This window comes from Flavobacterium rhamnosi, from assembly GCF_048286515.1.
GTDB lineage: Bacteria > Bacteroidota > Bacteroidia > Flavobacteriales > Flavobacteriaceae > Flavobacterium.
This window is the reverse complement of record NZ_JBLVPS010000013.1, coordinates 1-115343: the sequence shown is the minus strand read 5'-3', so window position 1 is coordinate 115343 and position 115343 is coordinate 1. Positions and strand designations below refer to the sequence as shown.

Annotated in this window: 103 protein-coding genes and 1 tRNA gene; 67 read left to right on the top strand and 37 right to left on the bottom strand. The window is 35.6% G+C overall.

Annotated elements, in window-relative coordinates; translation table 11 throughout:
- Nucleotides 1-141: 141 nt before the first annotated feature.
- The 3 genes from ACNQGN_RS12035 to ACNQGN_RS12025 all read right to left on the bottom strand — a co-directional run bounded on the left by ACNQGN_RS12035 (nucleotide 142) and on the right by ACNQGN_RS12025 (nucleotide 2923).
- A complete protein-coding gene (locus ACNQGN_RS12035) occupies nucleotides 142-1752 on the bottom strand; it encodes a class I SAM-dependent methyltransferase (protein WP_417988078.1) in 1611 nt (536 codons plus the stop codon).
- 108 nt (nucleotides 1753-1860) lie between these two features.
- The gene (locus ACNQGN_RS12030) at nucleotides 1861-2316 is read right to left on the bottom strand and encodes a tRNA (cytidine(34)-2'-O)-methyltransferase (RefSeq protein WP_417988077.1); all 456 of its coding nucleotides are present in this window, start codon (nucleotides 2314-2316) and stop codon (nucleotides 1861-1863) included.
- Between the two features lie 31 nt (nucleotides 2317-2347).
- Entirely contained in the window at nucleotides 2348-2923 is a 576-nt protein-coding gene (locus ACNQGN_RS12025; RefSeq protein WP_417988076.1) for a pseudouridine synthase, read from the bottom strand.
- Between the two features lie 170 nt (nucleotides 2924-3093).
- Between ACNQGN_RS12025 and ACNQGN_RS12020 the strand changes: the two genes are divergently transcribed.
- Nucleotides 3094-3459 carry a hypothetical protein gene (locus ACNQGN_RS12020; RefSeq protein ID WP_417988075.1) on the top strand — a complete coding sequence of 122 codons (366 nt, stop codon included), beginning with the start codon at nucleotides 3094-3096 and terminating at the stop codon, nucleotides 3457-3459.
- Between the two features lie 67 nt (nucleotides 3460-3526).
- Here the strand turns inward: ACNQGN_RS12020 and ACNQGN_RS12015 are convergent, their stop codons facing one another.
- Nucleotides 3527-4180 (bottom strand): Pr6Pr family membrane protein, encoded by a 654-nt coding sequence (locus tag ACNQGN_RS12015; protein WP_417988074.1) that lies wholly within the window; start codon nucleotides 4178-4180, stop codon nucleotides 3527-3529.
- 137 nt (nucleotides 4181-4317) lie between these two features.
- Here ACNQGN_RS12015 and ACNQGN_RS12010 point away from each other — a divergent pair, with 137 nt between their 5' ends.
- From ACNQGN_RS12010 to ACNQGN_RS11995, 4 genes are all read left to right on the top strand, one after another.
- Nucleotides 4318-5688, top strand: coding sequence for a DNA recombination protein RmuC (locus ACNQGN_RS12010; RefSeq protein ID WP_417988073.1), 1371 nt, complete (start codon nucleotides 4318-4320; stop codon nucleotides 5686-5688).
- Between the two features lie 5 nt (nucleotides 5689-5693).
- A complete protein-coding gene (locus tag ACNQGN_RS12005) occupies nucleotides 5694-6059 on the top strand; it encodes a 6-phosphogluconate dehydrogenase (RefSeq protein WP_417988072.1) in 366 nt (121 codons plus the stop codon).
- A 1-nt stretch (nucleotide 6060) separates the two neighbouring features.
- The gene (locus ACNQGN_RS12000; protein ID WP_417988071.1) at nucleotides 6061-6609 is read left to right on the top strand and encodes an acyl-CoA thioesterase; all 549 of its coding nucleotides are present in this window, start codon (nucleotides 6061-6063) and stop codon (nucleotides 6607-6609) included.
- 174 nt (nucleotides 6610-6783) lie between these two features.
- A complete protein-coding gene (locus ACNQGN_RS11995; protein WP_417988070.1) occupies nucleotides 6784-7323 on the top strand; it encodes a YceI family protein in 540 nt (179 codons plus the stop codon).
- A 2-nt stretch (nucleotides 7324-7325) separates the two neighbouring features.
- Here the strand turns inward: ACNQGN_RS11995 and ACNQGN_RS11990 are convergent, their stop codons facing one another.
- Nucleotides 7326-8240, bottom strand: a complete 915-nt coding sequence (locus ACNQGN_RS11990; protein WP_417988069.1) for a TIGR01777 family oxidoreductase — start codon at nucleotides 8238-8240, stop codon at nucleotides 7326-7328.
- Between the two features lie 119 nt (nucleotides 8241-8359).
- On the opposite strand from ACNQGN_RS11990, the gene ACNQGN_RS11985 reads away from it, so the two are divergent.
- From ACNQGN_RS11985 to ACNQGN_RS11965, 5 genes are all read left to right on the top strand, one after another.
- Nucleotides 8360-9019, top strand: coding sequence for a TetR family transcriptional regulator C-terminal domain-containing protein (locus ACNQGN_RS11985; protein WP_417988068.1), 660 nt, complete (start codon nucleotides 8360-8362; stop codon nucleotides 9017-9019).
- Nucleotides 9019-10326 carry an ABC1 kinase family protein gene (locus tag ACNQGN_RS11980; protein WP_417988067.1) on the top strand — a complete coding sequence of 436 codons (1308 nt, stop codon included), beginning with the start codon at nucleotides 9019-9021 and terminating at the stop codon, nucleotides 10324-10326. Before ACNQGN_RS11985 ends, ACNQGN_RS11980 begins: the two co-directional genes overlap by 1 nt.
- 150 nt (nucleotides 10327-10476) lie before the next feature.
- Nucleotides 10477-11160 (top strand): SDR family NAD(P)-dependent oxidoreductase, encoded by a 684-nt coding sequence (locus ACNQGN_RS11975; RefSeq protein ID WP_417988066.1) that lies wholly within the window; start codon nucleotides 10477-10479, stop codon nucleotides 11158-11160.
- Between the two features lie 38 nt (nucleotides 11161-11198).
- Nucleotides 11199-11810: a GTP cyclohydrolase I FolE gene (gene folE / locus ACNQGN_RS11970; protein ID WP_417988065.1), complete on the top strand. Its 612-nt coding sequence runs from the start codon at nucleotides 11199-11201 to the stop codon at nucleotides 11808-11810.
- 135 nt (nucleotides 11811-11945) lie between these two features.
- Entirely contained in the window at nucleotides 11946-13364 is a 1419-nt protein-coding gene (locus tag ACNQGN_RS11965) for an SDR family oxidoreductase (RefSeq protein ID WP_417988064.1), read from the top strand.
- A gap of 33 nt (nucleotides 13365-13397) precedes the next feature.
- Here the strand turns inward: ACNQGN_RS11965 and ACNQGN_RS11960 are convergent, their stop codons facing one another.
- The 7 genes from ACNQGN_RS11960 to ACNQGN_RS11930 form a co-directional block, all read right to left on the bottom strand.
- On the bottom strand, nucleotides 13398-14693 hold the full coding sequence (locus tag ACNQGN_RS11960; RefSeq protein WP_417988063.1) for a cryptochrome/photolyase family protein: 1296 nt from the start codon (nucleotides 14691-14693) through the stop codon (nucleotides 13398-13400).
- A complete protein-coding gene (locus ACNQGN_RS11955; protein ID WP_417988062.1) occupies nucleotides 14693-15154 on the bottom strand; it encodes an SRPBCC family protein in 462 nt (153 codons plus the stop codon). The genes ACNQGN_RS11960 and ACNQGN_RS11955 overlap by 1 nt, the downstream gene beginning before the upstream one ends.
- Nucleotides 15155-15197: 43 nt before the next feature.
- A complete protein-coding gene (locus tag ACNQGN_RS11950) occupies nucleotides 15198-15638 on the bottom strand; it encodes a sterol desaturase family protein (protein WP_417988061.1) in 441 nt (146 codons plus the stop codon).
- Nucleotides 15639-15683: 45 nt separating this feature from the next.
- Nucleotides 15684-16523, bottom strand: a complete 840-nt coding sequence (locus ACNQGN_RS11945) for a phytoene/squalene synthase family protein (protein WP_417988060.1) — start codon at nucleotides 16521-16523, stop codon at nucleotides 15684-15686.
- A gap of 2 nt (nucleotides 16524-16525) precedes the next feature.
- Nucleotides 16526-17995: a phytoene desaturase family protein gene (locus ACNQGN_RS11940; protein WP_417988059.1), complete on the bottom strand. Its 1470-nt coding sequence runs from the start codon at nucleotides 17993-17995 to the stop codon at nucleotides 16526-16528.
- Between the two features lie 36 nt (nucleotides 17996-18031).
- Nucleotides 18032-18931 carry a MerR family transcriptional regulator gene (locus ACNQGN_RS11935; protein WP_417988058.1) on the bottom strand — a complete coding sequence of 300 codons (900 nt, stop codon included), beginning with the start codon at nucleotides 18929-18931 and terminating at the stop codon, nucleotides 18032-18034.
- A 71-nt stretch (nucleotides 18932-19002) separates the two neighbouring features.
- Nucleotides 19003-19965 carry an ion channel gene (locus tag ACNQGN_RS11930; protein ID WP_417988057.1) on the bottom strand — a complete coding sequence of 321 codons (963 nt, stop codon included), beginning with the start codon at nucleotides 19963-19965 and terminating at the stop codon, nucleotides 19003-19005.
- A 286-nt stretch (nucleotides 19966-20251) separates the two neighbouring features.
- Between ACNQGN_RS11930 and ACNQGN_RS11925 the strand changes: the two genes are divergently transcribed.
- From ACNQGN_RS11925 to ACNQGN_RS11905, 5 genes are all read left to right on the top strand, one after another.
- A complete protein-coding gene (locus ACNQGN_RS11925; protein WP_417988056.1) occupies nucleotides 20252-20887 on the top strand; it encodes a phosphoribosyltransferase in 636 nt (211 codons plus the stop codon).
- 48 nt (nucleotides 20888-20935) lie between these two features.
- Nucleotides 20936-21580, top strand: a complete 645-nt coding sequence (locus ACNQGN_RS11920; RefSeq protein WP_417988055.1) for a dienelactone hydrolase family protein — start codon at nucleotides 20936-20938, stop codon at nucleotides 21578-21580.
- Between the two features lie 71 nt (nucleotides 21581-21651).
- Nucleotides 21652-22089: a VOC family protein gene (locus tag ACNQGN_RS11915; RefSeq protein WP_417988054.1), complete on the top strand. Its 438-nt coding sequence runs from the start codon at nucleotides 21652-21654 to the stop codon at nucleotides 22087-22089.
- A gap of 81 nt (nucleotides 22090-22170) precedes the next feature.
- On the top strand, nucleotides 22171-23130 hold the full coding sequence (locus tag ACNQGN_RS11910; protein ID WP_417988053.1) for a DUF6695 family protein: 960 nt from the start codon (nucleotides 22171-22173) through the stop codon (nucleotides 23128-23130).
- Between the two features lie 180 nt (nucleotides 23131-23310).
- Entirely contained in the window at nucleotides 23311-24204 is an 894-nt protein-coding gene (locus ACNQGN_RS11905) for a dienelactone hydrolase family protein (protein ID WP_417988052.1), read from the top strand.
- A 107-nt stretch (nucleotides 24205-24311) separates the two neighbouring features.
- On the opposite strand, the gene carB is transcribed toward ACNQGN_RS11905, so the two are convergent.
- Nucleotides 24312-27164 (bottom strand): carbamoyl-phosphate synthase large subunit, encoded by a 2853-nt coding sequence (carB, locus tag ACNQGN_RS11900; RefSeq protein ID WP_417988051.1) that lies wholly within the window; start codon nucleotides 27162-27164, stop codon nucleotides 24312-24314.
- Nucleotides 27165-27318: 154 nt separating this feature from the next.
- A complete protein-coding gene (gene rpmH, locus ACNQGN_RS11895; protein WP_008464848.1) occupies nucleotides 27319-27480 on the bottom strand; it encodes a 50S ribosomal protein L34 in 162 nt (53 codons plus the stop codon).
- A gap of 164 nt (nucleotides 27481-27644) precedes the next feature.
- Here rpmH and ACNQGN_RS11890 point away from each other — a divergent pair, with 164 nt between their 5' ends.
- On the top strand, nucleotides 27645-28160 hold the full coding sequence (locus tag ACNQGN_RS11890) for a DUF2892 domain-containing protein (RefSeq protein WP_417988050.1): 516 nt from the start codon (nucleotides 27645-27647) through the stop codon (nucleotides 28158-28160).
- Nucleotides 28161-28223: 63 nt separating this feature from the next.
- On the opposite strand, the gene ACNQGN_RS11885 is transcribed toward ACNQGN_RS11890, so the two are convergent.
- Nucleotides 28224-29117 carry a lytic transglycosylase domain-containing protein gene (locus ACNQGN_RS11885; RefSeq protein WP_417988049.1) on the bottom strand — a complete coding sequence of 298 codons (894 nt, stop codon included), beginning with the start codon at nucleotides 29115-29117 and terminating at the stop codon, nucleotides 28224-28226.
- A gap of 42 nt (nucleotides 29118-29159) precedes the next feature.
- Entirely contained in the window at nucleotides 29160-29828 is a 669-nt protein-coding gene (locus ACNQGN_RS11880) for an alpha/beta hydrolase family protein (RefSeq protein ID WP_417988048.1), read from the bottom strand.
- A 113-nt stretch (nucleotides 29829-29941) separates the two neighbouring features.
- Between ACNQGN_RS11880 and ACNQGN_RS11875 the strand changes: the two genes are divergently transcribed.
- Nucleotides 29942-30664 carry a pirin family protein gene (locus ACNQGN_RS11875; protein WP_417988047.1) on the top strand — a complete coding sequence of 241 codons (723 nt, stop codon included), beginning with the start codon at nucleotides 29942-29944 and terminating at the stop codon, nucleotides 30662-30664.
- Nucleotides 30665-30688: 24 nt separating this feature from the next.
- Nucleotides 30689-30973: a GNAT family N-acetyltransferase gene (locus ACNQGN_RS11870; protein ID WP_417988089.1), complete on the top strand. Its 285-nt coding sequence runs from the start codon at nucleotides 30689-30691 to the stop codon at nucleotides 30971-30973.
- Nucleotides 30974-31043: 70 nt separating this feature from the next.
- Here the strand turns inward: ACNQGN_RS11870 and ACNQGN_RS11865 are convergent, their stop codons facing one another.
- The 4 genes from ACNQGN_RS11865 to ACNQGN_RS11850 all read right to left on the bottom strand — a co-directional run bounded on the left by ACNQGN_RS11865 (nucleotide 31044) and on the right by ACNQGN_RS11850 (nucleotide 35891).
- Nucleotides 31044-32204, bottom strand: a complete 1161-nt coding sequence (locus ACNQGN_RS11865; protein WP_417988046.1) for a hypothetical protein — start codon at nucleotides 32202-32204, stop codon at nucleotides 31044-31046.
- A gap of 255 nt (nucleotides 32205-32459) precedes the next feature.
- A complete protein-coding gene (locus ACNQGN_RS11860; protein ID WP_417988045.1) occupies nucleotides 32460-34094 on the bottom strand; it encodes an ABC-F family ATP-binding cassette domain-containing protein in 1635 nt (544 codons plus the stop codon).
- Nucleotides 34095-34350: 256 nt separating this feature from the next.
- The gene (locus tag ACNQGN_RS11855) at nucleotides 34351-35526 is read right to left on the bottom strand and encodes a GlmU family protein (RefSeq protein WP_417988044.1); all 1176 of its coding nucleotides are present in this window, start codon (nucleotides 35524-35526) and stop codon (nucleotides 34351-34353) included.
- Nucleotides 35527-35639: 113 nt separating this feature from the next.
- Complete coding sequence (locus ACNQGN_RS11850) at nucleotides 35640-35891, bottom strand: type B 50S ribosomal protein L31 (RefSeq protein ID WP_039109118.1); 252 nt, start codon at nucleotides 35889-35891, stop codon at nucleotides 35640-35642.
- A gap of 241 nt (nucleotides 35892-36132) precedes the next feature.
- On the opposite strand from ACNQGN_RS11850, the gene ACNQGN_RS11845 reads away from it, so the two are divergent.
- The 5 genes from ACNQGN_RS11845 to ACNQGN_RS11825 all read left to right on the top strand — a co-directional run bounded on the left by ACNQGN_RS11845 (nucleotide 36133) and on the right by ACNQGN_RS11825 (nucleotide 42155).
- Nucleotides 36133-36666, top strand: a complete 534-nt coding sequence (locus tag ACNQGN_RS11845; protein WP_417988043.1) for a DUF4199 domain-containing protein — start codon at nucleotides 36133-36135, stop codon at nucleotides 36664-36666.
- A gap of 5 nt (nucleotides 36667-36671) precedes the next feature.
- The gene (locus ACNQGN_RS11840; protein ID WP_417988042.1) at nucleotides 36672-37631 is read left to right on the top strand and encodes a glycosyltransferase family 2 protein; all 960 of its coding nucleotides are present in this window, start codon (nucleotides 36672-36674) and stop codon (nucleotides 37629-37631) included.
- Nucleotides 37632-37819: 188 nt separating this feature from the next.
- Nucleotides 37820-39547: a phospho-sugar mutase gene (locus tag ACNQGN_RS11835; protein ID WP_417988041.1), complete on the top strand. Its 1728-nt coding sequence runs from the start codon at nucleotides 37820-37822 to the stop codon at nucleotides 39545-39547.
- Nucleotides 39547-41376, top strand: a complete 1830-nt coding sequence (locus tag ACNQGN_RS11830) for an ABC transporter ATP-binding protein (protein ID WP_417988040.1) — start codon at nucleotides 39547-39549, stop codon at nucleotides 41374-41376. The genes ACNQGN_RS11835 and ACNQGN_RS11830 overlap by 1 nt, the downstream gene beginning before the upstream one ends.
- A 77-nt stretch (nucleotides 41377-41453) precedes the next feature.
- Nucleotides 41454-42155, top strand: a complete 702-nt coding sequence (locus tag ACNQGN_RS11825; RefSeq protein WP_417988039.1) for a hypothetical protein — start codon at nucleotides 41454-41456, stop codon at nucleotides 42153-42155.
- A 72-nt stretch (nucleotides 42156-42227) separates the two neighbouring features.
- Here the strand turns inward: ACNQGN_RS11825 and ACNQGN_RS11820 are convergent, their stop codons facing one another.
- From ACNQGN_RS11820 to ACNQGN_RS11810, 3 genes are all read right to left on the bottom strand, one after another.
- Entirely contained in the window at nucleotides 42228-42950 is a 723-nt protein-coding gene (locus ACNQGN_RS11820; RefSeq protein WP_417988038.1) for a hypothetical protein, read from the bottom strand.
- A 128-nt stretch (nucleotides 42951-43078) separates the two neighbouring features.
- Nucleotides 43079-45547, bottom strand: coding sequence for a TonB-dependent receptor (locus ACNQGN_RS11815; RefSeq protein ID WP_417988037.1), 2469 nt, complete (start codon nucleotides 45545-45547; stop codon nucleotides 43079-43081).
- A gap of 12 nt (nucleotides 45548-45559) precedes the next feature.
- Entirely contained in the window at nucleotides 45560-47257 is a 1698-nt protein-coding gene (locus tag ACNQGN_RS11810; RefSeq protein WP_417988036.1) for a M23 family metallopeptidase, read from the bottom strand.
- 179 nt (nucleotides 47258-47436) lie between these two features.
- On the opposite strand from ACNQGN_RS11810, the gene ACNQGN_RS11805 reads away from it, so the two are divergent.
- From ACNQGN_RS11805 to rny, 3 genes are all read left to right on the top strand, one after another.
- Complete coding sequence (locus tag ACNQGN_RS11805) at nucleotides 47437-47727, top strand: hypothetical protein (RefSeq protein WP_417988035.1); 291 nt, start codon at nucleotides 47437-47439, stop codon at nucleotides 47725-47727.
- Nucleotides 47728-47735: 8 nt separating this feature from the next.
- A complete protein-coding gene (locus tag ACNQGN_RS11800; RefSeq protein ID WP_417988034.1) occupies nucleotides 47736-48029 on the top strand; it encodes a cell division protein ZapA in 294 nt (97 codons plus the stop codon).
- A gap of 209 nt (nucleotides 48030-48238) precedes the next feature.
- Nucleotides 48239-49804: a ribonuclease Y gene (rny, locus tag ACNQGN_RS11795; RefSeq protein WP_417988033.1), complete on the top strand. Its 1566-nt coding sequence runs from the start codon at nucleotides 48239-48241 to the stop codon at nucleotides 49802-49804.
- A gap of 147 nt (nucleotides 49805-49951) precedes the next feature.
- Here rny and ACNQGN_RS11790 read toward each other — a convergent pair whose 3' ends face one another.
- The 3 genes from ACNQGN_RS11790 to ACNQGN_RS11780 form a co-directional block, all read right to left on the bottom strand.
- Complete coding sequence (locus ACNQGN_RS11790) at nucleotides 49952-50860, bottom strand: site-specific tyrosine recombinase (RefSeq protein WP_417988032.1); 909 nt, start codon at nucleotides 50858-50860, stop codon at nucleotides 49952-49954.
- Nucleotides 50861-50941: 81 nt separating this feature from the next.
- Nucleotides 50942-51535: a hypothetical protein gene (locus ACNQGN_RS11785; RefSeq protein ID WP_417988031.1), complete on the bottom strand. Its 594-nt coding sequence runs from the start codon at nucleotides 51533-51535 to the stop codon at nucleotides 50942-50944.
- A gap of 182 nt (nucleotides 51536-51717) precedes the next feature.
- Entirely contained in the window at nucleotides 51718-52245 is a 528-nt protein-coding gene (locus ACNQGN_RS11780; protein ID WP_417988030.1) for a porin family protein, read from the bottom strand.
- Nucleotides 52246-52598: 353 nt separating this feature from the next.
- On the opposite strand from ACNQGN_RS11780, the gene ACNQGN_RS11775 reads away from it, so the two are divergent.
- Both ACNQGN_RS11775 and aroQ read left to right on the top strand, forming a co-directional pair.
- Complete coding sequence (locus ACNQGN_RS11775) at nucleotides 52599-53162, top strand: porin family protein (RefSeq protein ID WP_417988029.1); 564 nt, start codon at nucleotides 52599-52601, stop codon at nucleotides 53160-53162.
- A 78-nt stretch (nucleotides 53163-53240) separates the two neighbouring features.
- Nucleotides 53241-53657 carry a type II 3-dehydroquinate dehydratase gene (gene aroQ / locus ACNQGN_RS11770; RefSeq protein WP_417988028.1) on the top strand — a complete coding sequence of 139 codons (417 nt, stop codon included), beginning with the start codon at nucleotides 53241-53243 and terminating at the stop codon, nucleotides 53655-53657.
- Between the two features lie 111 nt (nucleotides 53658-53768).
- Here the strand turns inward: aroQ and ACNQGN_RS11765 are convergent, their stop codons facing one another.
- From ACNQGN_RS11765 to ACNQGN_RS11750, 4 genes are all read right to left on the bottom strand, one after another.
- Nucleotides 53769-54638, bottom strand: a complete 870-nt coding sequence (locus tag ACNQGN_RS11765; protein WP_417988027.1) for a cation diffusion facilitator family transporter — start codon at nucleotides 54636-54638, stop codon at nucleotides 53769-53771.
- Between the two features lie 114 nt (nucleotides 54639-54752).
- Complete coding sequence (gene murA / locus ACNQGN_RS11760) at nucleotides 54753-56063, bottom strand: UDP-N-acetylglucosamine 1-carboxyvinyltransferase (RefSeq protein ID WP_417988026.1); 1311 nt, start codon at nucleotides 56061-56063, stop codon at nucleotides 54753-54755.
- Nucleotides 56064-56165: 102 nt separating this feature from the next.
- On the bottom strand, nucleotides 56166-56885 hold the full coding sequence (locus tag ACNQGN_RS11755; protein ID WP_417988025.1) for a DUF4290 domain-containing protein: 720 nt from the start codon (nucleotides 56883-56885) through the stop codon (nucleotides 56166-56168).
- 88 nt (nucleotides 56886-56973) lie between these two features.
- Nucleotides 56974-57258, bottom strand: coding sequence for a DUF493 family protein (locus ACNQGN_RS11750; protein WP_417988024.1), 285 nt, complete (start codon nucleotides 57256-57258; stop codon nucleotides 56974-56976).
- A 148-nt stretch (nucleotides 57259-57406) separates the two neighbouring features.
- Between ACNQGN_RS11750 and ACNQGN_RS11745 the strand changes: the two genes are divergently transcribed.
- The 5 genes from ACNQGN_RS11745 (at nucleotide 57407) to ACNQGN_RS11725 (ending at nucleotide 62002) form a co-directional block, all read left to right on the top strand.
- Nucleotides 57407-57946 carry an AAA family ATPase gene (locus tag ACNQGN_RS11745; protein WP_417988023.1) on the top strand — a complete coding sequence of 180 codons (540 nt, stop codon included), beginning with the start codon at nucleotides 57407-57409 and terminating at the stop codon, nucleotides 57944-57946.
- A gap of 82 nt (nucleotides 57947-58028) precedes the next feature.
- Nucleotides 58029-59924: a RecQ family ATP-dependent DNA helicase gene (locus ACNQGN_RS11740; protein WP_417988022.1), complete on the top strand. Its 1896-nt coding sequence runs from the start codon at nucleotides 58029-58031 to the stop codon at nucleotides 59922-59924.
- Nucleotides 59924-60871 carry a methionyl-tRNA formyltransferase gene (gene fmt / locus ACNQGN_RS11735; RefSeq protein ID WP_417988021.1) on the top strand — a complete coding sequence of 316 codons (948 nt, stop codon included), beginning with the start codon at nucleotides 59924-59926 and terminating at the stop codon, nucleotides 60869-60871. Before ACNQGN_RS11740 ends, fmt begins: the two co-directional genes overlap by 1 nt.
- A 179-nt stretch (nucleotides 60872-61050) precedes the next feature.
- On the top strand, nucleotides 61051-61323 hold the full coding sequence (locus ACNQGN_RS11730) for an HU family DNA-binding protein (RefSeq protein WP_073017033.1): 273 nt from the start codon (nucleotides 61051-61053) through the stop codon (nucleotides 61321-61323).
- 118 nt (nucleotides 61324-61441) lie between these two features.
- On the top strand, nucleotides 61442-62002 hold the full coding sequence (locus ACNQGN_RS11725) for a YqgE/AlgH family protein (RefSeq protein WP_417988020.1): 561 nt from the start codon (nucleotides 61442-61444) through the stop codon (nucleotides 62000-62002).
- Here ACNQGN_RS11725 and ACNQGN_RS11720 read toward each other — a convergent pair.
- Both ACNQGN_RS11720 and ACNQGN_RS11715 read right to left on the bottom strand, forming a co-directional pair.
- Nucleotides 61994-62842 carry an aminotransferase class IV gene (locus ACNQGN_RS11720; protein WP_417988019.1) on the bottom strand — a complete coding sequence of 283 codons (849 nt, stop codon included), beginning with the start codon at nucleotides 62840-62842 and terminating at the stop codon, nucleotides 61994-61996. The two genes, ACNQGN_RS11725 and ACNQGN_RS11720, sit on opposite strands and share 9 nt — an antisense overlap.
- 55 nt (nucleotides 62843-62897) lie before the next feature.
- Nucleotides 62898-63290 (bottom strand): START-like domain-containing protein, encoded by a 393-nt coding sequence (locus tag ACNQGN_RS11715; protein WP_417988018.1) that lies wholly within the window; start codon nucleotides 63288-63290, stop codon nucleotides 62898-62900.
- A 153-nt stretch (nucleotides 63291-63443) separates the two neighbouring features.
- Here ACNQGN_RS11715 and ACNQGN_RS11710 point away from each other — a divergent pair.
- Nucleotides 63444-63520 (top strand) — tRNA-Met (locus tag ACNQGN_RS11710).
- 269 nt (nucleotides 63521-63789) lie between these two features.
- Here ACNQGN_RS11710 and ACNQGN_RS11705 read toward each other — a convergent pair.
- Nucleotides 63790-64230 carry a hypothetical protein gene (locus tag ACNQGN_RS11705; RefSeq protein WP_417988017.1) on the bottom strand — a complete coding sequence of 147 codons (441 nt, stop codon included), beginning with the start codon at nucleotides 64228-64230 and terminating at the stop codon, nucleotides 63790-63792.
- 420 nt (nucleotides 64231-64650) lie between these two features.
- On the opposite strand from ACNQGN_RS11705, the gene ACNQGN_RS11700 reads away from it, so the two are divergent.
- Both ACNQGN_RS11700 and ACNQGN_RS11695 read left to right on the top strand, forming a co-directional pair.
- Nucleotides 64651-64896: an AbrB/MazE/SpoVT family DNA-binding domain-containing protein gene (locus ACNQGN_RS11700; RefSeq protein WP_417988016.1), complete on the top strand. Its 246-nt coding sequence runs from the start codon at nucleotides 64651-64653 to the stop codon at nucleotides 64894-64896.
- A complete protein-coding gene (locus ACNQGN_RS11695) occupies nucleotides 64887-65210 on the top strand; it encodes a type II toxin-antitoxin system PemK/MazF family toxin (RefSeq protein ID WP_417988015.1) in 324 nt (107 codons plus the stop codon). Before ACNQGN_RS11700 ends, ACNQGN_RS11695 begins: the two co-directional genes overlap by 10 nt.
- Before the next feature lie 413 nt (nucleotides 65211-65623).
- On the opposite strand, the gene ACNQGN_RS11690 is transcribed toward ACNQGN_RS11695, so the two are convergent.
- Complete coding sequence (locus tag ACNQGN_RS11690; protein ID WP_417988014.1) at nucleotides 65624-66106, bottom strand: hypothetical protein; 483 nt, start codon at nucleotides 66104-66106, stop codon at nucleotides 65624-65626.
- 108 nt (nucleotides 66107-66214) lie between these two features.
- Between ACNQGN_RS11690 and ACNQGN_RS11685 the strand changes: the two genes are divergently transcribed.
- Nucleotides 66215-66352: a hypothetical protein gene (locus ACNQGN_RS11685; RefSeq protein WP_417988013.1), complete on the top strand. Its 138-nt coding sequence runs from the start codon at nucleotides 66215-66217 to the stop codon at nucleotides 66350-66352.
- An 8-nt stretch (nucleotides 66353-66360) separates the two neighbouring features.
- Nucleotides 66361-66846, top strand: a complete 486-nt coding sequence (locus ACNQGN_RS11680; protein WP_417988012.1) for a hypothetical protein — start codon at nucleotides 66361-66363, stop codon at nucleotides 66844-66846.
- 635 nt (nucleotides 66847-67481) lie between these two features.
- On the opposite strand, the gene ACNQGN_RS11675 is transcribed toward ACNQGN_RS11680, so the two are convergent.
- On the bottom strand, nucleotides 67482-69203 hold the full coding sequence (locus ACNQGN_RS11675; protein WP_417988011.1) for a tetratricopeptide repeat protein: 1722 nt from the start codon (nucleotides 69201-69203) through the stop codon (nucleotides 67482-67484).
- A 605-nt stretch (nucleotides 69204-69808) separates the two neighbouring features.
- Here ACNQGN_RS11675 and ACNQGN_RS11670 point away from each other — a divergent pair.
- From ACNQGN_RS11670 to ACNQGN_RS11640, 7 genes are all read left to right on the top strand, one after another.
- Nucleotides 69809-70588 (top strand): Type 1 glutamine amidotransferase-like domain-containing protein, encoded by a 780-nt coding sequence (locus ACNQGN_RS11670; protein WP_417988010.1) that lies wholly within the window; start codon nucleotides 69809-69811, stop codon nucleotides 70586-70588.
- Between the two features lie 155 nt (nucleotides 70589-70743).
- Nucleotides 70744-71202, top strand: a complete 459-nt coding sequence (locus tag ACNQGN_RS11665) for an SRPBCC domain-containing protein (RefSeq protein WP_417988009.1) — start codon at nucleotides 70744-70746, stop codon at nucleotides 71200-71202.
- A 270-nt stretch (nucleotides 71203-71472) separates the two neighbouring features.
- Nucleotides 71473-71820, top strand: a complete 348-nt coding sequence (locus tag ACNQGN_RS11660; RefSeq protein WP_417988008.1) for a transposase — start codon at nucleotides 71473-71475, stop codon at nucleotides 71818-71820.
- A 144-nt stretch (nucleotides 71821-71964) separates the two neighbouring features.
- Nucleotides 71965-74007 (top strand): amidohydrolase family protein, encoded by a 2043-nt coding sequence (locus ACNQGN_RS11655; protein ID WP_417988007.1) that lies wholly within the window; start codon nucleotides 71965-71967, stop codon nucleotides 74005-74007.
- A gap of 147 nt (nucleotides 74008-74154) precedes the next feature.
- On the top strand, nucleotides 74155-75837 hold the full coding sequence (locus ACNQGN_RS11650) for a serine hydrolase (RefSeq protein ID WP_417988006.1): 1683 nt from the start codon (nucleotides 74155-74157) through the stop codon (nucleotides 75835-75837).
- 462 nt (nucleotides 75838-76299) lie between these two features.
- Nucleotides 76300-76557, top strand: coding sequence for a hypothetical protein (locus ACNQGN_RS11645; RefSeq protein ID WP_417988005.1), 258 nt, complete (start codon nucleotides 76300-76302; stop codon nucleotides 76555-76557).
- A 232-nt stretch (nucleotides 76558-76789) separates the two neighbouring features.
- Nucleotides 76790-77656 carry a class I SAM-dependent methyltransferase gene (locus ACNQGN_RS11640; protein WP_417988004.1) on the top strand — a complete coding sequence of 289 codons (867 nt, stop codon included), beginning with the start codon at nucleotides 76790-76792 and terminating at the stop codon, nucleotides 77654-77656.
- A 529-nt stretch (nucleotides 77657-78185) separates the two neighbouring features.
- On the opposite strand, the gene ACNQGN_RS11635 is transcribed toward ACNQGN_RS11640, so the two are convergent.
- On the bottom strand, nucleotides 78186-78947 hold the full coding sequence (locus ACNQGN_RS11635; RefSeq protein ID WP_417988003.1) for a LuxR C-terminal-related transcriptional regulator: 762 nt from the start codon (nucleotides 78945-78947) through the stop codon (nucleotides 78186-78188).
- A 667-nt stretch (nucleotides 78948-79614) separates the two neighbouring features.
- Here ACNQGN_RS11635 and ACNQGN_RS11630 point away from each other — a divergent pair.
- From ACNQGN_RS11630 to ACNQGN_RS11540, 19 genes are all read left to right on the top strand, one after another.
- Nucleotides 79615-80073, top strand: a complete 459-nt coding sequence (locus ACNQGN_RS11630; RefSeq protein WP_417988002.1) for an SRPBCC family protein — start codon at nucleotides 79615-79617, stop codon at nucleotides 80071-80073.
- A gap of 305 nt (nucleotides 80074-80378) precedes the next feature.
- Complete coding sequence (locus ACNQGN_RS11625; RefSeq protein WP_417988001.1) at nucleotides 80379-81179, top strand: hypothetical protein; 801 nt, start codon at nucleotides 80379-80381, stop codon at nucleotides 81177-81179.
- A gap of 189 nt (nucleotides 81180-81368) precedes the next feature.
- Nucleotides 81369-81806, top strand: coding sequence for a GyrI-like domain-containing protein (locus ACNQGN_RS11620; protein WP_417988000.1), 438 nt, complete (start codon nucleotides 81369-81371; stop codon nucleotides 81804-81806).
- Nucleotides 81807-81811: 5 nt separating this feature from the next.
- Nucleotides 81812-83005, top strand: a complete 1194-nt coding sequence (locus ACNQGN_RS11615) for a winged helix-turn-helix domain-containing protein (RefSeq protein ID WP_417987999.1) — start codon at nucleotides 81812-81814, stop codon at nucleotides 83003-83005.
- A 180-nt stretch (nucleotides 83006-83185) separates the two neighbouring features.
- The gene (locus ACNQGN_RS11610) at nucleotides 83186-83833 is read left to right on the top strand and encodes a hypothetical protein (protein WP_417987998.1); all 648 of its coding nucleotides are present in this window, start codon (nucleotides 83186-83188) and stop codon (nucleotides 83831-83833) included.
- Nucleotides 83834-84261: 428 nt separating this feature from the next.
- On the top strand, nucleotides 84262-84843 hold the full coding sequence (locus ACNQGN_RS11605) for a DUF7010 family protein (RefSeq protein ID WP_417987997.1): 582 nt from the start codon (nucleotides 84262-84264) through the stop codon (nucleotides 84841-84843).
- Between the two features lie 107 nt (nucleotides 84844-84950).
- Nucleotides 84951-85343 (top strand): DUF1801 domain-containing protein, encoded by a 393-nt coding sequence (locus ACNQGN_RS11600; protein ID WP_417987996.1) that lies wholly within the window; start codon nucleotides 84951-84953, stop codon nucleotides 85341-85343.
- A gap of 29 nt (nucleotides 85344-85372) precedes the next feature.
- Entirely contained in the window at nucleotides 85373-85738 is a 366-nt protein-coding gene (locus ACNQGN_RS11595; protein WP_417987995.1) for a DUF2200 domain-containing protein, read from the top strand.
- Nucleotides 85739-86312: 574 nt separating this feature from the next.
- Nucleotides 86313-87062 carry a hypothetical protein gene (locus ACNQGN_RS11590; RefSeq protein ID WP_417987994.1) on the top strand — a complete coding sequence of 250 codons (750 nt, stop codon included), beginning with the start codon at nucleotides 86313-86315 and terminating at the stop codon, nucleotides 87060-87062.
- A gap of 169 nt (nucleotides 87063-87231) precedes the next feature.
- Nucleotides 87232-87387, top strand: a complete 156-nt coding sequence (locus ACNQGN_RS11585; protein WP_417987993.1) for a hypothetical protein — start codon at nucleotides 87232-87234, stop codon at nucleotides 87385-87387.
- Nucleotides 87388-87762: 375 nt separating this feature from the next.
- Nucleotides 87763-88734 (top strand): FecR family protein, encoded by a 972-nt coding sequence (locus tag ACNQGN_RS11580; protein WP_417987992.1) that lies wholly within the window; start codon nucleotides 87763-87765, stop codon nucleotides 88732-88734.
- The gene (locus ACNQGN_RS11575) at nucleotides 88724-89332 is read left to right on the top strand and encodes a sigma-70 family RNA polymerase sigma factor (RefSeq protein WP_417987991.1); all 609 of its coding nucleotides are present in this window, start codon (nucleotides 88724-88726) and stop codon (nucleotides 89330-89332) included. Before ACNQGN_RS11580 ends, ACNQGN_RS11575 begins: the two co-directional genes overlap by 11 nt.
- Before the next feature lie 72 nt (nucleotides 89333-89404).
- Nucleotides 89405-92797 carry a SusC/RagA family TonB-linked outer membrane protein gene (locus ACNQGN_RS11570; protein ID WP_417987990.1) on the top strand — a complete coding sequence of 1131 codons (3393 nt, stop codon included), beginning with the start codon at nucleotides 89405-89407 and terminating at the stop codon, nucleotides 92795-92797.
- A gap of 10 nt (nucleotides 92798-92807) precedes the next feature.
- The gene (locus ACNQGN_RS11565; protein WP_417987989.1) at nucleotides 92808-94472 is read left to right on the top strand and encodes a RagB/SusD family nutrient uptake outer membrane protein; all 1665 of its coding nucleotides are present in this window, start codon (nucleotides 92808-92810) and stop codon (nucleotides 94470-94472) included.
- Nucleotides 94473-94526: 54 nt separating this feature from the next.
- A complete protein-coding gene (locus ACNQGN_RS11560; protein ID WP_417987988.1) occupies nucleotides 94527-95789 on the top strand; it encodes a YdcF family protein in 1263 nt (420 codons plus the stop codon).
- Between the two features lie 9 nt (nucleotides 95790-95798).
- Nucleotides 95799-97877 (top strand): glycoside hydrolase domain-containing protein, encoded by a 2079-nt coding sequence (locus ACNQGN_RS11555; RefSeq protein ID WP_417987987.1) that lies wholly within the window; start codon nucleotides 95799-95801, stop codon nucleotides 97875-97877.
- A 186-nt stretch (nucleotides 97878-98063) separates the two neighbouring features.
- Entirely contained in the window at nucleotides 98064-100274 is a 2211-nt protein-coding gene (locus ACNQGN_RS11550) for a T9SS type A sorting domain-containing protein (protein ID WP_417987986.1), read from the top strand.
- A 244-nt stretch (nucleotides 100275-100518) separates the two neighbouring features.
- Entirely contained in the window at nucleotides 100519-100686 is a 168-nt protein-coding gene (locus ACNQGN_RS11545) for a hypothetical protein (RefSeq protein WP_417987985.1), read from the top strand.
- 52 nt (nucleotides 100687-100738) lie between these two features.
- Nucleotides 100739-101299: a DUF6642 family protein gene (locus ACNQGN_RS11540; protein ID WP_417987984.1), complete on the top strand. Its 561-nt coding sequence runs from the start codon at nucleotides 100739-100741 to the stop codon at nucleotides 101297-101299.
- 29 nt (nucleotides 101300-101328) lie between these two features.
- Here the strand turns inward: ACNQGN_RS11540 and ACNQGN_RS11535 are convergent, their stop codons facing one another.
- Nucleotides 101329-101991: a TonB-dependent receptor plug domain-containing protein gene (locus tag ACNQGN_RS11535; RefSeq protein ID WP_417987983.1), complete on the bottom strand. Its 663-nt coding sequence runs from the start codon at nucleotides 101989-101991 to the stop codon at nucleotides 101329-101331.
- A 493-nt stretch (nucleotides 101992-102484) separates the two neighbouring features.
- Between ACNQGN_RS11535 and ACNQGN_RS11530 the strand changes: the two genes are divergently transcribed.
- From ACNQGN_RS11530 to ACNQGN_RS11520, 3 genes are all read left to right on the top strand, one after another.
- Entirely contained in the window at nucleotides 102485-108103 is a 5619-nt protein-coding gene (locus ACNQGN_RS11530; protein WP_417987982.1) for a GEVED domain-containing protein, read from the top strand.
- A 552-nt stretch (nucleotides 108104-108655) separates the two neighbouring features.
- Entirely contained in the window at nucleotides 108656-114391 is a 5736-nt protein-coding gene (locus tag ACNQGN_RS11525) for a LamG-like jellyroll fold domain-containing protein (protein ID WP_417987981.1), read from the top strand.
- Nucleotides 114392-114820: 429 nt separating this feature from the next.
- The coding region (locus tag ACNQGN_RS11520) for an IPT/TIG domain-containing protein (protein WP_417987980.1) at nucleotides 114821-115343 on the top strand (523 nt) is incomplete at its 3' end.

Below are 115343 nucleotides of genomic sequence, written 5' to 3'. Positions count from 1 at the left end.
GTTTTCTTTACTGCAAAAAAAAAAAACGATTTCCCCATTCCGGGTAGTGTTTAAAAAGTATGCGGAATATTTTTTTATACCTTTATATCTAACCTGAATTCAATCTATAAATTATGGATTGAATTCAGGTTATTAATTTTGCTAACCATTCCCTTTTAATAAATTCACACTCACTGTTGCGCTATTAGAATCCGGAAATCTCCTGAAAAAATTAACATCAGGATACAACCCTGCCTCAGCAGCTATTTTATGCAAAACAGGAATTTCCACAATATATTGATCCGAAAAACCATGTGTGGCATCGTACGCCGTAGCAGCCGTTTTGCCTAAATTAGCAGCTGTCAAAGTTGGGGCAATAGTATGCAATTCAATCATTAGCAGCCCAAATTTCCGAACATAAGGCGACCATTTCTTCAAATGTTCCAATAGATTATCTTCGACTAAACCATTACTGAGCCGCTCTCCTCTGTGTGCAAATGCACCTGTTGAATGACTTACCCTATCTTTCGTTATTTCTTTTGGCATTTCCCAAATCCGATTATGATCCAAAAAGGTTCTTACATTCAGCAAATCTTTCAAATCAATAGTATAATTTTCCAACAAATCGCTGGCTAGCAAATCCGGTCTGCCTATGTCACCCCAAATCACTTTGGCCCAAATATCGGCTTTGATTAGATTGGCACGGGTTACTTTCAAAGCTGCCTGATTGTAATCGGCTCCCACAAGAAATAAAGGGTAATCATCCAGCATATTTCCACGCAGGGTCTGCCTTTCGATTACATTATAAATATGTTCTATGAATGCTCCATTGCCACAACCCATATCCAGAATTCCTTTGGGTTGGTCTTCTATTGGCAAATTAAATAATTTAATGATTATTTCATCTACGACTTTAAAATAAGTGTCGTGTGCCCCTCCGCTTCCCCATACATTCATTTCTCGATCTACATGAATCTCATCCTGTCCTTCGCCAACGGTTCGGAGTACATTTGGGTTACCAAAAACCAAATCCTCTATTTTACTGAAAGTAGGTAAATAAGAAACTGTTACCCCGTACGCTGTGGCTCTTTTGGCAAAAAACAATCCTTTTTCCGTAAACTGATAATTGCCTTTTTTTTGGGTAAACCAACCCAAATCCACAAAGAAATCCAGTATTATTTTGAAATTTTCGGGTGCTTTATGAAATTCTTCCGGGCGGAAGGAAATTTCCATAAAATACTTATGAAACATCCCGCTCATACCAAGTCGCACTAATATCGGGCCAACCAGACAACCTTCAATATGGGTTAAAATCTGATTCTGAATTTCATTAATTGCGGGATCATTGGAAAATGAAATTCCATAATTATTTTTATACAAATCGAAAATTAGGCCCAATCTGATAAAGGGGATGTCATCTAATAGCCGCGTTCGAAATTGCATTGTAAAATGCAGTAAATCAAGAACATCTTCATACAGATAGAACAACGAAAAAGCAATCTCGCTTTTATCGTTTATGCTAAATTTAATCTGATCGGTAGTCGTATTGATATGATAATTCAGGAAGCCTTGAGAGCATAAAACGCGCAAACCAACATTGAGATAACCTTCATTGGCTTTGAACTGCGAGCTCAGTTCCATCAGCGTCACTTCTTTTTTGTCAAGAATATAGGACAGCACTCCTTTTTCATCCAAAACATACGCTACGGGAGCGGTAACCAAACCATCCAAATGTCTGAAAATGGTACTTCTGAGGATAACTTTATCAATCATATAAAAGTAAGTTTTAAAGGAGAAAAAACACAATTAGAACCAGAATGACCTACTCAAATATATGAAATTTCAGCCATAATAATACCTTACTTTTTTACAATTTTCAACTTAGCGTTTAGTACTTATTTGCCGCTTTGCCTCGCCAATGACAAACGCCACAGAATTTGCAATATTAAAACTTCTGATTAGTGGTGACATCGGAATGGTCAAATGATTGGGAAACTCGCTTAAAACAGCTTCGTTTAAACCTTTGCTTTCTTTTCCAAAAACCAACCAATCTCCGTCCAGAAAATCATTTTCCAAATACGATTTTTCAGCATGGGAACTCATCAGAAAAACTCTGGATAAATCCGGAATCTGCGCTTTCCACTCGGCTACATTTTGATATTCAGTTACATCAAGATGCACCCAATAATCCAAACCGGAACGTTTTAGGTTTTTATCGTTGATAACAAACCCAAAAGGATGAATTAAGTGTAAACGGCTTTCGGTACCCACACACAAGCGGCCAATATTCCCAGTGTTATTTGGTATTTCAGGTTCTACTAAAACAATGTTTAACATACTTGCTTATTTGTTTATTAGGTAATTTTGTTTATTGCTGCATTTGGAAATCGGAAACCTCCAAGACTTCACCTGCCTGCAAATTATTGAGATATACATTTCCTATTCGAACGCGAACCAACCGTAAGGTTGGAAATCCAACAGCAGCGGTCATTTTACGAACTTGGCGAAACTTTCCTTCATTAACTGTAATAGAAGCCCAAGAAGTAGGGCCGTGACGTTCATCGCGAATTTTTTTTCCTCTTGCTCCAAAATCAGGAATTTCGTTTATCAGCAACGCTTTACATGGTTTAGTAGTATATTTAGTGCCATTGAAACCTATTTCGACACCTTTTTGCAATTGTTCAATGGCTTGCTGATCTATAATCCCATCGACTTGAACATAATATTCTTTGTCTACTTTTTTACTACGAATGATTTCGCTTGTCATGCCATCGGTAGTCAAAAATAATAATCCTTCGGAATCTTCGTCAAGACGACCAATTGCCATTGTGCCTTTGGGGAAATCGTACAATTCTCCCAGCAGTTTCTTTTTCCTTTTTAATTCGTAAATAAACTGACTCAGATACCCGTACGGTTTGTGAATGATGAAATGAGAATGAGTCATTTTGTTTTATTTTTTATGATTGCAAAGATAGTTTTGTTTTAGCAGGATTTAAAATAGCACACTGATACATTTACCTAAACAAACCAAAAGCTATGTTAAATGATTGAATTGCCTCAAATAAAAGACGTATCATTATATAAGTTAACAGTATTAACTTTAAATTAAAGAGCATGGAAAGCAACGATTTAGGATCAAAAAAGGCAAATAATAAGCAAAATATAAACGAAGGATTTAGCGGTCAGAACCTAGCCAAAAATGCGAATCCTGAAGTATCACATCTGAAATCAGAGGTAGAAACCGACAGTCATGGAAATCAAAAAATTGTTCAGAGAGCGCGCAATATTGACGGAACTCTAGAACAGAATGAGGATAGCACACCTAAAAACCTTAGTTCTGATACCGCAAATGTTTCTGAAGAACAAGCTAAAAAAATGGTAGAGAATAAAGATCATAATTCAGATATAATTCCAAATCGCTATCCGAATTCACATCCGGATAATCAGGAAGACAGAGGAAATATAAAACTGGACGAATAACTATTAATTTTGTTTCTAATACGCCAATAAGTGCATCGCTTCTTATTGGCTTTTTTATTTTAGAGAATTAGCGCAATTGATTATTAGATTTTCTGGTTCTGATGGTACCGCAACTTACCAACAGTACTCCAATAAAAAGAAAAGCCAACAACATATAAAAACTACTGAGCAACACCTGCTTGTATCCCAAAAGATTTACATCGATAAACGGATAAGGATAAGAACCAAAAAAGGCACCCCGAACTAACGTATAAACTAAATACACAAAAGGAAAAATTAACCACGCAACGATATTTCTGAATTCCAATTCTCTTTTAGGAACAAATGCGATCCAAAAAACCAAAACCAATATTGGAACAACCAAATGCAACAGCTCATCCGCCACTTTTTGCCCACCTGTTGGAGCCCATAAAAATCGTAGTATCCCATTATAAACAATTCCAACAATTACGATGTATAAAGTAATTGCAGTTGCATTTTTAGGTTTCGAAAAAAATAGTCCCCATTTGGATTTTGGCTTTAGCCAAAGAAAAGTAAAACAGAGTGCCACCAAAATATTCGACTGAATTGTAAAAAAACTAAAATACCGAACAATCGTTTCGTTAAGTGAAGTAACACGATTCAAAATTATAAGATACAATTGCAATACAACAGCAAACCAACTGACAATAGCTATAATTGCAAAAAAACGAGAATGTAATTTTAAAGATTGATGCCGCATAATTCTAAAAACATTAAAATTAAACGATAGTTAAATTTACAAATTCAGGAATGCTAAAACTTGAAATACTATTTTAATTTCCGAACGCAAACAAGGAAACTTTTGTTTATTTTTACAAACTTACAAAAAGAAATTCTATGTCAAATACGCTTCCGTTTTTATTGATTTTCATCGTTGCTCTCGCTATTGGTATTTATATTGGCAAACTTATTTTCGCTGCCCGATTTCAGTCGGAAAAAATTAGTTTAGAAGAAAAGCTGATTGCGTTGTCCTCTCAATTCAATCAACAAAAAGAACAGATCGCCATTGACAAAACGGCCTTCGAAAAGCAATTAGAAAACACCAGTTCTGAAAAAGAAAGTATTCGAAACGAAAAAGACAGCTTAGCGATCCAGCTTTCTAAAAAGGAAGTGGATTTTGAAAATCTTTGGGAACGCAACAAGGAACAAAAAGAAGAAGTAGAAAAACTTCAGGAAAAATTCACGAAGGAATTTGAAAATCTCGCCAACAAAATATTAGACGAAAAATCCAATAAATTTACGGAGCAGAATAAGGAAAATATGAAAAATATCCTATCGCCGTTGCAGGATAAAATTCAATTATTTGAAAAGAAAGTCGAGGATACACACAAAGAAAGCATTGACTATCATGCGGCTTTAAGACAACAAATTCTAGGGTTACAAGAAATGAATATCCAAATGAGTAAGGAAACCATCAACCTGACCAAGGCTTTGAAAGGGGATAGTAAAATGCAGGGGAATTGGGGTGAATTAGTTTTAGAACGGGTTCTGGAAAAATCAGGCTTAGAGAAAGGCCGTGAATATGAAGTGCAGCAAGCCTTCACAACCGAGGATGGAAATCGCGTTTTCCCGGACGTTGTCATTAATCTACCGGACGGTAAAAAGATGATTGTCGATTCCAAGGTTTCTTTAACTGCCTATGAAAAATACATTAACGAGGAAGATGACGTTATTAAAATTGGGTTTCTAAAAGAACATGTCAGTTCCATCAAACGTCATGTAGAACAATTAGGCAATAAAAACTACCAAGACTTATATCAAATTGAAAGTCCTGATTTTGTATTGCTATTTATCCCAATTGAACCCGCTTTTGCTATGGCGCTCAACGAGGATACCACTTTATACAACAAGGCCTTCGAGAAGAATATTGTCATCGTTACACCAGCTACACTTCTGGCTACTTTACGCACTATCGACAGCATGTGGACCAACCAAAAGCAACAGGAAAACGCTTTGGAAATTGCAAGACAAGCGGGCGCATTGTATGACAAATTTGAAGGCTTTGTCGGTGATTTGATCAAAATCGGAAAGAAAATAGACGAAAGTAAAATGGAATATAGTGGCGCCATGAACAAACTCGTAGAAGGAAAAGGAAACCTGATTGTGAGTGTGGAAAAACTGAAAAAAATGGGAGCGAAAGCAAAGAAAGCACTTCCGGAAAGCATATTAAACAGAGCTGAAAAAGACGAAAATCAACTTTTAAACTAAACAAAATGAGAAAATTTTTAATGATTTTTACCGCAATAATTCTGGTGTCCATAGTCGGTTACTTTACCTTTTTGTACAATGCAACTTATAGCGAAGGAGTGCGCTCCGGTGAATTGATAAAAGTGAGTCATAAAGGAGTTGCCTTCAAAACCTGGGAAGGAGAAATTAGCCAGGGAATTTCCGGAGCACAAATTTTTGCTTTCTCCATATTGGACAGTGAGGAAAAAGTAATTGCAGATTTGAAAGAAATGGAGGGAAAATATGTCCAGGTGAGCTACGTGGAACGGTACAGAACATTCCCTTGGTGGGGCGATACGCGATACTTCATAACAGACGTAAAAATGGTCAATTCCCCATTTAAAATAAAGTAATATGAATCGTACCTTTAAAACTGTCGCTTCCTCAAACATCAGTATTTCAGAATTGATGCTACCGTCACACACCAATTTTAGCGGAAAAATTCATGGTGGTTACATTTTGTCGCTATTGGATCAAATTGCGTTTGCCTGTGCCTCAAAATTTTCAGGGAATTATTGTGTGACCGCTTCAGTGGACACAGTAAATTTCCTTAAACCAATCGAAGTAGGCGAACTCGTTACGATGAAAGCCTGTGTCAATTATGTTGGCAATAGTTCTATGATTATAGGTATTCGGGTAGAAGCCGAGAATATTCAAACGGGAAAAATAAAACATTGCAATTCTTCCTATTTTACGATGGTTGCCAAAGACAAAGAAGGCAAAAGTATGCTTGTTCCCGGGCTCATTTTATCTACTATGAATGAGGTACGCCGTTTTTGCAATTGCATCAAACAAATTGCCTTAAAAAAGGAAAAAGACCTGCACGAAGAAGAGTTTGATTATAGTTCTGCTGAATCACTTGCCAGCCTGAAGAAATTCAATGTTCAGTTAAACTTAAAGTAATTTTTAAGTCTCCTTTTTTGCCTGGAATTAGCTGTATCGCATTTAAAAATCAGAAATAAAACAACAAACGCTCCTGTATAAAAATAGCAGTGCTAATCGGGTTATTTCTTCCATAATCGTAAGTTTATTTACTTGAAATTTTGTAACTTTAAGTAGTTTAATTCATAAACGATTATGAAAAAAATCATACTCTTATTCCTAACTCTTATTGCTAATACAACTAGTGCACAAGAAAAAATGACCACTACTAAAGGAATCATTAATTTTGAAGCCTCTGTCCCTTTTTTTGAAGAAGTAGAAGCGATAAATGAAAAAATATCCTGTGTTTTAATAACCAAAACAGGGGAGATAACCTGTTTGGCTTTTATCAAAAATTTTCAATTTGAAAGAAGTTTAATGGAGCGTCATTTTAATGCTAATTATATGGAGAGTAATCGCTTCCCTAAAGCCATTTTCAAAGGTATTATCGAAAAATTTGATTTGAAAAATGTAAACTCAACTGCAAACGAATACCTGATTAAAGGGAAAATCACCATTCATGGGAAATCAAAAAAAATCATAGTCATTGGTAAGATTAAAAAAGGAACTCAAGGAATTGAGCTTGTTTCTAATTTTCCGCTAAATACCGATGATTTTAAAATTGAAATTCCGAACATCGTACGCAGCAAAATATCCAAAAATGTAAATACCCAGCTTTATTGTGTTTTACAATAAAGCTATTTCGTTAAACAATCCCTAAGAGCTTGCTCTAAGTTTGTATAGTGAAACTGAAATCCTAACTTCTCCAGTTTTTCGCTGGAGACTCTTCGCCCATTCAATACTATTTTGGACATTTCACCCATTGCCAATCGCAACACGAAAGCTGGAACATTTGGCAACCAAATAGAGTACCCAAAAACGCGCGCCAATGTTTTTGAAAAAATTGTATTGTTCGTATTATCATTAATGGCCGCATTATAAGGACCATTCATATTCTCATTCACAATTGCCTCAAGATACACAGCACATAAATCATCAACATGTATCCAAGGCATATATTGTTTACCCGAACCTAATACGGAACCCAATCGATACTTAAAAATAGGAATCAACTTCTTTAAAAAGCCATCATTTTTCCCTAACACTAATCCCGTGCGAATTTTCACGGTGCGAATACGCAGGTTTTCAATGAAATCGCTGGCACCTTCCCATTTTTGACAAGTAGCGCCCAAAAAATCATGAGCTGGAGGTGTCTCTTCCGTACAAATTTCCATTCCGTTTACAGCACCATAAATCCCTACGGCAGAAGCAGAAACAAAGGCATCCAATTTTTTATTATTTTTTTTCAAAACAGAATAAATCAACTGTACTGATTGTATTCTGCTGTCAATTATTGCAGCTTTACGTTTTGTGGTCCATCTTTTTTCTGCGATATTTTCACCCGCCAAATGAATTACGTAGTCCGCATTTAATACGGCGGCTTCATCAATACTATGATTGGAAACATCCCATTTAAAATAAGAGATATCACCAGTGTTTTTTTTATCACTCCTACTCAATATAGAAACTGAGAATCCTTTCTCAATTAACAAATCAGTCAAGTGTTTACCTATAAATCCTGAGCCTCCGCTTATTAGTATATTTTTCTTCATAACAAAACAAAGCTAATCATTTCGAGCGATAAAAACATTAACATTAATTTTTGTTTAACATTATTAAATTATTGTTAAACATTGAGTATCTTTATGCTCTAATTTGAAATACTGTAAAGATGGCTATTAAAAAATCAACAATAACAAAGGAGAAAATAGTTTCTATGTATATGAATTATACATTGGAAAATAATGAAAAACCTAAATCCGTTTATCATTTTGCAAAGATGAATAACTTTTCGGAAACCGAGTTTTACAATTTTTTCGGAACCATGGAAAGTGTAGAGAAAGAAATCTTCAAAATGTTTCTTGAAAAAACGGTCGAATTATTACAGAAAGACCAAAACTATGAAACCTACGATATGAAAAGTAAAATGTTAAGTTTTTACTTTACTTTCTTCGAATTATTATCAGCTAATCGAAGCTATGTCATCATGACTTTGACACAGCATCAAAATGAACTGAAAAATTTAGTGCAACTTTCCGGTTTGAGAAACAGTTTCAAAAACTATGTTGCAGAAATTACTTCAGATGAATACCGAATCAAACAGGAAAAATTTCAAAACTTTCAGGAGAAAGCTATTCAGGAAACTTCGTGGATCCAACTTTTATTGACCCTGAAATTCTGGATGGAAGATTCCTCACCTGCTTTTGAGAAAACAGACCTCTATATTGAGAAGTCGGTAAAAGTCACCTTTGAATTAATGAATACAGCACCACTTGACAGCCTAATCGATTTTGGAAAATTTCTTTTCAAAGAAAAAGTATACAAAAAATAATGAAAAGTATCGACTACATCCCTACGTCAAAAATTGAAAGAGCTACAAAACTGGTGCAGACCGGAGCTAAAATTGGCGTAAATTACCTAAAATATTATGGCGAAAAAATGGTCAACACTGATTTAACTCGCGATAAACTCAACGAAGACAATGCGGAAGATATTTACGACGGGCTAAAACGTCTAAAAGGAAGTGCATTGAAAGTAGCGCAAATGCTAAGTATGGACAAAAATTTTTTGCCTCAGGCGTATGTAGAAAAATTTTCTTTGTCACAGTTTTCAGTTCCTCCGCTTTCATCGCCACTGGTTTTGAAAACATTCAAGGCCAATTTTGGCAAAACACCTTATGAGATTTTTGATGAGTTCAATGCCAACTCTGTTAATGCAGCAAGTATCGGACAAGTTCATCTTGCGGTAAAAGACGGAAAAAAGCTGGCTGTAAAAATCCAATATCCCGGCGTAGCCAATAGTATTTCTTCCGATTTGGCTTTGGTTAAGCCTATAGCTATCCGAATGTTTAATCTTCAGGGAAAAGATTCAGATAAGTATTTTAAAGAAGTAGAAGACAAACTAATCGAAGAGACCAACTATGTATTGGAACTACAACAAAGTCAGGAGGTTGTTGCGGCATGCAAAAAAATTGATAACCTGATCTTTCCCAATTACTATTCGGACTATTCTTCAGAGAAGATTATCACTATGGACTGGATGACAGGAATCCATCTTTCTGAATTTACCACTAAAAATTCAGATCAGGTAATTGCTGACAAACTTGGTCAGGCATTGTGGGATTTCTATATGTATCAGATTCATATCCTAAAAAAGGTACATGCAGATCCTCATCCTGGAAATTTCTTGGTAAACCAAGAAAACCAATTAGTTGCATTGGATTTTGGCTGCATGAAACAAATTCCAAATGATTTCTACCAACCGTATTTTGAGTTGATTGACAAAAAAGTAATAAATGACGCCAAACTATTCAATGCGAAATTAATTGAATTAGAAATTCTCCGAAAAGACGATTCAAAAGAAGAAGTAAGTTACTTCACTGAAATGTTCCATGATTTACTATCCTTATTTACCAAACCATTTCAAGAAAAAACTTTCGATTTCTCAGATGAAACCTTTTTTGAAAGCATTGCAAAATTAGGAGAACGATTTTCTAAAGACACCACCCTTCGCAAAATGAATGGCAGCCGGGGTTCTAAACACTTTATCTATATGAACCGAACATTTTTCGGATTGTACAATTTGATGTTTGATCTGAAAGCAGCCATTGTTGTCAATGAATATGAAAAATATAAATAGTAAAAAAAGCAAATCTGCCTTCAAAAATGGGTTTGGTTTGTAAACCTTCATTTCATTGGCAGAAAAAAAACGGAAAAAAGTCCGGGACGATGTTAACTATTGTAAAGACAGAAATAAACAAAACGGATTTCAAATAACCGATTGGATAATATGAAAAATATAGTAATCATTGGCGGAAGCAAAGGAATTGGAAATGCTATTTTAGTACAGCAATTAAAAACTAATTTAATTCATAATATCAGTAGAAATGCTCCAGAGGTTTCCCATCCTAATTTAATTCATTACACAGTAGATGTATTGGTTGATACGCTTCCAGAGATCGAAAAAATAGATACCTTAATTTATTGTCCGGGTTCTATAACCTTAAAACCGATTACAAGTTTAAGTATTGATGATTTTAGAAATGATTTTGAAATCAATGTCATTGGAGCCGTAAAAACAATCCAGAAATATTTACCAGTTTTGAAAAAAGGAACTGATCCGTCCATTATTTTATTCAGTACAGTAGCAGCAAAATTAGGAATGCCTTTTCATGCGAGTATTGCAACAGCAAAAGCAGGCGTCGAAGGATTAGTTAAATCGTTGGGAGCCGAACTGGCTTCGGCAGTAAGGATAAATGCCATTGCTCCTACTATTACAGAAACGTCGCTTTCCGCAACTATTTTGAGAAATGACCGAATGAAAGAAAGTATGGTGGAACGCCATCCGATGAAAGGATATTTAAAACCGGAAGAAGTGGCCAATATGGCCAATTTCCTGATCTCTGAAAATTCTAAGTCGATTTCAGGTCAGGTATTTGAGATGGATTATGGAATAGTAACTTTTAAAATGTAAAAATAACAGGAAAACCACAAATTGAAACATAGCATAAAATGATAAAAGAAATAAAAAGCTACGAAAAAATTGAACAATATGATACAGAAATAACGGCATCATTAGCCGATAATTATAAAACGATACTCTATAATTTAGGGGAAGACGTCAACAGAGAAGGTCTTGAAAAAACACCGGAACGCGTAGCCAAAGCGATGCAATATCTGACACATGGATATGGATTAGATCCGCTGGAAATCCTTAAATCAGCTATGTTTACCGAAGACCATAAACAAATGATTATAGTTAAAGACATCGAAGTGTATTCGATGTGTGAACACCATATGCTACCCTTTTTTGGCAAAGCACACGTGGCTTATATTCCAAACGGAAAAATTGTCGGTTTAAGTAAAATCCCAAGAGTAGTAGATGCTTTTGCCCGAAGAATGCAAGTTCAGGAAAGATTGACCGATCAGATTAAAAACTGTATCCAGGAAGCATTAGACCCGCTAGGTGTTGCAGTTGTGATTGAAGCACAACACATGTGCATGCAAATGCGAGGGATTCAAAAACAAAACTCAAGTACAACAACTTCCTCTTTTACCGGTGCTTTTGAGAAAGACAAGACCAGAAAAGAATTTATCAGTTTAGTTTCCAATAAATTGAGTTAAGTTTAATAGTACGGCAATTCCCTTTGCTATTTTCAAGGGTGTTCCAAAATTACTAAGACCTAAAGAAAAAGTGGACCAACTAAAGTTATACAATTTAGTGTCCAGAAAAAGTTGCTTACTTTAAAAACACGAACCATGAAAATTCTTCTAACAGGTGCAACAGGCTATATTGGAAAAAGGCTTTTACCTATCTTAGTGACACAAGGACACGAAATAATCTGTTGTGTAAGAGACAAAAACAGGTTTCACTGTCCGGCAGAATTTCAAAAAAGTGTTTCCTTAATTGAAGTCGATTTTCTGGAACCGGAAACATTAAAAGCAATTCCAAAGCATATAGACGCAGCCTATTATTTGATACATTCCATGTCTGGCTCCGCTGATAATTATGACGAATTAGAAAGCGCATCTGCATTGAATTTTGTGCAAAGAATAAATGAAACTAATGTACAGCAAGTCATTTACCTCAGCGGGATTATAAATGACCATACGCTATCGAAACATTTAGCATCCAGAAAAAAAGTGGAAGATATTTTAAATATTGGAGCTTTTGCAGTAACCACCTTAAGAGCTGGAATTATAGTGGGTTCCGGTAGCGCATCTTTTGAAATCATTCGGGATTTAGTGAATAAACTACCCGTTATGATTACCCCAAAATGGCTCAACACCAAATGCCAGCCGATTGCCATACCAGATGTACTTGATTTTCTATCAAAATCATTGTTAAATATTTTCACTTACAATCAGAGTTTTGATATTGGCGGGCCGGATGTATTAACCTACAAAGAAATGCTATTGGGCTATGCCGAAGCTAAAAACCTAAAACGATATATTTTTACCATTCCCGTAATGACTCCAAAATTATCATCGTACTGGCTTTATTTTGTTACTTCAACTTCCTATAAACTGGCATCAGCATTGGTGAGCAGTATGAAAGTCGAAGTCGTTTGCCGGGACCATAAAATAAATGAATTACTGCAGTTGCACCCCATGTCTTATAAACAGGCCCTCTCTCGTGCATTGATAAAAGTGGACGAAGATAAAGTAGCTTCAAGCTGGAAAGATTCATTAGTCAGCGGACGATTCAGCAGCAATATTTCCGGTTATTTAAAGGTTCCGAAAAAAGGTTGTTTCATCGACCGACGAAAAAAAGAAATTGAAAACAGAGAATATACCATCGCTAAAATCTGGTCAATCGGTGGAGAAATAGGTTGGTATTATGGAGATTGGTTGTGGAATCTGCGTGGTTTTATAGACAAATTATATGGTGGTGTAGGCTCCCGAAGAGGAAGAACGAACCGCCACGATATTCATTCCGGTGACGCTTTAGATTTTTGGCGTGTATTGTATGCCAACAAAGAAGAGGGAAAACTAATCTTATTTGCAGAAATGAAATTACCTGGTGAGGCTTGGCTTGAGTTCAAAATTATCAATAACACTTTGTATCAATCAGCTACTTTTAGACCCCGAGGAGTGTTGGGGAAATTATATTGGTATTCCGTTTTGCCTTTTCACGGATTCATTTTCGAGGGCATGCTCAATAAGTTGATTAAGTAACATCTACAACAAAGATCAGCAACAAGAGAAAAATTACTTCAAAATTCCGGCCTTATAAGTTGCAATCGCTCTGTCTCTAGCCATAGCATGCTCTACCATAGGTTTACCATATCCCAAATCGAATTCCGCAATCCATTTACGGACGTAGCTCCCTTTTTCGTCGAATTTTTTTTGTTGTATCTCAGGATTAAAAACTCTGAAATAAGGTGCCGCATCGCAACCTGTTCCAGCGGCCCATTGCCAGTTTCCTACATTGGCAGACAAATCGTAATCCAATAGTTTTTCTGCAAAATAGGCTTCGCCCCACTGCCAGTTGATTAATAAATGCTTGCATAGAAAACTTGCCACAACCATTCGAACTCTATTGTGCATGTATCCCGTTTCATTAAGCTGGCGCATTCCGGCATCAACCATAGGATAACCTGTGGTTCCGGTACACCAGCGTTTGAAATCTTCTTCGTTATTCATCCATTGAATCCCATCATACGCCGATTTGAAGTTATGAGTGACCACTTTTGGAAAATGAAATAAAATTTGCATAAAAAATTCTCTCCAAATCAGTTCACTCAAAAAAACATCATTTTTGTGAAATGCCCAATTGACTAATTTTCGGATGCTTACGGTTCCAAAACGCAGGTGTGGGGAAAGATAAGAGGTTTTATCCAAAGCTGGAAAATCCCTTATATTTTGGTAATCCGCAACAAATTCTAAGTTGTGCGGCTTTACTTTTATAGGACTTTCTTCAAACCCTACTTGTGCTAAAGAGGGAAAAACAAACTTGTTTTTGTGAAAATTACAAAAAGCAATTGTAGCATCATATTGGGAAACAGGAGCCTCTGATTTGTATTTTTCCAGCCATTTATTTTTAAAGGGGGTATAAACAGTGTACGGCAATCCATCAGATTTTGTAATTTCTTTCTCTTCGAAAATAACCTGATCTTTGAAAGAATAGGAAATCACAGTGTTTGCTTCCAATAATTCACAAATAACGATATCACGTTGTATCGCATAAGGCTCATAATCTTTATTAAAAAAAACTTCCCTGATGTCAAATTCTTGAAGGAGTGCTTGCCAAACTGCAATAGTCGTTCCTTGTTTCACCAAAAGAGAACTTCCTATAGCGTGCAGTTTTGTATTTATTATCGAAAGTGATTCGTGAATAAAACCTACTCTGGCGTCATTTTTCGGCAAACTGTCTAAAATGGAATCATCAAAAACAAACAATGGAATAACAGGATATATCGATTGCAAAGCATGGAATAATCCAACATTATCTTCCAGACGTAAATCGCGTCTGAACCAAAAAAAAGACACCGCTTGCTTTTCCATTATTTAGTATTAAACATTTGATCTACCATCAGGCGTCTATGATCAAATATGACTTTCAATTTATTTTTGACCACCAAGGCATTCATAATACGGCCGATGAAACCCAAAGGCAAAGCATAGTGAACTAAATCAGTCATTTTTGTACCGTTTTCAGTTGCTTCAAAAAAGTGTTTGTGATGCCACAACGCATAAGGTCCAAAACGTTGTTCGTCGATAAAATAGCTATTTTCTTTTACAAATGTAATTTCAGTTACCCACGGCAATTTCAATCCTAAGAGAGGAGATACTTTGTATTGTATAATCTGACCTGCGTACATCGATTTATTGTCGAAATCGGTGATTTCGAAACCCATTGTTTCCGGTGTAATTTTTTGAAGATTTCTTGGACTGGAAAAAAAAGCCCAACATTCTTCCACACTAGCATTCACCTGTTGAACGGTTTCTTTTTTATAGAGTTTCATCTGTCTTAATTTTAATTTTTAATCGGTATCGCAGGTGTCTCTTTTAAATTTTATAGTATTTGAAAGGCACGAATAGCATTCCGAAACACTCGCCATCTTCCTTACCCAAATGTTTATGATGCACTTTATGTGCTTTGCGCAACCCTACTAAATACTTGTTATTTGTGTTTCTAAACCAGTTAAATCGTTGATGGATCAGGACATCATGAATCATGAAATAACAAAATCCGTAAAATGTGATTCCCAGGGCTATAAAAAACAGATAGTTTATTCCCCCTTCTACTCCATAGTAAAAAAGAACGATGCTTGGTATTGCGAAAATGACAAAGAAAAAGTCGTTACGTTCGAAAACACCAGCATATTTAGGTTGATGATGATCGGCATGAAAATACCACATCAAACCGTGCATAACGTACTTGTGTGTAAGCCAGGTAACACATTCCATCAAAAGGAAAACACCCAAAAAAATTAAAAAAGAAATCATTTTTTTTTATTTAATTAAAACATACTTTTTCAAAACAAGTGCGCATTACACCAATTTTAATTTATAAGTGACAAAAGATTGTGCCAATAGGCCAGCCTTAGTATAATTAGAGACCCGAATCCTGGTATTTCCAATTTCATGGCAGGCGGTATTTTCTAATTTTTTCAAGAGTTTTTTATAATAAACAAAGGCGGTATAAACACCAAATCTAGCTTCGATAGGCAGTTTTAAAATCCCCTGATAGGCAACGTCAAAATCATCCTGAATTTCCTTTATAATCATTTTTTTTGCATTTTCATCAAAAGAATTAAAAGCAATGCCTGGAAAATAATTTCGGTTCAAAACCAGATTATCATCCTTTAAATCTCTCAAAAAATTAACCTTTTGAAAAGCAGATCCCAACCGCATGGCTTCCTCTTTCAACTGCTCGTATTTTTGGTCTTTACCGGCTACAAAAACTTTAAGACACATTAATCCCACCACATCTGCAGAGCCATAAATATATTCTTCATATTCGGCTTTGCTATCGTAATTTGATTTTACTAAATCCAATTTCATACTTTTCAAAAAAGCCTGAATCAGGTCATCAGTAATATTGTATTTCTTTACCGTATGCTGGAATGAATTTAAAATTGGGTTCAGGCTTATCCCGGAAGTATACGATTTGTAATATTCTTTCTCGAAATCATTAATCAACTCTTCCTTATCAAATCCGTGAAATGAATCTACAATTTCATCGGCAAAACGAACAAACCCATAAATGCTATATATCGCATCCCTAATGATTGGCGATAACATATATACCGCCAAAGAAAATGAAGTACTATAGTTCTTGGTAACTAGTTTACTGCATTTGAAAGATACATCATCAAATAATTGCTTCATATTTATTGCTCTGAAAATTGCTTATTAATTAATTCTGACACTAATTTTCCAGAAATTAGTGCGGGAGGAACACCGGGCCCGGGAACGGTCAATTGACCTGTAAAATATAAATTCTTTACTTTTTTACTTTTCAGCTTTGGCCTTAAAAAAGCCGTTTGCAATAACGTATTTGCCATTCCATAGGCATTTCCTTTATACGAATTGTATTCTGAAATAAAATCATTTTTACAGAACGACTGTTTAAATACAATGTTGTTTTTCACGCTTTGCTGTGTTAAAGTTTCAAAACGATCTATTATTTTATTGAAATATTCTTCTCGCAATTCTTCGGAATCTGTAATCCCAGGGGCTAACGGAATCAGGAAAAAACCTGTTTCCATTCCTTCAGGAGCTGCAGTTTTATCGGTCAAAGAAGGAAAATTTGCATAAAACAAAGGCTCCTTTGGCCACTGCGGCTCATCATAAATAGCTTTGGCATGCTGATCAAAATCGACATCAAAAAATAAAGCATGATGTGAAATATTTTCAATTTTTTTATTAAAACCGATGTAAAACAATAGTGATGACGGCGCAAAAACGCGACTGTCCCAATATTTCTCAGAATAAGCACGATCCTGCGTCTCTAATAATGTTTCGGTATGATGATAATCCGCACCACTTAAGATCAAATCTGAAGCAATGGTAATGCCATTTACAACTATCGCTTTAGCAACTTTAGTATCAACAATTATTTTTTCTATATTCGAATTGGTGTGGAAGGTAACTCCTAACTCCTTTGCTAAGCTTTCCATCGCACGAACTACATCAAACATTCCTGTTTTTGGATGAAAAGTTCCAAGACCAAAATCAGCATAATTCATAAAACTATAGAACGATGGCGTATCAGCTGGCTTTGCTCCAAGAAATAATACTGGAAACTCCAGGATTTGAATTAGTCTTTCATTCTTAAATTTCTTCCGAACATCCTTTCTGATGGTACTAAAAAACTGACCTACTTTTTTAGCTGTTTCAATCGTAACCAATTCCAATGGCGAAACTCCGGGGCGGTATACTAAATCTTTGATGGCAATGTCATAATTGCTTTTGGCTTCCGTTATAAATTCATTTAATATTTTACCACTTCCTTTTTCAAGGGCTTCAAAAGCAACTATAATATCAGGCAAATTATCCGCTATGGCAATAAAGTCATCTACGCCGTAATAGACTCGATACGCCGGAGACAATTTTACGAGCTCGTAATAATCAGATGTTTTTTTGTTAAAATCAGCAAAAAAACGATCGAATACATCCGGCATCCAATACCAGCTTGGCCCCATATCAAATGTAAAACCTTCTTTTTTTAACTGCCGGGCTCTTCCTCCTATTGTTGCATTTTTCTCAAAAACCGCAATTTGATGTCCACTTTTTGCCAAATAACAAGCAGCAGCCAAAGCTGAAAATCCTGATCCAATAATTGTAATTTTCTTTTTCATTTGTTTAGCAAATATACAAAAACTTTAAACAAACAATTACATTCTGTCTACTAATTCACTAATAGAATCAAAAATGGATACTTTATCAGAAAGTTCTTCTCTATTAATAAATTCGACCAGTCTTCCGGCAAACCATAACTCTGTAGTATCATCTACCAATTCGGTGGTCATTTTAGCCACATATTCATTTATGGAATCTCTCTCGGGCTGAATGGTAAGATAGGAAACGAAAACAATAGAACTAAAATGCTTTTTTAAATCTTTCAGATTTTCTATCGGCATGCTCTCTCCTAAGTAGACGGATTTGTATCCATTTAAAAGAATTTCATAATTCAAATACATCAAACCTAATTCGTGTATTTCATTCATTGGAAGCGACAAAACAAACACCTTATCAAATTTTGTTTGTTTCAAAACCTGTAGTTTTTCAGTATTAACCAATAATTTCTGTTGGATTAAATAACTGATAAAATGCTCGTGTGCGGGAGTTATGGTCTCAGATTGCCATAATAAGCCTAATTCATTCAATAAAGGGATAAAAACCTGGTCAAATATTTCTTTGAAAGATCTTTCGGCGATTAACCAATTGTAAGTATTAAAAAACAAATCCTGATCAAAGTTCATCATTGCCATTTTAAAGGCACTCACGGCATGGTTTTTAGCATTTTTAGTGGAGATAATTTCCCTTACCAGTACTGGAATTTTGTCTTGAGGATAAGTAGCAATTTTTGATATTTTATAACCATAATCGTGCAACAAGGTAATATTCAAAAGCTTTTGCAAACTAGCCAAATCATACAGCCGAATGTTAGTATCCGTTCTCATGGGCTGAAGTATATCATATCTTTTCTCCCAGATTCGTATGGTATGTGCTTTTATTCCAGAAAGATTTTCAAGATCCTTTATACTGAATACGGTCTTTATATTGTTTATCATTTACGAAAATTTAATAAACAAATGTAAAATAAAATTTTCAGAAAATTTGAAATAATCTAAAAACTATTCTTTTATTCTAAAGTGACATTATCAAATGCATTTAATTTATCCAAATTCAAGATAGTCTTGGAACTATCAGTGCTTCTGAAGTACATCGGCTGGAATTTTGCACCATAAACAACCTCCTCAAATGTATACGATGTGCGAGTGGCAACGGTATTGCTAAACATATCATCGAAGGTTTTAATAAAAACAAGAATCTCACCGTTGACAGTACTAAAATCTTCTTTTGTAAAATTATAAAGCGGACTGTTTTCCGTTATGGGGTGAACCAAAGTCCAGCTTAAGGTCAACGCATTAATTTTATCCAATTCTAATTCCAAAGAATAGAATTTATTAGTCATTATACCATTTTCTTCAATGTTTATTCCTAGCGTTATTTTGGCCTCAGCATCAGTGAAATTAGTATTTTTAAAAGGCGTTGTTCTAATCATTAAGGCATTGATTTCTCCATAAGGCGCGATCAGGGCATTATGAGAAAACTTTAAAAAAGCGGTAGGCTTGCTGAAGCGCCCAAAGAATAAGCCCGTGGCGATGGCAAAACTCAACAAACCAAACAACGCTTCTGCAGCAGAAACCAGACTTGCCAAAAAACCTGAAGGACTAATATGGCCATAACCTACTGTGGTAAAAGTTTGCGCACTAAAAAAATAAGCCTGACCAAACTGCACCCAATTAGACCCCGACGGACTAATACCATCCAAATGTTCGATGCCTATCCCATAGTAAATCGTGGCGAATACAAAATTGATTCCAATATAGAATGACAAAATAATAAGCATAAATTTCCATATTGGCATATCAATCATAGTATGATACCAGCTGATGCGATGCAAAGCATGCATACCGCGCTTCTCAACATTGGCAGTTCCATTTTTATTGACAAAACGACCTCCGTAACTGTTGGCATTGGTTCCAAAACCAGTACTTTTATCTGCTTCCGCTTTTATATTTATACTTTTTAACAATGCCATTTTCTATTCATTAGTTAGAAAGTAAAAATAGCGAAAATCCTTTTATAAAAAAGAAAGCGATTAAACCTTTAAAACGAGTCTTTACTTCGACCAAAAACTTTTTTACCGCATAGTGCTTTCCTTTCCGGGCCCGTTCCAAAATTGCATATTTTACAATTAAACCAGAAACTATTTTAAGAAAAAATCTAATTATTAGCGAAAATTAGTTTCCCAAAACAAACCAAACAAGCTGAAAATCAGTACCTTTATGTTAAATTTTTCTTTATATTATATAAAACTATAGGTTATGTATAACGAGATCCTAAAAGATAGAATTGAAGCAGCTTTATTGCTTTCAGAAAAATTAGAAAAATATAAGGATAGCAATACAATTGTTCTTGCCGTTCCCAGAGGTGGAGTGCCTATCGGATCCCTAATTGCCAAAAGCCTCAATCTTCCACTAGACATTGTGCTCTCCAAAAAGATTGGGCATCCTTACAATAAGGAATTTGCCATAGGTGCCATATCAATGGACTCTATGATTATTGATGAGCATCCTGAAATTCCCAAGGAATATATAGAAGATAAAATAATCCAAATCCGGAAATTACTGCATAAAAAATACGAACTCTACATGGGTAATCGAGAACCTCTCGACATCAAAGGAAAAAATGTAATTCTCGTAGACGATGGTATAGCAACCGGAAATACCCTGTTAGCCAGCATAAGTATGTTGCGAAAAAGAAATCCTGCAAAAATAATTGTTGCAGTACCTGTATTACCTTACGATACGGTAAGTGTATTTGAAAAAAATGCGGATGAATTTGTCTACCTGATCGCTTCCAAATATTTTAGAGGAGTAGGCGGATTTTACGAAGACTTTAATCAGGTGGAAGATAAAGAAGTGATTAAGCTGTTAAGCGCTACAAGCCCCATTGAATAGAAATTCCAAATCTACTATTATTGTTTATTTTAAAAATGTAAATCAATTATGAAAAAATTAGACATGGATATCCCCTTGGCTTCTGTAACGTTGAAAGGGGATTTAGTGGTTCCTGAAAATGCAATAGGAATTGTTGTATTTTCTCACGGAAGCGGCAGTAGTAGGCTCAGCTCCCGAAACAGAATGGTAGCAGAACTTATTCAGCAACAAAAAATAGGCACTTTGCTGTTTGACTTACTAACGGAAGAGGAAGATCAAATTTATGAGAACCGTTTTAATATTGACTTACTGGTTAGCCGATTGATAGATACTACCCAATGGCTGATGGAAAACAAAAGTACAAAAAGTTTACCCCTAGCCTACTTTGGAGCAAGTACCGGAGCAGCATCAGCATTGCGTGCAGCGGCTTATTTTGGAAAAACCATAAAGGCCGTAGTATCACGTGGGGGCCGTCCTGATTTAGCCATGAACGGATTGCCACTAGTAGCGGCTCCTACGCTACTAATTGTCGGCGGCGAAGATGTTCCGGTTATCAGAATGAATAAAATGGCATATGATGAATTAGGATCCGTAAAAGAGATGAAAATAATTCCTGGAGCAACGCATCTGTTTGAAGAACCCGGAAAATTATTGGAAGTCGCCGAATTAGCAATTGTCTGGTACAAAAGATATTTCACAAAAAAAGAGGAGTAAAACCTGCTTAAAATAGCCGCAGATTAAACATTTTAATTTCTTACAAACTAAACTTTTAAATACAAAATATCATGGCAATAGTAAATACTTATATTACCTATAATGGAAATTGCGAAGAAGCATTCCTTTTTTACAAATCAGTTTTTGGCGGGGAATTCTCCTATTTTGGACGATTTAAAGATATGCCACTCGAAGAAGGCAAAACTTGTCCGCCTGGAGAAGCTGAAAAAATAATGCATGTTTCCTTACCCATTAGTAAAGAAACAGCTATAATGGGAAGTGACAGCTTTGAATCCTTTGGCGCTAAAACCATCTACGGGAATAATTTTTCACTTTCCATCGGTGCCGAAAGCAAAGAAGAAGCCGACAAACTCTTCCAAGCACTTTCCGCAGGAGGAAAAGTGGAAATGCCAATGGCAGATGCCTTTTGGGGCGGTTATTTCGGAACATTTACGGATAAATTTGGAGTGAATTGGATGGTTGATTTTGAAAAAAATCAAGGGGAATAAAAAGTAATCTTTACCTCTTTTCAACAGAAAATGGCACAATCAAAACTACTAAACGAAACAACCAAAAGTTAATCTTTGAAAATGAACAACTATAACGGAATAGCAATTGCCATCGCCTGGCCTGAATTTACCGGAAAACAGCCGGGGTCTTGGTACGATCTGCCTATGCGATGGTTCGGTCACAACAAAGACTTCCAATATAAAGTAGGACATGCTTCCTTGATATTAGTGGATGGCATCTCCGGCACCTGTTCTTATTTTGACTGTGGAAGATACCATGCTCCTTATCAGCATGGACGAATTCGGGATATTGCTACAGATGCGAATCTTGAAATCCATACCAAAGTCAATTTTTCCAATGCTAAAATAGCAAATATTAGAGAACTCTTGGAGGAAATACAGAACAACAAAACTACTTATGGTTTGGGACCACTATACGCTTCTTATTGTCCTGTAAATATTGACTCGGCCCGAACAAAGATAAAACGCCTGCAAAGTAAAGACGCGATTCCTTTTGGCCCATTTATAACTAACGGCATCAACTGTTGTCGGTTTGTAAGAAACGGAATTCTGGCAGGAGCACCTGCCTTAAAATACCGTTTCAAACTGCGCTATTTATGGCCTTTCAAACCCATGCCGATCACCAATATCAACTGTCTGCCAAATAAAATTATCATCCCGGAAAATAGTGGTACTGCTAATCCGCAAAAACAACACCATCACTCCACTGCAGTATACACCAAAGAAAACGTAAGAGGTACACTACCGGCTCCGGAAAAGCCTGAAAACATTTCCCTTGACAGTCAATGGCTGGGCGGTGAAGTTGCCGGCGGTTGGTTTTGGCTGAAACCAATTGATCAGGATTATTTGATAAATCGATATTCTTCAGAAGGTATTCAGGAATGTACTGGAAGATTCAGACTAGCCAACAATGCCTTATTCAATACCACAAGACCCTACTCCTTTACACATCTTTCACATTGCAGCAAAGTAACTATTGTTCAAGACAATAAACTATTAGAATTTTTAAAAGTGGAATGAACGGCATTTAGTACACTAAGGCTCTAAAATCATTTTTTCAATGCTAAACTACTTTCAGATACCCATCTCTCCGAAAATCACAAACCTTTCCCGGTTGAAAAGCGTAATACGGCAATGCAATCACAAGTGCTGCTAAAACAATCGCTTTTTTCCTTAAATTAGTTGCATTAAATAAATCCTATGAAAAAGCTAACCAAAGAAGATATCAGTCAGGAAGTATTTGACTTGTATGATGATTACGCGCATAATAAAATTGAAAGAAGGCAATTTATTGAAAGATTATCGTTGTTTGCGGTAGGAAGCCTTACACTTCCATCACTTCTTAGCTTTATGACGCCAAATTATCTGGATTCCATCTTAATCAAACCCGGTGATCCACGGTTGAAATCAGAACACATCACCTACAAATCGCCTAAAGGGGGAGGAAGTATAAAAGCACTTTTATCCCAACCAACCGGAACCAAAAAAAAAGTACCGGGTATCATTGTAGTACATGAAAATCGCGGACTGAATCCCTATATTGAAGATGTAGGGAGAAGAGCTGCTGTGGAAGGATTCATTACCCTGGCACCGGACGCCTTATCACCCCTGGGCGGTTATCCCGGAAATGATGACGCTGGAAGAGAATTACAAAAAAAACGCAGTCGTGAAGAAATGCTCGAAGACTTCATTGCAGCCTACGAATACCTAAAATGCCACAAGGATTGTAACGGCCAGGTAGGAGTTGTAGGATTTTGCTTTGGAGGCTGGATTGCTAATATGATGGCGGTCAGGGTTCCTACTTTATCAGCTTCCGTTCCGTATTACGGAGGACAGCCCACCGCTGAAGAAGCGGAGAAAATAAAAACGCCCATCATGGCGCATTACGCAGGTTTAGACACCCGAGTAAACGAGGGTTGGCCTGCTTTTGAAACAATACTCAAAAAGAACAAAGTAGAAAACATCGCTTATTTTTATTCTGGAGTCAATCATGGCTTTCACAACAACACAACACCCAGATACGATGAAGCGGCAGCAACTTTATCTTGGACCCGAACTATTGATTTTTTTAGGGAAAAACTCAAAAAGAAATAAATTCAGCACTTTATATAAATGAAGCCCCGTTTAAAAAGCCCCAAATAGTATCTAACTTTGGACTTTTTAAACGAGGCTTCTTTTAGTTTTATATTCTTAACTAAAGTTTATTTACTCAAATACATTTTTCTTCTAGAGTACAATTCATAAAACTGATCATCTTTCAAGTCATCAATAAACAAAATGCTTTCTCCTGTTGATTTCATTTCTGGTCCTAATGCTTTATTCACATTATGAAACTTGCTGAAAGAGAAAACCGGCTGCTTGATGGCAAAACCTTTTAATTGTGGGTTAAAAGTAAAGTCCGTTACTTTGTTATGACCTAACATTACTTTAGTCGCATAATTCACATAAGGCTCTCCGTATGCTTTTGCAATAAATGGAACCGTACGAGATGCTCTTGGATTCGCTTCAATAATGTAAACAATATCGTCTTTTATCGCAAACTGAATGTTGATTAAACCAACAGTTCTTAAAGCCAAGGCAATATTTTTAGTATGGTCTTTTATTTGTTGCATTACAAACTCTCCTAAGTTAAATGGAGGTAAAGTTGCGTTACTATCCCCAGAGTGCACTCCGCAAGGCTCGATGTGCTCCATAATCCCAATGATATACACATTCTCGCCATCACAAATCGCATCAGCCTCTGCTTCTATTGCACCATCCAAATAATGGTCTAAAAGCAATTTATTTCCTGGAATCGTTTTCAATAAATTAATAACGTGCTCTTCTAATTCTTGTTTGTTGATTACAATTTTCATTCCCTGACCACCCAAAACATAAGAAGGACGTATCAATAACGGGAAATCTAAAGTATCAGCCAAAGCTGCAGCTTCATCAGCAGTTTCAGCAATTCCAAATTGTGGAAAAGGAATTTTTAATTCGGTTAACAAATCAGAGAAACGTCCCCTGTCTTCGGCTAAATCCAAAGCATCAAAGCTGGTTCCTAAGATTTTCACACCGTATTTAGACAGTTTTTCGGCCAATTTCAAGGCAGTTTGCCCTCCTAATTGTACGATAACGCCTTCTGGTTTCTCATGTTGAATAATATCATAAATATGTTCCCAGAAAACAGGTTCGAAATACAATTTATCAGCAGTATCAAAATCAGTCGAAACTGTTTCAGGATTACAGTTGATCATGATTGTTTCGTAGCCACATTCTTTGGCAGCAAGCACACCGTGAACACAAGAATAATCAAATTCGATTCCTTGTCCAATTCTATTTGGGCCTGACCCAAGAACAATTATTTTCTTTTTATCCGTTACAATACTTTCATTATCAACGTAACGTTCTCCGTTCGCTTTTTCAATTTCAGCTTCAAAAGTTGAATAGTAATACGGTGTTTTCGCTTTGAACTCAGCAGCACAGGTATCAACCAATTTAAATACACGATTGATGTTCATTGTAGTACGTAACGTATGTACTTCACTTTCTAAGCAGCCCACCATGTGTGCGATTTGTCTGTCGGCAAAACCTTTCTGTTTCGCTTCCAACAACAATTCTCTTGGTAAAGATTCTACTTTATAATTTGAAATTTCTTTTTCTAAAGTATAAAGTTCTTCGTATTGTTTCAGGAACCACATATCAATTTTAGTGATTTCATGAATGCGGCTCAATGGAATTCCCATTGCGATAGCATCATAAATCACAAAAACACGATCCCAACTTGCAAAGGTCAGTTTTTCGATAATTTGTTCGTAGTTTTTATATCCTTTTCCGTCCGCACCTAAACCATTTCTTTTGATTTCTAATGATTGCGTCGCTTTGTGTAACGCTTCCTGGAATGAACGTCCAATTCCCATTACTTCCCCAACCGATTTCATTTGAAGACCCAAAGTTCTGTCAGCTCCTTCAAATTTATCAAAGTTCCAACGTGGAATTTTCACAATTACATAATCCAAAGTTGGCTCGAATAAAGCCGAAGTGGATTTGGTAATTTGATTTTGCAATTCATCCAGGTTGTAACCCAACGCTAACTTAGAAGCAATTTTTGCAATAGGATAACCTGTTGCTTTTGATGCCAAAGCGGATGAACGAGATACACGAGGATTGATTTCAATTGCTACAATGTCTTCTTTATCATCCGGCGAAACGGCAAACTGCACGTTACAACCTCCAGCAAAATTTCCGATGCTGCGCATCATCAGGATTGCCATGTCACGCATTTTTTGAAAAGTCGGATCAGATAATGTCATTGCAGGCGCAACCGTGATTGAATCTCCGGTATGAATTCCCATTGGATCCATATTTTCGATAGAACAAATAATTACGACATTATCGTTTTTATCTCTCAAAAGTTCCAATTCATATTCTTTCCAACCCATTAAAGCCTTATCAATTAAGACTTCATGAATTGGTGATGCTTCTAAACCTCTGGTTAAAAGATCATCAAAATCTTCTTTTTTATAAACAATAGCAGCTCCGGTTCCACCTAAAGTAAATGAAGGACGGATTACTAATGGGAAACCAAATTCCTGAGCAATTTCTTTTCCTTGTAAGTAAGAAGTAGCTGTTTTTGCTGGCGCAGCAGGAATTCCTATTCTTTCAAGCAGTTGCTTGAACTGCTCTCTGTCTTCGGTGATATTAATGGCATTGACGTCAACCCCGATTAATCGTACACCAAAATCAGCCCAAATTCCTTTTTCATCAGCTTCCAGACACAGGTTCAACGCAGTTTGTCCACCCATAGTAGGCAAAACGGCATCGATTTGAGGATGTGCTTTAAGGATTTCAATAATTGATTTAGTCGTTAATGGTTTCAAGTAAACATGATCGGCCATAGTTGGGTCGGTCATAATCGTAGCCGGATTGGAGTTGATTAGAATCACTTCAATTCCTTCTTCACGAATAGAGCGTGCTGATTGTGATCCTGCATAATCAAATTCGCATGCTTGACCAATAACAATTGGGCCTGAACCTATTATTAAAACTGATTTTATGGATGTGTCTTTTGGCATTGTATGGTATTATTGTGTTGTAGTTATTTTTTTTTCAAAGTTAAAGTTACTCAACTTTAGCCCCTTAGCATTAAATCTTAACATTTTTTAACGATGAGGTATAAAAAAAGGCGATACTAAAAAAAGTAACGCCTTATTTATGTTTATACAAACATTATTTTTTGTGTCTTGGTTCGCTAGAAACAGTCAATTTATGTCTTCCTTTAGCTCTTCTACGCGCAAGAACTTTTCTTCCATTAGCAGAAGCCATTCTGTCCATAAATCCGTGCTTATTTCTTCTTTTTCTTTTCGATGGTTGAAACGTTCTTTTGCTCATTGCTTTGTATCTTTAAAATCTTATTTATATGTCTTCCTATTTTTGAATAACTGTTATTCTAAAACCGAGTGCAAATATACAAAGACTTTTTTTTCTCACAAGCAGTTTTGTAAAAATATTTTCAATTCATTTTACTATATTTGTGATCTTAAAATAAACACACTATGTTTCACAGAAATATTAAACTTATTATCGCCGGACTTATTATCGTTACTGGCATTTGGCAATTCACGGAAAGCAATATCGGGAACGGAATATTCCTAATATTATTAAGTGCAATTCCTATTTTTCTTTACTTCAAAAACGAATTCATCTTATTAGCCTTCTTAAAATTAAGAAAACAGGATTTTGAAGGTGCTAAAAAATGGCTGGCTTACATCAAAAACCCTGAAACAGCTTTGATAAGAAAACAACAGGGATACTTTAATTACTTACACGGAATCATGCTTTCGCAAACGAATATCAATCAGGCAGAGAAATATTTCAAGAAAGCGATTGAGTTAGGATTATCAATGGATATGGATTTGGCTGTAGCCAAATTAAATTTAGCCGGAGTTGCCATGACACGTCGCCGAAAATTAGAAGCTACTTCCCTATTGAATGAAGCTAAAAAATTAGACAAACAGAATATGTTGAAAGATCAGATTACAATGATGAAAGAACAAATGAAGAAAATATAACGTATTCAACTATTGAAAAAGGGTCAAATGATAAACATTTGACCCTTTTTTTTTACTCTCAGATTAATATCCTTTTAACGGAATTTCAATTTGATATTTCTTACCTGTATCATTTAACAGTTTTGTTTCCCTAAGCCAGGGATTGTGAATTTTCAAAATCTTATAGTTAATCCCTTGACTTTTTGCAAAACTGGCCAAATCTGTAATAGCGCTGTCAATTTCGATTTTTCGAGTGGGCAAAGCTCCGTATAAATCTTCAGGAGCAATGGTAAAACCATATTTTACGGGATTCTCCATAATCTCTTTCAACGCTAAAATTCTAAAAACATAACGAGACGTTTCTTCGGTAAGCAACAAATCATAATAATTTGACACTTTTTGAATATCAATTTGTTTATTCACACCTCCCATTCCTCCGTTATAAGAAGCTGCCGCCAAGGTCCAGCTTCCAAATTTTCCTTTGGCACTCAAAAAATAACTGCAAGCCGCCTGCGTTGATTTTTCCAAATCATAGCGCTGATCTACATTTTCAGTGACTTCCATGCCGCGCTCTTTAGCCGTATCAGGCATGAATTGCCAAATTCCTCTTGCTCCTGCCGGCGAAACCACATTCACCAATCCACTCTCTATGACTGCCAAATATTTAAAATCATCCGGAATACCGTTCCTTTTTAAAATAGGCTCAATTACAGGAAAAGCACGATTCGCTCTTTTAATAGCCAAAATAGTAGAGGCATGAAGATTTACATTTACCAGCAATTCTCTATCCAGGCGCTCTTTAACATCTGATATTCTCAGTGGCGTTTCTTCGCCTGCAAAGTCCAACTTCACAGGAAAATCACCAGCAATTTCCTTTTTTAAATCTTTTTCTTCTGTCGGATTTTTAGTAGCAAAAATAAATACACCGCTCGCAAAAATCACGGTAAGGGTTAAGGCAACTTTATTAATTAATTTCATCTTTTCTTTTTTATGCCTTTCATAATATTTACAAAAGTGCGTTTACTTCTTTTCTGTCCCCAATATAATGGAAGGCAAATTCTCATTCAACCATTTGTACTTATTCAAAATCATAATATGAGTCCCTCCTTTTACAACGACACAATTTTTAATATATTTTATAGGAAAAACATCATCGACCTCTCCGTGAATATGAATTACATTCTCGTCAATAACGGTCCTGTCCCACAAAACCACCTGTTCAACTGCCCAATTCAGATAGCCAATATCCCGAACCGAAAGAAATTTTTCATAGAGTTTCAATCTTTGGTTCACTTTTTCTCCAAATGAAAATTTAGCCAGACTTTCGATATTTGCAATCAGGCTCATAGGAATCAGTTTATAAGCCTTAGTCGTTTTTGCGATTTTCAGTCTCCTTGGAAATTCCAAATTACTTCTTACACTCGAAATGATAATAACTTTCTGGGCATCAACATATTTTGCCATTTCCTGAACCAAAATGCCACCAAAAGAAACGCCGATTAAAACCGGATTCTTATGTTTAATTTTCTGCGTAATTCGTTTGGCATAATCCGTTAAAGACTCATTATTCATTGGTATCTCCCATTCTAACAACACTATTTCAAAAGTGTCTTCTGCAAGCACGATGCGCTCAAAAATGGCAGTACTCGACGCTAATCCTGGCATTAGATAAACAGGGATTTTACTCATAATTGTTTTAACGATTTTATAACAGCTATCCGTTTTTTTATAGCGAATTTTGTATAAAATTAATTTTTTTATCGGAAACTAGCGGAATTACCACCTTATATTATCAATAATTTATGACTACACAACTATTTGAAGCAAACACAAGAGGCAAAGCAGATTTTGGTTGGCTTAAGGCCAATTTCTCTTTTTCGTTTGGAAATTATTACAATCCCGAGCGCTTGCAATTTGGAATGTTGCGCGTTTTAAATGACGACACCATCGCAGGGGGAACAGGCTTTGGCACGCATCCACACGCCAACATGGAAATCATTACAATTCCACTTGAAGGCGGATTGAAACATCGTGACAGCATGGGAAATGAAGGCATAATTCGTTTTGGAGAGGTGCAGGTGATGAGTGCCGGAACCGGAGTAGAACATTCTGAAATGAATGCCAGCCAGCAAGACGAGGCTAAAACATTACAATTATGGGTATTCCCTGACAAAGAAGGAGTTACACCCAGATACGCCCAGAAATCATTTGATATTGAGAATCAAATCAATACCTTTGTAAATATTGTTTCGCCAAAAGACAATAATGACGGAAATGCGCTTTGGGTTTACCAGAAGACCTTTTTTTATTTAGGAATTTTCGACAGCAACACCACTACGACGTATGAAGTTAAAATTCCGAAGAACGGAGTTTACTTATTTTTGATAGAAGGCGAAATAGAAGTTGACAATCATGTTTTGAAGGCAAGAGATGCCATGGGGATAATTGATTTTGATCTATTTGAAATCAGGATTAAAACCAAATCAAAAATACTTTTGGTAGAAGTACCGATGAATCACAGTTAAAATACTATGGACGCACCAATCACGATGGAAATCAAAGACAATACTTTTGCAAGACAATTTGAAACTGAAGTGAAAGAAGGTTTACTTTCTGTTGAATATTCGTTTCAGGAGAAAAAAATATTTTTGACAAAAATCAATACTCCTGAAGCATTCGATGACCAGGAATTTATTTCTGATTTTCTCAAAAACATTATGGAAATAGCGATAGAACGAAAATTTAAAGTTGTTCCAATCCTTCCTAAAATAGTCCTGTTTTTCAAGAAAAACCCTATCTACAAAGAGTTACTTCCTCCCGGAATCAGACTATAAAAAAAGGGGCAGCTCAGTGCTATGAACTGCCACTTTTTTTAGTTTCCAAACTATAATTTCAATAGCTGCATTAATTTCTATCTCTACGAGTTGGAGTAGTACCTCGAGGTGCAGCTTGACGATTCATTGGCGCACTTGGAGCCGGACGAGTTGTTGGACGGGCTCCTTCCATCGACTGCCGTCTTGTTGGCGCATTAGGAGCCGGACGAGTTGCCGGACGGACTCCATCTATCGGCTGGCGTCTTGTTGGCGCATTAGGCTGACCTGGACGAGTTGTTGACGGCATTCTATCGCGACCTCCCTCTATAGACTGACGTCTCAGTGGTGCATTAGGTCGTACCGAACGAGTTTCCGGCGCCTGGCGAGTTCTTGTACGGCGCTCTGGAAATGCCTCACGGGTCCTTGGAAGAACGGTTCCTTCCGGTCTTCTATAATTTCTTCCCTGATAGGTTTCTCTATAAGAATCATTCACCCTGTTTCTTCTTACTATTGGAGAACTGGTCCTTCTGGAATGATAATACGAATGTGCGTGAGGATATCTTATATAACCGACTCTGCGATAGAAATAATTGCTATAATAATGACGATGATATCCCCAATAATTATAATAATAAATAGGAGACCATGGACGCCAGTAAGACGGATAGTACCCCCAACGCCACGGAGATATGTAAATTGCAAATGAAGGTGATAACAAATGAACAATTATTGGCCAATCATTAACATACAAGATACCATTCCAATAATTTCCCGTGTGCATCCTCTCATAACCCAAATAACCCGGATTTGGAGTTAAATCATCTCCTGCCGAAGGTTCTACAATATAATCTCTACCATACAATTCTTCGTCTCCTATAATTTGAACAACAGCTCTTCCATATCGGTTTTTATTGACTTCTATAACAGCAACATCCTGATCTTCTACACTATTTATCGCTACGCGAAGCACAATGGAATAAGAATCACCATCTCTATAGCTAATTACTCGGATGTAATCTATAAAATTGTCATTATTCAAATCAAGATTATTGATATTTTCACCTTTACTATTAATCGCTCTTTCAAATTCCTCTACTGTTTTTGATTTTTGAAAAATATCCAATACAGCATACAGATTTAGGTTGTCGCCTGGCAAACCTAAAGCTACAGGTTCGTTCTCTATCTGAGAAAACAGAGGTAAACTTAACAAACAGGTTGTTAAGAACACAAAGGATAAAATTAACTTTTTCATGATTTCAAATTTTATGCATTGATACCCAATTCCAACACAAGGTACAAAAAAAATAAACCCAATCTACTCACTACAAGCTCTTTAGCCTATTTACAGTACAAGAAATAAAACTGCAAAAAGCGTTCCCAAATTGCCAAAAAATGAATATTTATTTTCAAAACTTGAATTGAAGCAAACCAAACTATACGGCATAAAAAAAAGGCATACGTTATTGTATACCTTTATCATTTAATAGGAAACCTGTTTATAAAAACCCTATTTCTCTATCTCTCTCATACTGTCCATTTTTTTATGTGCCAAGAAACCAGCAATATCTTCAAAATGTTCTACTACTCTTTTGTTTCCAAATTCAAACACTTTAGTGGCTAATCCATCCAAGAAATCCCTATCGTGAGAAACCAAAATTAACGTTCCGTCAAAATCACGCAACGCATCTTTGATAATATCTTTCGTTTTCATATCCAAGTGATTCGACGGCTCATCAAGAATCAACAAATTCACGGGTTCCAATAATAGTTTTATCATTGCCAAACGCGTTTTCTCTCCACCAGAAAGCACTTTTACTTTTTTGGTAACATCATCACCCTGAAACATGAAAGCGCCTAAAATATCTTTAATTTTAGTTCGAACATCACCCACGGCAATATCGTCAATGGTCTCAAAGATCGTCGCATTTTCATCTAATAAAGCCGCTTGGTTTTGCGCAAAATAACCGATTTGTGCGTTATGACCAATTTCCAAACTTCCGCCATTTATTTCAATTTCTTTCATAATAGCTTTAATCATGGTCGATTTTCCTTCGCCATTTTTCCCTACGAAAGCTACTTTTTCCCCTCTTTCAATGACCATATTTGCATTGGAAAAGACCACATGATCTCCGTACGATTTTGACAGATCCTTTACAATTACCGGATATTGTCCGGAACGAGCGGCAGGTGGAAATTTTAGTTTCAAAGCCGAAGTATCCACTTCATCAACCTGGACAATAACAAGCTTTTCTAACATCTTAACACGGGACTGAACAGCATCCGTTTTAGAAAAAGTACCTTTAAAACGATCTATAAAAGTCCTGTTATCAGCAATCATACGCTGTTGTTCATCGTATGCTTTTTGCTGGTGCACGCGTCTGTCTTTTCTTAATTCAAGATAATGGGAATATTTTGCTTTATAATCATAAATACGCCCCATTGTAACTTCGATTGTACGATTGGTAATATTATCTACAAAAGCCCTATCGTGAGAAATAACTACAACCGCTTTTGCTGAATTAATCAAGAAATCCTCTAACCATTGAATACTTTCAATATCCATGTGATTGGTAGGCTCATCCAGTAAAATTAAGTCTGGTTTTTGCAAAAGGATTTTAGCAAGTTCAATTCGCATTCTCCATCCTCCGGAGAATTCTGAAGTTTGACGGCTAAAATCTTCGCGAACAAACCCCAAACCGATAAGAATTTTTTCAACTTCCGCTTCATAATTCACCTCTTCTATAGCATAGAATTTTTCACTCAGATCAGAAACCCTTTCAATCAGTTTCATATAGGCATCACTCTCATAATCCGTACGAATGGTCAATTGCTCATTGATTTCATCGATTTCAGCTTTCATACTAAAAATCTCACCGAAAGCTTTAGACGTTTCTTCCATCACAGTTGCACCATCCGTAGTCAATAAATGCTGCGGCAAATAAGCAACAACAGCATCTTTTGGCGCCGAAATATTTCCCGTAGAAGGTTTGCTTTGTCCCGCAATAATTTTAAGAAGGGTTGATTTTCCTGCTCCATTCTTACCCATTAGGGCAATTTTATCATTTTCATTTATAGCAAAAGAAACATCGCTAAAAAGTGTCGTGCCTCCAAATTGCACGGAGATATCGTTAACTGTAATCATTTGGATTATAAGATTTTTAGATAATTAGCTTATCAGATTTTAAAAATGCAAAGATAGATTAATTAGGGAATTGGGCAATTTGAAAAAGGGACAAACAGTAATTATTCTTTCGAACAACTGTTTATCCCTTTTTGAAGCTATTATCATTCCTATTGAAAAGAACTCTTGTATTATAATTCTTGGTTCTACTGCGTTTTTGTAAAACGACAGCAACCTATTCAGGTGTACCAATTCTAATCTGAGAAGTTTAACTACATTATTCTTTTCTCCACTTTTTAGTTTCCTCAAAAACATGTTCTAATATCGCAGCTTCCTTTTCATCAAATTCAACATTTCTGCGGGCCATTACTAGTCGCGCAGTTTCAAAAGCTTTTTTGGTGAGGTAAGTCGTAAAACCGGAAGCACCACCCCAAGAAAAACTAGGCACAAAATTGCGAGGAAATCCACTTCCAAAAATATTAGCGCTTACACCCACTACGGTACCTGTGTTGAACATTGTATTAATACCGCATTTACTGTGGTCCCCCATCATCAATCCACAAAACTGAAGTCCGGTTTTTGCAAAACCTTCGGTTTCATAGCTCCACAATTTCACTTCTTCGTAATTGTTTTTTAAGTTGGAATTATTACTGTCGGCGCCAATATTGCACCATTCACCAACAACAGAATTGCCTAAAAACCCGTCATGTCCTTTATTGGAATATCCAAACAATACCGAATTATTAACCTCACCGCCTATTCTGGAATACGGGCCAACAGTTGTTGCTCCATATATTTTGGCCGCCATTTTTACAGTTGCATTATCGCATAAAGCAAACGGACCTCTGATTACAGATCCTTCCATAATCTCTGAATCTTTACCTATATATATAGGACCTTTAGATGCATTTAAGGTAACGAACTCTAATTTTGCCCCTTCTTCTATGAAAATATTTTCCCCTGCTATAACATTGACACTTTTGGGAATGGGTTGTGACTTTCTATCTTCAGTTAAAAACTCAAAATCCTCTCGTATTGCAGCATCATTTTTGGAAAAAATATCCCAAGTATGCTCTACCGTTAAGCACTCCTCTTCATATTCTATAATTTCATACGTATCAAAATCTACTTCTTCCTGATTTTCATCCGTAAAGAAGGCAATTACTTCATCTCCTTTAAAAATAGCCTGATTCGACTCCAGATTACTGACCATTTCGGCCAAAACATCGTTAGGCAGAAAAGAAGCATTTATCATTACATTTTCTTCTAATTCTACCATTGGAAATTTCTCTGACAGGTACTCTTCTGTCAATGTAGTGGTAGTGGAACCCAAACGCATTTCCCATTTTTGACGAATAGTCATTATCCCAATAAGAATATCGGCAACTGGACGCGTAAAAGTAAAAGGCAATAATGCATTTCGTGACGGACCATCAAAAAGTATATAATTCATTTAATAAGGATTCAAAGTTATAGGATTCAAAGTTACAAAGTTTTCAAATAACTAAACTAAAAAAAAAGCCTCCCGATAAGGAAGGCTTTATTGTATTTAAAAACAAATTAAAATTATTTAACGTGTTTAGCGTATTTAGTTTTGAATTTATCAATACGTCCTGCAGTATCGATAAGTTTAGATTTACCTGTGTAAAAAGGGTGAGAAGTTCTAGAGATCTCCATTTTTACAACTGGGTATTCAACACCATCAACTGTTAATGTTTCTCTTGTATCTGCAGTAGATTTAGTAATAAAAACTTCGTCATTTGACATGTCTTTAAATGCAACTAATCTGTAATTTTCTGGGTGAATTCCTTTTTTCATCTTGTTAATCTTTTTTATTTGTTAATTATAACTTGTCTTGAAGCTTTTCTTCTAACAGAAAAGGTATAAACTCATTACAACTTTTTGTTTTACAATATTATTTTGAGTTTGCAAATTTACAATTTTTTTCCAATAATCAAATCTTTGGATCACTTTTTTTATATAATCGTAAAAAGCGATTTTTATCTTTGAATATATTGGGAATTGCTATATTTGTGGATTAATAAATAAACAACTACAAATGGTAAATGAAATTATAAAAAGAAACGGAATAACCTTTGGGGTAATATCCGGAATTATTTCTGCATTAGTGACAACTTCAATTTATGCAATTGATTTAAATCTTTTTACCTCCTGGTGGGTAGGAGTTTTAATCCTTACCATTTACCTTATAATAGGTATAGTTTTACTTTCAAAAACCAAAAAAGAAGTAAATGGTATTTTTTCTTTTAAAGATGCTTTTACCACTTATTTTATATGTGCCGTAGTTGGAATCTTAATTTCAACTTTTTTTAATATTATTTTATTCAACGTTATTGATCCTGCTGCTAAAGATACATTAAGAGAGCTGACCATAAAATACACTGTCAGCATGATGCAAAAATTTGGCACGCCTGCATCGGCAATAAATGAAGCAATTGCAAAGCTTAAGGAAAACGATCCTTATTCTGTTATCGAATTGCTAAAAGGCTCTGTATTCAGCATTGTTTTCAGTTCCATTTTTGGTCTGATAATGGCCGCATTCTTCAAGAGCAAACCTTCATCACAAGAATAACAGTAATGAATTTATCTATACTCATACCGCTTCTCAACGAAGAGGAATCACTTAAGGAACTTTATACCTGGATCATTAAAGTGATGCAATCCAATAATTACTCGTATGAAATCATTTTTCTGGATGACGGAAGCACGGATAATTCCTGGAATATTATCGAAGAATTTGCGCATGAAAATCCTCATGTAAAAGGGATTCGTTTCATGAAAAATTTCGGAAAATCACAAGCGTTGCATGCCGGTTTTGCAAAAGCACTAGGGGATGTAATTATCACCATGGATGCTGACTTACAGGACAGTCCCGAAGAAATTCCGGGATTATATGAAATGATTATTAATGGGAAATACGATTTGGTTTCCGGTTGGAAAAAAAAGCGTTACGATTCAGTGGTTGCCAAAAATTTACCTTCCAAATTATTTAATTGGGCTGCCAGAAAGACATCGGGAGTTGAATTGAATGATTTTAATTGTGGGCTAAAAGCATACAAGAATGTTGTAGTGAAAAACATTGAAGTTTCGGGTGAAATGCACCGTTACATTCCGGTTTTGGCAAAAAATGCCGGTTTTGGAAAAATCGGTGAAAAAGTAGTACAGCATCAGGCCAGAAAATATGGAGAAACCAAATTTGGGATGGAGCGTTTCATCAATGGCTTTCTGGATTTGATTACTATTTGGTTTCTTTCCCGATTTGGAAAAAGACCGATGCATTTATTCGGTGCGATAGGATCGCTAATGTTCATTATTGGTTTTATGCTTGCCGGCTATATTGGTATTTCAAAACTTTACCACATGTACAATGACATGCGTTATAATCTGGTAACTAACAATCCTTGGTTTTACATTGCTCTAACCACAATGGTATTGGGAACGCAATTATTTTTGGCTGGATTTCTTGGCGAAATCATTTTGCGAACTAAAAACAATGAAGAGCGCTATAAAGTTTCACGTGAGGTTAATTTTTTATAAATTAAACTACTAACCAATTTAGCATCAAAAGGTTTGTGTAAAAACTACTAGCGCTGCTAAAAGCGGCATCCTTTTTCTATTTAAGAAAAATACACAAGGGATCGCAGAAAGTAGCCCACAAAAATAAAAGTAATCATAATTATATTTAAATTTCAGACTAAGAATTTAAAAACTAAAAAACATATAAAATGGATATCAAACAAAACATTTTGGATGCAGTAAATGAATGGCTTACTCCAACATTTGACACAGAAACACAGGAAGCTATTAAGGAATTGATGACTACATCACCTAAGGATCTAGAAGAAAGTTTTTATAAAAATCTTGAATTTGGAACTGGCGGAATGCGTGGTGTGATGGGCGTAGGAAACAATCGCATCAATAAATACACACTTGGAAAAAGTACGCAGGGACTTTCAGATTATTTGCATACAGCCTTTCCAAATCAGCCTTTGAAAGCGGTTATAGCGTACGATTGTCGTCATAATAGTAATACACTGGCCAAAGTAGTTGCGGATGTTTTCTCTGCAAACGGTATTCAGGTTTATTTATTTTCGGATTTACGACCAACTCCGGAATTGTCATTTGCACTTAAATATTTAGGTTGCCAATGCGGAATTGTTCTTACCGCTTCTCACAATCCACCAGAATATAATGGTTATAAGGTATATTGGGAAGATGGCGGGCAAATTGTTCCACCAGAAGATGAAGGGATCATCAACGTAATTGAAAATTTAAATTACAATCAAATAAAGTTTACGGCTAATGAGGATTTGATACAGTATATTGATACAGAAGTGGATCAGGCTTTTATCAAATCATCGATAGACAATGCCAGTTTTAACACACCGGCTGCAGCCAAAGAGAATCTAAATATTGTTTTCACTTCATTGCACGGAACTTCCATAACATTAGTTCCCGATACATTATCTCAAGCGGGCTATACGAATGTTCATATTGTACCGGAACAAGCAGTGCCAAACGGTGATTTCCCAACCGTAAAATCTCCAAATCCTGAAGAGCCTGAAGCATTAGCAATGGCATTAGCATTGGCTGATAAAACAAATTCAGATATCGTTATTGGTACTGATCCAGACTGTGACCGTTTGGGAATTGCTGTGCGCAATAACCAAGGACAAATGACTTTGTTAAACGGAAATCAGACCATGATTTTGATGACTGCCTTCTTATTGGAAGAATGGAAAAAAGCAGGGAAAATTGACGGCAAGCAATTCGTTGGTTCAACTATTGTTTCAACTCCTATGATTATGGAATTAGCTACAGCTTATGGCGTTGAATGCAAAGTAGGTCTGACTGGTTTTAAATGGATTGCCAAAATGATTAAAGACTTCCCTGAACTGAAATTCATTGGTGGTGGTGAAGAAAGTTTTGGATACATGGTAGGCGATGCGGTTCGTGATAAAGATGCTGTTGCAGCTACTTTACTGATTTGCGAAGTAGCCGCTCAGGCCAAAGCTAAAGGAAGCACCGTATATAAAGAACTTCTTAAACTCTATGTAGCGCACGGATTTTACAAAGAACACTTAATTTCTATCACTAAAAAAGGAATGGAAGGTTTAGCTGAAATCAATCAGATGATGGTGACTTTGCGTGAAAATCCTTTGAAAGAAATTAACGGGCAAAGAGTAATTATGTTAGAAGATTACAAGTCATCCGTTGCAAAAAACCTACTTAGCGGCGAAGAAGAAAAGATGAATATGCCCAAAGCGGATGTTTTAATTTACTACACCGAAGACGGCTCTAAAATTTGTGCCAGACCAAGCGGTACAGAACCGAAAATAAAATTCTACATCAGTGTGAATACCGAATTGGATGCTGTCGAGAATTTCTCTAAAGTAGAGGCTGTTTTGAATGAAAAAATAAAAAATATTATTATTGCAATGCAATTGAACTAATGGACAAAAGCTTATTAAAACTAATTCCTTACACAAAACCTTATAAGTCTCATATTATCTGGAATGTAGTATACAACATTTTGTATGCCTTGTTTAGCACTATTTCTATGCTGACACTTCTTCCTGTGCTTGAAGTGCTTTTTGGTAAAACCAAAACAATAGATAAAGCACCTGTATATTCTGGAATTGGGGATATAAAGCAGTTTGCTTCGGATTTTATGTATTATAAAATTTCAGAATTAACAAAGGAAAACAGTATTCAAATTGCGCTGTTGTTTGTTGTATTAACGGTTATTACAACATTCTTATTCAAAAATTTATTCAATTATCTCGCTTCGCACCACATCATGCATTTAAAAAATGGGGTGTTACGGGATTTGAGAAAATCCATGTATAATAAAATAATAGAATTGCCCATTTCCTATTATTCTGAGAAAAGAAAAGGAGACATTATGGCTCGAATGCTTGGCGATGTCAATGAAGTACAAAATTCCTTTTTTTCTATTTTAGAGCTTGTCGTAAAAGAGCCCTTAACTATTGTTTTTGCATTAGTTACCATGTTTTTCATAAGCACAAAATTAACTTTATTTGTTTTGATTTTCATACCAATATCGGGATTAATCATTTCAAAAATTGCTAAAAATTTACGCGCAAAATCATTGCAGGCACAAAAAGAAAGCGGATTCCTTATTTCTATTGTAGATGAAAGTCTGGGTGGTTTGAAAGTTATAAAAAGTTACAATGCAGAAACTAATTTCAAAAGCAGATTTAACGATTCTGTAACCCGACTGTTAAATTTATCAAACAGTATTGGAAATAAAAACAATTTAGCAACACCATTAAGCGAATTTCTGGGAATAACAACAATTGCAGTCCTGCTTTGGTATGGCGGAAATTTGGTGTTAGTCGAAAAAACGCTGGATGGCTCTGCTTTTATCGTTTATCTCACGCTGGCCTTCAATATCCTTACACCGGCTAAAGCCATCTCTAAAGCTTCCTATTCCGTTAAAAATGGGCTAGCAGCTGCAGAACGGGTTTTTGAAGTTTTAGAAGTTGAAAACGAAATCACTTCAAAAGAAAATGCCATTGATAAAAAAACTTTTGATTCCGCAGTAACAATTAAAAACATCAACTTTAAATACGAAGATGAACCCGTTCTGAAAGACTTTACTCTTGAAGTAAAAAAAGGGCAAACAGTAGCTCTTGTTGGACAATCCGGGAGTGGAAAAAGCACAATCGCCAATTTGCTTACGCGTTTTTATGATGTAAATGAAGGAACAATTTGTATTGATGGAATTGACATCAAAGACATGAATATTCATTCGCTTCGTGATTTAATGGGATTGGTAACGCAAGACAGTATTTTATTTAATGATACCATCAAAGCAAATATTTCTTTAGGCAAATTAGATGCTACCGATGCTGAAATAATCGAAGCGCTAAAAATTGCAAATGCCTATGAATTTGTAAAAGATCTACCGCTGGGGATCCACACCAACATTGGCGACAGCGGAAACAAACTTTCCGGTGGTCAAAAACAACGCTTGTCTATTGCGCGTGCGGTTTTGAAAAACCCTCCGATTATGATTTTGGATGAAGCCACCTCAGCATTGGATACCGAAAGTGAAAAATTTGTTCAAATAGCTTTAGAAAACATGATGCACAACAGGACTTCTATTGTAATTGCGCACCGTTTGTCCACTATTCAAAAAGCCGATTTAATTGTGGTGATGAAAAAAGGAAAAATTGTAGAACAGGGCAAACATGAAGAACTGATTGCTTTGGATGGCACCTATAATAAATTGGTTACGATGCAATCATTTGAATAATGGCTTAAGGATGTAGATTTTTGATTTTAGGTCATCAGGAAAATGTTTAAATTATTTTAATTTTTTAAATCTAAAAAATGTACCTCAACAATTCAAATATAAAACTCCCTAACGATCCAAACACCATTGTTTGGAAGTACCTCGATTTATCAAAGTTTTTGGATTTGTTGCTATCGCAAAAGCTTTTCATGTCACGATCCGACAAGTTTGAAGATCAATATGAAGGCACTTTTAGCGAACCTACATTTGAAGAAATAAAAAAATTATCGATTGACAATCCTGAATTCCTTAATTACTACAAAACGCATCGGGAAAAAGTAGCCATTAGCAGTTGGCACATTAACGAATATGAATCTTTTGCAATGTGGCAAATTTTCACTCAAAACAGTGAAGGTTTAGCCATTCAATCCACAATTGGCAGATTACAGAATGCGCTTCAGCCCGAAAAAAACTTTAACCAATATATTGGCGAAGTAAATTACATCGATTACAAAAAAGAATACATACCGTTTGATGATATGTTTTTTCCTTTTCTATTCAAAAGGAAAAGTTTTCAATACGAACGTGAAGTACGAATTATCTCTGATGTTGCTGATAATACTATCAAAATCAATGATGGAATCAAAATCAATGTAGATATTAACGAATTAATCGAAAAAATATACATTCATCCAAAATCAGAAAACTGGTATAAAAACCTTGTTATTCAATTAGTAAAACAACTTGGATTCGATTTTTGCATTGAAAAATCCGATTTAGAAAGTGATATTCTAATATAATACTTAGATACGCAACAGGACAGGAAAGTACTTTTGGATTCGATTGCGAAAACTAAGTACAGATTAAAAATATTAAACCGGCTCGTAACTAATTATTCTCCATTCCTTATTTGACAAATCAACATAGCTGTAATGGACCACATCCATTTTGTCAAATTCTCCATTTTTATTGGTATCCTCCACGGTTCTAAAATACAAACGGTTTTTAGATTCTATCAATTTCCAATCAATAAGCTCCTGATAACTGGCAGATATTTTAGTTAACTTATTACCACTTATTTCACTAAGATACAAAGCCTTAATATCACTTGCATCAAGCTTCCCGTCTTTATTGGTATCCATATCAACCATAGTGTACGCCATAACCTGGTTTTGGGTTTTATCGGCAACTGATTTTAAATACGTCGCTGTTTGAATCAAAACAGGTTTGTCTGTCAATACTTTTATGGAATCAGAATCCATTCTTTGAAACTTTAGATTCTGCAAAAAACCTGTAATTTCATATTCACTATAATTAGATATCGTAAAACTTAAATCATTCACGCTAGAGGACCCGTATCTCGTTTTTATCCCTTTTTCACGGATGCTTAAATCTCCTACAGGATGGATCAGATAATTGGTCCCATCCATATGAATCGGTAAATCGGCAATTTTGACTTGTGCTGAATCCGATTTTGTAATTGCCCTCCCTTTATTTGAAGCATCGTAGATTACTTTGGGCTTTTCAGATTCTTCTTTGCAACTGGCTAATAACAAAAGGGAAACCCCTAATAATGCGATATGTAATTTTTTCATGATGCTGTCTTATTAAAAAATAAATTCAAATGTAATCATTTTTAAAAATGGTTATACCATTCTGTAAATGATTTGTGAGTCAGAAATAATTTAAACTTGTACTAAACGAATTAATTTTTTCCTTTCTCTTATAGCTTTGCGCTCAATTTCACATTAAAAACTCTGGTAGTCATGTAATTAGGAATTGCATATTGGTTTTTCGAATAGACATCTCTGACCCAGGTATTCGTAATTGCATTTTGATTATTAAAAAGATTAAAAATTTCTAATCCTACGGCTAACTCTTTAAAACTTTTGAACCAACCCTTAGTACTGTTCTCTACGCTATTTTCCATAAACACCTTAGAAAAACCCACATCTGCCCGACGGTAATCCCGCAATCTATTCTGATACAAATAAGGATCTGCATAAGAAGGCGACCCGCCTGGTAAACCGGTATTGTAAACCAAATTCAGGTATATTTTCACACTTGGAATATTTGGCATGAAATCTTGAAACAAAAGCCCGAATTTTAATCTTTGATCCGTTGGTCTGGCAATATCCCCTTTGTTTTCGCTGTTTTCTTCCGTTTTTAGGTACCCAAAACTAAACCAGGATTCTGTTCCTGGCACAAATTCACCATTTAAACGAACGTCTACTCCCTGAGCATAGCCTTTTGCATTGTTATTCGCCGCATACCGGATCCGAACGTTATCAATTGTATAGGTATTAACATCCGCCAACGCTTTATAATACAGTTCTGAAACCAGTTTAAATGGACGCTTCCACATTTTGAAACTATAGTCATTGCTCAAAACGAAATGAACCGATTGCTGTGCCTTAACATTAGGCTGCACTACTCCTTCTGCATCTCTCAACTCTCTATAAAATGGTGGCTGATGGTACAAACCGCCTGAAAGTCTGAAAACCATATCCTTCTCCCAATCGGGTTTTAATGCAAATTGTGCTCTTGGACTAAAAGTAATTTGAGATTTACCCGCTAGAGCAGCCCCCGAAACCTCCCAACTGTGCATCCTTATTCCTGCATTATACGAAACTTCGCTCGAGCCAAGCTTGTCTTTTCTACTCCACTGAGCATAACCTGAAAATCGGTTAATCGTATTGAAATTAGTAGCTCTTACATTTTGGTAGGGCACCAATGGCCCAACGTAAGGTGCATACGGCTGATCATTTTCAGGAAGGACAACTATTGGTGGTTTTATAGAAAAGCCTGCCGAATCAATTACCTCCCACTCCACTAACCTGTCCCGAATTGATTCTCGGGTATATTTTACACCCCATTCCAATTGGCTCTCCTTCCAATCCTGAAATCCTTTTACTTCGGCATTTACAATTAGCGCATCCAAATCATTTCGTGCATGATTTAACTGAGAACCAATCCCTCTTGAAAAAGAGACATCGCCATACGTTTCAGAGCCGATATTGGCATCAACTTCCCCCAAACGATACTGTGCGAAAATATCAAAATATTCTTGTTCTAAGGTATGAAAGACAGACCCAATAAACTTCAAAGTAGCATTATCAGATAGATTAAACGTAGTTTTCAGGGCACCGAAATACGTATCGTAACGGTCTTTCTCCTGCCCTTCATAATAAATAGAAAGTGCCATTGGATTCGCAATGGTTCCAAAATTAGTTTGGCGGGCCAGTGGCTGATATTGGTATTTATTTTGAGAAATATTCCCCAGAAAACTCCATTGCCATTTAGCCGATGCCTGATAATTTACATTCGTTTGAATATCAGCAAATGTTGGCCTGAAATTCGTTTGTGTTTCTTGACTTTTTACCAAAAGACTATTATTACGATATCGTATTCCGGTTATTGCAGACCACTTTCCACTCTTGGAAACAGCATCTACCGACAGGCTTGCACCAAGAAAACTAGCGTCGATACTTGCCGCAAATTGCGATGGTTTTCTATAAGTGATATCTAAAACCGAAGATAGTTTATCCCCAAACTTCGCTTGGAAACCACCTGCAGAAAAATCAACATTCTGAACCAAATCGGTATTTGTAAAACTCAATCCTTCTTGCTGTCCTGAACGAATCAGAAAAGGACGGTATACTTCAATTTCATTTACATAAACCAGATTCTCATCGTAATTTCCCCCACGAACAGCATATTGCGTACTGAGTTCATTATTAGAATTTACTCCCGGTAGGGTTTTCAGGATATTTTCAATACCTGCATTAGCTCCGGGAATTTTCCGAATAACTTCAGGTTCAATTGTGGTAATTCCCTGAACTCTTTTTCTATTTTTCGCAGTAATGATAACTTCGCCCATTTGCTCCTGGTGATCACTCATTACCAAATTGAACTCATAGTCTTCATTTGATTTTAAAAACATACCAACGGTGGTTTTTTTCAAAGAAATATGCGTAAAAACAACCAGCAGCTGCTGATTGGCAGGAACAGCCAAACTAAAAAAACCATTTGCATTGGATTGCGTTGTTTTACCAAGACAAAAAATATTTACATTCTCTACGGGCTGATTATTTTTATCCAGAATAACTCCTTTAATTCTGGCAGATTGAGCAGCGGAAGAAAATCCAACTAAGAGAAAAAAGAAAACAAGTATTACTCTATTCGTACTCAAATGATTAAGTTTTTATTTTTTTTGGCTTCTAAAAAAACGAGTTTCAAAGATAGTTGAATTCCCTACATTATCGATTACTTCCACTTTTAAATCATTAGCTCCCTCCGATACAATCCCATCACTAAAATTGTGTATCAGTTTCTTTGTTTTGTTATCATATTCGAACAATAACCAGTTCCCATTCAAATAGCCATTATAGGATTTTATACCCGATGCCGCATCATTTATACTAAGCTGAAGTGTCTTTTGATCACTTAGCCATTTTCCTTCAATTGGCTTAGCGATGGTAATTTTGGGCGCTATAGTATCCATAACCAAACTATATTTTCCTAACGTTTTGACTTTGGTACTAAAAACACTGTCTTTTCTGGAAGTCGTATTATAAGTCACTTTGTTGTCTTGAATCAAACCAATAAATATTTTTTCTCTTTGAGCCTCTGTGTATTTAGTATCTGTCATAGCAATTGTAAAATTAGTATGCGCAGGAACTGTATCCTCATGAAGAAATAAAGTATTGTTCTTTACATCAAAATTCAGAACAAAATCTTCATAAAAGGTTCCAACTGGAAAGAAAACGGACATATTATCTTTGGCAAAATTGTTGTCTTTATTTGCCCTTACCAAAAACTCTGATGTTATCGGCTCCTGATCTATAATGGCAGATAATAAATCATATTGGACCGGAATAGAAACGGCGGTCTTATTTCCAAAAAAATCAGAAACTTCAATACGGCAAACGGATGGCAAATTAGGAACTACTGTAATGATTCCATTGCTTTCATCAGCCTTAATAATACTCAATCCGTATTTATTTTTCATGAATAATCTTTGAACCCTCTGCTGTGCATTCTTATACTTAGCATAATCAATCAGTACATTGATATAGCGCATTTCATCAAAAGAATAAGTATCAAACTGATATCCGAAAATTGGCTTCTCATTATAAAAAGACTGCACTTTAAATACCCCATTTTTATTAAAAGAAACATCATCATAATCAAAAGCAGTTATACCAAAACCAATTTTTCCATTGGCAATCACTTTTTCAGACAGATACGTTCCGTCTTTTTGCAACGACAAAGTAAGCAACAATGGACGCTTTGAAAGATTCACCGAAGTTTTTGTATCCAAAGGGTAGACATAAACAGAAGAAAGAAGAGGCTTCTTTGTATCCCTAATGTTTTTATCAAATCCAAAAAACAGCGGATTAATAATTTTCTCTGTTTTAGTTTCACGAATTTCAAAATGCAGGTGCGGCCCTTCAGAAGCGCCGGTATTTCCGGAAAAAGCAATTACCTGGCCTTTCTTAACTACCAGCTCATCTGGCTTAGGAAACAACTCTATTTCAAAAGATTTTAAGGCATAGTGGGACTGTTTGATGTAATTTTCAATAACACCATTGGCGGTTCGCAAATGTCCATACACCGAAGTGTATCCATTAGGATGGGTAATATAGATTGTTTTTCCGTTACCAAAAGTCGAAATTTTTATTCTTGATATATAACCATCAGCAATCGCATACACCTTTAATCCCTCTCTCTGAAGCGTTTTCAAATCAAAGCCTGCGTGAAAATGATTGGGTCTTAATTCTCCGAAATTTCCGGAAAGCTGCATTGGAGCATCCAGAGGCGCCCTAAAATAATCTTTGGGATGGTCCACTTGTGCTAAAAGAGGGCTGCAAAAAAACATAAAAAATATAAAAAATCTCATGGGGTTCATTTTTGCTAAGATAAAAAAAAGTAGTTAATAAAAAATTATAAACGAAATCAAATCACAACCCGCTGAATCACATATAATTGATTTTTTTAATATAAAAAAATCAATAAAATATTGCAATAATAAAAAGGAATACTAACTTTGTAAGATTAAGTAATGAATTAGAATCAATAATGAGTGTAATTGCAGAAATAATTGATACTCTTGAAAATAAGGTTGAAAAACTTTTCAGTAAACTGAAAGGCTTGGAGAAAATCAATCAAGATTTAAAAAGTGAATTAACGAAATCTGCACAAACCATACAAACTCAACATCAAGAGATTGAAGCGCTAAAAACGCAATGTGAAACACTCAAAATTGCTAATACATTATTAGGCAGTGACGATAATAAAAGAGATACAAAGCTTAAAATAAATTCATTAATTCGCGAAATTGATTACTGTATAGCACAACTATCAGATTAATAATAAATATGGACGATAAGCTTAAAATTAAAATATCAATCGCAGACAGAGTTTACCCGTTAACGGTAGAATTAACTCAGGAAGAAGGCCTTAGAAGCGCTTCAAAAAAAATTGATGTGATGATAAAGCAATTTGAAGAAAATTATGCTGTTCGTGATAAGCAGGATGTACTGGCCATGTGTGCGCTACAGTTTGCCTCACAAGTGGAACAAAAACAAATTGATAATACGACAGATGGTGAAGCAACCATTGAAAGATTAAAAAAAATCAATGCGCTTTTAGATCAATATCTCGACAATTAAACGTTCTTTACAAAGACTAAGATACTGCCTACATTAGTTCATATTTGGTAAACTCAACACTAACAATTTAGAATGAGCAAATCATCACTACTAAAGCATGCCACGCTTCGGCGAGGAAACTTGAACAGTGAGTTAGCTCAAAACTTGTCTTTCCGAGTTTATTCAAGCAACCTAATGTAGGCTTTTTTTATATATAAATTTTAACAAACATGGACAACATATTAACGATCATTATTACCGGTTTTATAGGTATTGCGGGAGGTTTTGGAGTAGCCAAACTAATCGAAAAAAGCAACATCTCTAACTTGATTAAAAACGCAAAAAAAGAAGCGGCATCCATTTTAAAAGATGCTAATCTTGAAGCCGAAAACATAAAAAAAGATAAAATTCTTCAAGCAAAAGAGAAATTTATCGAATTGAAATCAGAGCATGAGCAAGTAATTCTGTCTCGTGACAAAAAAGTAGCAGAGATCGAAAAAAGAGTTCGTGACAAAGAATCTCAAATTTCTAATGAACTGTCTAAGGCAAAAAAGGTTAATGATGATTTTGAATCAAAAACCCTAGAATACAGCACTAAAATAGAAGTTTTAGACAAAAGACAAGCTGAAGTAGACAAATTACACAAAAGCCAATTACAACAACTGGAAGTAATCTCTGGCTTATCAGCTGAGGAAGCTAAAAATCAATTGGTAGAAGGACTAAAAGCGGAAGCCAAAAGCAAAGCGATGTCTCATATCCAAGATACGATTGAAGAGGCTAAACTGACGGCACAGCAAGAAGCTAAGAAAATTATCATCAACACGATCCAGAGAGTTGGAACAGAAGAAGCAGTTGAAAACTGTGTATCTGTATTTAACATTGAATCCGACGATGTAAAAGGTAGAATCATTGGTCGTGAAGGTAGAAATATCCGCGCCCTTGAAGCTGCAACCGGAGTTGAAATCATTGTAGACGATACACCAGAAGCTATTATCCTTTCTTGTTTTGACCCGGTACGTAGAGAAATCGCGCGTTTAGCATTACACAAGTTGGTAACTGACGGAAGAATTCACCCGGCACGTATTGAAGAGGTTGTTGCTAAAACAGCCAAACAAATTGACGATGAAATTATCGAAGTTGGTAAGCGTACGGTTATCGATTTAGGAATTCATGGATTACATCCTGAATTGATTAAAGTTGTAGGACGTATGAAATACCGTTCTTCTTACGGACAAAATTTACTGCAGCACTCGCGCGAAGTTTCAAAACTTTGCGGAATCATGGCAGCTGAACTTGGCTTAAATGTAAAACTGGCTAAAAGAGCTGGTTTGTTACACGATATTGGTAAAGTTCCGGATGCAGAAAGTGATTTGCCACACGCATTGCTAGGAATGCAATGGGCTGAAAAATATGGTGAAAAAGAAGAGGTTTGCAACGCGATTGGAGCACACCATGATGAGATTGAGATGAAATCGTTATTGTCTCCTATTATACAGGTTTGTGATGCCATATCAGGTGCAAGACCAGGTGCAAGAAGACAAGTATTAGATTCCTACATCCAACGATTAAAAGACTTAGAAGAAGTAGCCTACGGATTTAGTGGTGTAAAAAACGCTTATGCTATTCAAGCTGGTAGAGAACTTCGTGTTATTGTAGAAAGCGAAAAAGTTTCTGATGAAAACGCAGCAAATTTATCTTTTGAAATATCACAAAAAATTCAGACAGAAATGACGTATCCTGGTCAGGTTAAAGTAACTGTAATCAGAGAGACAAGAGCAGTGAATATTGCAAAATAATCACCCTATACTATTTCCGATAAAAGGAATTAGATAAAAACATAAAAGGCTTATTGATGTAAAAATCGATAAGCTTTTTTTATTTCTCTTACCCTATAATAGTTTTGAAAAACGCGGTATTATTTCTCCATTAAAAAATTGCATAAATTAGAACCCTGATTTTTTTCTGGGATGAAAAGTATTAATTACCTGCGTTAAAAACTTTCGATCAAGGTGAACATATATCTCTGTGGTCGTTATTGATTCATGACCCAGCATTAATTGAATGGAACGTAAATCAGCTCCGTTTTCAAGAAGATGTGTGGCAAAAGAATGTCGCAAGGTATGTGGACTGATATTTTTATTGAGTTCTATTTTAGTTGCCAAATCCTTTATAATCGTAAAAATCATTGCTCGCGTCAATTGATTTCCTCTTCTGTTTAAGAACAGTGTATCTTCAAATCCTTTTTTTATATTCAAATGGATTCGCATTGTATCTTTATAAATTTGAATGTATTTTTGAGTCAAATTCCCAACCGGCACAAAACGTTGTTTATTCCCTTTTCCTGTAATTTTAATAAAACCTTCCTCAAAAAACAAATCGGAAATTTTCAAGGCGGTCAATTCAGAAACACGCAGCCCACAGCCGTATAGTGTTTCGAGCATGGCGCGATTGCGTTCTCCCTCATTACTGGTTAAATCGATAGCAGAGATAAGGCTATCAATCTCATCAACAGATAAAGTATCAGGCAGCTTTCGACCCGTCTTCGGTGTTTCGATCAATTCTAAAGGATTGCTATACCGAAAGTCTTCAAATATCAGATAGCCAAAAAAACTTTTAAGGCCCGATATGATTCTGGCTTGCGAACGTGGATTCACTTGCTTTGAAACATCATAAATAAATTGCTGCAGGGTCTCTTCATCAATATTAATCGGAGAGATAACGATTCCATTATTTTCCAGAAACAGACACAAACGCTCTATATCGAAAGAATAATTATCAATAGTATTCTTTGACAAACCACGTTCGATTCTCAAATAGGACTGATAGCTTTTTATGTAAGTATTCCAATTCATCAACACAAAGAAAAGCTTTTTTCAGACATAAAAAAACCACGCTTCAAAAACGTGGTTTCTTTTATAACGTACTGAAAAATATTAATTTCCCCATTTACCTCCACCAACATAAAATCCTAAATGAACTCCTAAATACGTATTAGAAACGGTACCTATATGATCTCCATTTATATTTTGCAAATCCGATTCAGGCACCAAATTATATTCTAATCCCATTCTGAATTTACCCCACTCAAAACCCCCACGTATCAGTGCCCCCATCTTACCTGTAGCATCTATTGCTACAGCATCTGACTCACTAGTGTCATCGAACTCAACATTTGCAATAGAATAATATCCTGCCCCACCACCAATATAAGGGACAAAAGATGTTCCGGCACCATTAAAATAATAATCATAAGTTGCTACATAAGAACCATTAGCCGATACTTTAGCACTGGTCGTATTCCCATTATCTTCTATATCACGAATCATTGCAGCAACGCCAATTCGCAATCCAATGTTCATATTCTCTTTTATATTGTATTTTGGTTCAAGAGAAAACAACACACCTCCCCCACCGTTTGAAGGAAATGTATAGCCTAAATCAAGACCTACTCTAAATCCACCCTCTTTTTGTGCATAAACATTGGTAAAAAGCATTGCGATACCCACTGCTAAAATAAATTTTTTCATATTTTTAGTTTTTATTAGTACTAAAAATACAAAAAATAAAGTCACTAAAATTCTTACTAATTCAAGTTGTAAACATAATTATCAACAGTTTAAATCCGCCCCATTATTTTACGATTAAACCTATCTATTAAAAAAATGCCCCCCAATTGGGAGGCATAGTACTATTTTTAGTATTAAAATTATTAAAATCTATAACCCAAAGAAATTTGAAACACAGAATTTTCAGATTCCGGTTCACCAGGGAATAGCGCTTCCTGCCATCTGTTTAACCCTAAATTATAGCGCACCCCTATGATCAAATTTGGAGTAACGTCATAGCCAGCTCCAAAATTTAGACCGAAATCAGTTGATTTAACATCATCCTTAATATCTACACCAACCTCTTCTGCAGACACAAGAAAACCTACCTGAGGACCTATTTCTAAACTAAAAGAATCCGCCACGTAATATTTCAACATAACAGGAATAGTAATATAGTCCAACTTCAAGTCTCCATCGTCAAATTCAGCACCTTGCGTGGAGTACAGCAATTCAGGTTGCACAGCGAAATTTTCGCCCAACATAAACTCTGCAAAAAAACCTACGTGAAATCCTACCAAAGTGCTGGATCCGTCTGCATTGGTAATAGTAGCCAAATTCAACCCGGCCTTAGCCCCAAATGCCATGTCTTCCTTTTCTTGAGCGCTCACAAATCCAAATCCGAGCGCCAATACTAGTGTTAAAATAATTTTTTTCATGATTTATCATTTAAAATTTATAGACTCAAAGTTAAAAAAAACAAACACGGCATTACTTTTTAAACAGCAAAACTCGTTCAGTACCATATTAATCCGTTTAAAAACAACAAAAAAAATAATTTTCAACTAATTGATTACCATTATCTTACATATTAAAAGACGTTTGAAGTAGAAAAAATGATGTTTAAAATAGCTTTAAATGTTAATTTAATAATTTTATGGACTAATTTTTGAATGCGTATGTTTGTAAAAAATCAGACAATAATACTTAAACAAAATAGTTTTAAGTAATGTCCCAATTCAATTATTAATATAAAAAAAAAATTATGAAAAGAATAATTCTGGTTGCAGTAGTACTTCTTGCCGTGTCCGTAGACATGCAGGCACAATTGGTTAAATTTGGTCTTAAAGGTGGTTTAAATTATGCCAACCAGACAGGTACTGATATTACAATAAACAGCGAAAATTACAAAACAGACGCTATTACAAGTTATCATGCCGGTTTAGTTGCTGAAATTAGTTTGATAAAAGGTTTCTCCATTCAACCTGAATTATTGTATTCTACTCAGGGTGCAACGTACAAAAATGCTGTTGACGAGTTCAGAAATGAATTAGGGTATTTATCAATTCCTGTATTAGCAAAAATTCATTTGAATAAAACGGTCAGCCTTGACCTTGGCCCGCAAGCATCGTTTTTATTGAGCGAAAGAAAAGAATTTGATGTTGAGGATTCAGAGACCTTTGATTTTGCGGCTGTAGGAGGTTTAGGATTTGATATTACAAAACATTTTTTCCTGCAAGCCCGTTATGTACTAGGACTAACAGAAGCTTCAAAAGAGGCAGAAACTAAGAACTCAGTGGTTCAGATTTCAGCAGGTTTCAAATTCTAGCAACAACAAAAAAATTAAATTTATCAAAACCGTTCTTTAAATTGGAACGGTTTTTTTATTTTTACCAAAACAACAACTATGAAAATAAGCATCATCAACGGGCCAAATCTTAATCTTTTGGGTAAACGAGAACCAGAGGTCTATGGTAGTCAAACTTTTGAAGACTATTTTACAACTTTACAATCAAAATACCCACAAATTCAGCTAACCTATTACCAAAGTAATATTGAAGGGGAATTAATAGATAAAATTCAGGAATTTGGTTTTTCCTACGATGGTATTATTCTAAATGCAGGCGCATATACACATACCTCTATAGGGATAGGTGATGCTATAAAAGCCATTACTACTCCCGTCATTGAAGTACATATTTCGAATACTTTTTCTAGGGAGAGCTTCAGACATCAGTCGTATATTTCAGGAAATGCCAAAGGCGTTATTCTGGGTTTTGGATTAAAAAGTTACGAACTGGCCCTACAGTCTTTTATAATTTAAGAAAATACATTACTACCAGAATTAAAACACAAAAGGTACCGGAGATAATTTTCCGGTACCTTTTGTATTTATAGCGACTTAAAAACTACACCATAGGGAGAAAGTCCAAAATCATTCATTGGGCTCCACATGAATCAAAACGTGGCCTAATTCAGGTATTTCCTGTCGTAAGGTATCTTTTAGCTTATGGGCTAATTCATGCCCTTCTTTTACTGTAATATCACCGGCAACGCGAGCGTGAAGATCCACATGATATCTCATGCCCGATTTGCGTATAAAACACTTCTCGGTATCAATAATCCCCTCCACCTGAAAGGAAACCTTTCTGATCTCCTCTATTAAATCATCATTTAGATGTTCATCCATAATTTCTCCCAGCGCAGGTCTGAAAATCAGATAACTGTTATAAAGAATAAATCCTGATGCAAACAGAGCCGCCCAATCATCCGCTGATTCGTATCCTTTCCCTAAAATCAGGGCAATAGAAATTCCTAAAAATGCCGCAACCGATGTTATTGCATCACTTCGGTGGTGCCACGCATCGGCACGCAATGATGAACTATTGGTTTCCCTGCTGCGTTTCATCACCAAACGAAAGGAATACTCTTTCCAGACAATTATAGCTCCCAGAACAAAAAGTGTCCAGGATTTTGGTAATTCATGGGGTGTACCAATATTAATAATACTTTCATAGGCAATAATAGTAGCAGAAGTAATCAAAAAACCGACTACCAAAAAAGTTATTAATGGCTCAGCACGACCATGTCCGTAGGGATGATTTTCATCGGGTGGTTTATTAGAATACTTGATTCCGAACAATACTAAAAATGAAGAAAAAATATCAGTCGTAGATTCGATTGCATCTGCTATTAAAGCGTATGAATTTCCAAAAAAACCAGCCAAACCCTTAATAATAGCCAAACTTATGTTTCCAATTATGCTAAAATAAGTTGCTTTAATTGCTGTTTGTTCGTTAGACATTGTATTTTGTAATAATTTAATAAAAATTAAAAATCGTTTAAATAGTCCCTAATATTTTTGAATTTACATTCCTACAGGATTATTTAAACGATTTTTTCAGTACCAACTTAGGTTTTATGCTCGAATGATATTAGCACCAATAGCTCTTAATCGTTCGTCAATTCGCTCATATCCTCTATCTATTTGTTCTATATTCTGAATAGTGCTTGTTCCTTTAGCAGAAAGAGCAGCAATCAATAATGAAATTCCAGCACGAATATCCGGTGAAGACATCGTTGTTGCTTTCAATTGTGATTTGAAATCATGTCCCATAACCACTGCTCTATGTGGGTCACACAACATAATTTTTGCTCCCATATCAATCAACTTGTCTACGAAAAACAATCGGCTTTCAAACATTTTTTGATGAATCAACACATCTCCCCTTGCCTGAGTCGCTACTACTAAAAGAATACTCAATAGATCAGGCGTAAATCCTGGCCAAGGCGCATCAGCAATAGTAAGAATAGAACCATCTATATCTGTCTTAACTTCATATCCGTCTTCGTGCGCAGGAATATAAATATCATCTCCTCTTCGTTCTAAGGTAATTCCCAATTTTCTGAAAGTATTCGGAATAATACCAAGGTTATCCCAACTTACATCCTTAATGGTAATTTCGCTTCTGGTCATGGCAGCTAATCCAATCCATGAACCTATTTCAATCATATCCGGAAGAATTCTATGCTCACAACCTCCCAGACTTTCAACACCTTCAATAGTCAATAAGTTAGACCCAACACCTGTTATTTTAGCTCCCATGGAGTTTAACATCTTACACAATTGTTGTAAATAAGGTTCACAGGCGGCATTATAGACTGTTGTTTTTCCTTTGGCTAAAACAGCAGCCATAACAATATTTGCAGTTCCGGTAACTGATGCTTCATCAAGCAGCATATCAGCACCTTTTAATCCTTTAGGTGCTTCAACACCATAAAAATGATCTTCTCTATTGTAACGGAATTTCGCTCCAAGATTAATAAATCCTTCAAAATGCGTATCCAGTCTTCTACGACCTATTTTGTCTCCTCCAGGTTTTGGAATATACCCTCTGCCAAAACGAGCCAATAATGGTCCAACAATCATAATAGAACCTCGAAGAGAACCACCCTCTTGCTTGAATGCTTCTGTTTCTAAATACTGTACATTAACATCATCCGCTTGAAAAGTATAAGAGTCAGATCCATTTTTTTGGATTTTAACGCCTAAATTCCCTAAAAGAGTAATTAATTTATTGATATCTATAATATCAGGGATATTATTGATTGTCACTTTTTCAGGAGTTAAAAGAACGGCACATAAGATTTGCAATGCTTCATTTTTAGCTCCTTGTGGCGTGATTTCTCCTTTTAGACGAATGCCACCTTCTATTTTGAAAATTCCCATATTCTTTTTTTAAGGTTCTTAGGTTTTAGGAAAGAAAGGTTCCGAAGTTTTTGCTGATTTATTAAATAAGCAACTCAGAATCCAAACAACTTAGTGCCTATTTTATTTTGGATTGTTGTTTTTTACGAAAGGCTTTGGTTTTCCCGTTTTCAAATTCTTATTGCTTAGAATTTTTGGTTGCCCAACCGGAGTGATTTTATTGGATACTCGCTTATTAGTTCTTAATAAGTCAGTGGTATTTGAAAGTTCTTCTGAACTTTGGATCAGATTCAGCTTACCACCTGATAATTCAAATAAATGTTCGAAAATAACATCATCCTTAACCGTATCTTTATTCCAGCTGAGATATGATTTTTTCATGTGATTGGCAATTACTTTCACCAATGCATTTTTCATTTCGCCATCCTCCCATTTGTTAGCGACATCAATCATATACTTTATGTTGTTGCCATAATAGCGGTATTTTGGAAAATTTTGCGGGTATTTTAAAACATCCGGTTTTAATTGCAAAACTTCGCGGGAAGGGATTGGGTACGGTGAATCAGCAACTAATTTAAAATCAGACATAATAAAAATCTGATCCCATAATTTATGCTGAAAATCAGGAACATCACGTAAATGGGGGTTCAAACTTCCCATTACCTGAATAATATATTTTGCCGCTTTATTGCGCTCCACATCGTCTTCAATTTTAGTCGCCTGATCAATTAGTTTCTGCAAATGACGACCGTATTCCGGAATAATTAAATGCGAGCGCTCCGCATTATATTCCAAATGATGGACTGTATCGTTCGCGTTTTCTTTTATATATTTTGAATTCATATTCGAATGTATATTTTTTTGATCTAAATATGCCTCTTTTTCGAAGATTTATAATCATTCGATTTGTATGCATCAAAAACTTGTTATATTACAGGGAAACAATACCTTTAATTGTAGAAACTTCTAGGTATTTATCTACTATTTCTTGTGCATCTTTCATCTGAACATCAACAGATATACTAGTAAATTTACCTGTTTTAGACTTTGTCGTTTTTATTACGGCTCCCATGCAGTCAAAAGCCAATTCGACACGTTCAACATTATCTGATTCTGTCGGTACAATAAATTTAAACAAATATAAAGCTGGCCATGTATTGCTCATATCCAACTCCACTTTTAATCTATCATAAAATTCTTCGGTCTTCTTGTCCATTTTCTATTTAAAAATAAAGGCAAATATACGGTTTCAAATGTAAATTATGAATTTTGAAATATGATTTTTTGTCAAATACTATTATTTTAGGACAATCATTTTTTAAATTCCAATTTGTTTAAGTAATTTCGCGCCTTATTTGTAAAAAGTGCAGAAAGAAATCATAGTTATCATCGGCGGTCCCGGAACTGGAAAAAGTACAATCATTGACGGATTAATTGCTAATGGGTACTGTTGCTATCCCGAAATTTCCAGACAAGTAACATTAGAAGCCCAAAAACAGGGCATCGAACAATTGTTTCTTGAAAACCCCTTATTATTTAGTGAACTACTTTTGGAGGGCCGAAAAAAACAGTTTCAAAGCGCGCTTGAAGAACCTCATGAAATTGTTTTCATCGATCGTGGCATTCCTGATGTCATAGCCTATATGCACTATATTGGAGATAGTTATCCTGCTTTCTTTGATTTGGCCTGCCAGGAATATAAGTACACCAAAATCTTCATTCTTCCACCTTGGGAAGAAATCTATATTAGTGATACAGAGCGCTATGAGAACTTCGAACAAGCAAAAAATATCGATAACCATCTGGTAACTACCTATGAAAAATATGGCTACGAACTTATTGAAGTACCTAAAGATAGTGTTGCTAACAGAATTCTTTTTATCTTAGATAAAATTTCCAAATAATTTAAAAATTATAAATTCGGATTTACGGTTTTTTCAATAGTATAAATTAAAATCTAATCCCGAAGCTTTGGGACTGAAATCTATGCCAGAAGCATTACAAATTCTTCAAAAATACTGGAAACATACTAAATTTAGATCGCTGCAAAACGAAATTATAAATTCTGTTTTGGATAGCGAAGACACTTTTGCGATAATGCCTACCGGTGGTGGGAAATCAATATGTTTTCAAGTTCCCGCATTGATGCAAGAAGGAATTTGTCTTGTAATCTCCCCTTTAGTGGCATTGATGAAAGATCAGGTTGCTAATTTACAAAAGCGGGGCATTAAGGCCATTGCATTGACTGGCGGAATAAAATCGGACGAAATGATTGACCTATTGGACAATTGCCAATTTGGAAATTACAAATTCCTGTACCTATCCCCGGAACGATTACAATCGGACTGGATTCTCGAAAGAATAAAAAACCTACCTATCAATCTGATTACCATTGACGAAGCACATTGTGTTTCTCAGTGGGGACATGATTTCAGGCCAGCATATTTGAAAATTTCAGCATTAAAGAAACATTTTCCCAAAATCCCTTTCCTGGCAGTGACGGCAAGTGCAACACCAAAAGTCAAAGCAGATATCATTACTGATTTAGGATTGCACAATCCAAAAGTCTTTGAGAAATCATTTGCAAGGGAAAACATTGCCTATATGGTTTTTGAAGTAGAAGACAAACTTTCCAGAATTGAACAAATACTCAAGAAAAATCCTGAACCTTCCATAATATATGTAAGAAACAGAAAATCCTGTTTGGACATTTCCTCTCAATTGCAGTCGTTAGGATTCAAAGCAACGTATTATCACGGTGGACTCACTTCCAAAGAAAAAGATAAAAACATGCAGTCCTGGATGAATGAAGAAGTGCAAGTTATTGTTGCGACAAATGCCTTTGGGATGGGAATTGATAAAGCCAATGTAAAAACAGTCATTCATATACAGCTTCCCGAAAATTTAGAAAACTACTATCAAGAAGCAGGACGAGCGGGAAGAAATGGAGAGAAAGCATATGCAATCTTATTAACCAGCCCATCAGATAGTATGCAAACTGAAAATCAGGTTATCAATATGCTACCTGATAAAAAGTTTTTGAATCTGATGTATATCAAACTCTGTAATTATTTCCAGATTGCCTACGGAGAAGGAATCGACGAACAATTCACTTTTAATTTGCATCATTTTTGTTTGAAGTATGAGTTCCCGACATTGAAAACATACAATGCAATGCAATTTCTGGACCGACAGGGTATTATCAATCTATCCCAAGAGTTTTCCGAAAAAATCACACTCCAATTTCTTATTCCTTCCAAAGAAGTAATCCGTTATATGAGTTTGAATCCGAATGACGAAGAAATCATTCTGGCAATATTGCGCACCTATCCGGGAATTTATGAAACACAAACGGCTTTCAACTTAGATTTGATTGCAAAAAAGTCAAAGCATACTACAAATCAAATACAGGCAGTTTTACATAAATTAAAAGAAAAACAGATTATTGAGTACCATTCAAAAAACAATGATGCTACCTTAATCTTTAATGAAATTCGCGAGGATGAAAGAACAATAAACAGGGTTGCTAAATATTTAGAAAATCAAAATCAATTAAAAAAAGAGCAACTCCAATCTGTACTCTATTATATAACTGAGAAAAAAGTTTGCAAAAGTAAATTGATTTTGAGTTATTTTGGTGAAAAGACAGACGTTGATTGTGGTATCTGCTCCTATTGCATTACTAAAAAAAATAAGAAAAGGGATGTAACCTCCCTTTCAAAAGAGATTATTACGCTACTGCAAACAGAAGATTTAAATTCCAAAGACATACAAAATCGAACGAAAGACAACCCAGAGGACGTTATCTTTGTGCTGCAGCATTTGTTAGAGAACAATATTATACTTGTGAAACCAAACAATAAATACACTTTAAAATCATAATGAAAAAATTACGAATTGTTTTTATGGGAACTCCGGAATTTGCTGTTGGAATTCTGGACACTATAATCAAAAACAACTATGAGGTTGTTGGTGTTATTACAGCGGCAGACAAACCTGCGGGTCGAGGACAAAAAATAAAATATTCAGCAGTCAAAGAATATGCGCTGGCCCATAATCTTACGTTGTTACAGCCGGTAAATCTTAAAGACGAAACTTTTTTATCGGAATTAAAATTGTTAAACGCTAATTTGCAAATCGTTGTTGCTTTCAGAATGTTGCCAAAAGTAGTATGGGAAATGCCTTCGCTAGGAACATTTAATCTTCACGCTTCGCTCCTGCCTAATTATCGCGGTGCGGCGCCTATAAATTGGGCAATCATAAATGGGGAAACAAAAACGGGCATCACCACTTTTTTTATTGATGATAAAATTGATACTGGCGCCATGATCTTAAGCTCGGAAATACCTATAGAAGAAAATGAAAACGCAGGACAGCTTCACGATCGTTTAATGAATTTAGGAAGCAAGACCGTGATTGCGACTTTGGAGATGATTGAAAAAGGCAACGTGACTACTACTATCCAGAAAGACGATGCCGATATAAAAACCGCATACAAACTAAATAAAGAGAATTGTAAAATAGATTGGACAAAATCAGCTTTAGAAATAAACAATCTGATTCGAGGTTTAAGTCCATATCCCGCAGCTTGGTGTTACTTTGCAGACAAGAATGAAGAGTGGAATGTAAAAATATACGAAGCAAAACTCATCTCAGAAGATCACAATTTTACCAATGGTAGTTTGATTTGCAACAAAAAAGAGATGAAAATTGCTGTAAAAGATGCATTCATACAGGTCCTAAGTTTACAATTTCCGGGGAAAAAGAGAATAAACACTGCAGAATTGTTAAATGGAATGTCTTTTTCAGAAAATGCGAAAGTCCATTAACATCAGTAAAAACGGGTGTTTCGATGTTTTTAACAAGAAATAGGCTTGGTTTTATGAACAAAAAAAATAAGTTATTAACAAAACAAACTAAAATAACATAAAACACTTGCAAGGAACGTATTTCCTACTAAATTTGTGTATTAACAATTTTTTTAACCAACAATTAATAACTATTTATTATGAACAAATCAGAATTAATCGATGCTATCGCTGCTGATGCAGGAATTACAAAAGCTGCAGCAAAATTAGCTTTAGAGTCATTTTTAGGAAACGTAGGCGGTACTTTGAAAAAAGGCGGAAGAGTATCTTTAGTAGGTTTCGGATCATGGTCTGTTTCAGCTAGAGCTGCTAGAGACGGAAGAAATCCTCAAACAGGAAAAACTATCCAAATCGCAGCTAAAAATGTTGTGAAATTTAAAGCTGGTGCTGAGTTAGAAGGAGCGGTAAACTAATTTAAGTTTTCCAATATAATCAAAACCTTCCAGATGGAAGGTTTTTTTATGCATTTAAACGACTTTGTTTGGAATTATCAAAATTTAATTCTTAAATTTAATAAAAAAACTAGCCGTCATGATTTCAGAAAAATTAAAAAAAGGACATCTTCTTGTAGCAGAGCCTTCTATATTTGGAGATTTATCATTTAGCAGATCCGTAATATTATTAGCGGACCATAATAAGGATGGTTCTGTTGGTTTTATTATCAATAAGCCTTTGAAATATACTATCCACGATCTTATCCCAGATATCGATGCAAGATTTAAAATCTATAACGGAGGGCCGGTAGAACAAGATAATCTCTATTTTATTCACGACATCCCTGAGCTGATTCCAAATAGTGTCGAAATTTCAAATGGTATTTATTGGGGAGGTGATTTTGAATCTACAAAAGAACTCATCAATTCGGGAAAGATAAGCAAAAACAACATTCGCTTCTTTTTGGGATATACCGGTTGGGAAGAAGACCAATTGGAAACAGAAATGGAGTGTAATTCGTGGATCATCACGGAAAACAATTATGAAAATAAAATCATAGGGAAATCAGCCGCTCATTTCTGGAAAGAGCAAATTATAGAACTAGGCGGAGACTATCTTATTTGGTCAAATGCTCCGGAAAATCCTTATTTAAATTAAACAAACGCTTCTAACCGCTTCGTTAAGTTTCTCAACTAGTACGTTTGCTAATTTAGTTGTAAATTCCTTTTTACGATATTTTGTAACAGGCTGAATGCCTTTTATGACATTTGTAATAAATAATTCATCTGCCTTTTGAAGATCAAATGGAGAAATTATTTCTTCCACTACCTCTATATGTTCTATTTTTTTGGCCAAACCCAAAATTTGTTTTCTCATTACACCATTCAGACATCCTTCCGAAACAGGCGGAGTAATCAGTTTATTACCAAGAAGCATAAAAATATTTCCTTGCAGCGCTTCCACAACATTCTTACTGTCATTTAGCAAAATACAATTATCTAATCCATTTTCATCCGCATATATACTACCGGTAATATTGATAATTTTATTCGTTGTTTTTATGGAAGAAAGCAATTGTTTGGTCACATAAAAGTCTTTATATAAATCTACTTCATATTCCTTTTCTTCAAATGAATACACCGTTTTTTCAAGTGCTATCGCATGAATCAAAAAAGAAATCGTATTGTTTTGTGGTAAATAATAACCTCCATCATTTCTATAAATGGTAATTCTGGCTCGTGCCGAGTCTGCTAAAGCATTATTATTAACCAACGTAAGTATTTGTTCTTCAAAATACTCCATGGTAAAATTCATGGGAATTTCCATTCGAACCACTCGCATGGACGACATTAATCTAAAATAATGATCTTCTAAAAAAAGAATCTTATTATTTATTATTTTAACTGTTTCAAAAACAGCGTCACCATATAAAAAAGCGCGATTCTGTGTCAACATAGTAGCATCTTGAGACAGTATAGTTCCATTAAAATTAATCATAAAAAAAGCCCTAAATTTTGTTTAGGGCAAATATAAGTCATAAAATATGATTTTACTAGACAGAACCAATTAGATGTTTCAAATCCGAAACTTGATTTTCCCAAAGTTGTGTTGCTTCATCGATTTCATTTTTATCAGCAAAGTCAACAACCATTAAAGAAACATCCTTGGTAAGCTCATCAACTAAAATATGCAATTCAAAAAAGTACTCCGTGTCTTTACTGTTTTCATCAACCCATTTGAATTTAACTTTCTCACCCGACTTCTTAGAGGCAAGCCTGGCTTTTTCTTCGGAGTCATTCCAAATGAAAGTAAAGAACTCTCCACGAGAATTCACGTTGTCGGCAAACCATTCTGACAGACCAGATGGAGTCGATATATATTGATATAATAGTTGAGGCGAGGAATTTATGGGAAACTCGATTTCGTAACGTACTTTTTGGTCCATGAGCTACATTTAATTTTTGTGAAATATAAGAATATAACTTTGAAAAAAAAGCATTTTTAAAAATATTTTTTTTTCTTAAAAATATACTTGCAAGCTGTAATATTATTTTTATATTTGCACCCGCATTCAGGGATGGTTTTCCACCCTAATCATGGCGAGATAGCTCAGTCGGTTAGAGCGCAGGATTCATAACCCTGAGGTCCCGAGTTCAAATCTCGGTCTCGCTACCAAAGCAAACCCTTAAACAACAATTGTTTAAGGGTTTTTTATTGAAATAATGTCTTGAAAATGCAGACCTCAACTTCTATAAGTGAGGAATTCAAGTGAGGAATTTTATAAATTGAGCCACAAATTTTATTAAACATCAAACCGAAAAGGTATCAATTAAATGTAGTTTTCCATTTATACCTTTTGAAATTTACTTTTTTAGGCTGGTTATCTGAAAGTTTAGTGATTTTGATACTATGCTTTAATTACGGTTCAAAATCACTTTCCTTTCTCATAAAGCTCTTACATCATTATCGGTTGTACTCACTTGGGGTTCACCGCTGTCTTTTAGTTTTTCTTCCAGTAATTCATAGCGCAATTTATTCCCTTTTGGCCGGTCTATCTTTTGTTGGATATTTTGGATTTTAGCTGGACTTTCTTTAACATCATTTTCATCCAAAGCTGTTAGGTATTCTTGGGTTTTGCTTTCTATATATTCAAGGTGTTTGTCGATTCTCTTTTGGTTGAAATTGGCTTTCTTGCTATTATGTGCTCGGCTTTTGGTGCCATCGATGGCATGGTTTCTCCGCCTATCAAATCGGCATCTTTCAAGAAGGAAACAAATAGTTTGAAAGTGTTCTTTAAAACAGCTGGGTTGTTTTTTCTGAAATCGGTAATGCTGTGGTAATTGGGGCGAATATCTTCTAAAAGCCATTGCATTTGAATTACCCAAATGTTGTTATTGTAGTAGATTATTTGTTGGCGAATTCCGAATGGTAATTTCTGGATTTATGGTTTGTATAAATACTTAACTTGCAATTGATGGTGTAATAATATATCGTTTTGTCGAAAGCAAAAATTTTGGAAAAGGAGAATTGTGATTAGTACATACAATTAGTAGGAGTTGTTTGCATCAATGGTATTTTCCTTCGGAAAAAACTCTGCTTATTCCGGTCTATAATTCTCATTTTTAGTAACAATTCCCGACGCTCCTTATAAAAAATCCTGTTTTCACAGCAATACTTCCCTATATTTGTTAGTACCAAAATGGAAATTTTTTCACAAACTGCCGTTAACTGCCATTGAAAAATTGGCACTAAAATTTGGAGTATTCGAAAAAAGTAATAACTTTGTAATTACTAAAAAATATATTATGGATATTTCAATTATACCAATCGGAAATTCTAAAGGAATTCGTTTATCGAAAACCATATTAGAAAAATATAATATAACAGATAAAGTGGAACTTATACTTGAAAAAGGTTATATTATTTTAAAGCCAAAAACAGAGCCAAGAACTGGTTGGGAAAAAGCTTTTAACAAAATGCACGAAAACGGAGATGATAAATTGCTTATAAAAGATGTCTTTGAAGACGAAAATCTTGAAGAATGGATTTAAAACAATATCAAATTGTCTTGGCTAATCTTGATCCGACTATTGGAAGTGAAATGAAGAAAATGCGGCCTTGCGTAATTATTTCCCCCAACGAAATGAATAAGTTTTTACAAAAAATTGTTATTGCTCCCATGACAAGCAGTTCAAAAACATATCCGACAAGAGTTGAAATAAATCACGATAAGAAAAAAGGTTGGATCGTTTTGGACCAAATCAGAACTGTAGACAGACAAAGAATAATCAAAGTTTTAGGAAATCTAACCGAAAAGGAAATTCGAAAAGTCAAAGAAGTCTTAAAAGAAACATTTGTAGATTAATAATAACAATAATTAACAATGTTGGTGTTTCATGACTTATCATTATTCCAGTTTGGATTGGAATGGGTGGCATATCGCAAGTAAATCAGACCCCATGAAAATTATTTCTGAACATTTAGGAATTTCATGATAATTTTAAACTTATAAGCTGATAAAAATCAAAAAAAATAAGTCTAAAGGCTTAAAAATATTTTTTTTCCGAGTTCAAATCTCGGTCTCGCTACCAAAGCAAACCCTTAAACAGCAAATGTTTAAGGGTTTTTTATTGAAATAATGTCTTGAAAATACAGACTTTAAACCACTCAAGTGAGGACGGGAGTGAGGAATTTTATAAATTGAGCTACAAATTTTATTGAACATCAAATAGAAAAGGTATAAATGAAATGTAGTTTTTCATTTATACCTTTTAAAATCTAACCAAATATTTTAATTTCCAAAGCCCCTTTTGTGATCACAGATAAAACTTTGGGATCTAAATAATACTTTTTCAAGACCCCATCGGTTGAATGTGATGATAAAATCTTAGTTTCATCACCCATTACCCTATTCACCCATGTAAAGTATGTTTTTCGTAAATTTTTCAAACTATAATCTTTATTGATTCCTGTGCTCTTCCAATAATGTGTAAACGATTTAGATAAAAGATCCATTAAAAATTTCACACTCATTGTACGATCAGGACATAAAATATAAACATTTGTCATATATTTTTCGTTGTAACCCATTTCGATATGCAGTTCCATTAATTCACCCGTAATCGGAATAGGCCTAAGAATTTTTTTCCCTTTTTTAATTCTCTGAACTTTAACATTTCCACAAACATGTTTATTAAATATAAAGACGAGTTGAAAAGAGAAGAATTTAAGAAAAAATACCCAAAAATAGTTGATACCCAAATCTTTGAATTTAATATTTATTCAGAGGCAAGTATACACAAACAAAATAATTAGCAATCAAATTTGTTGCCCGTACAAAAATAATTATTACTTTTGTAACAAGAAACTATGAAAGCACAGACACTACATATAGAAAATCCATCTAAAGAGTTATTACAATTCTTTAGAAAACTACGTGCTGAAAAAGAAGACCATAAAGCAAAACTACTTGCTAAAAAAGACATCTATTTTCCTAAATCTAAATAATTACTATCTTGAGTTTAGAGTTAGAAATTCCTTTTGAAACAGAAGAAGGTTATCAATACCTTGTTAGTTTCAGAGAAGTAACTACACACCAAAACAATTATGACATTGCTTTAGTTGACGTTTCAATAGTTTTAATGTCTTTGAATATAGAAAGTAATTCATACAAAACTCTTAATAAATTTATTGGAATTATATTTGATTACCTATTAAACAATGATATTATTATTTACTATTATTGTGATGTTGTTCCTATTAAAATACGTAAAAATAGAAATATAAAATTTTCCCCTCAAGAGTTTAGATTTAAGATGTTTTCTACAATGTTTAGCAAAAGGAATTCGCAAGAATTTTATTTTCAAGAAATTATCTTAACGGATCATGAAGAAAATAATCACTACACATCTCTAATTTCAAAAATATCAAATAGAGAGAAAATTGATTTAGTAAAATCAGACATCGAAAAGTTAAATAAACAAGCTCACACAATAGCTTAGTTGTGCGTAGCACGAACAATTAAACTTCTGTTGAACGGAACCGCTCTACATCCATCGCTCATGGGGTTTTCGATAAATAATTCAAAGAAATTCCAAGAGGCTATTGCGCCTCTTTTTTTGTAGTATTTTTTTCATAGACTGAGGTTCCTATTTAATAAACAGAAAAGGTATAAATAAAATATAGTGTTTCATTTATACTTTTTGAACTTTAGCCAAATATTAGTAAATGCCTTTATTCACAGAACATATAGAGAAAACCAACCTATTCAAATAATCCGATACGGAAACAGAATAGGAACACAAACTCTGGCTTTTCTTTAAAACCAGAAAAGCAATTGGGAGAACCAGGATCTAAAAACAGAAACCCATTTATCGCATCAATTTTTCACAAAAAACAAACCTTGCGGAAACAAAAGGAAGTGGGATTAGAACGATGAGAAACTTGATGGAGAAATCCTTTATAAAATTCATACCTAATTTTTATAAAGATGCTTAATCGTACCAAGAAAAACGCTCATATAAATAGATCCCCCTAATTTAAAAATCAATACTGATCATTCAAAGATTGAAATTTATAACGAAGGAAAATACCGATTAATCATTTCCCGTTGCTGGGAACTATTAGCGATTTTTTTTTATTTAATCCTTGAGGTTGTAATTTTTACATCGGCGGTGGCCCAACTTTTAACAATCAGTCTTTCCATTTCTTTAACTTTAGCTTTGTTGTTCCGTTTTTCATAAGCCAATTTCAATCCGTGATGTGCCCACCCGTTTTTTGGTAATCTTTTTAAATCCTCTTCATACGTTTTTATTGCTTCATCATATCTCCCGGCTTCAATTTGTATGGCTCCCAAATGATGTCTTACCGAAAAAAACCAATCTGGTGGCTCATTGTAATTTAAACCATCTTCTATAGCCACTGCTTTTTGCAACAAATTAATACTTTGAGCATAATTTCTTTCGGAAGCCAAAATTTCTGCTTTTAAAACTTTGGACGCAATCTGAACAATGTTCAACATCGAATTGATTTCCCAAATGGTCATTTTCTCAAGGGATTTATCATTAGCCAAAACATCGAGACTAAGTAATTCGGCTTTAGCCATTTTATTTTCTTTTTTACCCAAATAAGCCATTCCTCGGGCATAATGAGATATTGCCACGGGGTATTTTAAAGTATCATTAACCAATTTCATTTTCAGAATTTCATTCCATCGTCCAAATTTCACTGCCACATAATACGGAATTACATAATAATGTTGTAGGGTTGACCATCCAGGTTCAATCATCGTTTTTGGATGTACATGATTTGAAGTTTCATTAGCTCCAATCATAGCCCATTTTGAGTTGCCTTCCATAGTAGCTGTTCCAGTCATAAAATGATAATTGTGCGGATAATATGCTAACGGATAAGCACCTTGCGCGTGGCACATGGTAACATAATTACTATCCACCTTAACAGCGTTAATATTAGCCAAAGTTCCTTTATGATACTCTCCCGTTCTGATATAAATATGAGAAGACATATGAACCAAATGTCCTAAATATTTTGCATTCCCATCATCAAAAAATTGAGCTGAAGCATTGGCTCGTTCTGGCGTATTCGAAGCTTCCACAGCATGAATGTAAAAATGGTTGGCACCAATATGCTTTGGATTTTTTTTGAGTATTTTTTCAAATAAAGCTACAATTTCAGGAGTCCATTTCTTAGCTGAGCCATTCTTGTCATACAAATCCCAAGGATGCAAGTCCATCACAGACTCTGCATATAATGCATTAATATCAACATCATCCGGAAATTTATTATTTACTTCCTTCATTCCATTGGAAAAAGCAATATCTAGTTGACTTCTATCTTCAACCGGTTTTGCAACATATCGTTTAGCTAAAGCTTGAATTAAAGCTTTCTCTTTATCTGTTGCCTTATCCTGTAATTTTATCGCCTGTTGGATGGCCTTGTATGCTCTTTGGTAATTATCTGGTTCCATTCCGGCATTATAATTTGGTCCAAGAACGTATGCAAATCCCCAAAAACACATAGCACATTCTGGATCAAGTTTAGTTGCATAATAAAATGAACGAGCAGCTTCCGCATGATTAAACCCGTAGGATAAAGCTAGTCCTTGATTAAAATATTTTTGAGCTTCCGTATCTTTAGTACTGATAGGATAATTAACAACATCCATTCCTTTAAATAGAGGTGCTTTATTGTTTGAAGTGTACCATTTGGCATCAACAGTTGGAGGTGCACAACTCATACTGTTTTTTCCAACTACTACTTCTTTATTTGAAGTAATTTCTTTTTTGCATGAAAAAAACAGAAAAACAAAAATCAGCAGTAAAAAATTAATTTTTCTCATAATCATAACTTAGTTAACTGAAAATCAGTGTAAATTTACTAAAAATTAAATAATTTAACTTGTTCATTCAGAATCAAACTCTGATTTTACATTAAAAAACCTAATCTATTTAATGCGTTTCTAATTTTTAATCAAATATTAAACAAAGTGAAGAAATTGAGTATTTAATAATCAATAACAAATAATATTTTTTTTGTGGTGACCATGAAACCGCTCAATTTTGGTTTGTAATTAGCGAAATCGGAGAAATCTGTACTTATGATAATACTGATGAAATTTTAAATATTATTTATATAACACTTGAAAAATTTATTGAAAGTCAAGTGTTTATTGACTTAATTAATCAGAATAAAAATATGTATTTCCAGAATGTTTTAATTTAATAGAAAATAATCGTTTTAATGAATTAACAGAAAGTTATTTTCAACATAATGTATCAAGTGATATGTATAATAAGTGGATTTCAAAAGACAACTTAATAATAAATAAAGGTATGCAACTAGCTTAAATAATGGTACCAGCTGGCAAAATGCAAATACTGATTTAAGTAGGTTAAGCCAATGATGTTTAGAATTCGTGTTTCTAACAATAAAAATGAAATAAAAATGAAAACACTTTTAACAACTATTTTGATGCTCACCCTTTTGACCATTGATTTGCAAGGACAAGTAAAAAATGAAGACGAAAATAAATTAAAAGATAAAACAATATTTGTGTCGGGAGGTGCCTTTGACCAGATATATATCAAGTATATCGCAGGGCTTACGGGTAAGCTCAATCCAAAAATATGCTATGTCCCTACTGCAAATGGCGACAGTCCATCAGCCATAGCTCGATGGTATAGTAACTGTGAAGACCTCCCAATTCGTCCTTATGTTTTACGGACTTTCATCAATTCAACAACAAGCCCCAAAGCATTTGAAGAAATCATTATGGGCATGGATGCAATAGTTGTTTCCGGTGGTAATACATTAAACATGTTAGCTATTTGGAAAGCTCATGGTATTGACGCTCTCTTAAGAAAGGCGTATGACAAAGCAATAATTCTGGCAGGTGGAAGCGCAGGCTCACTATGCTGGTTTACAGGTGGCTCAACAGACTCAAGACCTAAGGAACTAACTATAGTTGAAGGATTGAACTTTTTAAACTTCAGCCATTCTCCCCATTACCTAAAAGAGTCTAGCAGGAGACCATTATATCAGCAATTAATTCTAAGTGGGAAGTTAAAATCTGGTTATGCGTGTGATGACATGGCCGGACTTTTATTTGTAAATGGTACTATGAGAAAATCTGTAACAATGAATGCGGACAACAACAATTATTTTGTTTCGGTTAAAGAAGCAAAAATAATTGAGGAATTGTTGCCTTCCGAGATAATAAAATAAACCACTTCTGTTCTTGCGGTCCATTACTTCACTTAACAAAATTGAGTTCGTTTGAAGGTTTTTAGAAGAACTGACGATATAGGATACGTAAAACGACTGCTAAGTATGACGAAAAATAACAACTCACAAGATTAATTTAAACAAATATTATTAGTATGAAAAAGTTACAATTCACAGTAAGCATCAATGCACCTGCGACCAAGATTTATGATTTTATGCTTGGCATCAACAGTAAATCAACTTATGAGCAATGGACTTCTTTGTTTAACCCGACATCGACCTATGAAGGAAGTTGGGACAAGGGAAATAAAATTCTATTTATTGGAGTAGATGAGAAAGGAGAAAAGGGAGGTATGGTTTCCAAGATAGCTGAAAACATTCCCAACCGATTTGTTTCGATTCAACATTATGGTCTTTTAAGAGCTGACAAGGAAATTACTGAAGGACCAGAAGTAGAAAAATGGGCAAATGGATTTGAAAACTATACCTTCGAAGAAGACAATGGAACGACAACCGTTACTGTTGACTTAGACACCACTGAGGATTTTTTAGAATATATGAACCAGACCTACCCAAAAGCACTCGACAAGTTGAAAGAACTTTGTGAAAAATAACAATTTCAAGAATTTCTTAAAAATACAAAGAAATAAACACAGCCTATAACAGCAGTAGCCCAAAAGCAGCGGTTCAGTAGTTAAATCAAGCTTTATGCATCGATCAAAGCTTGCGCTTGGTTGACAGTGAAGTGCTTCTAAATTGCCACCTTCGGGTAGCTACAAACCGTCAAACTGTCCAATAACCTTCTTTCTTCCCAATCAATTTATTTGCACTAAAAATCGCTCAAATAATTTGTATAACTATTTAATTTTTTTGTGCATTTAAGTATGAAATTCACCAACGTAACCAACAGAAACCAACTCCCGATTTTTGCCTCATCGAAAATCAGGCTCATTGACCTTTTTGTAGAAAGTCTTAAACTCGCTGATTTTGGATTCGCTTTAGATTTTGTCGAAAACGGAAGACTCGCTTATCATCCTTCGGATTTACTCAAACTCTTTATTTACGGCTATCTCAATCGCAAGGGTTCGTCCAGAACTTTGGAGAAAGAATGCAGTCGAAATATTGAACTTATGTGTCTTCTAAAAGGACTCGTTCCTGATCACAACACCATTGCTAATTTCCGCAAAGATAATCCTAAAGCCATTGCTCGCGTTTTTCGTGCAACCGTATAGTACCGAAATAATTAACACCCCTGAGGTCCAAAGTTCAAATCTCGGTCTCGCTACCAAAGCAAACCCTTAGCTAAACTATTAGTTATAAGCGTACTACTAAACATAAAATCACTATCTTCATGCATTCTTAAAGACCAATCATCTATGAAAATACTGTTTTCCTACCTATCCTTTGTCTTAATGCTGTTTATTCCTAGTAAACAAGAATCTCCCAAAGTGTCCTCTTTGGCGAATTATCAAGGCAACGAAACATTTACTGTCATTTTTGGCAGTACCACTGTCGGGCACCTTAAAACAAATATCCTTGGAGATACCATTCAAATAAATTACGACTATAAAAACAATGGCCGTGGACCAACGATTAGAGAAACCATTGTGTTGAACACTGATGGCTTTCCACTTCAATGGAATATTACTGGTAATACCACTTTTGGAAATGCCGTGAATGAACACTATACTTTAAACGGAACCAATGCTTCATGGACCGACGCCAGTGGAAGTGGTAGTAATACCGTTCCCAATGCCTTGTGGTACGTAAATCAATCCGGAAGCCCTTATGCCATGATACTTACCGCACGTAGCCTATTAAAATCACCTAATCATTCATTTGATGTGCTCCCCGCCGGAACCCTCAAGCTTACTGAAATGGAAAAAACTAGCATTACCGTTGATTCAATCAGACTTAACCTTACTACCTATGCATTATCTGGAGCCGACATTAACCCCTCGTACTTTATTGTAGACGCAGACCAACGATTATTTGCAGTAATCAGTCCTAGTTTTGTCATCGTTCGTGAGGGTTTTGAATCTGAGGAAAAAGCACTCAGGGCCTTAGCCGAAAAATATTCGACAGAACGATTTGAGGCCCTGCAAAAAGAGTATGCTCATAATTATGGAAAAAAGGTGCGTATTGCAAACGTAAAAATATTCAATCCTAATACGTTGACACTGTCTAAACCTTCATCAGTATTAGTAGATGGTGACCGCATAGTAAGCATCGATGCCGCAAATACCATGGGAAAGAACGAAGTCATGATTGATGGCTCAGGAGGCACCTTGGTGGCTGGAATGTATGAAATGCATGCCCATAGTGGTGATGAAGACGCACTGTTAAATATTTTGGCAGGTATTACTTCCTTTCGGGATATGGGCAACGACAATGAAGTGTTGAACAAATTGATCACAAAAATAAATACTGGCGTTTTAGCAGGGCCTCGCATTCATAGATTGGGCTTTATTGAAGGCAAAAGTGAATACAGCGCAAATAATGGAATATTGGTTTCTAATGAAGAAGAAGCCTTAGCCGCCGTAGATAAATATCATGATATGGGCTTTTATGGTGTAAAACTCTACAATTCCATGAATGGAGATTGGGCACCAGCTATTGTTAAAAAAGCCCATGATTATGGAATGTTTGTATGCGGACATGTGCCTGCATTCTCAAATGCCAATGCGATGTTACGAGCTGGTTTTGACGAAATGACACATATCAATCAAACCATGTTGGGCTGGGTTTTACAACCAAAAGAAGATACACGTACCCTGCTTCGTCTTACAGCTTTAAAAAAATTTCCAGATTTAGACCTGAATAGCCCCAAGGTAAAGGAAACCATGGATTTATATATTCAGAACAAAACTGGAATTGATCCAACCTTAGCAATCCATGAAGTCTTAACGAAAGCTAGAAATGGTGAAGTTTGGGAAGGAACCAAGGACTTCATAGATCATATGCCTCCAAACTCACAGCGAGAGTTCAAGGCAGCCTTATCAAAAATAGCCAGTCCCGAAGATGACAAAGCCTATCGAAAAGGTTTTGATAAAATTGTGGAAACCTTAAAAATGATGAAAAGGAAAGGAATCTTTATCATACCCGGAACTGATCTAGGAGGAGCTTTCTTCTACCATCGCGAACTGGAGCTCTACCAACAATTGGGTTACACACCTGCTGAGTTGCTAAAACTGGCAACCTATGATATGGCTAACTATTTAGGAGATAAAGATCTCGGAAGCATTGCTCCCGGTAAATTGGCCGATTTTTTCTTAATTCCTGGAAATCCAGTAAAGAATATCAAAGCCATTAAAACAATATCTATGGTATCTCGTGGTGGCATTTTTTACTTTCCAAGCGAGGTGTATCCTGCTTTTGGTATCAAACCATTCACTCCAATACCTAAGGTGAAAGAATAAAAATATAAAATGTGCTACAACATAACATAAAAACACTGAGAAATTATGAGATCAATTACCTTTTTTATTTGTTTATGCCTATTTTCTAACATTTGTTTTTGTCAAGATATCAAAATTCAAAAAAAACTTCTTGCGTTTAATAAAGAAATGGAAGCCAACCTTAAAAGTTGGAATATGCCTGGTGTGGGTGTTGGAATCGTTAAAAATGGTGAGCTTGTTTTCGTAAAAGGTTATGGCTATAGTGACTATGAAAAAAAAACACCTATCACGGCAAACACATTATTCCAAATTGCTTCTAACACTAAATTATTTACGGCAACAGCAATCGGTTTGCTGGTAAATGAAGGGAAATTGGATTGGGATAAACCCATAAAAACCTTTGTTCCGTCAATTCAGTTTTATAATAATGAATTGAATAGTACTATTACTATCAGGGACATGCTTTCGCACAGAACTGGGGTTACCCGACACGATTTAATTTGGTACAAATCTGATTTTAACAGAACAGAATTATTTGATAAATTAAAACATTTGGAACCTGTCCAACCATTGCGTCAGGGGTTTCTATACAATAACTTAATGTATGCTGCTTCGGGACATATTATTAGTTTGGTTGAAGGGAAGACTTGGGAAACTTATGTTCAGGAAAAAATATTGAACCCTTTAAAAATGACCAATACCTATTTCAATATTACTGACATGAAAAAGCAGTCCGATTATTTTGTACCCTATAATGAAAAAAGGGACACAAATATTCTCTACAAAACTGACTACGACAGCGAAACCGATGCTTTAGGTCCGGCAGGTTCGATAGTTTCCAATTTGACCGATTTATCACATTGGCTTGCGGCACTAATGAACAAGGGAGTCTATGAGGGTAAGCAAGTACTTCCGGAATCTGTGGTAAGCGCAACGATGGAACCTTCCATCGCTTTGCCCAACACTTCATTAGCCCAAGGTTATACGGAAATACTTAATCCGGTGTATGGTATGGGACGACAGTCAGTATCGTATCGGGGGCATCAATTGGTTTTACACGGAGGAGATTTGAATGGCATTCATTCTCAAATATCCTATATGCCACAAGATGGTATCGGCGTTATTGTTTTTGTTATTGGTGACCATAGTCTTCGCTACAATTCAATTATCTATAATGTTTACGAACACCTATTAGGATTATCTATTACACCTTGGAGCGAAAGAGGCCTGAAAAATAGAAATGCAAGCAAGAAGGTAGGCAAAGAAGGTAGAGAAAAAGCGATGCAAGGTCAGGTTAAAGGCACAACACCATCTCATAAATTAAGTGATTACTTGGGTGATTTTGAAAACAATGCTTATGGCATTATTAATGTTGAACAAAAGGATACACAAATGGTTTTTACATTACACAACATTCATTTGCCTATGAATCATTTTCATTATGACCGTTTTGACACAAATAACGATGAAGAAAAAGGATTTTATTCCTTAAACTATCAAACCAATCCACAAGGCGAAATAGACCGTTTTATAGTTTCATTAGATGAAGGCGAAGTTACCTTTGTAAAAAAAACGGCCACTAATTTAAGTACGATCGAAACCCTTACTAAATATGCCGGAAAATACAAAATCGGAACAAATGCAATCAATGTAGTTCTAAAAAATAAAAACCATTTGTTTATAAGTGGCGCTCCGGATACAGAGCTAATTCCGTATAAGGAACACATTTTTAAAACAAAAGAATTTGCTGATGCTACGTTTGAATTTGTTATAAAAGATGGTGTTGTTACCGCGATGAAACAAAAAGACGGAACAGGCGAATATGAAATAAAAAGGAGTGAGGAAAACTAGTGAATTTCTTTACCTTCTGCCGCACTGAGCCTATATTAACTAATAGGAGAAAGATAACTTTGAGCACGAAATGGGTCAGGAACTTGAAGACCTCTATCAATCCAATTCTGAACTTGCTCTTGATAATTCAATGGCGGTTTTGAGTATATTTTTTTATCAGTGTAACCTATTAAAATTGAAAAGGGTCGCCCATTGTGCCTCGTGAAGAGGCAGGGTGATTATGTTATGTTAAAACGTAAAAACGTTTTGAGTATCTGTTTTTGTTTGATGCAAACATATACGTGTGCACTTTACTACAAAACCTTTTAACAAACAGAGTGATTTATTAACATTTACACTATTTTTATTTGGTTTTCTTAATTAAATAAAAAATCAGCTATACCTTTATAATTCAATAAAGAGTACAATAAAAACCGAACTCGTTAAGAGAATGTCAAATACCTAAAATAGTAGTGGAACAATATGGATATAGTCAAATTTAAAGTCACGTCGAAAACGATAAAAGTGGAAGTTCGCAATTCGAACAATTATGTTTTTAATTTTAATACTGCTTTAGAAATTGAAAAAGAGGATCGAGACGTTTTATTAAGATTATACAATGCATTAGACCTTCTTTTTAAGAAAGAAAACACTAGCGAAGTAAAAAATTACATTTCACCAAATCAAACGAATATACTTGACCAGATTGCCGCTGTTGGAGATTTAGAACGGGACGTTTAAGAAAAAAGCTAACGGTTTTTGGGCCTATTTATTTCTCTTAAGAAATTTGATCAAATGTTTCCTATTCCTTCTCCTATAGTCAAACAATAACTTTTGCTAACCAACATTTGTTTTCGAATAAATTTTAAATTTACATTAAAATCAACAAAACCCCTCGTTTAGAGGTTTTTAGACGTACTGTAGTTGTAGGCAATTTTGAAAACCCTTTGTTTAAGTTTAAATTCTAAATAGTATGGAACCAACAACACCTCAATTTGACCCTATTAAATACAAAAACACGACTCATGACCAGTGGCAAGAGGCTGCCGATGCTTGGTTTCGGTGGAGTCCTACACTTAATCAGTGGCTTGGCGATGCCACTGAAAAAATGCTCAATATGGCTGGTATCACTACGGGATATCGTGTTCTTGATATCGCTGCCGGAGCGGGTGAACAATCCATTACAGCAGCAAAAAAAGTTGGCACTTCAGGTGATGTCTTAGCTACTGACATTTCCTCTAATATTTTAGAATATGCCCAAAAAATGGCCCAACAAAATGGCATCAACAATATCAGGACGAAAGTAATGGATGGTGAAAACCTGACGCTTGAAGATGCAACATTTGATGCCGTTATTTCCAGAGTTGGGCTCATCTATTTTCCTGATCAGCAACGAGCTTTAAAAGAGATGTTGCGGGTACTCAAACCAGGCGGAAAAGTAGCAGCCATTGTTTATTCAACTCCTGAAAAAAATAAATTCTTCTCAATTCCTATTTCTATTATTCGCAATCAGGCAAAATTGCCACCACCTTTACCAGGTCAACCGGGACCTTTTAGCTTAGGTAGCGAAGGCACTATCGAAAAAGCATTTGAACAGGCTGGATTTATAAATGTGAAGTCAGAACTTGTAGACTCGCCTTTACAGCTTCCGTCGGCAAGTGAATGCGTTCGATTTGAAAAAGAGTCATTTGGTGCCTTGCATCAAATGCTGAGTAATGTATCCGACGCTGAGAAGCAAGTTATTTGGGAGCAAATTGAAAGAGAACTTCAAACATTTGAATCTAAAAAAGGCTTTACTGGGCCATGCGAAATGATTGTAGCTGTTGGAGAAAAACCTTAATTTCATCGATTGCGTAATAAAAACTGCCTTCAACGGGTGTTTGGACTGACTGGTAATTTGGTGGAATTTGCGTATTTATTCGTATTTTTCATTCAGGCAAAACCACTTTATTATTAACTACCCAGATTCCAGAGCTTTAGCAACAACAATTTTAGATGTTGGGAGAAAAACTATTTTTGATACTATCAAATGATAGTATCAATGAAAAACCAGGTAGAAACTACTACCCAAAAAACTTTCATTCAGTAAAGTGTAACTCTAAACATTTTTTCATTTGAAAAAATGTAACAACACACATTTTATGGAACGATGAATTGTGGTAGGATCATCCTAAACTCCCCTCATTTTCATTATTTCGGCTACATCGCGATAGCTTAACGTAAACCTAAATTTAAAATATACAGCTTGAAGAATAATATATCTTGAATAGCAGTGACCTATGATATTCATGGATCGAATGATTTAAAAACCCTAAAGATAAAAAGTTATTGTCACATCCGACAGATCCATAAATGGGTATTTTATGAGTTTATAATAAACCTTGTAAGGTACTTTTTCGAATTAATTGGGCGGTATTTTTAGAACTGGATTTCTTTAAAATATTTTTACGATGTGTTTTTACAGTGTCAACACTGATAAAAAGTTCTTTCGCAATTTTATTGTTGTCAAGACCTTCGGCAATTAGCCTAATAATATCAATTTCTCTTTTTGAAAATTCTGAAAAACATTGCGCATCCTCAAAAACATCAATATTCATATAGGACGCCTCATTTTTTAACGCTATTATGGAATATTGATACGTATTGTTCTTGGTTAAATGATCAATTTTAGTATGAATATTTAATGATTTCCCAAATCCACCGTTTAGATCTAATGTCAGTATTATGGCTTGATGATTGAGCATGCAATACTCCCCATTTTTCATTCGACTTCTAAAACTGTAATTCATTTTATAATCAGTCAATTTTTCCGGACCTATTTTGGTATAAAAAAAATTAAGTATTGAAGCTTCGGCTCTTGATATAAATTCAATGTCGTCAGGATGTATTGTTCCAAGAATATCATTAAAACATACAGTTTCTGGATCAAATCCATGAATGTCAGCTATCGCCGGGCTAATGTTTGATAAAGACATATCATAAAAATCAATAATGTAAAAATAGAAAGGACCAGTGCTTATTATCGAACTGGCAATTTCATCAAACTTTATTTGTGGTAATAAAGTGTTCTCATTGGCTCTTTTTTGAGTATCAACCCAAACCGAATGAAGTTTTTGTAGTTCTTGAATCATACCTGGGTATTTTTAATTAGAAACTTTGTTAAAAATACAATAGTTTTTATAATTCAATGAATAATTAATAAAATTTTGTTTAAACAAATAAAAATATTTTAGCATATGATAAAAAAACAAACATATTCCATTGATTGTCAGAAAAATGAGAACTCAATTTAGCCAGGATCAAGCTCATCTGTTTATTTATAACGCATTTATGCGACATAAAGACAATTAATTATGACCGATTGGCTTCTGGATTTGATCCAAAAGTTGATCAAAAAAGTTCTTATAGGAGAATCTACATACAAATATCTTCCTTAAATTGTGAAGCGTGTTATAGATTATTTTATGAAACATTTCTTAGCATTTGGTGGATAATTATTAAGAATCGAAGGAAAAGGACTCCTGCTAACAGCCTTTAGCACATGGTTTTCGATTTCCTGATTTCCTTTTGGACTGGTCTTCTAAATACAAAAGCTTCCAACTACTAAAAAGTCTTTTTGATTATTTATAAGATAATTATTATATATTTGAAATTAAATAAACAGATGTTTGTCAGACAAAGCAGCCCGATTTAGGATGAGTAAGTCGGACGTCATCAGACCTATACATAAGTTATATGCTATGTAAAACGACAGCTAGTAACAATTTTAAAGATTAATCCAAACAAATATTTAACATTATGAAAAAGTTACAATTCAAAGTAAGCATCAATGCACCTGTAACCAAGATATATGATTTTATGCTTGGCATTAACAGTAAATCAACTTATGAGCAATGGACTTCTTTGTTTAATCCGACATCTACCTATGAAGGAAGTTGGGACAAGGGAAATAAAATTCTATTTATTGGAGTAGATGAGAAAGGAGAAAAGGGAGGTATGGTTTCCAAGATAGCTGAAAACATTCCCAACCGATTTGTTTCTATTCAACATTATGGGCTTTTAAAAGCTGACAAGGAAATTACAGAAGGACCAGAAGTGGAAAAATGGGCAAACGGATTTGAAAACTATACCTTCGAAGAAAACAATGGGACTACAACCGTTACTGTTGACTTAGACGCCACTGAAGATTTTTTAGATTATATGAACCAGACCTACCCAAAAGCACTCGACAAGTTGAAAGAACTTTGTGAAAAATAACAATTTCAAGAATAACTTAAAAATACAAAGAAATAAACACGGCCTACAACGGATTTGGTCATTAGCCTTAATGGAAAGTTGATTTTGCATTTGGGATGACTTGGCAAATCCGAATAATGGGTTTAATTTAGTCCCAAACCCGCTGATTACCAGAACGTAAGGCTGTAAAAAAACTTCTTAAAATTTTGAAAGTATTCGCAGGCTACCAAAGAAAAATCTCAAATATGAGATTCTCAAGAGGTTGATTTAAGTTTTTTCACAGACTGACGTTGGTGGCAATGTTAACTCAAAATAATCAAAAAAATATGAATAAAATTAGAATTTCAATTTTGCTTTTAACGATTTCAATTTTTGTTAGTTGTGATTTTATTAAAGATAGTTTCACTTATAAAGACAAAACAAAAGAGTTTGTGGAAACATTAATGAAAAAAGACTATGAAAAATGTGTTTCTCAAATGGCTTTAGAAAGTGAGATGGGTAAAAACACAAACATTGATACCTTAAAATTGGGATTGGAGCAATTTAGAAATATAGTTGAACGTGATTTTGGACATGATTTTGAGTATTCATTAATGAAGTCAGAAAAAAAACGTTCAACAATTGAAAGTGAAAATACACCGCCAAATACTACAGTTGCATTCATTGAGTTTACAAATGAAAAAGAATTTGGAGTTTTTCAGGTTTTATTTGATGACAATTCAAAAAAGATAATCAACATAAATACACTTGATGTAAAAGCATCTATACCGAATATGATGATATTTTGGTTATTCGGTATTTTGCCATTATCAATTTTACTTTTCAATATTTATGCAATAAGAGAAATTAAGAAAAGTACATTATCTAAAAAATGGTTCAAATATCTAGCTATATTATTTTTCAATGTACCAACAATTACATATTCAGCCGTCGAAGGTCTTTCTTATAAACTTCTAGATTTTCAATTTTTCTTTGGAATTAGTTTTAGTTTTATGGGTTTTCTTTTTTCAGTTTGGACTTTTGGAATTCCATTAGGTGGAATTTACTGGTTATGGAAACTGAAGCAACATAGAATCGATGAAGAGTTTAATACGCTAACTGAAGAACTTTCTATAACAACCGAATAAAAAACACAGCCACCAACCGTCGTTTGGCAATATGGCGGGTTTAGGCTTAATTTGAAGTTGGTTTTGTACTTGTAAAAGTAGTCATTAACCGAAAGTCTAGGCTTCTTTAATCTTCCACATCGCCAAGCGACCAAACGTTGTGCGTCAGCTTAAACCAACATTCTGCATAAAACAAACTAACGAATAAAAATGGACAATTTTAAAATTATAGGCATTTCAACTGAAACGAAAAACGAATCAATGATTGACATTGAAACTCTTTGGGGCAAATTTTGGGGTGAAAATATCGCTGACAAAATACTGAACAAAGCAAGTAATGAAATTTATGCTGTTTATACCGACTACGAAAGTGATTATACAGGAAAATACACTTTAATAATTGGCTTTCCTGTAACTACATTTGACAATATTCCTGATAGTTTGGTAGGACGAAATATTTCGGTTGGTTCAAATGTGAAATATATCTCAAAAGGAAAAATGCCCGAAGCAATACTTAAAACTTGGACAGAAATATGGCAAGACACTCAACTAAATAGAGCTTACCGTGCAGATGTAACCGTTCACGGACAAAAGTATTATGATGGAGATAACGCAGAAGTTGAAACCTATATTTCAATTATTGAATAGAATTTATGAAGGGAAAATTAACTTTATCACAACTTCGTTTTTTGACATTAGAAAGTCAAGGATTAACAAAGTCATATCCTTTTGGAAAAGGTAAAGATGCAGTTCTTAAGGCATTAGAACATCTCGGATATTTACAAATTGACACTTTGTCTATTGTTGAACGAGCTCATCATCATACACTTTGGACAAGAATTCCCGATTATAAAACTGAATATTTAGATGAATTAGTTGAAGAACGTAAAGTATTTGAATATTGGTTTCACGCTGCATCTTATCTTCCGATAAAAGATTTTCGTTTTGCATTACCTCAAATGTTAGATGTAAAACAAAGTGAAACACATTATTACAATGCCGACACAAAAGTGATGAAATATGTTTTAGATACTATTCGTGCAGAAGGTCCAAAAAAAGCAAGAGATTTTGAAAATGAAACCAAAAAAGCTGGAAGTTGGTGGAGTTGGAAACCAACAAAAATAGCACTTGAAAGACTTTTTCTACAAGGCGATTTAATGATTTCAAGCAGAAACGGAATGCAAAAAACGTACGACCTCACTGAAAATGTTTTACCAAAATCTATTAATACAACCTTACCAACTGACCTCGAATTTGCAGAGTATCTAGTAAAAACCTATTTGAATGCCTACGGATTTACAACCGTAAAGCAAATTACACATCTTAAAACAGGAGAATTAATACGAGAAAATATTGCTAAAGTATTAAAATCAATGCTTCAAGAGGAAAGGATTCAACAAGTAAATATTGAAAATATGCCTCCTATTTTTATAAATAAAGACTTACTTGAAAAATCGTTAAACAAAACCACTTCAAGCATTCGGATTTTATCGCCATTTGACAATTCAATTATTCATCGAAACCGAGTAAAACAATTTTTCGACTTTGATTATAAAATTGAATGCTACACACCCAAAGAAAAAAGGCAATTCGGCTATTTTTGTTTACCTATATTATTGGGTGACAAATTTATTGGACGAGTTGATTGCAAAGCTCATCGTAAAGAAAAGGAATTTGAGCTAATACATTTGCACATTGAAAACACTAATATTGACATTGAATTATGGAGAGAACCATTTGTCGAAATTGTAAAATCTTTTGCAAATTTTAATGGTTGTAAACATATCAAATTGACAAAAGTTAGTCCATCAAAATTGACAGATAAAATAAGAGAATTATTAACCTAAAACAAAAAGCCAAACGCACAACAGCTTGGCTAGATTGGGGTTTTAGGCTTAATTTAAATTGGTCTTGTATTTGTGCCTTTTCTGTTTAACCGAAAAATAAATCTTAATTTAGTCACAAACCTCCTGAATACCAGAAAGTTATACGTCAGTTTACAGAACCGAAGAAATCAAATAAAAAATATGAAATTAAAGTTTATATCCATTCTACTAATTATTTTTAGCTATCCTATTTTTTCTCAAGAAAAAAAGGAAGTAATTAAAGGCGATGAATTAATAATTGAAATTCCTCAAAACGGTAAAGTAGTAAATGGGGTTTATATATGTAATCTATTTAACTGGAACATTGAAATTCCTAAAGGATATGTAATAACTGACATTAAAAGAATTGAAGAGTTAGAAAAGAAAGGTTATGAAGCTGTTAAAAATGAAGTCCCAAAGGGTATGCAAATCAGACAAAACCCTCCTCATTTGATTGGTTTCGAAATGGACAAAAGAAACAGCTTTTCTTCAAGTTTTGAAACATTAGAAGGAACTAAAAAAGTAACTCTAGAAGAAAACAAAAATTTTGTTGCCAAATTATTGAGTGATACTTATTCAAAAATTGCAACCTTAAAATTTGAACTTAACAAATCTGATTTAAAAATCGGAAAATATGATTTTTATAAAATCCAAGTTAGATTATATCATGCAAAAACTGATGAATTATTATTAACACAAGAATTTTATAGCAGCTTCATTAACAATCACTTATTCAGCGCTACAATGAATTATACGAATGAAAATGCAGGTATGCTGTTAACTTACAATTTTCTAAAATCATTGAAATAAGCACTTCAAAAATAGAAAACACCCAAGGAGTTCATGAATTCTCCCTGACTTGGCAAATAGGCAGGGAATGTCTTGGCAAGGAGACCATGGGGCAGGAATTACCAACATAAGTAGGCTAGGCAAAAAGACCCTTAATAAGCCCTGAAACCTGACAAGTTTCGAGGCTTTCTTGTTTACTTTGCGTTGGCGGGCATCGTCCGATTTTATCAAATGCGGCAGAGCTCTTTTTAATGTTTTTTACGCCTTATTTTCTTTTGAGAATGCAAAAGTGGCTTTTATTAAAAAGAATTTTAATTGTAGTTTAAATCCCATATATTTACTCACTGATTAAACAAATTAAGTTCATTTGAAGGTTTTTAGACGAACTGACGTTAGTGGCAAGTATAACAAAATCCAGTTGACAATTAACTAATAAAAGTATTTTAAAAATGGCTGAAAAATCATTATATGACCCAATAAATAAGACTGACACAGTTGTACAAGCGCAAACAGATATGCGCAGAGGTTATGCAAATGGTTCCATAGGTGTACTTGTTTCAGGACTTATGTGGCTCATTTCTGCAACTGTAATGTATCAATATTCTGCTAACCAGGCTGTTTGGACACTTTTAATTGGAGGGGTTTTTATTCATCCTGTGAGTGTACTTCTCTACAAAATAATTGGACTAAGTGGGAATCATACAAAGGGAAATCCATTAGGAAACTTGGGGATGGAAGGAACAATATTTATGATTATGTGCTTACCTATTGCTTTCGGGCTTTCATTACAATATACAGAATGGTTTTTTCAAGGTATGCTTCTGATTATAGGTGGAAGATATCTGACATTTTCTTCCATTTATGGAATTAGGCTTTATTGGTTTTTAGGAGCCGTTTTAGGAATTGCAGCATACTTATTATTTTACAATAGTGTACAGTCCTTTGGTACTTTGTTAACAGGTTCACTTATTGAAATTTCGTTTGGGCTTTTTATGTTTTTATCTTTTCGAAGAAACAATAAAAATGTTTAGAGTTGAAGTATTTGGTTCTGTCGCAGCTGTCAAGCATAAATTTACTTATTAGTTAGATAAATAGTACATTATAGGACTTATAGGCTATACACCACAATTTGACAACAATGAACGAAGAGATTAAAACATATAACGACAAACAGACTTCCGACGATAAGGCAATTTGCAACTTGCTCGCCCAGACTATTGACAACGTGTTGACCGAAGCAGAAAGCAAAATTTGGCACGCCCACCCTGTATGGTTTTTAGACGGTAACCCAATTGTTGGTTACAGCAAGCAGAAAGCAGGCTGGCGTTTGATGTTTTGGAGTGGTGCTGACTTTGAAGAAGACAATTTAAAGATAATAGGTGACAAATTTAAAGACGCTTCTATTTTCTACACTACAGTTGAACAAATCAATACAAAAGACCTTAAACGTTGGCTGAAAAAATCAAGAAATATTCAGTGGGATTACAAAAACATAGTAAAAAGAAAAGGACAATTAGAAAGGTTAAAATAAATTGACCGATTAACCTTAAAATATAAGCTATGAACAACGTAAATAATCACGATGAGCGTATTGCAAAAATGACATTCGCATCGGTGTATCCACATTATCTCACAAAAGTTGAGAAGAAAGACAGAACAAAAGATGAATTGCATCAGGTAATTGAGTGGCTAACTGGTTATGATGAAAAAAAGCTGCAAGCACTTATTGCAGACAAAGTAACTTTTGAAAAATTCTTTCAGAATGCTACACTAAACCCCAATGCTAGCCTGATCATCGGTGTAATCTGTGGCTATCGGGTGGAAGAAATCGAAAATCCATTAACGCAACAAGTAAGATATTTGGACAAGCTTGTAGATGAGTTGGCGAAAGGTCGTAAGATGGAGAAGATTTTACGAGTTGCGTAGCGTGACTTGCGGACGATTTTATAGCTTTCACAGTTGACACATATAAGTTGAACTACACGACTGAAAGGCCATTAATCGCCGAACTTTACAAAGGTAACCGGAGTGTTAAAAACAGACAAGCAAATGGTTTTTAGAGACACTATATATTGCCTTATTATACTTCCTAAAAGACATATTCAGATAATATTGTGAAATTAGACTTTTGAACTTATTTCATATACCCAATAATTCTTTTACTAGTTTTGACAGCTTCTAGCTCCTTTGAGATAGCCATACAAATAGATTTTTAGAAATACTTTGGCTCAGCCTTCTTCATTGATAGTATTCATAGCAAAACCAAGCTTTGAGAGGTCTGCAAATTCTACAAATCCATCTAAAAATTGGACCTGATTATAGGAAGAAATAGTGTCATCCAGACTAGAAATACACATCTGGTGGCGGGATTTTTCTGTAATATGTTTACATTCTTAAAATAAGAAAAATCCTGTTTTCTCACAACTATTCGGTATATTTGTTGGTAAAACGGAGATTTTTCACAGACTGACGTTATACAACATTTTAGAAAAAACATCTTATGCGAAAAACATTAATTCTTCTAGTTCTTTTTAATTCAATCAAGATCTTCTCTCAAAATAGCAGCGTAATTAATCTCTCCAAAATCAATTTTTGTGAATTATCGATTGATGATTTAAAACGTGAATACCCAGATTTAAAAGAAGTTATACTTGAAGAAATGGACTTGTGTTCTGACGGTTTTCGTCAAGATGGTAGATTTGAAAATAAAATTGGATACGAAAGTAAATTGTTTCCTGGTGTAATTTTTCAAAAATATCGACCTGATAATAATGCTGTAGCAAAAATTCACTTAACAAAAGAGTTTAAAGGATTTCTTCCTGACGGAAATTATATTGAAGTAAAAACTCTAAAAGCATCCGATATCTTAAAAAAGTACGACTCATTGAATTCTTGGACTTCTAGAGGTTGTTCAGATTACTTGGGCATAAAAAAGAATGACCAACTTTACTTTTATGTAAAAATCAATAAAAGCAAAAAACCGCAATATCCAATTGATGACAAATACTATTCAGATCAATTTATAGAAGGGATTGACATTATTTCTGACTGTTATTCTTACTACGAAAACACAAAAAACAGACCTCTTTATATTGTCGACGGAAAAGAAGAAACTGAAGAAATAATTAGCGATCTAAAGCCGGAAGATGTGGATTCCATAACTGTGTTGAAAGATAAAAGCGCGATCGAAAAATATGGTCAAAAAGGTAAAGATGGCGTGATTGAAATTTTCCTTAAAAAGAAGAAATAAAAACTTTTACAATAAAACACATATGATATGAATACTAGTTATTGCCTTGTTATTAAGTTTTAAAGTAAATTCACAGGAATAGGATAAAATCGCTTATTTTAATAAAAACACAAATTCAATTCCATATAAGGATTCGTTCCGTAAAGACGAAGCAGAAAACTTCCGAAAAATGTCAGAGCTATTAATTTTTCCTGTTAGTTATAATTTTGATAACAGAGGCAGCTTTGTCTTAAATCATCCCTCGATGGGCAAAATTAGTAATGGACAATTTGAAGTTGACAGAAAGCACTTTGCATTTGAAAACAATTTCAAGAACAGTACTTAATGTCAATATCTTCACACATAAGCCCTGTCATCCTTAATTTATCTCCCTGCCACTATCCTGTAAGTTGCTGCTTTAGTGCTTCGACTTTTCCAGCTCTTCAAATGAACTTTAACTAAACTCTTTGCCTTTTTTAAGCTGGATTGGCGATCTGATTTTAAACTATTAGCACTATCCCCATTTATCCTACCCTACTTCAATCTTAAACTTCCTATAGATCATAACGATCAACGGTTACACTTTTTAGATTTTCCGCCTAGGGAATAAGGCGCTCTAACCCCAATTAACAGTTCGTTAACAATATCGTATCCATTTGATGGTATTGAAAACTGGGGGTATTCCTCTTATTTTGACTCCTATAAGCAAAGGAAAATATTTATGCTGAATGTAAGTAGAAAAGAAAAAAAATGTGTGCGGTATATCGCCAATGAAATGTCAAAAGCAGAGCGATCTGTATTTGAAATTGAATTGTCATTAGATGATGAACTGCTGGCCATTTTTGAAAATTATAAAATGATTTGGGCTAATTATCCCCAATCCAATTTGCCTGTACCGACCCCTTCTTTTAATCAAGTTAAAGACAAGTACAGAAAATCCGAGCCCGGCACAAATACTACTTTATTTCTTTTTAGAAAACAAATTCTTTTTGCTGCTGCATCATTGGTTATTTGCTTGGGATTCTATTTCACTAAAAGCACAAGTCAGGGATATGCCAACCATAAAATGGCTAAAGTCGGAGAACGTCTAACGTTACTCTTGCCAGACAGCAGCACCGTTATTTTAAATTCTGGCAGTGATGTGAAGTACTTCAGTGATTTCGGAGAAAAAAGGGAGGTTTGGTTAGTTGGAGAAGCTTTCTTTAAAGTCAGACATAATAAAAACAGTCCTTTCATAGTCCATACGGACGCCTATGATGTAAAAGTACTAGGAACCGAATTCAACATCAATAACCAATCTAACGACAAAACAGTTTCACTTGAAAAAGGGAAAGTAAATGTATTGCTGAAAGAAAGCAATGACGAAATAAATCTATTGCCTACTGAAGAATTAGTTTGGAATTCAAAGACAAAGGCAGTTACCAAAAGAAATTTTGATGTTGGTAAAATTTCAGCCTGGAAAGACAACATTCTGATTTTGGATGATCTAAAGCTGCAAGACGCATTGCTTAAAATAAATCAATTCTACGGCGTACATTTTAGTATTAAGGATAGTGCTATTGCAAATCAGCGTATCAAGGGAGCTTTTAAAGAACAACAGCTTGATGAATTTATAGCTGCATTAGAATTCATATCGAATGTGACTATCACTAAAAACGGGAAAAATACTTTTGAAATAACTCATGAAAAATAATCAAATAAAAATAGGTAGCAGTGGCAGTGTCTCAGATGATTATTTATTTCAGCAAATACGGAATGGTCAAGAAGAGGCGATGGAATTATTATTCAATAAATACTACGAGCGGCTGTGCCGCTTTGGACTGGCTTATGAATCGGATTATTGTCTTGTAGAGGAAAAAGTGGCTGATGTTTTTATTGAATTATGGAATAACAGAAATATTCTTGACAGAATTAGGAACCCTAAATCATATATATATGTAGTAGTAAAAAACAGTTTGAAAAAAGTACAAAAGCTGGAGCAGTTTCATCAGCAAATTGATGAAACAAAAATCGGTAATACGATGAGTATACCCAGTATTGAGGTCGAGATTATTGACAACGAACAAAAGGAAATGAACAGGATTATGATTCGCGAAATATTAGATGTCATTCCCAAAAAGTCACGTCAGGCATTTGAACTCAGCAGAATAGACGGATTGAAATATAAGGAGATTTCCGAAATTCTGAGCATCACTCCTAAAACGGTTGAAAATCATATTGCCCTTGCGCTTAAATACATTAGTAAGGCTTTGGTAACTTATGAAAGAAGGGGAATAATTAATACCATTTAGTTGATGCTAAAAACCCCTCTTTTCTGACGATTAGTTTGAACATTAAAATTAAAATAAACAATAATAGATAAAATGAGAAAAAAAATTATAGTAACGTTATCCTTGTTACTTCAGTTAGGTGTTGGAACTAGTTATTCCAACACTCCAAAAACACTTGAAGTTTCTGAAAATTTCCCTGAAAAGGGAGAAATTAATTTAAATCTAAAAAATGTTTCAATAAAGAAAATTTTCAATCTTATTGAACAGCAAATAAATAACAGGTTTATTTATATGTCGGATCAAAAATTTCTTGAAAACAAAATAACCATAGCCATCAACAATCAAGATTTAGAGCACGTTTTGGAGGTTCTGAAAACGAAGACCAATCTTGATTTTAAGGTTACTAAAAATGGAATTTTGGTAAAAGAACTTACCAGCACAAAACAAAAATACGCTCAGGAGACCAGAAAAATTACAGGTACCGTTTTAGATCAGGCCAATTCTCCTATTCCCGGAGCTTCTGTATTTATAGCAGGAACGAAAATAGAAACATTGACAGATCTCAATGGGAAGTTTGCTTTAAATGTTCCTGTAGATGCAACCGTTTTGTCTTTTAGCTATATGGGCTTCGAAACAAAAACAGTAAACATAGAAAACAAAAATCAAATTAGTGTTGTCCTATTGGAAGGAGCTTCACAATTGGAAGAAATAGTAGTTGTTGGTTATGGCACGGAGAAAAAAAGAAACATCACAGCTTCCATTTCTTCCGTGAAAATGGAACAGATAAAATCCCAGCCAAAATCAAATGTTGTGGAAATGCTGGAAGGTCGTTTGCCTGGTGTTCAAATCATGAGTGACAATAGCCCGGGAGGAGGAACATCTATAAGAGTACGCGGATTTAGCACTATTAACAATAATGACCCACTGGTGATTGTGGATGGTGTACCGGCTTCCAATGGATTAAATGGAATCAATCCGTCGGATATTGAAACGCTTCAAGTATTAAAAGATGCGGCTTCTGCTTCCATTTATGGCTCGAGAGCTGCCAACGGAGTTGTTGTGATTACCACTAAAAAAGGAGATAAAACCGGGAAGAATAAGATTGTGTTTGACGGCTATTCCGGTATTCAATCCGCTTTTAATTTACCAACGATGCTAAATGCACAGCAGTATGGCGATTTGCTATGGCAAGCTACCAAAAACGATGGTAAAGTCCCTTCTAGTGCAATTTATGGTACTAATCCTGCTATGGCTACCGTCCCAGCCTATCTCAATACAGCACAAACCATCCCTAGCGGAGATACAAAATGGATAGATGAAATCATGCAGCCAGCTGCGGTTCATTCGTACAACCTGTCACTGTCCAAAGGAGACAAGAATGGGCAACATGCTTTTTCACTGGGCTATTTCAATCAGGAAGGAATTATAAAACATACGGGATTTGAGCGTTATTCCGCACGATTCAATTCTAATTATACGGTCAATGACTTCTTGACCATTGGAGAAAACTTCACAGCTTCTTACACAGAGCAGGTTGCAACAGGCACAAATATTTCTTTGGGAAGTATCGTTTATGATGCTTTGCAATTTCCTTCCATTGTTCCGGTATATGATGTGAATGGGAATTTTGCAGGAAATCCTATCAATGACATTTCGAATCCTTTGGGTAATTTAACCCGTGCAAAAGACAATAAACAAAAAAGGATCCAAGCTTTAGGGAATGTATTTGCGAGTGTAAAAGTCAGTGACTTCACTTTCAAAACCTCTTTAGGTCTCGACTTTCAAAATTACAATTACAGAGGCTTCTCCCCTGTTTATAACGAAATCCTAACTCAGAATGTTAAAAACTCTTTAACTACCAATAACAGTTTTAATTACCAGCTGACGCTATCCAATACCTTAAATTATATAAAGAAATTTGGTGCACATAATCTTGACATACTATTGGGTCAGGAAGCAATCAAATATTATTATGAAGGTTTTGGGGCGTCTCGCCAAAGTTTCCTTTATGAAGATCCAAATTTTAGATATTTAAGCTATGGGGCCGAAAATCAACTAAACAGCGGAACGGCTGATGAATGGGCACTGAACTCTTATTTTGGCAGAGTAAATTATAATTTCAATCAAAAATACTTACTTAGTGCTACCGTAAGGCGTGATGGAACTTCAAGATTAGCAAATAATAACTGGGGTACTTTCCCGGCTGTTTCAGCAGGATGGAGAATAGACAAGGAAACTTTCTTTGATTTCGGGAAGGGTTTCAGTTCTTTTTTATTGCGTGCCAGTTGGGGACAAACAGGAAACCAGCAATTGCCTTCCTATTCTACAGTAGACAGTTATTCAAACAATAATAACTATTCCGATTATGCTATTGGAGGAGGTCAAAATGCAGTTTCAACCGGTTTGACGCAAACGCGTGTTTCTAACGCAGATTTAGCATGGGAAACAACTACACAAAAAACGATTGGTTTTGATTTAGGTTTTTTCAGTAACAAATTAAATATTACAGCCGAATATTACACTAAAACCACTGATGATATTCTTGTTTACAATGTGATCCCATTAACCTATGGAGGGACTAATGATGGACAATGGATAAATGACGGACAGATGAAAAATCATGGTTTTGAATTGGATTTAAATTTCGGGGATAAGGTTCGGGACTTTAGTTATGATCTTTCATTGAATTTGACGGGTTATAAAAATGAGTTGACGGCATTAACTAATGTGGCTTATTTAGGAATCCCCAGTTCTTCGTTGCACAGTGTAAACTTTGATCAGGAAATATCAAGAAGTGCAGTAGGTCAGCCAGTAGGATCATTTTATGGTTATGTTGCTGATGGCTTGTTCAGAAGTCAGGAAGAAGTTACAAATTACGCCATGCAACCCAATGCACAGGCAGGTGACATCAGGTTTAAAGATGTTAATGGTGATGGTGCGATAAATACTAGTGACAGAACGTTTATAGGTTCTCCACATCCGGATGTAATGCTTGGTTTTAATGTCAACTTAAAATATAAAAACTTGGATTTGGGACTGTTTTTCAATGGAAGTTTTGGAAATGACATCTACAATTTGACCAAGTACAAAACAGGTTTCTTCAACCAGTCGGCTTACAATAAAGAGGCCACTTTATTAGGTGCCTGGACAGTAGACAATCCGAATTCCACTATTCCGAGACTGTCTTTAGACGATAAGAACAATAACATTCGTCCTTCTACTTATTACGTTGAGGATGGTTCTTATTTCAAATTAAACAATTTACAACTGGGTTATACTTTTGGTCCTGAGATCATAACTGGAATCAAATTACGTATGTATGCACAGGCCAGTAATGTATTTACCATCACAAAATATAGTGGTATGACACCGCAGATTGGACTTCAAAGCTATACATCCAGTAATAGAAACCTTGATATAGGTATCGACAGGGGAATTTATCCTCCTTCAAGAACATTCACAGTAGGTTGTAATTTAAACTTTTAAATTTTAGACGATGCAAATAAAAAAAACAATAAAAATAGTATTTCTTTTAGCTGTAGGCTTACAGATCAGTTCGTGTTCCGATAATTTCCTGGAGGAAGTTACCTATGGGGAAGTAAATCCTTCTGAAATGACACAACCGGCAAATGTAGAAAAGTCAATTATATCCGCTTACAGCATATTGAACGGTCAGATGGATGCAGCAAGTAACGCTCTAAATTCACCGGATTCCAATTGGAGTTTTGGCGATGTAACTTCAGATGACTCTTACAAAGGCGGTGGAGGAACCGGAGATCAGAATAATATCCATCAGATGGAAATTTACAAAGCCAATTCAACCACTATTGATGTAGAGCGCAAGTGGATGGCGCTTTATGAAGGTGTAAAACGAAGCAATGAAGCAATGCGCTTATTGAATGCTTCTGCAGCTTTTGATCCAACCTTAAAAGTAAAACGAATGGCAGAATTAAAATTTCTGAGAGGTCATTTTTATTTCGAGCTAAAAAAAATATACAATCAAATTCCGTATATCGATGAAACTGCAGCGACAGTTGCTGACTATGCGAAATCAAACACAACTTTTAGTTCAGAAGAATTATGGACAAAAATTGAAGCTGATTTTAAACAAGCTTATGCTGATTTACCGGCTACACAGGCAGAGTTAGGACGACCAACAAAGATAGCCGCTAAAGCCTATTTGGCAAAATGCTATGTATTTCAAAACAAGTGGCAATTAGCCTATGACGCAACCACTGAAGTGGTCAATAGCAGCTATGGTCTGTTAGCAGATTTTCAGCAAGTATTTTTGCCAGAAAATGACAATTCCAAGGAAATTATTTTTGCTGTACAACATTCTGTAAAAGACGGTCAGCCCAGTAATTACAACGGAAGTATAGGAGATCGATTGTCAGCTCCAGGAGGGCCATTTTATTCCCAGTATGGTTTTCACCGTCCGTCACAAAATTTAGTAAATGCATTTAAAACGGATGCCAATGGATTGCCATTGGAAAACAATGCAAACATTATGGTCTCAGACAATGTAGATCCTCGTTTGGATATCACAGTTGGTCGTCCGGGAATACCGTATAAGGATCTAGGGATTTTGTACCAGGATACCTGGGCAAGGGATCTGGCAACTTATGGTTCGTTTTCCCCTAAAAAACGCATCGTTTCTGCAAAATCTCCTTACCATGTAACAGTTTGGCCATACGTAAGTGCTTTAAATTATTATATAATGCGATATGCAGAGGTTGTATTATGGAGAGCGGAAGCGGCCGTAGAAATTGGTAAACTGGAAGAAGCCAGAACTTTGGTAAATCAAATTAGACAACGTGCAGCTAATTCAGCCTATGTAAAAACCTTAGACGGAACAGCAAATGCAGCTAATTACAGCATAAGTACTTATAATTCAGTTTGGACTGTTCCGGCAGAAGCCCGAAAAGCAGTTCGTTTAGAAACGCGTTTAGAACTTGCTATGGAAGGCCACCGATTCTTTAATTTAGTACGCTGGGGTGAATCCGATACGGTTTTAAATACGTATCTGACAGTAGAAAAAACGCGAAGAACTCATTTGACTAACGCGATATTCGTCAAAGGGAAAAACGAGTACTTTCCAATCCCACAACGCTATATTGATGCATTGCCGTCCGGTACGGTAACTCAAAACAACGGGTATTAAAAATTAAATTAATAGGGCAATCCAAAAACGGTTGCCCTATTTAATTCCTAAAAGATGAAAAAAATAGTTTGTATTATCGTACTGCTTGGATTTATTTCAGGCTTCAGCCAAACGGGAAAAGGATTTGATTTGAGTTTTAAAGCTTCAGCTTCCCCTTCCCTGGTCCAGGATAAAAATTTTTATTTACTGACCGCAATTCAGAACGACAAAGCGGTTAGCGAAATCTTAGAAAGCAGCAGTGTTTTAAAAGCAATTTACCAGCAACAGGAAGTAGCGATCGCAACGCAATCAGACACTTGCAAAGACGATCCGAAGTGTTTTCTAAATACCTATCAGTTTAAGGAAGCTGATCTTAAAACTATTGCTGATGAACTGCAGGTCTTGGTGAAAGAAAAAAAAGTTTTACAGGATTTCATAAAAAATAATTTACGCCCATCGGGTGCGTATGAGTCTTTTAAAAAAAGTACGGATGCCGCCCTATTTGTAAAAGCGTGGCAAGTCTGTGCTTCAGGAATGAACCGTATTATAAATATCTATGGACTTGGTGAGGCCCCACAATATGCTGCAATTGATTCTGTATCCTATGCTGTAAAATCGGACTATTATAAAGGTGCGCTTTACCAGTGGAATGCTTTTTTAGCGCATAAAAAAACAAAAGAAAACAGCTTGTTTTTTCAGGCCAGTTTAGATTTTTCGTTATCCCTACTGTACCTGAATCATCGGGATGAAGTGGCGCGGTACGAACCATTGGATAAAAATGAAAATAAGAAAGCCATTGCAAATTTAAAGAACGTAAATTTCAATACTTTTGACTATGCAACTATTTTAATATTAGGGAATGGACCCGAGAATTATCAGGACCGGTTATCTGCACTGGGAAAATTGAATTTAGCCCTCGGTGTAGCAGAATATAAGGCAAAAAAGGCACCATTAATTATTGTTTCAGGAGGGCATGCCCATCCGTTCAGAACTCCCTATTGCGAGGCAATCGAAATGAAAAAAGAATTAATGCAGGTTTATGATATACCCGAAGAGCATATTCTTATTGATCCGTATGCCAGACATACTACTACCAATTTGCGCAATGCCAGCCGATTGATGGCTGCTTACCAAATTCCAATGCATAAGAAAAGTTTAGTTGTTACCAACAGCAGACACAGTAGTTATGTAGAAGACAAAAAATTTGAAGCTCGTTGTATAGAAGAATTAGGATATTCGCCGGCAATAATTTTAAAAAGAGTAAATTCGACTACTATAGAGTTCATTCCTGCTATAGCATCGCTTCATCAAAATCCAATCGATCCTTTAGATCCTTAATTTTAGACTATGAAAAAAACAATCGTTGCTCTTCTTACTTTATTAGCAGTAGCTTGTCAACCTTTAAGGAATAAAACGGCCGATACTAAAGAAAGCCTACCGCTTGTAAAAAAAGTAAATGTTTTTTTGGGTACTTCCGGTGATCATGGACAAATGTCTCCTTCCGCTTCCTCTCCATTCAACATGATGAGCATTGGTCCGCAAACCTACCCGCATATTCATTCGGGATACGAACATTTGGCTAAGGACTTTAGCGGATTTACACATACGAGAATTGAAGGCGTAGGGTGTTTAGGGAGCGGCGGCAATTTATTAATCAAACCCATATTGGCAGGAAATAGTAAAACTCCTTTAGTAAAAAAAGAAGAATCGGCTGAACCTGGTTTTTATGGCGTAACATTTGAAAATGGCATTCAGGCCCAGCTGCGGATAAAACATAACTTTGGCATTCATCAATATACTTTTCCATCAAAAGACGGTGGACTGTTCATTGATTTGTCACATGCATTCGTAGATCGTTTTGTCGCGGAAGAACACCATATCGCAGGCAATACAATAAGTGGATGGATCGATACCAAAACTACTTGTGACAAAGGGGTATATCGCATCTATTATGCCCTTGAATTCTCCAACTTTGGTTCTGCAAAAAAGGCTGCGGAGCATCAATATATCATTTCAGCATTGCAGCATACTGGAAAAATGGAAGTTCGAATAGGGTTTTCATCTGTAAGTATCCCTTACGCCAAAGCAAAAATAGAATCGATTAGCGCTGATGCAATTGGTGCACAGACTACAGCTGAATGGAATCACCTTTTGAACAGAATAAAAGTAGTAGGTGAAAAAGATCGGGAAGATCTATTTTATTCGCTATTGTACCGCGGTTTACAAGCACCCTTTTTAATATCGGAAACCGACGGGACGTATAAGGCGATTGATGGATCGGTACAGACAGCCACGCATCCGATTTATAATGGCTGGGCGATATGGGATAATTATCGCGAGCAATTACCAATGCTGTCTTTGGGATATCCGGAACGCTTTAGTCCTATTGTACAATCTATTGCGAATTTATATCCTTATGGAAAAAACAATTGGGCTACGATGCACGAGCCCTCTCCTACTGTCCGCACAGAACATGCCATAGTTGTTTTATTGGATGCGTATAAAAAAGGGTATCCTGTTAATTTCACTGCCATCAAGGATTCTTTAATTGCTGAAGCAGACCGGTTAGACTATAGCGCTCCGGACAAAGCTTTGGAGTCTTCTTATGATAGTTGGGCACTATCAGAAATTCTTAAGATCACTAAAGATACTATATTAAGCAAAAATTATATGGATAAGGCATTAGCCTATAAATCCCATTGGAAGAAGGACTTTGCTGATTTGTCCCGGAAGGATATTGATAAAATGCCAGCACGGGGTTTGTACCAGGGAACCATTTGGCAATACCGTTGGTTTGTTCCTTTTGATATAGCAGGCTTAAAGATACTGGCAGGTGGAGAAACTACTTTTTTGAGTCAATTAGATCAATTCTTTGCAGAAGACAATTACAATCATGCCAATCAACCTGATTTACAAGTACCTGGAATGTATAATGCCACATCTCAGCCTTGGAAATCACAAAAACTGTTTCGAAACATTATGTTAGACACAGTGGTTCAGAGTTATTTTAACGACAACAGTAAAGGAATTGACTCCTACATTGGCAGGATTTATAAAAACGAGGCACAGGCTTATATCCGAACGATGGATGATGATTCGGGAACGATGTCATCCTGGTTTGTTATGCGAAGTATTGGTTTATCTCCTGCCAATATCGGAAGCCCGATTTATTACCTGACGGCACCAATATTTAAAACAGTACGTCTTAATTGGGAAAAAGGAAACCCATTTGATATTGTAGTACAAAATTATGATAAAGACCATTTTTACATTACTTCAGCCACTTTAAATGGCGCGCCTCTGGATAGAAATTGGCTAACACACGAAGAAATTACCAAGGGAGGAACTTTACTTCTAAAAACTTCCGCTGAGCCCAACAAAGAATGGGGTACCCAAAATCAATGGATTTCAAAAGCGGAGCATTGATTTAAAAGGAATTGGCTTCAAGAAAGCGAATTGCTCTACTAAAGCTTCAGAGAAATCTGGAGCTTTGTTATTTTAAACATTGCCGTTTGATTATCATTTATACATCCAGGGCTAAAAAACAAATGCATTTGTACGATTTTTTTTGCAATAAAAATTAATTACACTATTTTTAGCCTAAAATTTACCATGAAACATTTTCTACTCTCTATCATTCTGTTTATCACTTGTACAAATTTAACCGCGCAAGAATTAAACTTTATTTCCGGACCGGTAGGACATGGTACAAATGTTACTGCTGATGACCGTACTTTGCTACCATTCTTTAAAGATCAATCCTATATTTATTGTTCAACATACAAAGTAGTATCAACAAACCCAATAACAAGAAAAGGATGTATTGTTAGAGTTGATATTTCCAACGGGAGTCAATATATTTATCCAGACGATGTTTATTTACCCGCAAATGGTGCATCTGATGCAAAAAAACTAAATGGCAACATCTTTTTTAATATTGGAATCCGGCTTGCAAAAATAAATACTACAACAAATAAACTAACCGTTATTTCAAATGATGCCGAGGATTATGCCCTATTTGATCATTACATCATTTATGAAAACTATAATTACTCCGGGCTTTATATTGTTGATTTAAATACAAATGCAACCACTCAAATATTTTCTCCAAATAATAGAAAATTTTACAGACTTGGTGCAACATATTATGATAATGGAGTATTGTATTTTAGAAGCCAATATACCACTACAGGTGTCTACTATGGTATTTATAAGTATATTCCCGCAACTAAATCAATAACAGAAATTGTTGGAAGAAATGTTGTAACAGGTTCTGATATTTATCAAAATAGAGATGAAATCGCAAGAGTAAATGACAATATCGTTTTTCTCATGAAAGATACAGATTACACCTTAAAATATTTTTCTGTAAATCTAACCACACAATCGCTCAATACTTCTTTTACTTTTAATACCAAGCAAATCTACGACACTGCAGTTAATGATTTAATGGTTTTTAACAATACCGTTTACCTGACAAACGAAGGCAAAGTTTTTATTTCCGATGGAGTAACTACTCCTCAGGCAACCAATTATCCATTATTTATCGGGTATGGATTAGCGGGTTCTCTTGGCGATGTTTTATATTTTAAGAACGAGGCCTATTTCCAACTCAACACTCCTGAATACGGATATGAAATTTGGAAATACGATGGAACAATGAATGACAAACAATTAGTAAAGGATATTACACCCGGTACTGAAAGTTCTTTTGCAATTAACAAAAATGGTTTTATAAACAATAACAAACTTTTTTATACTGTAAATACCGGGCCTTTGGCTTATTCATTATATACCACTGACGGAACTTCAGAAGGAACTGTTTGCTTACTGGATCACTTCACTTATCTATCTTTTACTGCTCTATTTTTTGAAGGCGACACCATCTGTTTTTATGGCCAAAACGACACAAACAAAGGGTTGTTTGTTTATTCTCCTACCACTACTCCAATCTTTGCAACGGTACCCGAGATTTGTGCCGGTGAACGTTTATTGCCTTTACCTACAACATCCACCAATGGAATTACAGGAACATGGTCACCAGCACTAAACAATACCAGTACGACCAATTATATCTTTACGCCCACAGCAGGACAATCTGCCAGTATAACTACCATGACCATTGAAGTAAATCCAATCATAACACCAGAATTTACTGCAGTTGATGCGATTTGTTCGGGAGCAATTTTGTCGCCTTTACCTACAACATCCAACAATGGCATTTCAGGAACGTGGTCACCAGCATTAAACAATATAACCACCACCGAGTACACTTTTACACCAACAAACCAATGTGCTACTACGTTTACCATGACTATTCCTGTAAATCCAACTCCGGCAGCTCCAATAGCTGCGGGACAAACATTAGGAATCGGGGATACAGTTGATAGTTTAAGAGCTCAAGGAAATAACCTGAAATGGTATTTAACTGAAAATGCAACAGCAGAATTAGCCTCAAACACAATTTTAATAGAAGGACTCTATTATGTCTCGCAGACTGTAAATACCTGCGAAAGCGAAAGAACCGCGGTTGTGGTTATTTTGACAACTTTAGGAATTGACGATAGCAACGCCATTCGATTTAGTCTGATGGCTTTTCCTAACCCGTTTAAAGATACTTTCGGCGTTGAAATTAATGTCGAAACTCAGGAAACAGCAAGAATATTAATATATGATAACTTGGGCAAATTGATTGAAAAGAAAGAAGGAACTCCAATTGAAATCTCGCATTATGAATTTGGCAAAAACTATCCGATAGGAATTTATAATATCATTTTAAATCAATCTGGAAAAACCAATACATTTCGCATGATAAAAGGATGATCCCTGATCCTCACAGGGGGGATTAGAGTCAAATCCACTCCTAAAACGGTTGAAAATTGCCTCATTCTAGTTGCGAATAAAACGGGCCACTTTTCAATAAAAAGATAATATCAAGACCTACGATAAGCACACTTAAGCTTACATTAATTTAAAAACGCCTTGGAGTCGAGAAAAATCAAAAATCAAAACCATCCAATGATTTTCGCTGAACAAGCGCCTTAACATAGACTAAACCGCTTTTTTTATGTCTCTTATTTTAGTACTTTTACGAAAAAACATTCAGAACCTAGAATTTACAGAAGAGAAGTTGCCATCACTTTGCGGAGGAATCAATTATGAAATGAAAAGCAAAATGCTGCTTTTTCAAAAGGATTGGCACCGCTGCTATAAATTAGATGCCACAACTGGGTAGCGAGGGCGGAGTAAAGTGTCTTTGTTTGTACTAACCACATAAACTAAATGTTATGGATTCTGATAAATTTATTTTCTGCCTCGAAGCAGTTCCGGATGTAGAAACTGACACTCCTACTGAGGTGGTCAAAAGCTTGGAACGATTAGCCTTTGAACAAGGGATTACGAGTATATATAAAACCTGCGATACAATTGAAGGATTAGAAGAAAGTTTAAACGCATTATTGTATGAGGACCATAATTTTAAGGATTATGAAATAATCTACTTAGTAATGCAAGGGGAAGGAAACAACATTTGCCTTAATGACTATTACTACAGTTTAGAAGAAATAGCTGAGCTCTTTGAAGGGAAAATGACCGGGAAAATTTTACATTTCGCCAATGCAAAGGTATTAGACTTAAGCGAAGAAGAAGCACAATATTTTTTAGACATTACAGGGGCACGCGCTGTTTCCGGTTATGGAGCAGCATTCAATAAGTTGACCAGCATTCCGCTGGACAAAGCGTTCTTTAGTTTATTTGAAGAACAAGACAATGTCGTTGAAATAGTAGAAGAATTATATAAAAAGCACTATGCCCTTTGCAAACTACTCGATTTTAGATTGTATTATTAACCTCGAATCGACCACACTGCTTTCGGTAGCTATTTAGTAGTTATTACAATAGCTCCATTAGACCCCTGAGCTCCATAAATAGCAGCATCAGCTCCTTTTAAAACACGTATGTTTTTTACATTATTAGGGGATAAATAATCGATACTTGAAACAATCATTCCATCAACAACAAATAACGGATCTGAGATATTACGAATAGAACTCAGCCCTCTAATGGTTATCTTGTTATCTCTTGAAACTGAAACTCCTGCTAAACGGCCTCTTATGAGATCATATATAGTGTTGTATATGGCAGTATTTTTATCCTTTTCTACTCCTATACTTTCTGAATTAATAACCTGATATTTTTGATTTTCTTTAGAATATTTAAGTGCAACCTTATCTCCTTTTTTCGTGGATTTTTCGACTTCTAAAAACATAAAATTCATAATATCTTCACTATTAAATTTAGAAGATAACAAACCATATTGAGGAGAATAAACATTAATCGTACTGACTTTTTCAGGAAGCAAAAGTTCAAATTCGCCTTTGCTGTTTGTCGATACATTGGAATAAATGGAATCCAAATATATTCTGGCATTTGCTACGGGTTTACTTTTACTATTCACAACCTTTCCGCTAAGCTTATTTTGCGCATAGCCAAAACCAACAGACAATAACAAAACAAACAATAGTACTTTAGAAATTTTCATAATGCCGTAATTTATAAATTTCAATAAATATATGAAAAAGTAAGGCTCAAAATTTTTTATTATGAAACCGAATGAAATTTAATTTAGCAGAAAAAAAATAGTAACACAATAAATACTAGAGCTTTAAGATTTTAAAAGTTGAATCTTTAGTCAATAGCCCAGTTCTTTTTTACAACCCTTATTTAAACCAGTGCCGCTCTCTATCGCCGTTCTTTATCATACTACCAAAAGCTTTTAAAGGGAATCCATTAGGATTGTTGCCTTTTCTTTGATACAGAATCGCTCTAATAAACGGGATTTCTTTACAGCTGATATCGCTAAAAAAGATAAAGTTAAAAATCTCTTAATTTTCATAAATAAGCTACAATCATCAATGAAATTAATACAACACCAGATCGAAAATAAAAAAATATAACATTTTAGCCTCAAAATGTTGTATTTTTTGAATATTACAGTAATTTTACCCCGATAAAATTATATTTAGTAGGAATTTATGATTAAAAATTACTTCTCCAAGAATACCGATCCGTTAAAATCCACAATCCCCCCCCATCCTCTTTCTTCCTTTGCTACCCCAAAAGAAAAACAAAACAAAAGCAGTTCTTTAGTCGCTTTTTTAGGTTTACTGCTACTGTTTTTCTTAGGTGCGCCCTTAGCGGCACAAACCACACTTTTCACCTCTGGTTTTGAAACAGGCGATGCTTCTTTAACAGCAAGTACCGGGACAAACGTTAGTATTACCCAACCCTATACGGGCGCTTCAAGAACAGGATCAAAGTCTGGTGAAATGATAGCGACAGGTAAAAACCTTAGTTTTACAGGATCCATAGTTACTTCTGGTCAAATTTCTTTTGTTTCCGGCAGGTATTATACCGTATCCATTTGGGCCAAAGCCTATGGAGATGTATCCACTTTGAAAATTAAAAAATCAGCTGGTAACACGAATACCGATATGAATAATGCAACAGGAAATGATCTCCTTTTAAATCCTGTTTCCGCCAATGTCACAACGTCAAGTTATGTTCAGTTTTCAGTAAGCTTTCAAGCAACGGCCACTGAAAATAAATATGTTGGATTTCAGGTTGTGTCAGGAGCACAAAATGGAAGTACCTCTGCTCTTTACATCGATGATATAAGTATTATTGAGAACACTACCCTTCCCATATCGTACTGTACCCCTACTTATACATCAGGACCAGGTACAACGGATCAAATTACAAATGTAACTTTAGGAACCTTAACAAATACGACCGGAACAGCTGCCACGCCCTATTATACTTTTTATAATAGCGCTACTGTGCCCAATCTTACCCAATCCGCGACGGCTTCAGTAGCCGTAACATTAGGCTCTGATTCAGCACAATATGTGGGTGTTTGGATTGATTTCAATCAAGACGGTGTTTTCCAGACATCCGAAGGAGCTATTTCTGCTAATGCCGGTTCAAATGGAACTGTCACTGTAAACATCCCCATACCCGCTGGTTCCACATTAGGAAACACCCGAATGCGGGTACGTGGTGGTGATGATTCTGCGCTGAACACCTCACAGGCTTGTGGCAATTCTTCCAGTTCTTACGGGGAAACGGAGGATTACATCGTAAACATTATAAGTAGTGTGGCATGTGTTGCCCCAACAGCATCAGCCTCAACACTGACTTTAGTCCCGGCAAGTACTGCAATAACTGGTACTTTTGCTCTTCCCAGTCCAGTTGCAGATAACTATTTAGTGGTGTTTAGTACTTCAAGTACACCACCAAGTCCTGTAAACGGAACAACGTATGCAGTAGGCTCAACTGCATTAGCAGGATCTAATGTTGTTGCCGATACCGATAGCAATAATGCCTTTGCGATTTCTGGACTTTTGGCATCAACCCTGTACTACATTTATGTTTTTCCTTATAATACTTCCTCCTGTTCAGGAGGTCCGATATACAGAACAACCTTACCTTTATCTGGAAGTGCTACAACCCTTGCTCCAACGTATTGCACGCCTGTTGGCAATTTAAACTGTAGCTCGAATGACTATATCAGTAAAATAATCTTCAACACTTTAAACAATCCAACAAACTGTGGAACTGGAGGCTATACCAATTATGCAGCTACAGGAACACAAACAACTTCAGTAACAAAAGGTACGACCTACACCTTAAATCTAAGTGTTGGTAGTGGTACCGGAACTCATGCTGCGGGAGTTTGGATCGATTTTAATCAAAATGGTGACTTTAGTGATAGCGGAGAATTTTTCTTAATCAGTAATAGTATTGCAGCCAATACAACTACAGCAGTAGCAATACCTATTCCAACAGGAGCAAATACAGGAACAACCAGAATGCGGGTCCGATACGCGTATAGCGCAACAATTAATGCCGCTTCAAGTTGTACCATGAGTGGTACTTACGGAGAAACAGAGGACTATACCGTTACGATTTTAAACGCACCAGCTTGCGCGGTTCCTACTGCATCCGCAACAGCCCTGAGCTTAACTCCGACTGGTAACGCAATTGCAGGCTCATTCACATTAGCAAGTCCGGCTGCAGATAATTATCTGGTTGTAATCAACACCTCAGGGACAATACCTGTCCCATCCAACGGTACAAATTACACCATTGGTTCAACTGCTTTGGGAGGATCCAATGTCGTTGTAGATAATGACAGTAATAGTACTTTTACAGCCCTTGGCCTTTTGGCTACAACCACCTACTATGTTTTCGTATTCCCGTACAGTACACAATGTATCGGAGGCCCATTATACAAAACGACAGTCCCCTTAAACGGAAATGCAGCAACGATTGTTGCAAGCAACTACTGCAAGCCCTCGATAACTTCGGGCTATCAAGATAATGGATACATCAGTACTGTCAGTTTTATTGGGACTTTAAATGACACCTCTAATAATTCTGCCTATTCATCAAGCCCAGTAGGCTATCAGGATTTCAGTGCTTTTGCCAATAAGGCCAAACAGGCACAAGGTGAAGGTATCAATATGTTTGTCCAGGCACTAAATACCTCTTTTATGAAAGCATGGGTAGACTGGAACAGGGATGGTGATTTTGAAGATTCTGGGGAAATGGTATATGACACGGGAGGAATATCAACCTACTCTACCACCTTTGGTTTTATCATACCGGCCAATGCAGCGGTTGGTGACTACAGAGTTCGTGTACGAATTAACAGTAGAGATACTAAGGCCCCTTTTGATTCGAATTCAACCCCAACATTCACTTCTTGTCTGACTATAAATTATCCTGGCGAAACCGAAGATTATCTTTTTACGGTTATTGCCAGTTGCTCCTCCCTAATTACCAGTGTTAATGATGGTGAAACCTGCGGAAACGGAGCTGTAAATTTGGTAGCTAAGGGCGCTGCGGACACAACAAAATACCGTTGGTACACTAGCGAAACAGGAGGTACCTATACTGAAACCAGTACTGGAAGCTGGACAACACCTTCGCTATCCTCTACTACCATTTATTACGTAACAGCATACAATGGTATTTGTGAATCACTAGAAAGAACAGCAGTAACAGCAAAAATAAGTCCAGTCCCGACTTTGACTTTTACACCCAACAACCCTACAGTTTGCGGAGAAGAGACCATCATCGCCTTATCAGCATCTGGAGACACCCAACAGGTGTACCTTATCAATGAAAATTTTGAAAGCGGTTTGGGTGTATTTACGAACAACACTATTACAAGCCATACTGAAGTGAACAGCAAAACAGCCTGGCAAAGTAGAACCAGTCCGTTTGTACCGGCTGAACAGGTTTGGTTTCCAGCAATCTCTTCCGGTTTCGGCACCAACAAATTTGTTATGGCTACTTCTGATACAGGTTCCTATACTATTCAAAACGCTTTGCAGTCTTCAACGGTCAATTCGACTAATTTCCTGGATTTGACACTAAGTTTCAAAATGTACTATTCCCGTTATTATATCGATGGAAATAATTTAACGCAGGACTATGCTACCGTAGAGGTTTCAACTAATAATGGAAGTACGTGGACGGAGCTCACCCGCTATACAGCCGATGTCGGTTATGGAACTCGCTTCGACACCAAAATCTTTAATTTGAATGCGTATATCAACGTGCCTAATCTAAGAGTCCGCATCCGCTATTATGGAGAATGGTGTGACGGCGTTGCTATTGATGATTTTAAATTATTTGGATTCAAGCCCTACAATACCTCTTTCAACTGGACCAGTTCCACTCCTGTACAGGCCTTCTCCGATGCTGCCTGTACCGTTTCATACACAACAGGAACGCCAATAGCAACTGTTTATGTAAAACCAACTTTAGCACAATTAGAAACCGGAACGTACACCTTTACTGCCAACCCGGTATTAGCGAATGGCTGTTCAGCCTCCAAAGACATAACAGTAACAAACACCTCTAAAATTTGGAAAGGAGTAACAAGCGACTGGGACTATGCCAGCAACTGGAGTCCATCGGGAGTTCCTACAGCAGCTAATTGTGTGATTATTCCAGGTACATCAGTGATTCCAGGCAGTAATTACCTTGCGTACGCAAAAAACCTGACGGTCAAATCAACCGGTACTCTTGAAATGCTTACAACCGGTACTCTAACCGTAACCGATTTTGTAAATGTAAATACAGGCGGGATTTTCAATGTAAGAGATAAAGCCAGTCTGGTGCAAATCAACAGTGTCGCTAATACTGGAATAGTAACTATTGAAAGAACCACCCCACCAGTATCGCAACTTGATTATACCTACTGGAATTCACCGGTCACCGCTGCATCCAATTTTACTTTAGGCACTTTATCTCCGAATACCTCCTATATGTATTCCTGGATACCAACAGTGGCTAATGGTGGCGGAGACTGGCAATATGAGACTGCTACTACCGTTATGGATCCGCTTAAGGGTTATATCATCAGAGCTCCCAATTCTTATACTTCCAGTAAGGTTCCCTACACTGCAATTTTTATTGGAACACCAAATAATGGAGATTTAGCAGCACCAATAAAAAAAGGAACTTTAGCAGGAGTGGTAGACGTGGATGCAGAAAATGATGAATGGAATCTTATTGGAAATCCGTACCCTTCGGGACTGGATGCCGCCAAATTCTTAAATCTTGCAGCCAATGTACCGGTTATAGACGGAACAATCTATATTTGGACCCATAACTCCCAACCCAATTCCGCAACACCCGATCCATTTTATGGAGACTATGTTTTTAATTACACCGACAATGATTATGCGGTTTACAACACTACCGGAGGAACTGCCACCGGACCCGCATCAACAGGAGGTTCCGCACCTACAGGTTTTATAGCCACCGGTCAATCCTTTTTTGTAAAAGCTGCGAATGGTATGACATCCGGAACAGCTGCTGTAACTTTCAATAACAGCATGCGTGTTGCAGGAAAAAATAGTGACTTCTTCAAATTCACTACTCCAAAGACCGAAAAAAAGCACAGAATATGGTTGAACTTAGTGAACAATTCTGGTGCCTTTAGCCAGACATTAGTAGGTTATCTGGCAGGGGCAACACAAGATTTGGACAGGAGTTATGATGGAGAAACATTAGGAGGAAATGACGTTACCTTCTACTCTATTATTCCACATACGCAATTAACGATTCAGGGCCGGCCATTGCCATTTGATGAAAACGATCAAGTTATATTAGGTTATAATTCAGCCGTAGCAGGTGAACTGTCCATACGTTTAGATCATGTTGACGGTCTCTTTAGTGCTCAAAACATCTATTTAGAAGATAAAGAACTAAATCTCATTCATGATTTAAAAGCCAAACCCTATGTTTTCACTACAGAAATAGGTGATTTTGATGATCGTTTTGTACTGCGATATACCGATAAAATACAAATGAATAGCGTTAATTTAGCAACGGCTACATTTGAACTATCCAATGCCGTAACTGTAATTGTCAATCAAAATGTGACAGTTAAATCGTCTGGTCGAAGTATTAAAAGCATTGTGGTGTATGATTTGTCAGGCAGAAAAATAGATCAGTATAAAAAGGTAAATGCGGTACAATTTACTTTGCATCATCTAAACAAAACAACTTCAGGTTTAATTATAAATATCACACTGGAAGATGACTCCATTATTTCAAAAAAAATAATATACTAAATAAGAAATAAATAAATCTAAAAGCCATCCCTCCCGGATGGTTTTTTTATGGAATGTTCCTTCCCAAATGGGAAACAATCCGATGTATTAAAAACAATAAAAAAAGAAGAAAAAAAGAAGAAAAAAAGAAGAAAAACGTGAAGAAAAACGTGAAGAAAAAAACTAGTTTGACAGGCTATTTTTTTTGCTGTCTAAGCCACAAAAGTTCGTTTTACAAATCTGCAAAAAATAGTCTTTTTCAATGATTTCTTTCCGTATCATTAGGCAACTAAAACCGATAAAAAACTTACAACTTAATCCGTATCCTAATTTCTATTTATTAAGAAAAAACTGCACTATAATCTCATTATTCCTCTTAAAAAATAAAATATATTTATACTATTTTACGTACAAAATTTTATCATAACTGTACTTAGTCGATTTTAAAAGCTTTTAATCTATTAAATAAAAGAAAATACATAACTTTAATTCCTCAATAAGAATGATTTTTTAATTCTGAATTCATTTAGAATCAAAAACATATCCCAATAATTATTTAAACAGGAGAAAATTATGAAGAAAATTACTTTAAAAAACATAAAATTAATTCTCACGTTCTGTTTTCTTCTTATTGCATTTTTTGGACAGTCACAGACAACGCAAACCTTTACTGCTTCTGGAACTTTTACAGTCCCACCTGGAGTAACAAGCGTACAAGTGGAAGCTTGGGGCGGAGGCGGAGGCGGAGGCGGAGTTATTGGAAACGGTGGAAAAACACAAGCCGGAGGAGGTGGAGCCGGGGGATCATATACCAAAACTACTAGCGTAACTGTTACTTCTGGTGCTGCCATAACGATCACCGTTGGAGCTGGAGGTATTGGGGCGCTTAGGGTAAATGGGACAACTGGAGGAACTTCAAGTTTTGGCGCTACAGTAACAGCTATCGGAGGTTCTGGCGGTAATCTTGGTAATAACTCTTTAGGTGCCGGTGGCGCCGTAACTACTGGAATAACAAGAAATGGTGGAGCTGGAGCAAGTGCTATAGCAGGTGCGAGCGGCGGCGGCGGCGGCGGTGCAGGGAGCACTGGAAATGGTGGAAATGCAAGTGGTAGCACTGCAGGATCTGGAGGTACAATAGAAGGAGGTAATGGAGCTTCTGGGACAACAAGTAATGGATCAGATGGAACTTCTGCCGTTGCCCTAAGTGGTGGCGGAAGTGGTGGTCGAAATGTTGGAAACACGGATCGGAAAGGTGGAAACGGATTTCGAGGTCAGGTTATTGTCACCTGGACCTGCCCTACTGCATACAACTTGAGTACCACATCCATTTCGGCTCCAATATGCGCAAACAGTGGTACAAATGTAGCCGTTACTTCATCGGCAGCAGGATTACCTATTGGAACCTATACTGTTACTTATAGCTTATCAGGAGGAAATACAGCAACAGGAAATACAGCAAGCATGACGGTTGCAACAGCGGGTTCAGGAAGTTTCACCACAAGTGCATTGCCAAATTCGGGCTCAACTACGATAACAATCACTAATCTTGCTAGTGGAGGATCGTCTCCAAACTATTGCAATTCAACAATTAGCACAAATAATACGGCAAGTGTAACCGTAACAGCTATTCCTACAATTACCGGGACTACACCCGGGTCTACAGTAGGGACAGGGACAGTAACATTGGGAGCAACGGCATCTGCAGGAACCATTTCTTGGTTTACCGCTAGTGTCGACGGAACTGCTTTAGGAACAGGAACCAGTTTTACTACGCCAAGTATAGCAACAACAACAACTTATTACGTAGAAACAAATAATGGTTCGTGCACCTCTTTATCAAGAACCGCGGTGGTAGCAACCGTGATAACACCACAAGAAATAAATATTCGAGGAAATGCTACTTCAATTGTTGATGGAGATGCAACTCCAAGCGGCACAGATTGGACAAGTTTTGGATCAATGGAAACCAGTACGGGAATCATTACAAAAACATATACCATTCAAAATACGGGGAATGCAACCTTAACCATTGGAGCTATTACTATTTCTGGAACTAATGCAAGTGACTTCACCGTTACAACAAGTCCGAGTGCTTCAATTGTTGCAGGGGGTAGTTCTATATTTTCTATTAGCTTTGATCCTAGTTCTTTAGGTGTAAAAACCGCTGCTATTTCAATTGTAAACAATGACAGTAATGAGAACCCTTATGATTTTTCCATCCAAGGAACTGGAATCCAAACCTTTTTTGATAGCGACGGAGATGGTGTTTATGACAATTTTGACATTGATGATGATAACGACGGCATCTTAGATGCCACTGAGGAGGCAAACTGCAACAGCTCAAATGGTCATAAAGTAGATTACAAATTCTTAAATGAAAGCTTTGGCACAGGAACAGGACGAACTTCAAGTTTTACAGCTGCCTACAATGCTACAACAACCTATTGTTATGAAGACGGAATTGTAGGAAGTAATACGACAGAATGTCCTTCACAATCAACAAAAATACTTGATGATGGTGAATACACGGTAGTCTCTAAAATAACGGGGACACTAAGTTCTGATCCCGACAATATTCATGGCGATCTAGCCTGGTACAATGGGCAAGATCATACAATAGGAGATACTGATGGAAGGATGGCTGTTTTTAATGCCAGTTTTACTCCCGGCACATTTTATGAAACAACTATTACCGGAGTCTTGTCAAACCTACCCATAACCTATAGTTTCTGGGTATTAAACATTATGGCAGCATCTACTTTCCCTAATTCCATTTTACCCAATGTAACAGTAGAATTTTATGATTTATCAAACAATCTTCTTACGACTTACAACACGGGTGATATTGGCAGATGTTCCGGAAGCACCACAGATAACACTTGCGCTCAAGGAGTTTGGAAACAATTCACCACTAGCGTCAATTTAGGAAATGTAAATGCATTTACGATTCGTTTTAAAAATAACGCTCCCGGTGGTGGCGGTAATGACCTTGCACTGGATGACATTCTAATTTCACAAACTCTATGTGATTTAGATAATGATGGAGTTGCAGATATGTTTGATTTGGATGCAGATAATGATGGTATAGAAGATGTTATCGAAGCAGGCTTAGGAAATTTGAGTAATGCCAAAGGAAAAATTGATGTGAGTTGGGTCGATACAAATGGAAATGGACTTCACGACAGTGGTGAATCAGTAGCTGCATTGCCAGCATTAGACTCTGATGGTGATGGCATTCCGAATTATATAGATTTAGATAGCGACAACGACAGTCTTTTTGATGTGGACGAGTCTGGTGCAGGAAATACAAATGCCGTTGCCGGATATCAAAATGGAGATGGTGATATCAATGGAGATGGTACTGGAGATGGACCGGAATCAGAAGCATTTAGAAGTAAGGATATTAATGGAGACGGAATAACTGAAGGTTATGGAGACGGAATATTAGACATCTATGACTATGGCACTGGAGTGACATTTACTACACAATATGGGAATTTAGGACAGGGCACTGCAACTGTAAATCCTGCTACTACCTACTTAAAAGACACGGACGGTGATGGAATCCCCGATTATCTCGATGTGATATCGAACGGCACTGCGCTTGATATTGCAAATACGATATTAATTTATGACTATAAAACTTTAGATACCACTAACGACGGTATTATTGATGGCACGACTGACATTGATAAAGATGGAATTCTGGATACTTTTGATACCAATACGGCTCAATGGGGCTCTCCACGGGACTTACATACTAAACTATTTCTAGATTTTGATGGCAGAAACGATTATGGTCAAAGCACAGCACTTCTTGGTGGTTTAACAGGTGCTTCCCTCATGGCTTGGGTCGATTTAAATTCTGCATTCTCGACTGAAGGTGTTATTGTAGGCCAAAATAATTTTCTCATCCGAATTACTGCCGCAAAGAAATTAGAAGCGGTTGTCAATGGAACAACTGTAACCTATGATACAGCATTAAATGTAGCACAATGGTATAATGTTGCAGCAATTTATGACGGAGCCAATATAAAATTATACTTAAATGGTGCTTTGGTGGCAACCCAAGCTAAAACCGGAAGTATATCGGCTGATGCAACATTACTAACTTTAGGCAAAGACCCAGGCACAAATACAAAATATTTCAAAGGAAAAATTGATGAAGTACGAGTGTTTAATATGGCTTTAACCGAATCGCACTTACAAAGGATGGTGTATCAGGAAATCCAAGATACTGGTTCACAAATTAGAGGTGCAATTGTTCCTAAAAATGTTGCCACGTCTCCTGCTTCTTTACCTTTTGCTAATCTGCTTCGCTATTACAGAATGGATAACTACAAGAATGACATCATTGATGATTTGACAACTGCAGCTATTGATCTTACAGGAACAAAAATATACAACCATAAAAATATTTATGTACAACAGGCGCCCATGCCTTTTTTAACGGAACGTAACGGAAGTTTTGCTGCTGCCGTGAACAGTCTTACAAAAGAAATCAGAGGGGCTGACATTATGGATCAGGACTGGTCTATTGTAAAAGTACAGCATGATATTACCGAAACGGCTAATAATATTGATTTAGGAATGCTGGTAGATTCCGGAAAAAATATTGTAATGAATAATGACACCAAAATACAAAATGATTGGTACTTAAAACTAGATGGAAAAATAGATTTAGTAGGAATGTCACAGTTAGTTCAAACTACAGAGAGCGATTTAGATGAAACCAGCTCCGGTTCTATTGAAAGAGACCAGCAAGGCCAATCCAGCTTATACAATTATAACTACTGGAGTAGTCCGGTAAGTCCTATTAACGTTTTAGCCAATAATACGAATTATACTGTCAATGGTATTTTGAAAGACGGCACTACAACAACTCCTCAAAATATTAACTGGATAGGTGGCTACGATGGCGCTGCCACAACTCCTGTTAGTTTAGCTCGTTATTGGCTTTATAAATTTGATGATTATGAAAATGATTATGCTAATTGGGTCCAAATATTAGAAACCGATCCATTGCGTGTCGGACAAGGGTTTACATTGAAAGGAAGTGGTGCAGCATCAGGAACTCAAAACTATACTTTTGTCGGAAAACCAAATAACGGAACAATAACATCTAATACTGTAGGTGATGATCAATTATTGTTGACAGGTAACCCGTATCCATCTGCATTGGATGCTGATACTTTTATTACAGACAATTTAACTTCTATCGATGCATTCACAAGCCCGTCCATAGATGGCACCTTGTACTTCTGGGAACACTATGCCACTAACAATACCCATGTTTTACGCGATTATCAGGGAGGATATGCAGCAAGAAATTTAACCGGAGGATTAGCCCCTACAGCTGCCGGTGTTGATTTCATCAGTCAGGCAGGAACGCCTTCGAGAGGGATACCGAACCGATTTATTCCAGTAGGGCAAGGTTTTTTTGTGATTGGAAAAATTGGAAGTACAGGTCCAGTAATTTTTAAGAACAGCCAAAGAGGATTTCATAAAGAAGATGATGCTTTGAATTCTAATGTTATGTATAAATTCAAGTCAGGAAAAAGTAAAACTGTTAGCGATACTAATTACAATAATAACGATAATGACCCTGTAGTAAAGGATACTTATAAAAGGATTCGTCTGGGATTCAATTCTCATAATGACTACCACAGACAAGTGCTGTTGGGATTCATGAATGAAAAAGCAACCAGTGAAATGGATTATGGTTATGATGGCTACAATATTGATGACTTTCCAAATGACATGTATCTGTTAAATGGAGAAAATCAACTGGTAATAGCAGGAGAAGGTTTTTTTGATGTGGCTGCTTCCTACCCTATTGGCGTAAAAACAGATGCCGAAGGAAAAGTAAAATTCATGATTGATGAATTAGAGAATTTCGACTCAGGACAGGCAATTTACATTTACGATGATTTGACTGGGATCTATCATGATATTCGCAATGAAACATTTGAAGTAGTTGTGCCAGAAGGTGAAGACAACCATCGTTTTTCACTACACTTTACTTCCAAAACGTTAGCTACTGAGGAAAATACCATCACTGAAAATGTTATTAAAATTAGCCATTTACAGAATGGAAATATGCTTGTGATCAACAATAACTCATTGGATGCAACCGTTCAAAAAGTTACTATTTTCAATATAAGCGGTCAGTCAATAAGCACTTGGAAAATTGAAAACCAAGAGCAACAAAATATTCAATTGCCTATTAAAAAAATAAGTTCAGGAGTATACATAGCAAAAATCCAGACTACAAATGGGGATATCAGCAAAAAAATAATTATCCCTTAACTCCACAAAAAGCAAACTTAAAAAAAGAGAAAACCGTCAGAAATGGCGGTTTTTTTTATGTCAAAAATCGATTATAACCTAAGAAACAACGTACATATAAACTTACTTATTACAAAACGAGTAGTTTATCGGTAGATAAAATCCTTTCATCGAAAAAAAGATACTTATTAACAAAAACCCAATTTAAATTGCTAATTTTGAAGTAGGTACTGCTATTTTTGGGTACTCCGATTACAATCATCCTTGTTGTTTTTTTTTAAATTAAACTCTAAAAAGACGATAATAAAAAAAAAGACGATAGGCTGATTACATTTTTCATTGAAAATAATACCACTACAATTAACATTATTTTGCTTCTAGGAACATCGTAGATTATTCTATGTATTCTTTATAAAAATATTAATCGTTTGATTTAAAAGTGTAGAGATCATGAAAAAAAATTACTTTAAATTCTATATAAATTTATCTTCAGTTTTAAAAACATCAAAAATATTTTACCTGTTTTTGATTACTTTTTTGATTAGCAGTACCAGTTTTTCCCAGACAATATCAAGCTTTACACCAAGTAATGCCTGTATCAATTCCGGTGCATCTGTAGTCATAACCGGGTTTAATTTTACAGGGGCAATTGCTGTAAATTTTAATGGTATCGCAGCTTCTTATACTATCATTAGTGATACAGAAATTAATGCAATAGTGCCTCCAACCGCTACAACAGGAACTATTTCAGTTGTAGGTTCAGTTACCGGCACCAGCATAGATACTTTTACGGTCGATCCATTGCCCGCTGCTGCCGGTACTATAACAGGCACCTCCACAGTATGCCAGGCTCAGGCTTCTGTAGCCTATTCCGTTGGTGCTATTGCAAATGCAACTAGCTACTTTTGGGCCTATTCCGGTACAGGTGCTACAATCACAGGTTCAACAGATAGCGTATCCATAACATTCGCTG

Bases quoted from the DNA above. Each gene is read 5' to 3' on its own strand.
- ACNQGN_RS12035 (WP_417988078.1), bottom strand. From the start codon at position 1,752: ATGATTGATAAAGTTATCCTCAGAAGTACCATTTTCAGACATTTGGAT.
- ACNQGN_RS12030 (WP_417988077.1), bottom strand. From the start codon at position 2,316: ATGTTAAACATTGTTTTAGTAGAACCTGAAATACCAAATAACACTGGG.
- ACNQGN_RS12025 (WP_417988076.1), bottom strand. From the start codon at position 2,923: ATGACTCATTCTCATTTCATCATTCACAAACCGTACGGGTATCTGAGT.
- ACNQGN_RS12020 (WP_417988075.1), top strand. From the start codon at position 3,094: ATGGAAAGCAACGATTTAGGATCAAAAAAGGCAAATAATAAGCAAAAT.
- ACNQGN_RS12015 (WP_417988074.1), bottom strand. From the start codon at position 4,180: ATGCGGCATCAATCTTTAAAATTACATTCTCGTTTTTTTGCAATTATA.
- ACNQGN_RS12010 (WP_417988073.1), top strand. From the start codon at position 4,318: ATGTCAAATACGCTTCCGTTTTTATTGATTTTCATCGTTGCTCTCGCT.
- ACNQGN_RS12005 (WP_417988072.1), top strand. From the start codon at position 5,694: ATGAGAAAATTTTTAATGATTTTTACCGCAATAATTCTGGTGTCCATA.
- ACNQGN_RS12000 (WP_417988071.1), top strand. From the start codon at position 6,061: ATGAATCGTACCTTTAAAACTGTCGCTTCCTCAAACATCAGTATTTCA.
- ACNQGN_RS11995 (WP_417988070.1), top strand. From the start codon at position 6,784: ATGAAAAAAATCATACTCTTATTCCTAACTCTTATTGCTAATACAACT.
- ACNQGN_RS11990 (WP_417988069.1), bottom strand. From the start codon at position 8,240: ATGAAGAAAAATATACTAATAAGCGGAGGCTCAGGATTTATAGGTAAA.
- ACNQGN_RS11985 (WP_417988068.1), top strand. From the start codon at position 8,360: ATGGCTATTAAAAAATCAACAATAACAAAGGAGAAAATAGTTTCTATG.
- ACNQGN_RS11980 (WP_417988067.1), top strand. From the start codon at position 9,019: ATGAAAAGTATCGACTACATCCCTACGTCAAAAATTGAAAGAGCTACA.
- ACNQGN_RS11975 (WP_417988066.1), top strand. From the start codon at position 10,477: ATGAAAAATATAGTAATCATTGGCGGAAGCAAAGGAATTGGAAATGCT.
- folE (WP_417988065.1), top strand. From the start codon at position 11,199: ATGATAAAAGAAATAAAAAGCTACGAAAAAATTGAACAATATGATACA.
- ACNQGN_RS11965 (WP_417988064.1), top strand. From the start codon at position 11,946: ATGAAAATTCTTCTAACAGGTGCAACAGGCTATATTGGAAAAAGGCTT.
- ACNQGN_RS11960 (WP_417988063.1), bottom strand. From the start codon at position 14,693: ATGGAAAAGCAAGCGGTGTCTTTTTTTTGGTTCAGACGCGATTTACGT.
- ACNQGN_RS11955 (WP_417988062.1), bottom strand. From the start codon at position 15,154: ATGAAACTCTATAAAAAAGAAACCGTTCAACAGGTGAATGCTAGTGTG.
- ACNQGN_RS11950 (WP_417988061.1), bottom strand. From the start codon at position 15,638: ATGATTTCTTTTTTAATTTTTTTGGGTGTTTTCCTTTTGATGGAATGT.
- ACNQGN_RS11945 (WP_417988060.1), bottom strand. From the start codon at position 16,523: ATGAAGCAATTATTTGATGATGTATCTTTCAAATGCAGTAAACTAGTT.
- ACNQGN_RS11940 (WP_417988059.1), bottom strand. From the start codon at position 17,995: ATGAAAAAGAAAATTACAATTATTGGATCAGGATTTTCAGCTTTGGCT.
- ACNQGN_RS11935 (WP_417988058.1), bottom strand. From the start codon at position 18,931: ATGATAAACAATATAAAGACCGTATTCAGTATAAAGGATCTTGAAAAT.
- ACNQGN_RS11930 (WP_417988057.1), bottom strand. From the start codon at position 19,965: ATGGCATTGTTAAAAAGTATAAATATAAAAGCGGAAGCAGATAAAAGT.
- ACNQGN_RS11925 (WP_417988056.1), top strand. From the start codon at position 20,252: ATGTATAACGAGATCCTAAAAGATAGAATTGAAGCAGCTTTATTGCTT.
- ACNQGN_RS11920 (WP_417988055.1), top strand. From the start codon at position 20,936: ATGAAAAAATTAGACATGGATATCCCCTTGGCTTCTGTAACGTTGAAA.
- ACNQGN_RS11915 (WP_417988054.1), top strand. From the start codon at position 21,652: ATGGCAATAGTAAATACTTATATTACCTATAATGGAAATTGCGAAGAA.
- ACNQGN_RS11910 (WP_417988053.1), top strand. From the start codon at position 22,171: ATGAACAACTATAACGGAATAGCAATTGCCATCGCCTGGCCTGAATTT.
- ACNQGN_RS11905 (WP_417988052.1), top strand. From the start codon at position 23,311: ATGAAAAAGCTAACCAAAGAAGATATCAGTCAGGAAGTATTTGACTTG.
- carB (WP_417988051.1), bottom strand. From the start codon at position 27,164: ATGCCAAAAGACACATCCATAAAATCAGTTTTAATAATAGGTTCAGGC.
- rpmH (WP_008464848.1), bottom strand. From the start codon at position 27,480: ATGAGCAAAAGAACGTTTCAACCATCGAAAAGAAAAAGAAGAAATAAG.
- ACNQGN_RS11890 (WP_417988050.1), top strand. From the start codon at position 27,645: ATGTTTCACAGAAATATTAAACTTATTATCGCCGGACTTATTATCGTT.
- ACNQGN_RS11885 (WP_417988049.1), bottom strand. From the start codon at position 29,117: ATGAAATTAATTAATAAAGTTGCCTTAACCCTTACCGTGATTTTTGCG.
- ACNQGN_RS11880 (WP_417988048.1), bottom strand. From the start codon at position 29,828: ATGAGTAAAATCCCTGTTTATCTAATGCCAGGATTAGCGTCGAGTACT.
- ACNQGN_RS11875 (WP_417988047.1), top strand. From the start codon at position 29,942: ATGACTACACAACTATTTGAAGCAAACACAAGAGGCAAAGCAGATTTT.
- ACNQGN_RS11870 (WP_417988089.1), top strand. From the start codon at position 30,689: ATGGAAATCAAAGACAATACTTTTGCAAGACAATTTGAAACTGAAGTG.
- ACNQGN_RS11865 (WP_417988046.1), bottom strand. From the start codon at position 32,204: ATGAAAAAGTTAATTTTATCCTTTGTGTTCTTAACAACCTGTTTGTTA.
- ACNQGN_RS11860 (WP_417988045.1), bottom strand. From the start codon at position 34,094: ATGATTACAGTTAACGATATCTCCGTGCAATTTGGAGGCACGACACTT.
- ACNQGN_RS11855 (WP_417988044.1), bottom strand. From the start codon at position 35,526: ATGAATTATATACTTTTTGATGGTCCGTCACGAAATGCATTATTGCCT.
- ACNQGN_RS11850 (WP_039109118.1), bottom strand. From the start codon at position 35,891: ATGAAAAAAGGAATTCACCCAGAAAATTACAGATTAGTTGCATTTAAA.
- ACNQGN_RS11845 (WP_417988043.1), top strand. From the start codon at position 36,133: ATGGTAAATGAAATTATAAAAAGAAACGGAATAACCTTTGGGGTAATA.
- ACNQGN_RS11840 (WP_417988042.1), top strand. From the start codon at position 36,672: ATGAATTTATCTATACTCATACCGCTTCTCAACGAAGAGGAATCACTT.
- ACNQGN_RS11835 (WP_417988041.1), top strand. From the start codon at position 37,820: ATGGATATCAAACAAAACATTTTGGATGCAGTAAATGAATGGCTTACT.
- ACNQGN_RS11830 (WP_417988040.1), top strand. From the start codon at position 39,547: ATGGACAAAAGCTTATTAAAACTAATTCCTTACACAAAACCTTATAAG.
- ACNQGN_RS11825 (WP_417988039.1), top strand. From the start codon at position 41,454: ATGTACCTCAACAATTCAAATATAAAACTCCCTAACGATCCAAACACC.
- ACNQGN_RS11820 (WP_417988038.1), bottom strand. From the start codon at position 42,950: ATGAAAAAATTACATATCGCATTATTAGGGGTTTCCCTTTTGTTATTA.
- ACNQGN_RS11810 (WP_417988036.1), bottom strand. From the start codon at position 47,257: ATGAGATTTTTTATATTTTTTATGTTTTTTTGCAGCCCTCTTTTAGCA.
- ACNQGN_RS11805 (WP_417988035.1), top strand. From the start codon at position 47,437: ATGAGTGTAATTGCAGAAATAATTGATACTCTTGAAAATAAGGTTGAA.
- ACNQGN_RS11800 (WP_417988034.1), top strand. From the start codon at position 47,736: ATGGACGATAAGCTTAAAATTAAAATATCAATCGCAGACAGAGTTTAC.
- rny (WP_417988033.1), top strand. From the start codon at position 48,239: ATGGACAACATATTAACGATCATTATTACCGGTTTTATAGGTATTGCG.
- ACNQGN_RS11790 (WP_417988032.1), bottom strand. From the start codon at position 50,860: ATGAATTGGAATACTTACATAAAAAGCTATCAGTCCTATTTGAGAATC.
- ACNQGN_RS11785 (WP_417988031.1), bottom strand. From the start codon at position 51,535: ATGAAAAAATTTATTTTAGCAGTGGGTATCGCAATGCTTTTTACCAAT.
- ACNQGN_RS11775 (WP_417988029.1), top strand. From the start codon at position 52,599: ATGAAAAGAATAATTCTGGTTGCAGTAGTACTTCTTGCCGTGTCCGTA.
- aroQ (WP_417988028.1), top strand. From the start codon at position 53,241: ATGAAAATAAGCATCATCAACGGGCCAAATCTTAATCTTTTGGGTAAA.
- ACNQGN_RS11765 (WP_417988027.1), bottom strand. From the start codon at position 54,638: ATGTCTAACGAACAAACAGCAATTAAAGCAACTTATTTTAGCATAATT.
- murA (WP_417988026.1), bottom strand. From the start codon at position 56,063: ATGGGAATTTTCAAAATAGAAGGTGGCATTCGTCTAAAAGGAGAAATC.
- ACNQGN_RS11755 (WP_417988025.1), bottom strand. From the start codon at position 56,885: ATGAATTCAAAATATATAAAAGAAAACGCGAACGATACAGTCCATCAT.
- ACNQGN_RS11750 (WP_417988024.1), bottom strand. From the start codon at position 57,258: ATGGACAAGAAGACCGAAGAATTTTATGATAGATTAAAAGTGGAGTTG.
- ACNQGN_RS11740 (WP_417988022.1), top strand. From the start codon at position 58,029: ATGCCAGAAGCATTACAAATTCTTCAAAAATACTGGAAACATACTAAA.
- fmt (WP_417988021.1), top strand. From the start codon at position 59,924: ATGAAAAAATTACGAATTGTTTTTATGGGAACTCCGGAATTTGCTGTT.
- ACNQGN_RS11730 (WP_073017033.1), top strand. From the start codon at position 61,051: ATGAACAAATCAGAATTAATCGATGCTATCGCTGCTGATGCAGGAATT.
- ACNQGN_RS11725 (WP_417988020.1), top strand. From the start codon at position 61,442: ATGATTTCAGAAAAATTAAAAAAAGGACATCTTCTTGTAGCAGAGCCT.
- ACNQGN_RS11720 (WP_417988019.1), bottom strand. From the start codon at position 62,842: ATGATTAATTTTAATGGAACTATACTGTCTCAAGATGCTACTATGTTG.
- ACNQGN_RS11715 (WP_417988018.1), bottom strand. From the start codon at position 63,290: ATGGACCAAAAAGTACGTTACGAAATCGAGTTTCCCATAAATTCCTCG.
- ACNQGN_RS11700 (WP_417988016.1), top strand. From the start codon at position 64,651: ATGGATATTTCAATTATACCAATCGGAAATTCTAAAGGAATTCGTTTA.
- ACNQGN_RS11695 (WP_417988015.1), top strand. From the start codon at position 64,887: ATGGATTTAAAACAATATCAAATTGTCTTGGCTAATCTTGATCCGACT.
- ACNQGN_RS11685 (WP_417988013.1), top strand. From the start codon at position 66,215: ATGAAAGCACAGACACTACATATAGAAAATCCATCTAAAGAGTTATTA.
- ACNQGN_RS11675 (WP_417988011.1), bottom strand. From the start codon at position 69,203: ATGAGAAAAATTAATTTTTTACTGCTGATTTTTGTTTTTCTGTTTTTT.
- ACNQGN_RS11670 (WP_417988010.1), top strand. From the start codon at position 69,809: ATGAAAACACTTTTAACAACTATTTTGATGCTCACCCTTTTGACCATT.
- ACNQGN_RS11665 (WP_417988009.1), top strand. From the start codon at position 70,744: ATGAAAAAGTTACAATTCACAGTAAGCATCAATGCACCTGCGACCAAG.
- ACNQGN_RS11660 (WP_417988008.1), top strand. From the start codon at position 71,473: ATGAAATTCACCAACGTAACCAACAGAAACCAACTCCCGATTTTTGCC.
- ACNQGN_RS11655 (WP_417988007.1), top strand. From the start codon at position 71,965: ATGAAAATACTGTTTTCCTACCTATCCTTTGTCTTAATGCTGTTTATT.
- ACNQGN_RS11650 (WP_417988006.1), top strand. From the start codon at position 74,155: ATGGAAGCCAACCTTAAAAGTTGGAATATGCCTGGTGTGGGTGTTGGA.
- ACNQGN_RS11645 (WP_417988005.1), top strand. From the start codon at position 76,300: ATGGATATAGTCAAATTTAAAGTCACGTCGAAAACGATAAAAGTGGAA.
- ACNQGN_RS11640 (WP_417988004.1), top strand. From the start codon at position 76,790: ATGGAACCAACAACACCTCAATTTGACCCTATTAAATACAAAAACACG.
- ACNQGN_RS11635 (WP_417988003.1), bottom strand. From the start codon at position 78,947: ATGATTCAAGAACTACAAAAACTTCATTCGGTTTGGGTTGATACTCAA.
- ACNQGN_RS11630 (WP_417988002.1), top strand. From the start codon at position 79,615: ATGAAAAAGTTACAATTCAAAGTAAGCATCAATGCACCTGTAACCAAG.
- ACNQGN_RS11625 (WP_417988001.1), top strand. From the start codon at position 80,379: ATGAATAAAATTAGAATTTCAATTTTGCTTTTAACGATTTCAATTTTT.
- ACNQGN_RS11620 (WP_417988000.1), top strand. From the start codon at position 81,369: ATGGACAATTTTAAAATTATAGGCATTTCAACTGAAACGAAAAACGAA.
- ACNQGN_RS11615 (WP_417987999.1), top strand. From the start codon at position 81,812: ATGAAGGGAAAATTAACTTTATCACAACTTCGTTTTTTGACATTAGAA.
- ACNQGN_RS11610 (WP_417987998.1), top strand. From the start codon at position 83,186: ATGAAATTAAAGTTTATATCCATTCTACTAATTATTTTTAGCTATCCT.
- ACNQGN_RS11605 (WP_417987997.1), top strand. From the start codon at position 84,262: ATGGCTGAAAAATCATTATATGACCCAATAAATAAGACTGACACAGTT.
- ACNQGN_RS11600 (WP_417987996.1), top strand. From the start codon at position 84,951: ATGAACGAAGAGATTAAAACATATAACGACAAACAGACTTCCGACGAT.
- ACNQGN_RS11595 (WP_417987995.1), top strand. From the start codon at position 85,373: ATGAACAACGTAAATAATCACGATGAGCGTATTGCAAAAATGACATTC.
- ACNQGN_RS11590 (WP_417987994.1), top strand. From the start codon at position 86,313: ATGCGAAAAACATTAATTCTTCTAGTTCTTTTTAATTCAATCAAGATC.
- ACNQGN_RS11585 (WP_417987993.1), top strand. From the start codon at position 87,232: ATGTCAGAGCTATTAATTTTTCCTGTTAGTTATAATTTTGATAACAGA.
- ACNQGN_RS11580 (WP_417987992.1), top strand. From the start codon at position 87,763: ATGCTGAATGTAAGTAGAAAAGAAAAAAAATGTGTGCGGTATATCGCC.
- ACNQGN_RS11575 (WP_417987991.1), top strand. From the start codon at position 88,724: ATGAAAAATAATCAAATAAAAATAGGTAGCAGTGGCAGTGTCTCAGAT.
- ACNQGN_RS11570 (WP_417987990.1), top strand. From the start codon at position 89,405: ATGAGAAAAAAAATTATAGTAACGTTATCCTTGTTACTTCAGTTAGGT.
- ACNQGN_RS11565 (WP_417987989.1), top strand. From the start codon at position 92,808: ATGCAAATAAAAAAAACAATAAAAATAGTATTTCTTTTAGCTGTAGGC.
- ACNQGN_RS11560 (WP_417987988.1), top strand. From the start codon at position 94,527: ATGAAAAAAATAGTTTGTATTATCGTACTGCTTGGATTTATTTCAGGC.
- ACNQGN_RS11555 (WP_417987987.1), top strand. From the start codon at position 95,799: ATGAAAAAAACAATCGTTGCTCTTCTTACTTTATTAGCAGTAGCTTGT.
- ACNQGN_RS11550 (WP_417987986.1), top strand. From the start codon at position 98,064: ATGAAACATTTTCTACTCTCTATCATTCTGTTTATCACTTGTACAAAT.
- ACNQGN_RS11545 (WP_417987985.1), top strand. From the start codon at position 100,519: ATGTCTCTTATTTTAGTACTTTTACGAAAAAACATTCAGAACCTAGAA.
- ACNQGN_RS11540 (WP_417987984.1), top strand. From the start codon at position 100,739: ATGGATTCTGATAAATTTATTTTCTGCCTCGAAGCAGTTCCGGATGTA.
- ACNQGN_RS11535 (WP_417987983.1), bottom strand. From the start codon at position 101,991: ATGAAAATTTCTAAAGTACTATTGTTTGTTTTGTTATTGTCTGTTGGT.
- ACNQGN_RS11530 (WP_417987982.1), top strand. From the start codon at position 102,485: ATGATTAAAAATTACTTCTCCAAGAATACCGATCCGTTAAAATCCACA.
- ACNQGN_RS11525 (WP_417987981.1), top strand. From the start codon at position 108,656: ATGAAGAAAATTACTTTAAAAAACATAAAATTAATTCTCACGTTCTGT.